The sequence below is a fragment of the Rhodoplanes sp. P11 genome, assembly GCF_964266735.1.
Classification (GTDB): domain Bacteria; phylum Pseudomonadota; class Alphaproteobacteria; order Rhizobiales; family Xanthobacteraceae; genus Rhodoplanes; species Rhodoplanes serenus.
In genome coordinates, this window is sequence record NZ_CAXWGY010000001.1 from 166,617 (window position 1) to 279,969 (window position 113,353).

The following is a 113,353-nucleotide window of genomic DNA, read 5'->3' on the forward strand; positions in this document are numbered from 1 at the left end:
GGTGATCTTCGAGGCCTGCTCGTTCCAGGACATTACCGGGCAGCGCATCGCCAAGGTCATCGAGACGCTGCAACACATCGAGACGCGGGTGACGCGCTTCGCCAGCGCGGTCGGCAGCTCGAAGGGCGCCGCCTTCGTCAGCGACGACGAGCGCAAGGCGGCCGAGCGCAGGGAGCGCCTGCTGCTCAACGGGCCGCAGCTCGACGGCGAGGGCATCGACCAGAACACGGTCGACGACCTGTTCTCGAAGCCGACCCCGGCCAAGCAGCCCGAGTGCAGCAACCAGTCGTCGATCGACGCGCTGTTCAAGTAGCGGGTCGGAGGCATTCTCCGGCGGGGCGCGGGCTCCGGCTCGCCGCCGAGAATGCGTCGCCCGGACCAAGTTTCGTCGGACATCATGATGGCCGGGCTCGTCCCGGCCATGGGCGTTGGCGCTCCGGCGGCGGCGTCGGGAGGCGGACGCCGCCCCGCTCGCCGTCACCAGGCGAGGCGGCGGGTCACCACGGCGGGCAGCACCCCGGCCTCGCTGAAGATGGCGGCGAGCGCGCCGTGGTCGATGGTCTCGCGGCCGCCCAGCTCCTCGGCGTGGATGCCGGCGGTGACGAACAGGCAGTCGATGCCGAAGCCGGTGGCGCCGCGCAGGTCGGTGCGCACCGAATCGCCGATCGCCACCACCCGGTCGAGCCCCACCGGAGCGCCCCGTAGTGCTGCCGCGCGGGCGAGCGCCCGCTGATAGATCGGCCGATACGGCTTGCCCGAGAACAGCACCGCGCCGCCCATGCTCTCGTACAGATCCGCGACGGCTCCGGCGCAGTAGACCAGCCGGTCGCCGCGCTCGACCACGCGGTCCGGATTGGCGCAGATCATGAACAGATCGCGCGCCCGCATGGCGGCCATCAGGTCGCGGTAATCGTCCGGGGTCTCGGTCTCGTCGTCGTAGAGGCCGGAGCACACCGCGTAGCCGGCCCCATCCACATCGGCGAAGCGCACCGCCAGGTGGTCGAACATCGAGCTGTCGCGCTCCGGCCCGATGTGCAGCACGGGCTGGTCCCGGCGCGCCTCGATCTCGGCGCGGGCGACGTCGCCGGAGGTGACGATCACGTCCCAGGCGTCGCGCGGCACCTTCAGGGTGTCGAGAAACGATTCCACCACGGCACCGTCGCGGGGCGCATTGGTCAGCAGCACGACGCTACCGCCGCCGGCGCGGAAGCGCCGCAGCGCCTCGCAGGCCTCCGGAAAATGCGCGATGCCGTTGTGGATCACCCCCCACACGTCGCAGAAGGCGACGTCGTAACGGGTGGCGAGCGGGGCGAAATGATCGATGACGGGAGGGAACGGGATGCTCATGGGGGGCGGTCTAAAGCATTTTCCGGCGAAGGGGGACCCTCGTTTGGGCGGTGACGAGACAGCCCGCCCGTCATAGGCCGCCGGCGACGCTGCGCAGCCCGAGTGTGTTGTTCCGAGCACACCTTACCCGTTTTGGTAGGGCCATCGCCCAGGCCGCGCTCCGATTGCAGGTGCCAGGATATAGGATGATCGCGATCGGCCACGCACCGATCGTCGCGCCCCAATTGCCGGGACGCGGGCGCCCAGGAGAACGAGATGTTGAAACCCAAATCCTTGCTGATCGGAATCGGGGTCGCGGCCGGGCTGGCGGGCAGCGCCGCCGCCTACGAGCCGGGAGTCCACGAGGCGACCCGTACCGGCATCACCCTCGGGGTGCCGGCCGGCGCCTCGCCGCCGCCCGGCCTCTACCTCAACCTCAACACGTTCTACTACGACGTGAACATCGTCGACCGGAACGGCAAGAACTCCGGCATCCACGATACCACCGTCAGCAAGACCGCCATCGTCATGTGGGTGCCCGGCTGGCAGCTCTTCGGCGCCGCCTTCAACGCCTATGTGGCGCAGCCCTTCGTCTGGAACACCGCCGAGCTGCGGCCGACCGACACGCTGATCCGCGACGAGCTGGGCCTGCACAACACCTTCGTGTCACCCATCAACCTGTCCTGGACGCTGGGCAACGGCTGGTTCACCTCGGTCGGCTTCGGCTTCTACGCCCCGACCGGGACGGTGACCGACGCGCTCGCGGTGCTGCCACCGACCGCCGGCACCGGCGGCCCGGGCCTCGACTTCTGGACCTTCCAGCCGCGCTGGGCGGTCACGCATCTCGGATCGAGCTACAATTTCACGGCGAATTTCTACTACGAGATCAACACCAAGAACCGCCGCTCGGAGTACACGTCGGGCGATGTCTTCTATGCCGACGTCACGCTGACCCGGAAGATCGGCAAGTTCGAGGTCGGCCCGGTGGCGGCCGTGATGCTCCAGACCACCGGCGACACCGATCCGCTCGGGCTGTACACGACGCCGCCCTTCGATCCGATCGGCGACCGCCGCTCCAAGCAGGTCGCCCTCGGGGCGCTGTTCGGTTACGACTTCGGCCCCATGAAGCTGAACCTGATCGTCACCGCCGACGCCTATGCGCGCAGCACCGGCAGCGGCTGGCAGGCGATGACCAACTGGAGCGTCCCGTTGTGGACCCCGGCTCCGGCCGCCAAGCCGGCGCTGCTGCGGAAGTGACGACCGCCCGGCGCGCGCGGCACGCAAGAGCGCCGGCTCACGCATCATACGAATCCGGCTGTTCAATTCGGCGGTCATTCCGGAGCCGCGAAGCGGCTGTCCGGAATCCAGCCGAGAGTCAAAAGTCTGCCGCGGGACGACGTGTTTGGCTGGGTTCCGGGTTCGCGGCGCCCGGACGGCGCGACTCGCCGATCCGGGGCCGCGCCCCGGAATGACGGTGAACCGATCACCCGGGAACAGTATCATTTGCGGACCGCCCGCCTATTTGCGGGCCAGCATGCCGCGGGCGATCTGGGCCAGCACGGTGCCGGGATCGCGGGCCTGACCGGCCGCCGCCTGAGCCGCCTCGGGGGCGGCGGGGCGGCGCTCGGCCGGGCGGACCACCGCGGTGCCGGCAGGCGCCGGCGCCGGCACTGGCGGCCGCGCGGCCGCCTGCGTCGCGGCCGCCTGAATCCCGGCAGCCTGAATCCCGATCCCCGGGGCGGCGGCGAGCGCCCCCGGCGCCGCTGCGCCGGAGGCACCCGTGGGCCGGACCTCCAGAGCGCCGGCGAGATCGCCGATGCGGTCGGGTCCGCCTTGCAGCACCTCGGGCCGCACCGGCCGCGGCGGCGAGAACAGGAAGCCCTGGCCGAGCTTGACCTCGTAGTCGAGCAGATCGACCACGGTGGCCTCGGTCTCGATCCGCTCGGCGATCAGCTCGATCCCGTAGCGGCCGAGCAGACCGGCGAGGTCGGCCGGGTGGATGTCGGTCGCCGGCGCCGCCGTGCGGGCGAGCAGCAGTGCCGCCGACACCTTGACGAAGCGGAAGCCGCGGTCGGCGAGGTCGCGCGGCTCGAACCGCATGTCGCCGACATGGTCGAGCGAGAAGCGGAAGCCGCGGTCGGCCAACGCCGCCAGGCTCTCGCTCTCGATCGGACCGAGCCCCCGATAGGCGGCCTGCCGCATCTCGAACACGAAGGCCGGCGCCAGCGCCCGGTTGGCCTCGGCGAACTCGCTGAACTGCGGAAAGAACTCGGGGTCCGCCAGGGTCGCGGCCGAGATGTTGCAGAACAGCCCGATGTCGCGGTTCTTGCCGATCAGCCGCCGCACCACCTGGACACAGCGGAACAGCATGGCGTTGTCGAGCCGGGCGATCAGGCCGCTCGCCTCGGCCACCGGCAGGAAGTCGGCCGGGGTCAGCACGGTGCCGTCCGGGGCGCGCAGCCGCGCCACCGCCTCGTAGTAACGAACCTTGCGCTGCGGCAGCATCACCACCGGCTGGAGCAGGAGATCGATGCGGCCGGCCTCGACGGCGTCACGCACCACCGCCGCGGCGGCCTCGCGGCTCAGGCCGGCGAGCGCCCCGGTGGGGGGCGGATCGAGCACCGGCGCGGCGGGCGCGACGAGCGGGGCGGCCGGCGCAGCGACGGGCGCCGGCGCCACCGCCACGGTCGGGGCCGTCACGGCGGCAGTCGGGGGCACTGCGGGCGCGATCGCCGCCGAGGGATGCGCCACGACGACCGGGGCGGCTGGCGGCTCCGCCGGGCGGGCGGGCGCGTGCGGTGTCGCATAGGGGCTGCCGGGCGCGCCGGAGCGCAACAGCGTGTCGTGGGTCGCCACCGTCTCGGCGAGCTGGGTGAGCAGGCTGCCGAGCTCGCCGATCTCGTCGGACAGCGGCTTCGCGGCCTCCCCCACCCGGTCGAGCACGCCGTCCAGCCGGCTCTCCATGATGGCGACGCGGCGTCCCAGATCCATCACCTGGCGGGCGAGATCGGCGGTGCCGCGCGACAGGTCGGCCACCGGGCCGCTGCTGGCGCTCTGGCGCAGGGCGACGGCGTTGTAGACGGCGAGGCCCGTGAGGGCGACCAGCGACACGACTGCCGATTCGGCCCCGGACGTGCCGGCATACAGGTACATCAGGACGCCGAGCGAGCCGGCGATCAACGCCATGCAGAGGCCGACGAAGAACGCACCGAGGCGGGCCATGCGCAGCTCCGGGACCGGAAAAGGTGGCGGAACATCGGGGTGATTCGCCGCTCCGCCCCACTCTCGACAACCCCGGCAGGGGGCGCAAGCGCTCCGCCGCCGAACCAGGCCCGCGAGGGTGGACATCGGCGCCGCACTCCGGCACGACTCCCCTGCCCCCGAACGACGCTACCCTACCCGAGCGAAAGGCTGGAGCCCATGGTCAAACTCGACGTCACCGGCATGACCTGCGACGGCTGCGTCAGGGCGGTCGAGCGCATCATCAGGACGCAGGACCCGCAGGCGCAGGTGACCATCGATCTCGGCAGCGGCCGGGTCGAGGCGGCCACCTCGGCGACGGCGGCGACGCTCGTCGCCGCCATCGAGGCGGCCGGCTTCGGGGCGCGCGCCGCCTGACCGGCGCGGTGATCACCCGGGCGGCGGGGCGTCCGGCCGCGACGGTGCGGGCGGTGGCGGCGCGGGCGGTGGCGACGCGGGTGGCGACGCCCCGGCGGGCGGCATCGCGGCCGGCGGCAGGATGATCAGCGGCGCCCCCTCGGGCGGCACGATGGCGTATTGCAGCCGCACCGGCGCGACCTTGCCGCGGGCCTGGCGGGGCAGCGTGATGCGGCCCCGCACGGTGGCGCCCGGGAAGGTCTTCATCCAGCCCTCGACCAGCGGCTGGCCGTGCTCCTCCCACACCAGCAGCAGGCCCTGGCGGCGCACGTCGGCCATATCGATCCACGGGCTCAGCTCGGGCCGGCCGTGGACGATGACGTGCGGCCGCGTCGGCGCGTACACCGCGACATTGTTGGCGGCGAACTCGGTGCCGGCCACGTAGGCGAGCGGCCGCCCGGTCTTCTCGAAGAAGTCGCGCGAGACGATCTCGGCGAGCCGCCGGCCGGGGAACTGGGTCGCCTTCGGCCGGTCGCGCCAATAGGGCTCGACCTCCTCGACCACCACATAGACGAGCGGCATGGCGAAGAGAGCCGTGATGGCGGCCCCGGCAAACCAGCGCAGCCGCCGCTCCTCCGCAGGAGCGCCCCGCCAGGCCAGGACGGCGAGCGGCAGCAGATCCCACAGCGGGTAGCCCCACATGGCGACCGGCAGCCGGCCGAGAACGGTGGCGACCACGGTGGTGACCGCGAACGGTCCGAGCGCCATCCAGGCGAGATAGCGGCGATCGAGAGCCCCCGAGCGGACCACATTGGGATCGACGTCGCCGATCGTGAGAGGCGCCGCCGTCGTGCGCGCAATCGGGTAGAGCAGCGCCAGCAGCCCCAGCATCGGCAGCAGGAAGAGGAGCTGGCCGAGTCCCCACTGGAGCGGAAAGACGATGAACTGCCACCAGTGGTCGGCGGTCTTGGCCCGCGCGTCGACATAGCGGAACGGCAGGAAATCACTCTGGACCACGGCCCAGGCGTTCGGCGCGATCACCACCGCGAAGGCGAGCGCCATGACGTAGGGACCGGGCGTCCGCCAGGCTTTCCGCGCCTCGGCATCGACCAGGAGGAACAGGCCGAGCGTCGCGGCGAGCGCGAAAGCGGCGTATTTCGACCAGAAGGCCAGCGCCAGGAACACGCCCGCGAGGGCCCAGTCGAGCACCTTCTCGCGGGTCAGCGCCCGGTGGAAGAACAGCGCCGTCAGCGCCCAGAACGGCAACTGACACTGATCGTGGGCGAACTTGACGGCCGAGAAGTTGAGGAAGTGCAGACCTTCGAGGGCGAGCACCGCGAGAAGCGCCGGGAACGCCCCGACGATGTCGCGGCCGAGGCGCCACAGCACCGCCATCGTGATGGTCGCCGACAGGGAGCCGAGCAGATAGACGCTGCGCACGTCGCCCGTGAGCTCGTAGAGTCCGGCGGCCAGCCACCACGGCAGCGGCGGATGCTTCCAGTAGACGAGCTGCCATTCCTTGCCGAGCGCCAGATCCTCGGCGAGGTCGAGCTGAAGGTTGGCGTTGAGCAGCGCCGGCAGGAAGGTCCACATCAGGACGTGCAGCACGAGCACGATGGCGAGCACCTCGCCGGGCTCGCGGCGGGCGAAGTCGACCAGCCGCCCGAGGACACTGCGCTTGCTCATGTGAGTCTCCAAACGCCGACGCCATTCCTGACCTCTCCCCGCAAGCGGGGAGAGGTCGACATTCGCGCAGCAGGCGCGAATGTCGGGTGAGGGGGCGTCACGTGGATACGGCGGCGGGGGGGGGGGGGGGGGGGGGGGGGGGGGGGGGGGGGGGGGGGGGGGNGGCGGGCCCCCCCCGTCACGTGGATACGGCGGCGCCCCCTCACCCCGACCCTCTCCCCGCGCGCGGGGAGAGGGAGAGCCAGCGTCTTGCCACGACGAACAAAGACACTCATCCCACCGCCCTGATGGTTCGCGCCACCTTGTCGACGATCTCGCCGATCTCGTCCGCGGTGACGATCAGCGACGGCGACAGCGCGATGGTGTCGCCGGCGAGCCGGATCACCGCGTCCTGGCGGTGGAACGCCTCGTTCATGGCGGCGAAGCCGCGCTTGCCCGGACCGTCCGGATGCGGCGCCAGATCGATGCCGGCGGCGAGCCCGACGGTGCGGATGTCGAGGACGCCGGGCAAGCCCTTCAGGCTCATCACCGCATCGGCGAACACCGGCTCCAGCGCGGCGGCGCGCGCGAACAGATCCTCGTCGCGGTAGACGTCGAGGGTGGCGAGACCGGCCGCGCAGGCGAGCGGATGGGCCGAGTAGGTGTAGCCGTGGAACAGCTCCACCAGGTGCTCGGGTCCCCGCATGAAGGTGTCGTAGAGGCCCTTGCGGACGAGGACGCCGCCCATCGGCACGGTGCCGGAGGTGACCCCCTTGGCGAAGGTGATCATGTCGGGCTGGACGCCGTAGCGCTCCGCCGCGAAGCAGGGGCCGAGGCGGCCGAAGCCGGTGATCACCTCGTCGAAGATCAGCAGCAGGCGGTGGCGGTCGCAGATCTCGCGCAGCCGCTGGAGATAGCCCTTGGGGGCCGGCAGCACGCCGGTGGAGCCCGCCATCGGCTCGACGATGACGGCCGCGATGGTGGAGGCGTCGTGCAGGGCGACGATGCGCTCCAGCTCGTCGGCGAGATGCGCGCCCCACTCCGGCTCGCCCTTGGTGAACGCCTGGTGGTCGCGGCTATAGGTGGTCGGCAGATGGTCGACGCCGGCCAAGAGCGTGCCGAACAGCTTGCGGTTGGCCACGATGCCGCCGACCGAGATGCCGCCGAAGCCGACGCCGTGATAGCCGCGCTCGCGGCCGATCAGCCGGGTGCGCGAGCCCTCGCCGCGGATGGCGTGGAAAGCGAGCGCGATCTTCAGCGCGGTGTCGACCGCCTCGGAGCCCGAGTTGCAGAAGAAGACGTGGTCGAGATCGCCGGGGGCGAGCGCCGCGATGCGGGCGGCCAGCTCGAAGGCGCCGGGGTGGCCGAACTGAAACGCGGTGACATAGTCGAGCTCGGCCGCCTGGCGCTGGATGGCGGCGACGATCGGGTCGCGGTTGTGGCCGGCGTTGCAGCACCACATGCCGGCGATGGCGTCGATCACGGAGCGGCCGTCGGCGGTGCCGAGCCGCATGCCCTTGGCGCTGACGATCAGGCGCGGCGCAGCCTTGAAGGCGCGGTTGGCCGTGAACGGCATCCAGTAGGGTTCGAGGTCGTTCGGCACCCCGGCGGCGGTGTGCTCCACCTGTGACATGGGCGATCTCCTGGGCGATCTCCAAGGGGCGGTGTCCGGGCGACCCTCGGGTGAAACCAGCGGCCGTGCCGGGCCTGGCCGGTTCGCGCCGGACCGTAGCCGGAAACGCGGCGGGGCGGAACGGCTTGCCGGGGGCGGCCCCGTGGGCTATCGACGGCCGGCCCTATTCTCCGCTCAGTCCCGCGCAAGCGGGACTCCAGGCCCCCGCGCCGTGTGGCCCCTGGGTCCCCGCCGTCGCGGGGACGAGCGGCGGAGAGCCGGGCCTTCCGTGCATTCCCGATCCGGACTCGATCATGGCCACCGACAAGAAGACCAAGCTCAAGGCGCGGCTGCCGCGCGGCCTCGTCGACCGCGGCCCCGGCGACATCGCCGCGACGCAGCGGATGATCGACACCATCCGGGCCGTCTACGAGCATTACGGCTTCGACCCGGTCGAGACCCCGGCGATCGAGTACACCGAGGCGCTCGGCAAGTTCCTGCCCGACCAGGACCGCCCCAACGAGGGCGTGTTCTCGTTTCAGGACGACGACGAGCAGTGGCTGAGCCTGCGCTACGACCTCACCGCGCCGCTCGCCCGCCACGTCGCCGAGAATTTCCAGCACATCGCCCTGCCCTACCGGACGTATCGCTACGGCTGGGTGTTCCGCAACGAGAAGCCCGGCCCCGGCCGCTTCCGCCAGTTCATGCAGTTCGACGCCGACACGGTGGGCTCGGCCTCCCCGGCGGCCGACGCCGAGATCTGCATGATGGCGGCCGACACCATGGAGGCGCTCGGAATTTCGCGCGGCTCGTATGTCGTGAAGGTCAACAATCGCAAGGTACTCGACGGCGTGCTGGAGGCGATCGGGCTCGGCGGGCCGGAGAACGCCGGCCGGCGCCTGACGGTGCTGCGGGCGATCGACAAGCTCGACCGGCTCGGCGTCGAGGGTGTCCGCCAGCTTCTCGGCGACGGCCGCAAGGACGAGAGCGGCGATTTCACCAAGGGCGCGGGGCTCGGCCCCGAGGCGATCGAGGCCGTGGTGAGTTCGATCGTGCCCGGCCAGGCCGATCCGCAGCTCGCCGAGAATGCGACCGCGAAGGCCGGCATCGACGAGCTGGCCGCCATCGAGACCTTGGTGAAGGCGGCCGGCTATGGCGACGGTCGCATCGTGATCGATCGCTCCGTCGTCCGCGGCCTCGAATACTACACCGGCCCGGTCTTCGAGGTGGAGCTTCTGCTCGACACCAAGGACGAGAAGGGCCGCCCGGTGCGGTTCGGCTCGGTCGGCGGCGGCGGGCGCTACGACGGGCTCGTCTCGCGCTTCCGCGGCGAGCCGGTGCCGGCGACCGGCTTCTCCATCGGCGTGTCGCGGCTCCAGGCGGCGCTCCAGCTCATCGGCCGCATCGACACGACGCCAGCGCCCGGTCCGGTGGTGGTCACCGTGTTCGACCGGGCTCGCCTCGCCGACTACCAGGCCATGGTGGCGCGCCTGCGCGCCGCCGGGATCAGGTCGGAGCTCTATCTCGGCAACCCCAAGAACATGGGCAACCAGCTCAAATATGCGGACCGGCGGAAGAGCCCGTGCGTCGTCATCCAGGGCTCCGACGAGAAGGCGGCCGGCCAGGTGCAGATCAAGGATCTGATCGAGGGCGCCAAGGCGGCCGCCGCCATCGCGTCGAACCAGGAGTGGCGCGAGAGCCGCCCGGCCCAGTTCGCCGTCGCCGAGGACCGGCTGGTCGAGGCCGTCCGCGAGGTCCTGGATCGCCACGGCGTGCGCTGGGGGTAGGCACAGCCTGGTGTCCGGCGAATCGGCGCCACGCCGTCCCTCGCCCCGCGGAGCGGGGAGAGGGTGGCTCGCCTCGAAGAGGCGAGACGGGTGAGGGGCCGCAGCGTTGCGGCGAACTCGGCGCTTCGACGAGTGGCGACGCCCCCTCACCCGGATCGCTTCGCGATCCGACCTCTCCCCGCCGGCGGGGAGAGGTGAGGCCGGCACCACCCTCACCGGCGGAGCTGGAAGGCGAACAGCGACGCGATCATCACCGCCGCGCCGAGCGCCTGCACGGGCGTGAACAGCTCGCCGAGGAAGAGCGCGCTGAGCACGGTGGCGAGCAGTGGCTCCAGGTTCATGGTCAGCGCCGTCAGGAACGGCCCGATCCGCGTCGTCGACACGAACAGCACCGCGACGCCGGTCGTGGTGGTGACCCCGATCAGCACCACCCACAGCCAGCCGACGGGCCCGACCGGCGGCACGAAGTGCTGAAGCACGAGCGACGCCACGCAGAACAGCGCCGTGGTGACGAGGCCGGAGTACCAGGTGCTCAGGCGCGCATCGGCGCGCAGCAGCCAGACCCGGCTGACAAGCAGGACCGCGACCCGGCAGGCCGCCCCGGCCAGCGCATAGGCGATGCCGGCGAGGCTCACATCGCCCGGATTGGCCCCGATGGTCAGCGCCAGCCCGGCGAACGCCACCGCGGCGGCGGCGAGCCCGCGCCAGCCGAGCTTCTCCACCCCGAGCAGCGCCGCGGCGATGCCGGTGACCAGCGGGTAGCTGAAATAGGTGAGGATCGCCATCGGCACGGTCAGCAACTCGATGGCCTTGAACACGCAGAAGATGATGCCGGCGTAGAGCACCCCGACGGCGGACGCGACGCCCCGCTCGGTCGCGGTCAGCGGCACCGGCGCCCGGCCGAGGGCGATCCAGGCGGCGGTCAGCCCCACCCCGAGCAGCGACCGCACCGTCGCGATGGTGAGCACGTCGGTGCCGGCCGCCAGCGCCAGCTTGGTGAAGATGTCGGCCCCCGCGAAGGCCACCGCGGCGACGAGCCCGGGGCCGTAATCGTGGAGCCTGCGGCCGAGGTCGGAACCGGAGGGGAGCAAGGGACCTCGCAAACGGCCAGGCACCTCCCCCGAGGAGGCCGGCGGCCGACTTCACTTTTGGCACACCGTGCAGAAGAAGGTCGAGCGTCCCGACTGGACGATACGCCGGACCACGCCGCCACACCCCGGGGTGACGCACGGCGCACCCTCGCGGTCGTAGACCCGGAAGCGATGCTGGAACAGGCCGAGGGTGCCGTCGGTCTGGCGGTGGTCGCGCAGCGAGGAGCCGCCGGCCGTGATGGCGTCGGCCAGCACCATCTTGATCGCCTCGACCAGGGCGACCGCCCGCGGGGTCGGCACCCCGCCGCGGCCGACCAGCGTGCCGGCCCGCCGCCGCGGCGACAGGCGGGCGAGATGCAGCGCCTCGCACACGTAGATGTTGCCGAGCCCGGCCACCACGGTCTGGTCGAGCAGCGCCGCCTTGAGGGGCGCCGCCTTGCCGGCCAGCGCCGCCGCGAGCTTCGCGGCGTCGAAGCCGGGGTCGAGCGGCTCCGGCCCGACCGCCCGCAGCAGCGGGTGGGCGTCCAGCTCGTCCGCCGCCACCACCAACATGAGGCCGAAACGGCGGGGATCGTTGAACACCACCCGGGCGCCCGACGACATCGCCAGCACCACGTGGTCGTGCGCCAGGTCCTCGGAGCGGGCGTGGTAGTAGGCGCCCGGCACCGCCGCCGCGCCGGCCGGCCGCTCGATGCGGAACGAGCCCGACATACCGAGATGCATCAGCACGACGTCGCCGGTCGACAGCTCGGCCAGGAGATACTTGGCGCGCCGGCGCAGCGCCGTCACCGTGGCGCCCTCCAGCCGGAGCCGGAAATCGTTGGGGAAAGGCCGCCGCAGATCGGGCCGGCGCAGCTCGACCGCCCGGATGGTCGCCCCCTCCATTACCGGAGCGAGGCCACGCCGGACCGTCTCGACCTCGGGCAGCTCAGGCATGGGGGAAACCGGGCGGGATCATCACGTCGGAGAGATAGCGCCCCCGCGGCTCGCGCGCTATGGTCCGCCGCCCGAAAGGACCTGCCGAGCCATGACGCCGACCACGACCGACACCGCCGAGACCCATTTCGGCTTCCGCACCGTGCCGCTCACCGAGAAGCAGGCGCTGGTGGACGACGTGTTCCACACGGTGGCGCGCCGTTACGACCTGATGAACGACCTGATGTCCGCCGGCCTGCACCGCGCCTGGAAGGACGTTCTGGTCACCGCCGTGAACCCGCCCAAGAGCGACCGGCCGTTCCACCTGCTGGACGTCGCCGGCGGCACCGGGGACATCTCGTTCCGCACCGTCGAGGCCGGCGGCGCCGGCACCCGCTCGACCGTCTGCGACATCAACACCGACATGCTGGAGGTCGGCCGCGAGCGCGCTTTTCAACGCGGCGTCGAGGATGTGGTGGAGTTCGTCGAGGGTAACGCCGAGAGCCTGCCGTTCCCGGACCGGAGCTTCGACGCCTACACGATCGCCTTCGGCATCCGCAACGTGCCGCGCATCGAGCGGGCGCTGGCCGAGGCCTACCGGGTGCTCAAGCCGGGCAGCCGCTTCCTCTGCCTCGAATTCTCCACCGTCGACGTGCCCGGCCTCGATACGCTCTACGACCTCTACTCGTTCAACGTCATCCCGCGGATCGGCAGCATGGTGGCGGGCGACGCCGAGGCGTACCGCTACCTCGTCGAGTCGATCCGCAAGTTCCCGAAGCCGAAGGTGTTTGCCCGCATGATCGAGGACGCCGGCTTCCGCCGCGTCGACGTCCGGCTGATGACCGGCGGCATCGTGGCGCTGCATTCCGGCTGGCGGCTGTGAGGCGCTCGTGGTTTGCGGCGAACCACCACGTTCGGGTCGGCGACAGCCCCGAGCGCGCTTCTCCGTCATTCCGGAAGCCGAGCGAAGCGAGGCTGTCCGGAATCCATAATCCCTGTCCGTGCGTATGGATTCCGGGCTCGCGGGCGTTCGCCCGCGCCCCGGAATGACCGAGCTGAGAATGATCCCTCCCTTCTCCCACCTGATCCGCCTCGCCCGCGCCGGCTTCGTGCTGGCCCGTGAAGGCGTGTTCGCCCTTGTCGATCCGGCGGCGCTGCCCGGCGGCGCCCAGCTCGGCCTGAAGCTCGCCCGCCTGCTGGAGCGCCCGACCACGGCCAGCGGCGCCACCCGGCTCTCCACGGCGCTCGGCGCGCTGGGGCCGAGCTACGTCAAGCTCGGCCAGTTCCTGGCGACCCGGCCCGACGTGGTCGGCCAGGCGATCGCCGCCGACCTGGAGAGCCTCCAGGACAAGATGCCGCCGTTCCCGCAGGACGAGGCGGAGGCGGCGATCGAGCGTGCCCTCGGACGGCCGGTCCACGGCATGTTCGCGGCCTTCGGGCCGCCCATCGCGGCGGCCTCGGTGGCCCAGGTGCACCGCGCCGAGATCGAGACCCCGACCGGCCGAAAGGCGGTCGCCGTGAAGGTGCTGCGGCCCGGCATCGAGCGGAGTCTTTCGGCCGACATCCAGGCGTTCTTCTTCGCCGCCCGGCTCGCCGAGCGCATCTCGGCGGAGGCCCGCCGGCTGCGGCTCACCGAGGTGGTGGCGACGCTCGCCCGCTCGGTGACGGTGGAGCTCGACCTGCGGCTGGAGGCGGCCGCCGCCTCCGAGATGGCCGACAACGTCAAGGACGACCCCGACTTCCGCGTCCCGGAGGTCGAGTGGGATCTGACCGCCCACAACGTGCTCACCACCGAATGGGTCGACGGCACGCCCCTGTCCGACCGCGGCGCCCTGGAGCGGCGCGGCCTCGACCTGCCGAAGCTCGGCCGTACCGTCATCCAGAGCTTCCTGCGCCACGCGGTGCGCGACGGCTTCTTCCATGCCGACATGCACCCCGGCAACCTGTTCGTCGACGATGCCGGCCGGCTGGTCGCGGTCGACTTCGGCATCATGGGGCGGCTGACCGAGAAGGAGCGGCGCTTCCTCGCCGAGATCCTCTACGGCTTCATCAGCCGCGACTATCGCCGCACCGCCGAGGTGCATTTCGAGGCCGGCTACGTGCCGTCCCACCACTCGGTCGAGGCGTTCATGCAGGCGATCCGGGCGATCGGCGAGCCGATCCACAACCGCAGCGCCGAGGACATCTCGATGGCCAAGCTGCTCACCCTCCTGTTCGAGGTGACGGCGCTGTTCGACATGAAGACGCGGCCCGAGCTGCTGCTGCTGCAAAAGACCATGGTGGTGGTGGAAGGCGTCGGCCGCATGCTGGATCCCAAGCTCGACATGTGGCGCACCGCCGAGCCGGTGGTGCGCACCTGGCTGGAGCGCCACCTGGGCGCCGCCGGCCGGGTCGAGGAGGCCGTCGGCGGCGTCTCCGAGGTCGGCCGCTTCCTCGGCGGCGTGCCGGGGCTGCTCGCCCGCGGCTCGCGCATCGCCGAGCAGCTCGACCGCGCCACCCGCGACGGCATCGCGCTCGCCCCCGAGACGGTCGCCGGCATCGGCGAGGCGGAGGCGCGGCGCAACCGCGGCACCACGCTGGCGCTGTGGGCCATCGCGGTGCTGCTGCTCCTGCATCTCCTGGGGTGAGGCAGCGCCGTGACAGCATTGATTGCAATGCAATCATGCTATAGTGCCCCCATGGCGAGCCTCACCATCCGCAAGCTGGACGACGAGCTGAAGCGCCGGCTGCGCCTGCGCGCCGCCCGCAACGGCCGCTCGATGGAAGAGGAGGCGCGGCGGATTCTCGCGGACGGCCTTCAAGGCGAGACGAAGACGCGCGCCGGCGGCGTCGCGCACGACAACGTCGCAGACGCGATCGCCGCGATCGTCGATCCGATCGGCGGATTCGAGATCGAGATTCCGGAGCGGACCGAAGGACGCGAGCCGCCGCGTTTCGACGACTGGCCGGATGACCCGTGATCGTTCTGGACACCAACGTCGTCTCCGAACTGATGAAGCCTGCGCCCCTGCGGGCCGACAGCGTCTTCGCGTGGGTCCGCGCCCGCCCCTTGACCACGGTGTTCACCACCACGGTCACCCTCGCCGAAGTGCTCGTCGGCATCGGGCTGCTTCCCGAAGGACGGCGCAAGCGGAGCCTGCACGCCGGCCTCGAACGGATTGCCGCGACGGTGTTTCCGGGTCGCCTCCTCCCGTTCGACGATGCCGCCGCACGCCTGTACGCAGAGCTGTTCGTTGTCCGGCGAAAGCGCGGCTTGAGCACCAAGTCACTCGATCTCCAGATCATGGCGATCGCCAAATCCCGGTCCATGGCGGTGGCGACGCGCAACGTCGCCGACTTCGAGGGCGCCGGCATCGACGTCTTCGATCCCTGGACAGCATCGAGGTCGCCATGACCCTCTCCTCCACCCGCGTCCTCCTGGTGATCGCCGGCGGCATCGCGGCCTACAAGTCGCTCGACCTGATCCGCCGCCTGCGCGAGCGCGGCGCCGGCGTGCGCGTGGTGATGACCCGCGCGGCGCAGGAGTTCGTCACGCCGCTCGCCGCCGGCGCCATCGCGGGCGAGCGCGTCCACACCGACCTGTTCGACGCCCGGACCGAGTTCGACGTCGGCCACATCCGGCTCGCCCGCGACACCGACCTCGTGGTGGTGGCACCGGCGACCGCCAACCTGATGGCCAAGATGGCGGGCGGCCACGCCGACGACCTCGCCTCGACGGTGCTCATCGCCACCGACAAGCAGATCCTGATCGCCCCGGCCATGAACCCGCGCATGTGGGAGCACCCGGCCACCCGCCGCAACCTGGCGCAGCTCCTCGCCGACGGCGTCGTGGCGGTCGGCCCCAACGCCGGCGAGATGGCGGAGAGCGGCGAGGCCGGGGTCGGCCGCATGGCGGAGCCGCTGGAGATCGTCGCCGCGGTCGAGCGGCTCGTCGCGGCGCGCCGCCCCCAAGACCGGCCGCTCGCCGGACGCCGTCTGCTGGTGACCTCGGGCCCGACCCACGAGCCGATCGACCCGGTGCGCTACATCGCCAACCGCTCGTCCGGCAAGCAGGGCCACGCCATCGCGGCGGCCGCCGCGGCAGCCGGCGCGGCGGTGACGCTGGTGTCGGGGCCGGTGACGCTCGCCGATCCGCCCGGCGTCACCGTGGTGAAGGTCGAGAGCGCCCGCGACATGCTGGCCGCCGTCGAGGCGGCGCTGCCGGTCGACGCCGCCGTGTTCGCCGCCGCCGTCGCCGACTGGCGGGTGGCCAGCGCCGGCGACCAGAAGATCAAGAAGGGCCAGGACGGCGCACCTCAGCTCCTGTTGGTCGAGAACCCCGACATCCTGGCGACCGTCGCCCGGCGGGCCGCCGGGCGGCCGCGCCTCGTCGTCGGCTTCGCGGCCGAGACCGAGAACGTGCTCGCCAATGCGCGCGCCAAGCTGGCCCGGAAGGGCTGCGACTGGATCGTCGCCAACGACGTGTCGGCGGCGACCGGCATCATGGGCGGCGACCGCAACGCCGTGCATGTGGTGACCGGCGCGGGCGTCGACTCGTGGCCGAGCCAGTCGAAGGAGCAGGTCGCGGCGGCGCTCGTCGCCCGCATCGCGGCGGCGCTCGCGGCGGCCGACCCTCGGGGCTCCGCATGAGCCCGCCCGCGCTGCGCGTCCTGCGGCTGCCGCACGGCGCCGACCTGCCGCTGCCCGCCTACCAGAGCGCCGCGGCGGCGGGGCTCGATCTCCTCGCCGCCGTGCCGGCCGACGCGCCCCTGGTGCTGCCGCCCGGCGGCCGCGCCCTGGTGCCGACCGGCCTCGCGCTCGCCCTGCCGCCCGGCACCGAGGGCCAGGTGCGGCCGCGCTCCGGGCTCGCCGCCAAGCACGGCGTCACCGTGCTCAACGCCCCCGGCACCGTCGATGGGGATTATCGCGGCGAGGTGCAGGTGATCCTGGCGAACTTCGGCGACGACCCGTTCGTGATCGAGCGCGGCGCCCGCATCGCCCAGCTCGTCGTCGCGCCGGTGCTCCACGTCGCCATCGAGGAGACCGCGAGCCTCGACGACACCGCCCGCGGGGCCGGCGGCTTCGGCTCGACCGGGCTCGCCTGAACGCCACGCCGAGCCGTGCGGTCGCCGACACCGCAGGCCGGAAATTCACGGCCCGTGCCACCCGTTCACTCTCTGGACTCTTCCGGCCGGAGTCCGGTTGAGGGTACATTGACCAACGATTCGCGGCCGCCCCTGCGCGGCGGGTCGCGGAACGGCGGCGGCGCTGCGTGACCGGCGTCGGGGGGTTCAGTTTTCCGAGTTTATGGCGATCTTCCGCAACGCCCGTTCGGCGGACGGCGGTGCATTCACGAGTTCGATCGGGCCGGACCGAACCGGACCGGAGCCCGACAGGGGTCACATGATGCCGGATGCGGGCACGACGAAGGACGGGGGTCGTCGGCCACCTCGCACATCCGGACACCGGCCCGAGGGCTTCCCCGTGCCGGCCGCAGCACTCGCCCTCACCGCCACCATCATCACCATCGACACGGCCGCGGCGGATGCCCCGCTCGCCCTCGGCCGGCTGATTCCGTTCACCCGCCTCGGTGCCGCCGAGATCGCCACGCTCGTGATGGTGATCGGCGTCACCGCCTTCGCGGTGGTCGCCGCCATCGGCTATGTGCGCACCCGCAGCCGCGCCGCCGCCCGCGACGTCGCCGCCCGCAGCGAGATCGCCGCGCTGCAATCCGACGTCGACCGCCTCGCTGCCCTGCTGATGTCGGAGCCGCAGGTGCTCGTCGTATGGACCGCCGGCCTCGGCGAGCCGGAGGTGATCGGCGAGGTGTCGTTCATCGCCCCGACGCTGGCGCCGCACGATATCCTGACCTTCGACCAGTGGCTGGGCCCCGACCTCGCGGCGGCGCTCGGTGGCGCCATCGAGCGACTGCGCCACAAGGGCGAGGCGTTCGCGCTGCTGCTCACCACCCAGCTCGGCCGCCACGTCGAGGCGGAAGGCCGCCCGATCGGCGGCTTCGCGGTGATGAAGCTGCGCAACGTCACCGGCATCAAGCGCGACCTGGCCGAGGCGAGCGCCCGCGCCCAGAAGCTCCAGAACGAGGCCGACGCCCTGCGCAGCCTGGTGGAGATGCTGCCGACGCCGGTGTGGATGCGCGATGCCGGCGGCCGGCTCGTCCTCGTCAACAGCGCCTATGCGCGGGCCGTCGATGCCGCCGATCCCACGACCGCCGTGCGGCTCGGCGTCGAGCTGCTCGACCGCGGCGAGCGCGAGGCGATCGCCCGCATGCTGGAGCGCGGCAGCGGCTTCTCGGGCCGGCTGCCCGCCATCATGGCCGGCACCCGCCGCATCCTCGACGTGCTGGAGGCGCCGGTGACGCAGGGCCGCGTCGGCGTCGCCATCGACGCCTCGGAGGCCGAGCGGCTGCGCGCCGAGATCGACCAGGTCCACGCCGCCCACCGGCGCACCCTCGATCACCTGGCGACCGGCGTCGCGGTGTTCGGGGCCGACCGCCGCCTCACCTTCTACAACGCCGCCTACCGCACGCTGTGGGATCTCGATCCGGCGTTCCTGGCCGAGGCGCCGAGCGACGGCCAGGTGCTGGACCGCCTGCGCGCCGCCCGCCGGCTGCCGGAGCAGCAGGACTTCCGCCAGTGGAAGCAGAACCTCCACAGGGCGTACCGCTCGACCGAGAGCGAGACCCACGAGTGGCACCTGCCCGATCGCCGCACCCTGCGGGTGGTCACCACCCCCAACCCCGAAGGCGGCGTCACCTACATCTTCACCGACATCACCGAGGGCCTCGAGCTGGAGCGGCGCTTCGACGCGCTGATCCGGGTGCAGGGCGAGACCCTCGACAACCTGTCCGAGGCGGTCGCGGTGTTCGGCAGCGACGGCCGCCTGCGGCTGTTCAATCCGGCCTTCCATCGTAGCTGGAAGCTCGATTCCGACGTGCTGACGCAGCGCCCCCATATCGAGCAGGTGATCGGGCTGTGCCGGCCGCTGTATCGCGACGAGACCGTGTGGCACGCGCTGCGCGCCGCCGTGACGGCGCTCGACGAGCGCGCCCCCCAGGCCGGCCGCATCGAGCGCAGCGACGGCTGCGTCATGGACTACGCCACCGTGCCGCTGCCCGACGGGGCGACGCTGGTGACCTTCCACGACGTCACCGACTCCGTGAATGTCGAGCGCGCCCTGCGCGAGCGCAACGAGGCGCTGGTGGCCGCCGACGAGCTGAAGCTCGACTTTGTCCACCACGTCTCCTACGAGCTGCGCTCCCCGCTCACCAACATCATCGGCTTCGCTCACTTCCTCGGCGACCAGACGACCGGGCCGCTCAACGACAAGCAGGCCGAGTATCTCGGCTACATCACGGTCTCCACCAACGCGCTGCTCGCCATCATCAACAACATCCTGGACCTCGCGACGATCGACGCCGGCGCCATGACGCTCAATCTTGGCCCGGTGGACATCCGCGCCACCATGGATGCGGCCGCCGAGGGCGTGCAGGACCGCGTGGTGCAGAACGACCTGGTGCTCCAGCTCCACGCCGATCCGCAGATCGGCGACTTCGTCGCCGATGGTCGGCGCATCCGCCAGATCCTGTTCAACCTGCTGTCCAATGCCATCGGCTTCTCGTCGCCCGGCGGGCGGGTCACCCTGGCGGCCGAGCGCACCCCCGCCGCTGTGGTGTTCTCGGTCACCGACGAGGGGCCCGGCATCCCGCCGGAGTTGACCGACAAGGTATTCGACTGGTTCGAGAGCGACCCGCGCGGCTCGAGCCATCGCGGCGCCGGGCTCGGCCTGTCGATCGTCCGCTCCTTCGTCGAGCTGCACGGCGGCGCGGTGCGAATCGACAGTTGCGTTGGACAGGGCACCACCGTGGTGTGTAGTTTCCCGCTGGTGACGGCGGCGGCCCGCACCGCCGCCGAATGACGCTGCGAGGACCCGTCCCCTCCCCATGGAACCATCCCGGCCCGGCAGTTCGTCCGTCACGCTGACGCTGCCGGACGAGCAGGCGACCACCGCGCTCGCGATCGACATCGCGGCGGCTCTCGATCCCGGCGACGCCGTGCTGCTGTCGGGCGATCTGGGGGCCGGCAAGACCAGCCTGGCCCGCGCGCTGATCCGCCATCTCGCCGACGATCCCGACCTCGACGTCCCCAGCCCCACCTTCACGCTGGTGCAGAGCTACGAGCTGCCGCGCTTCACCCTCATGCACGCCGACTTCTATCGGCTGACCGGGGCCGACGAGCTCGCCGAGCTGGGGCTGGAGGAGGTGCCGCCGGGCGCCGCGGTGCTGGTCGAGTGGCCGGATCGCGCCCCCGATCTGCTGCCGCCCGACCGCCTGGAGGTCGAGCTCCGGCTCGACGTCGCGGCCGGGCCGGACGCCCGGGTGGCCCATCTGACCGGGCACGGCAGCTTCGCCGAGCGGGTCACCCGGATGATCGCGCTGCGGCGCTTCCTGGAGAAGGCCGACGTCGCCGAGGCGCGCCGCGAACGCCTCGCCGGCGACGCCTCGACCCGCGCCTACGAGCGGCTGGCGCTGCCCGGCCGCACGGTTCTGCTGATGAACGCACCGCGCCGGCCGGACGGGCCGCCGATCCGCTACGGCAAGAGCTACAGCACCATCGCGCATCTGGCCGAGGACGTCCGCGCCTTCGTGGCGGTGGCGGAGGCGCTGCGCACCCTCGGCTTCTCGGCGCCCGCCGTGCATGCCGCCGACCTCGCGGCCGGCTTCCTGCTGGTCGAGGATTTCGGCGACGAGCGCTTCGTCGCCGGCGACCCGCCGGCCCCGATCGTCGAGCGCTATCGCGCCGCCGTCGACATGCTGGTCGCCCTGCACGGCCACATGATGCTGCCGAGCGAGCTGCCGCTGAGCCCCGAGGCGACCTACAAGCTGCCCAGCTACGACCGCGACGCCTTCCTAATCGAGATCGAGCTGCTGCTCGACTGGTACCTGCCGCGGCTCGCCGCGGTGCCGTCGACCCCCGCCCGCAGCGCCTTCCTGGCGTTCTGGCGCGACGCGCTCGCGCCGGTGCTGGCGCAGCCGCCCACCTGGGTGCTGCGCGACTTCCACTCGCCCAACCTGATCTGGCTGCCGGAGCGGCGCGGCATCGAGCGGGTCGGCCTGATCGACTTCCAGGACGCCGTGATGGGGCCGGCCGCCTACGATCTCGCCTCGCTGCTCCAGGACGCCCGCGTCACCGTGCCGGAGGACCTGGAGATCGAGCTGCTCGGCCGCTACGCCCGGGCGCGACGCGCCAACGAGCCGAGCTTCGACGTCGCCGCCTTCGTCCAGATCTACGCCACCGTGGCGGCCCAGCGGGCCACCAAGATCCTCGGCATCTTCGCCCGGCTCGCCCAGCGCGACGGCAAGCCCCAGTACCTGCGCCACATGCCGCGCATGGCGACCTATCTGCAACGGGCGCTGGCGCATCCGTCGCTGGCGCCGCTCAAGGCGTGGTACGCCGCCTACGTGCCGCCGCCGCCGGCACCGCCCGCCTGAGGCCGCCCGCCGTCGTCGTCAGGCGGCCCGCACCGAGGCGATGAACTGCTGGAGCGCGCCGTCGAGCCGGCCGCTCTCGACTGCCAGCGCCTTGGCGGCCCCGAGGAGCTGATCGGAGGCGGCGCCGGTCTCGGCCGCATTCTCTCGCACGGCCACGATGGTGGTGGCGACCTGGCGGGTGCCGTCGGCCGCGCGGGTGACGTTGCCGGAGATCTCCCGGGTGGCGCCGCCCTGCTGCTGAACCGCCGCGGCGATCGCCGCCGCGATCTCGTCGATGCGGCCGATGACGGCGCCGATCTCCTTGATGGCGGTGACGGCGTCGCGGGTGACCGCCTGCATGGCGGCGATCTGGCCGCCGATCTCGCCGGTCGCCTTGGCGGTCTGGCTCGCCAGCGCCTTCACCTCCTGGGCGACAACCGCGAAGCCCTTGCCGGCCTCGCCGGCGCGGGCCGCCTCGATGGTGGCGTTGAGGGCCAGAAGGTTGGTCTGCTCGGCGATGTCGGTGATCAGCTTGACGACGTCGCCGATGCGGCTCGCCGCCTGCGACAGCTCGCCGATGCGGGCATCGGTATGCTGCGCGTGGCTCACCGCCTCGCCGGCGATGCGGTTGGCCTCCTGCACCTGGCGGGCGATCTCGGCCACCGAGCTGGTCAGCTCCTCGGTGGCGGCGGCCACCGCCTGGACGTTGGCGGACGCTTCCTCGGACGACATGGCCACGTCGGCCGCCTGCGCGCTCGTCGAGCGCGCGGTCTCGCTGAGCGAGCCCGCCGTCGCCTGCAACTCGGTCGAGGCCGACGCCACCGTGTCGATGACGCTCCTGAACGAGGCGCTGAGGCCGTCGATCAGCTCCTGCTTGGCGGTGAGACCGGACTGGAGATAGACCGAGATCGAATAGTCCATGTCGAGCAGCGCCGCCCGGGTGACGGCCGACAGCAGCCTGGCCTTGTGCTCGCGCTTGTCGCGCGCCTTCCGGCCGAACAGGCCGCTGTCGATCTCGGTCTCGATCGCCCGCTGGAGGCCGGAGATCACCATCGCGTAGGAGGCGATGTACCACTGCGGCTCCAGGCCGAGGTGATGGTGCGCCTTGCCGATCCGGGTCACCGACCGCACATAGGCGTCGTCGAAGCGGCCACTGACGATCTCCTGCCAGTGTGCGAGCTGCTTCTCGCGCGCATGCCGCTTGTGGGCCTCGTCACGGAACATGCGGCCGGTCTCGGAGAACCGGGAGACGTGGGCATAGAACTCGTCGAGCACGCCGGGCAGCACGCGCGCGACCAGCGGCTGCAACTCGCGCAAGGCGGCGCGGACCTCGTCGTCGATGCGGATGAAAGCCAATCGCGTCTGCGGGGAGCAATCGGACATCGATGAGTCCTGTCTGGGAATGGCGAGTTGGTGGGCCCCGAGGGGATGATCGAGCCGTCTTGGGCCGGGTCGAGAGGACCGGCACTTCGATACCTTCATGCGAAGAATTCACCCCTTTTTATTAATAAAGATTGACCTGAAACCGCTGCGACCGCCCGAGCCGCCGCCGGGCGGTAAGGCGGTGTTCACCTTTTCACCGCAAGAGTGCCGACCTGAACGACCGAGACACGGGGCGTGCCGTTCATGAACACCGAACGCAAGGCGGGCGACCGCGTCGAGTTCGAGCACGGCTACGCGGCCCGCATCATGGGCATCGACGGCACCTGGCAGCGCGAGGTGCTGCTCGAGGACGTCTCCGACAGCGAGGCGAAGCTGACGGTGTTCGGCTCGACCGAGGAGATCAATCTCGACGAGTTCTTCCTGGTGCTGTCGAATTGGGGCCACGCACATCGGCGCTGCGAGCGGGTGTGGCTGAACGGCGACCAGATCGGCGTGCGCTTCCTCAAGAACGTGCAGCAGAAGGCGCGCCGCGAGCGCAAGCGTCCGAAGTTCGAGGCGTGACACGGTTGCCGGATGATCAGTTGGCCGTCGTTCCGGGGCGCGGTCCCCGGATCGGCGCTTCGCGCCGTCCGGGCGCCGCGAACCCGGAACCCAGCGGCGAACTCGGAACTCTCGGCTGGATTCCGGGTGCGGCGCTGCACGCCGCCCCGGAATGACTGCCGAATTGACCACCCGGAGCGCGTGACCCGCGCTCGATTTCGCCGCCACCACCCCCACTGGAATCCCGACCCGCCGACGGCCCGCCCGGGTGGTGAACCTCCGCGCCCACAGCCGGCACGATCACCATCGGCCACGTCCGGCCGCGCCCTCTTGTGGTCATCGCGATGTCGTTGCGTCCGGCCAGGGTCCACGGCGTCGCACCCGAATCGGTTGGTGTTGAGCCGGACCGTCGAATCGTGTGCAAGAAGGGACCGTGAGGTCGCCGATGTCTCCGCCTGCTTCAGCCCCCCCGCGCCACGCCATGGTTCTCGCCGCCGGTCTCGGCACCCGCATGCGGCCACTGACCGACACGCTGCCGAAGCCGCTCGTTCCAGTCGGCGGCAAGCCGCTGCTCGATCATGTGCTCGACCGCTTGGCCGAGGTCGGCGTCGAGACCGCGGTGGTCAACGTGCATTTCTTCGCCGACCAGATCGAGCGCCACCTCGCCGGCCGCCGCCGACCCGGCATCGTGATCTCGGACGAGCGCGGCGCACTGCTCGGCACCGGCGGCGGCGTCAGGAAGGCGCTGCCGCAGCTCGGCGACGGGCCGTTCTTCCTGGTCAATGCCGATACCCTGTGGATCGACGGGGTGAGGCCGAATCTGGCGCGCCTCGCCGAGCGCTTCGACCCCGCCGCCATGGACGCGCTGCTGCTGATGGCCGCCACCTGCACCAGCGTCGGCTATGCGGGCCGCGGCGACTACCTGATGACACCGGACGGCCGCCTCCAGCGCCGCGCCGAGCGCGAGGTGGCGCCGTTCGTCTATGCCGGGGTGGCGCTGCTGTCGCCGGCGCTGTTCGCCGACGCGCCCGCCGACACCTCCACCGGAGCGTTCGCCCTCACCCGCCTGTTCGGCCGCGCCGAGGAGGCCGGGCGCCTGTACGGGCTGCGGCTGGAGGGCGTGTGGATGCATGTCGGCACCCCCGAGGCGATCGAGGCGGCCGAGAAGGCGATCCTGGCGAGCGCCGCCTGAGGGCGGCGCCCCTCGCCGTCAGTAGAAGGGCGCGAGCTGGCCGACCCGGAACGGGCCGAGCATCACGGCGCCGTCGACGAAACGCAGCGGCATCCGCACCGCCCGCTTGCCCTCCAGCTCGGTCGCCGGCCCCAGCGCCTCACCGCCAGCGCCGCCGGCCGGTCCGGCACCGGGGGGCGCCGCATCGCCGCGAAGAATATTGCCGAGGCCGGGCACCAGCCGGTCGAGGCCGGGCGCCAGCCGCTCGCGAGTGCTCTGCGGCAAGAGCTGGTTGACCAGCCGGTCGACCCCGAGCAGCGGCAGCAGCTTCTCCGCATTGACGATGGAAAGCTGGAGCTCGCCGTCGAGGGCGCCGCGCGGCGACAGGCCGAGCGTCCCGGTGCCGGTCGCCACGATGTCGCCCTGCTGGAGACGGAGGCGGGTGACCTCGAGCCGCCCGCCGGCCGCCTGGAGGGTCCGCAGCGTGCCGGCGAACGAGCGCGGCGCCAGCGACGGCAGGCCGCGCAACACCCCGACAGCGTCGAGATCGAGCGGCACCGGCGCCGCGCCGGCGCGGGCCAGCATGGGCGCCACCGCCTCGTCGAGCCGCAGCGCGAGATCGAGCACCGGGTCGCGGCGGGCCGAGCCGCCGGCGATGCGGGCATGGAACTCGGCGCGGTCGGCCTGGCCGATCAGGCCCGCTGTCGTCCCGTCGAGCGACGTCGCCAGCGGCCGGTCGAGCACCACCGACAGCCGCTCCGGATCGGTCGGCAGGCCGCGCAGGCTCGCCTGGGCGAGCGACCAGTCGAGCGAGAAAGCCGGCGCCGCCTCGATCGGCCCGAGCCGCAGCGGCCCGGTCGCCTCGGCGATGATCAGGGTCGGCTGCCACACCTGGGCAACCACAACGGCGTCGACGGCACTCACCCGGGTCGGCGGCGAGGCCGAGCGCAGCGCCGCCACCGGCTCGCGGCAGCGCAGCTCGAAGCGGAACGGGAAGCCGCCGACGTCCTGGGACGCACACGCATAGGTGCGGCCGGCCGCGGCCTCGTTCTCCTGCCAGCCGGCCAGCACCGTGCGGGTGACCGAGGCGGCGTGGAACCAGAACGCCGTCCAGGCGAGCCCGGCGGCGACCACCAGGACGAGCGGCAGCGCGATCAGCCAGGGGCGCCGGCGGCGCACCGGCGGGGAAACGTCTTCGAGCGTCCTCACGCCTGCTCCTTTCGGGGATGACCGGAGCGACACGCCCCGTCACGGACCCGGGCGGCGCCGGCGGCGCGTCCCGGGGTGCGGCCGCGAGCGCCCTTGTCGCGGGCCGGCCCGGCTGTTAGGCGAGCCTTGTGGCAGTCTGGTGTCAACCCGCCCGCGCGGCCGGGCGACGTTTTCGGCAATCCGGCCGGGACGACCGACGCCCTCCGGACCCCGACCTGTGACGACCAGACCCGAGATCGACCACGCCGACGAGGACCTGTGGGTGTTCGGCTACGGCTCGCTGATGTGGCGGCCGGGCTTCGTCCATGTCGAGCGAGTGCCGGCCCGGCTGGTCGGCCTTCACCGGGCGCTGTGCGTGTACTCCTTCGTCCACCGCGGCACCCCCGAGAAACCCGGGCTGGTGCTGGGCCTCGACCGCGGCGGCACCTGCCGGGGCATCGCGTTCCGGGTCGAGCGGGCGCACCGCGCCGAGACCCTCGCCTATCTGCGGGCGCGCGAGCAGGTCACCCGGGTCTATCTCGAAACATTGCGGCCGGTGACCCTGCTGGACCCGCCGGGCGGCGGCGGGGAGCGGCGGGTGCGGGCGCTGGTCTATGTGGTGGACCGCAGCCACCCGCAGTATGCCGGCCGTCTCGACCTGGAGCAGCAGCTCCATTTGGTCCGCCAGGGCCACGGCCAGTCGGGACCGAACCGCGACTACGTGGTGGCGACGGTGCGCGAGCTGGAGCAGCAGGGCTGCCGCGACGCACAGCTCCACGCCATCGCGCGCCGCCTGACGGCGGCGGACGCCCGTCCGCCTCACGACCGCCCGAGCGACGCCCCATCCACCTGACGGCGGCCGGGGCGGCCGGCGACCAGCGCCGCCTCGCCTTCGGCGACGAGGCGGGCGGTGGCGGTCTCGATGCTCTCCTGGAGATGCTCCAGGAAGGCGCGCCGCGGCAGGCCGGGCGGGATCGGATCGAGCACCTCCACCACGATGGTGCCGGGCGGGCGCAGGAAGCTGCGCCGCGGCCAGTGCAGGCCGGAGTTCAGCGCGATCGGCAGGCAGGGCACGCCCAGCTCGGCATAGAGTAGTGCGATGCCGGGCTTGTAGTCGGGCGGCGCACCGGGCGCCTGCCGGGTGCCCTCCGGAAAGATGATGATCTGGCGGCCGCGGTCGAGCAGCGCCCGCGCGGCCCGCGCCATCGCCACCAAGGCACCGCGGCCGGCCGAGCGGTCGACCGGGATCATGCCGGCCTTCCAGGTATACCAACCGAACAGCGGCAGCCACATCAGCTCGCGCTTGAGCACGAAGGCCGGATCGTCGAACAGCGACAGGAGCGCGAAGGTCTCCCACGCCGACTGGTGCTTGGCGGCGACCAGCAGGGCACCCGAGGGGATGCGGTCGAGGCCGCGCCACTCGACATCGATGTGGCAGATCACCCGCAGCAGCCACAGGCTGGTGCGGCCCCACGACTTGGCGATGCCGACCATCACCCGCTGCGACAGCAGCAGCGCCGGCAGAGCGACGACGAGGTAGACGACCAGCACCGTGTAGAAGGCCGCCGTGAACAGGACGGAGCGGAAGACGGTCACGACGCGGGTCCCGCCGGTGGCGCCGGCTCCGGCCGGCGGCGCTGCGCCGCCTGGGTGAGATCGACCACCGGCTCGATCCGCATCCGCGCCAGCGCGGCGACGTATTTCACGTACTCGATCATCAACAGCCGGGCATTGGCGGGACTGGACCACCACGGCGCGGCGCGCGCCGGGGTGACCACCGGATAGGGGATCAGCTCGATATCGGGCAAGCGGTGCGACAGCTCCGCCAGCGCCCGCGGCATGTGATAGCTGGAGGTGACCACCACCAGCGAGCGGACGCCGCGGCTCTCGGTCCATCGCCGCGTCTCGACGGCGTTGCCGATGGTGTTGTGGGCCTCGTGGTCGAGGTCGATGCAGCAGGCGAACAGGCGCTCGAAGTCGGGCACGCCGCGCGACAGCTCGCTCGAATTGGTGTTGCGGTTGACCCCGGTGATCAGCAGCCGGCGGCCGTGCCCGGCGGCCAGCAGCTCGACCGCATCGACCACCCGCGAGGCGCCGCCGGTGAGCGCCACGATCCCGTCGGCCGTGCGGGTCAGCACCACCTCGCGGCGCGGCACCTGATCGGCGAACCACAGGAAGCCGACCCCGAGGGTGGTGGCGACGGCGACCCCGAGGGCCACCACGACGAGGCTCAGCCGATGCAGAGCGCGGCGTAGCGGGCCACGGCGGCCAGGGTGGGCGGCCGGCGAGGACGACGCGCCGGACGGCGCGTGCGGGCGCTCGCGCGGGGCGGCACCCGCGGCGTCGCGCGTCGGTCCTCCGTCCTCGATCGCCATCTTCACCACGTCCCACCGTCGAGAATATCGCCAAATCAGGCGTTGGGAAGGCGTCCCACCACTCCCACCCCGGGCGCCGCCGGGCCGGCCCGGTCGGCCGAAGGGGTCACCCCACCTGCCGCAGCGTGACGGTGACCACCCGCCGGGCGGTCACCGCCGTCACCAGCGCCACGACGGCGACGAGCCCCACCAGCACCAGATAACCGCCCGGCCCGAGTGCCGCGCCGCCGAACAGCGCCGCCACGTCGGCACCACCGAGCCCGAACAGCCGGCCGCCGACGAGCCCGAGCAGCAGGAACACCAGCGCGGCCGCGCCGCCGCCGATCGCCCCACCATGGAGGCCGAGAAACAGGAAGTGGCGCATGAACTGCCCGGCCACATAAGCATCCTTGGCGCCGATGAAATGCAGCACCTCGACGGTCGGCCGATTGGTCGCCATGGCGCCGCGGGTCGCGAAGGCGACCGACAGCACGGTCGCGGCCATCACCAGGGCCAGGACCGCGAGGCCGATGCCGACCGCGGTGTCGGCCATCGCCCGCAGCCGGCGCGCGAAGGCGCGGTGGTCGTCCAGGGTGGCACCCGGCACCTCGGCGGCGAGCCGGGCCTTCAGGGCCACGTAGTCGGGCGGCCGGCCGGGCGTCACCGCGACGACGATCAGACGCGGCACCGGCAGGCTGTCGAGCGACAGGCCGGAGCCGAGCCAGGGCTCCAGCAGGCGCGCCGATTCGGCCTTGTCCTGAGGCTGCACCGCGGTGACCCCCGGGGCGGTGCGGACGATCTCGACGGTTCGCGCCACATCGGCGTCGAGATCGCGGCCCGCCATCGGCCGCACCTGCACCGTGACCTCGCGGGCGACGTCGGACTGCCACTCGGCGGCCGCCCCGATCACCGTCACCACCGCACCGGCGGTCAGCGAGGCCAGGAACGTCATGATGGCGACCACGGCGACGAGGGCGCCGGCGGCGATCGAGGCGCGCGGCACGATCGGCGTCTCGCGCGGCCGGCGGCCGAAGCGGGCGACCAGCTCGCCCCAGGACGGCAGCGCCGCCGCGACCCGGGCCGAGGTCCGCGGCCGCCCGCGAGCGGCGGTCCGGTCAGTCGTAGACATGGATGCGCCCCTCGTGGAGGACCAGGCGGCGGGCGTCGTACTGATCCATCAGCCCGATGTCGTGGGTGGCGATCACCACCGAGGTGCCCGACTTGTTCAGCTCGATGAACAGGCGCAGCAGCCGTTTCGCCAGGTTGGGATCGACATTGCCGGTCGGCTCGTCGGCGAGCAGGAGCTGCGGCCGCGCGATGACGGCGCGGGCGATGGCGGCGCGCTGCTTCTCACCGCCCGACAGCACCGGCGGCAGCGCCGCCATGCGCTCGCCGAGCCCGACCCAGTGCAGCAGCTCCTCGACCTCGTGCCGGTAGCTCTCCTCCTCGCGGCCGAGCACGCGCAACGGCAGCGCGACGTTCTCGTAGGTGCTCATGTGGTCGAGCAAGCGGAAGTCCTGGAACACGATGCCGATGCGCCGGCGCAGCACCGCGAGCGAGTCCTTGTCGAGCGTGGCGACGTCGTGGTCGAACAGCGTGATCAGGCCGCGGGTCGGCTTGAGCGACAGGAACAGGAGCCGCAGCAGCGAGGTCTTGCCGGCGCCCGAGGGGCCGGTGAGGAACTGGAACGAGTGCGGCTCGATGCGGAAGGTGAGGTCGCGGAGAACCTCCGGACCCAGCCCGTACCGCAGACCGACATTCTCGAACCGGACCACCCGCTCTCTCCGCTCCCTGCTCGCCGTCCTGTGCCACGCCGTCTTGTGCCACGCCGTCTTGTGCCACGCCGTCCTGTCGCGCCTTTCCAGGCACCGTCCAGGACCACCCGAGTCGCCCTTTCTACTCGAAGCCGGATCGGCCGGCACCCTCGCCCGCCCCCGACCCGGCGCGGTCTACTCCGACACGCAGGCCGCGCCCCGGTACGGCACCACCAACTTGGTTTCCGGATCATTAACGAAGGCGAGCCTAGAATCGGGCGGTTCAGGGGCGAGCCGGATGCACGCGGCGTCATGAAGATCGTCTGTCCACAGTGCGAGGCCTGGTACGAGGTCCCCGACGCCTCGGCCGGACGGGGCGTGCGCTGCGCCGCCTGCCGGACCGTGTGGACCGCGACCGCGGTCGATCTCGCCCGCATCGAGGCGGCGCGTCAGCCGGCGCTGGCGACCGCCGGCGAGCGCGCCCCGGCGACCGCCATGCGGCCGCCCCAGGACGAGCCCGACGACTGGGCGGCCGCAGCCGAGCCCGCCGACGAGCCCGCCGCCGTCGACGCGGCCGACGCCCCCTCGGTGGTGCCGGCCCGCGACCCTCTGGGGGCCGAGTCCTTCGCGGCCGATCCGGCCACCTCCGATCCCATCACGGAAGACCGGCTGACCGACGACCCGCTCGCCGACGACCGGCTGGCCGACACTGCGCCCGAACGCGACTGGGACGCCGAGTTCGAGGCGGCGGAGGCCCGCCGCCTCGCCCGCGAGAAGGGCAAGCCGAAGACCAAGCCGACCCGCCGGCTGCCGGCGCCGAGCTGGATCACCGCGGCTCTCGCCCTGATGGTGGTGATCGGCGCGCTGCTCGCCTGGCGCATCGACGTGGTGCGGCTGATGCCGCAGACCGCCTCGCTGTTCGCCAAACTCAGCCTGCCGGTCAACCTGCGCGGTCTTGCCATCGAGCGTGTCGAGATCGACATGGACGCCACGGACGACGTGCCGGTGGTCATCGTCGAGGGGATCGTGGTCAACGTCACCAAGGTGCGGATCGAGGTGCCGCGTCTGCGTTTCGCGGTGCGCGACGCGAGCGGCGCCGAGATCCACACCTGGACGGTGCTGCCGCAGAAGCCGAGCCTCGCCCCCGGCGAGGCACAACCGTTCCGCACCCGCCTCGCCTCGCCGCCGGCCGACGGCCGCGAGGTGATGGTGCGTTTCTTCAACCGCCGGGACCGCTGACCCGGTCTGCGACGACGAGGCTCCGTTGGCCCGCATCCTGATCGCCGAAGACGAGGAGACGCTGCGCACCCTGATCGTGCGCGGCCTGAGCCAGGACGGCCACACGGTGGTCGCCGCCGCCGACGGCGCCGAGGCGCTGGACGTGCTGGTACAGCAGCAGGGACGATTCGACCTGCTGCTCACCGACATCCGCATGCCGCTGATGGACGGGATCGCGCTGGCGCTCGCGGTGGCGCGCGACTATCCCGACGTGATCATCCTGCTGATGACCGCCTATGCGGACCAGCGCGAGCGCGCCCACGGCCTGGAGGCGCTGATCCACGACGTGATCTCGAAGCCGTTCACACTGGCCGAGCTGCGCGTCGCCGTCGACGAGGCGCTGGCGGCGGGCGGCAAGGAGGCGGCCTCCGACCGGCCCTGAGCCGGCCGCACGGGCCGTCCGGGAACGGTCCCTCCCCCCGCCGATCGGGGGCGCGGCCGACGCTCCCAGCCGCCACGGCCGCTCAGGCGGCGCCGGCGGCCCGCGCCGTGTGATTGCCGTTGAGGAGCTTGGCGACCGCCTTCCAGAAATCCGCCAGGGCGCCAGGGTCGGCATGCCCGCGCACGCCGGCGCCGTCCCGCGGCGCATACGGCTCGATGCTCCAGCGGGCGGCGCTCCAGTCGGCCCCGGGCGAGCACTGCGTCAGCGCGGCGGGGACCGCGGCGGAAACCACCGCGGTGGTCGCCTCGCGCCAGACCGTGCCCCGATCCATCGAGGGCAGGCCCGCCGTGACCCAGAAGCGGCCATCGCCCGCGGGCGCTACCGCCAGCACGGCGATGCCGAAGACCGTGTCGGTGCTGCCGACCAAAGCGTGGCCATCGCACAGCCGCGACAGCATGTTCGAGATGATATCCACCTGACCTCCTCTCCCGTCGAAATCGAAACAACGACCACCCGTCGATCGAAAATGCGATCGTCCGTCGTCCTATTGCGCACTCAGCCGACAGTTCCGTGACGACCACACGAACGGCGTGGTCGCGGCCCCAAGTCGGACTGCGGCCCCGACACGACTCCGGTGCGGGCCTGATTGCAGCGCGCCCTGTTCGGGCCTGCGCATGGAAGCATGGTAGCGTGTTCGGCGACGCCGCAAGAGGCAGCACAACTACTGAGGCGACGCGGTGCAGGCGTGATCGATCAAACCCGTCCAGGCGGTGTTTCGAATGGCGAGAAGCCCCATGATCCCGGGGGATTCGACACGATGCGGGTGTCGCACGGCCTGCGCAGAAGAACGGTCGGGCGAAACACGTAGCCGCGCAACTGTCATACCGGGCGGCGCACCCGCGTCACCGCCAGGCCGGTGCTCCGCAGACGATCGACCGCCGCCGCGATCGGCTCGATCGCCACCGCCATGTGGTGCGCATTGGCGTGCAGCAGCGTCGTCTCGTCGCGCACGATGGCGACATGCCCGGTCCAGAACACGAGATCGCCGCGGCGCGGCCGCTCCGCCTCCACGCTGTCGAGAACGCGGCCGACCGCCGCCTCCTGCATGTCGCTGTCGCGCGGACAGGCGATGCCGCAGGCCGTGAGCGCGAGCTGCACCAGCGCCGAGCAGTCGAGCCCGAGGCTGGTCTTACCGCCCCACAGATAGGGCGTGCCGACCAGCGTTTCGGCAACCGCAACGGGGTCCCGGTCCGGCACCCCGACCGGGGCCAGATGAAGGAGCGGCACATGGCCGCCGGCTATCGTGACGGCGTATGGCCCGTCGGTGCGGGCGACCGCGAGGCGGGCGCCGAGCGACAGCGTCTCGACCGGCGGGCGCTTGAGCGACGGGCCGGGCAGCACCACGGTTCGCGGCGCCGTCACCCGATGGGTCGGCGACGGCCCGGGCGGGCCGAGCGCCGCCGCCGGGATGTAGCCGACATAGTGGTCGGCAGCGAGCTGGACCCAGGCCCAGCCCTCCCCTGCGGCAGCGCCTGTGGTGACGTCGTAGACCGTCACCCGCTCGCCCTTGAGGGCCTCGGTCAGAAGCTCGGCGTCCGGCGACGGCGCCTTGCGGACCGGCGCCACCGCGGCGACAACCTCGCGCGGCTCGCCGTCGACGAAGCGGGCGGCGGTCACCTGCCCTTCCAGCGCGCGCGCGGCGAGATCGGGACGGGCCGGCGTGAGCCGCGGATCGAGCCGGCCCGGCGCGGGCGCTTGCGCCCGGACCACCGCCGGTGCCAGCAGTGCGGCGCCGAGCAGCCCGGCCCCGAGCCCGACCACATCGCGGCGTCGCATTACGGCCCCCTCGGGCGTCGCCGCGCCGTCAACCGCGCGGCGGCCGGCGGCGCTCGGCGAACCAGGCGCGGTAGTCGCTCATCTTGGCCCGCTGCGAGGCCGACGCGCGGCCCTTGCAGGTCGCCGCCTCGGCGCTGCCCTCGGCGGCGCCCCAGCGCAGCTCGGCGCAGTCGTTGACGTTGTAGGCCATCTCCAGCGCGCCGGCGCGGTCGACCACGTCCTTGATGGTGAGGGTCCAGGGCGAGCCGTCGGTGCGCGGATAGGCGAAGCGGCGCGACGACAGCTCGGCCGCCAGCACGCTTTCGAGCTCCGCCTTCACGGCGGCGACGCTCTGGCCCGCCGGCATGGCGTAGCGCTCCGGCCGCCTGGCGACGCGGTCCGGGAAGCCGCGCACCACGTCGATGGCGATCAACAGGCGCAGATCGCGCGACGGCGTCGCGAAGTCCTCCCAGGCCCCGGTGGTCTCGAAGATGGCGGCACCGTCCGGCATCTCGGCGGTGCGCCCCGTGACCTGATACTTGCGGCCGTTCTCGACCGAAGTGACGCGCGCCCGCACCTGCTCGTCGAGCGCCTGGATGACCTCCTTCATGGCCCGCAGCGGATCGAGCTGCGAGGGCGAGATCACGTCCTCCATGCGGTCGTAGAACGCCTCCACCGACATCCGCGACTGATCGAGCGAGACGTCGCCGTAATGCGGGTTGCGGCCGATCTCCCGGTTGGTCAGCCGCCGCATCCCGCCGTTCTCGGCGACGACCGGCCGGAACCGCTTGAAGCCGGGACCGCCGAGCGCCGGATCGTCGGCGAACAGGAAGTTGCCGCGCCAGAACCGCTTGATCGCCACGGTCCCGTCCGGCTGCGCATCGACGGCGAGCAGGATGCCGGCGCTGTCGGCGGTCTGCGGCACCCGCTTGGCGATCACCAGCAGATGGCCGTAGGGGTCGGCATAGACGGTGCCGGGCCGCAGCGTCTCCTCGGTCAAGGCCACCGGATAGTAGTCGGTGCCGTCGTCCGCCGCCGCGGTGCGGCCGGAGCCGGAATGGACGCCATCACCGATCGACCATTTCAGATAATGGGCGAAGCCCGGCACCAGCCCGGCCGGACGCGGCGGCGGCGACCACGGCTTGGCGGCCGGCTTGCCGGCCGGCGCCGGCTCCGGCGCGGCGGCGGCCTGCGCTTGCGGCGGCTGGCGCAGCAGGCCGAACAGGCCCGGCGGCGGCGCTGCCACCGGGTCGGCGGAAGCGACCAGCTCCTCGGGCGGCGGTGCCGGGCGCGGCTCCTCCTTCTGGATGTTCCACCAGGCAGGACACCGCGGCGGCTGGCCGCCGCCGCCCCGCGTGCATTTCGCGTAGCCGAACGGCAGACCCATCTTGAAGGCGAAATAGGCGCGCAGGAAGTACGGCAGGTCGGCGCAGTCGGGCCGGATGACGAGCCCGGCCTGGTCTTCGGCAAGACCGAGATGATTGAAGAGCAGGTTGCGCGAGCGGTCGCGCAGCACCTCGTGCAGCGCCTTCCAGGACGGCGGCGGCGCATCGAGCGGGGCGTCGAACAGCTTCTCGACCCAGGCCGCGTAGAGGCTCTCGTTGGCGCGGCTCCAGCTCGCCCGCACCGGCCAGACGCTGCCGGCGACCGAGCGCGGCGCCGGCGGCTGCGTCGGCCGCACCGCGATGTCGCGCACGATCGGCGCACAGGCCGAGGCGGCGTCGCGCACCAGCGTGGCCCGCCAGGTGCCGGCGGCGGGCTGCGCCACCTCGGCGGTCCAGAACCACGGCGGCCCGCCGAAGCGGCGATCGGAGCGTGCCGCGACGCGGCCGTCGGGGGCGACCAGCGTCAGCTCGCCTGTCAGCGGCTTCTCGGCGACCAGCAGCACCCGCAGCGGCGCCCCCTTCCACGGCGCCACCGGCGACGGCAGTACGGTGATGTCGGCCGCCTCCTCGCACCCCGCCGACGTCGCGGGCGCAGGCACCGACGACGCAGGCGCCGGCGACGCGGCGCTCTGCGCGACGGCATCGGTGGTGATCAGGAGAAGAGACGGGAACGCGGCCGCGATCAGCAGCGAGACCGTCGCGGCGCCGAGCGAACGTGCCGGAAACATGGAGCCCCCCATTGTTTCCATGATACGCGCCGGCAGGATACGGCAAAACCTATGGCTGAACGATGGCGGACCGTTCCGCATCGCGAGAGCGGGATGACGCGGCGTCTGTCACGTCGCCGGTTCCGCACCGCACTACCGCATCCGCACGCCCTTGGTGGTGAAGCGCTGGGTGCGCCCGCCGGGACCGGCGCGCAGCGGCCGCTTGGTGCCGGCCGCCTTGCCGGTGCCGGGCGGCTGATGGGCCGGCACGAGCTGATCGGGGCGCGAGCCGATCAGGTCGGCCCGCCCCATGGCCTTGAGTGCATCGCGCAGCAGCGGCCAGTTGTCGGGGTCGTGATAACGCAGGAACGCCTTGTGGAGCCGACGCTGGCGCAGTCCCTTGGCGCTCTCCACCGGCTCGCTGGCGCCGCGCCGCACACCGCGCAGCGGGCTCACCCCGGCGTGATACATGGCGGTCGCGGTGGCCATCGGCGAGGGCAGGAAGGTCTGCACCTGGTCGGCGCGGTAGCGGTTTTTCTTGAGCCACAGCGCGAGGTTCATCATGTCCTCGTCGGTCGTGCCCGGATGCGCCGCAATGAAATACGGGATCAGATAGTACTGCTTGCCGGCCTCCCTGGCGGCCGCGTCGAACATCTGCCGGAACCGGTCGTAGGCGCCGATGCCGGGCTTCATCATCTTGCCGAGCGGCCCGCGCTCGGTGTGCTCGGGCGCGATCTTGAGATAGCCGCCGACGTGATGGGTGACGAGCTCCTTGACGTAGTCCGGGCTCTTCACCGCGAGGTCGTAGCGCACCCCCGAGGCGACCATCACCTTCTTGACGCCCCGCACCTCGCGGACCTTGCGATAGAGCCGGATCAGCTCGTCGTGCGAGGTGTTCAGGTTCGGGCAGATGTCGGGGAACACGCAGGACGGCCGCCGGCACGCCGCCTCGACCGCGGGGTCCTTGCAGGCCATCCGGTACATGTTGGCAGTCGGCCCGCCGATGTCCGAGATGATGCCGGTGAAGCCCGGCGTCTTGTCGCGGATGGTCTCGATCTCGCGCAGGATCGAGCCTTCCGATCGGCTCTGGATGATGCGTCCCTCGTGCTCGGTGATCGAGCAGAAGGTGCAGCCGCCGAAGCAGCCGCGCATGATCGTCACCGAGAAGCGGATCATGTCCCAGGCGGGGATCTTGGCGTCGCCATACGAGGGATGCGGCGCCCGTGCGTAAGGCAGATCGTAGACGGCATCCATCTCGTCGGTCGACAGCGGCACCGGCGGTGCGTTGAGCCACAGATCGCGATCGCCGTGGCGCTGCACCAGCGCCCGCGCATTGCCCGGATTGCTCTCGCGATGGAGCACCCGGGAGGCGCGTGCATAAGCCTCGCGATCCTGCTCGACCTGCTCGTAGCTCGGCAGCCGGATCACCGTGTTGCCGGGGCGCCGCGCGGCGCCCTCCTCGGCGGCATCGAGATCGGAAGCGTCGAGTTCGGTGTAGTGATCAGGAACGCGGCGGAACAGCGCGACACCCCGAATATCCTCGAGGTCGCGCGGAGCCTCGCCGGCCGCGAGCCGATGCGCCACCTCGACGACGGCGCGCTCGGCATTGCCGTAGAGCAGTAGGTCCGCCTTGGCGTCGGCCAGCACCGAGCGGCGCACCTTGTCGGACCAGTAGTCGTAATGCGCGATGCGGCGCAGCGACGCCTCGATGCCGCCGAGCACGATGGGCACGTCCTTGAACGCCTCGCGGCAGCGCTGAGCGTAGACGACGGTGCAGCGGTCGGGCCGCTTGCCGCCCTCGCCGCCGGGCGAATAGGCGTCGTCGTGGCGCAATCGGCGGTCCGCCGTGTAGCGGTTGACCATCGAATCCATGTTGCCGCCGGTGACGCCGAAGAACAGCCGCGGCCTGCCCAGCGCCTTGAACGGCTCGGCGCTCTGCCAATCAGGCTGTGCGATGATGCCGACGCGGAAGCCCTGCGCCTCCAGCAGCCGGCCGATGATCGCCATGCCGAAGCTCGGATGGTCCACATAGGCGTCGCCGGTGACGACGATCACGTCGCAGGCGTCCCAGCCGAGCGCCGCCATCTCGGCGCGGCTCATGGGCAGGAACGGCGCCGGGCGCAGCCCGGGGCGATGCGGCGGCCAGGAGAACAGCGGCCGCGCCGGCGGCATCGCAGGGCGCATGGCGACCGCGGTGCTCGTTGCGGGGGCAGCGGGAGGAGCGGCGACGGGGGAAGTCATGCCCGAGGCTTAAAGGCCCGCGCCGGCGAGTTCAACCACGGCCACGCACCGGCTGACACGAACGTGTTGTCATCATCATCGTCGTGACCGTCGTGGCCGGACCGTCGTGGCCGAACCGGCCCGCAAGGCGCGATCCGGCCCTCCATCTCGCCGGGAGGATGGAAGGGCGAGGATGGAGGGGCGGATCGTCGTCCGCTCACGACGGGAGCTGGTGGCCGTATTCTGGGGCCGCATCCGGATCAGATCACGCCCACCAGCCACAGCACGAGAACCAGGCTGAGCGGCACGCCCAGCCACCACAGAATGATCGGCATCGTCGCCTCCGGAGTGTTCGTTGCGTCACCCCGTCAACGGCGACGGCTCACGCCCGTTCCGGCGGCGCCGAGCGGTATTTCTGCGACGCTGCGTCCCGGCCGACGGTGTCGCGCAGCCCTCGGATGCATCAGATGTAGGACAGGAGGCTCGTGCCGTCGCCGCCGCCCAAGAGGCCCTGCAACGACGACAGCAGCCGGTGGTTCGCCAGGATGCCGTCGGCGTAGTCCTGGCCGAAGCCGAGCACGGCGCGCTCCTCGCCGCTCATCGAGAGATATTGCCCGAGCAGCGCGGCGTTGCGGCTCATCGGATCGCCGTCCGACTTGTTGAAGGCGTCGAGCAGGCCGGTGCGGGTGCGCTGACCGAGCTCGGCACGGGCGGCGCGCACCTCCTCGGGCGAGAAGGCGTCGCCGACATTCTGCACGATGGCGGCGAGAGTACGGTTCTCGAACGGGCCGAAGTCGGCCTTCTGGCCGCTCTGCCGGGTGGCGTCGAACACCAGCTCGGTGCCGGCGTCGCGCGCCCGGGCGGCCTGCGCATCGAGCATGGTGCGGGCGGCGCTCGCCACCGTGGCGGCGCTGGCGCCGGCCGGCGGCTTGGTGGCGGGCGTCGCGGCGGTGCGGTCCAGGAGAGCACGGACCGGATCGTTGGCGTTGCCGGTCGCCGGCGCCCGGCCGAACACCGCACGGGCCGCGGCGAGCCCTTCGGTCACCGCCTTGCTTTGCAGCGTGAAGGTGGTGGTGGCGCGCTCCTCGGCACCGGCCTCGCCGAGATAGTCGGCCGCCGCCGCATAGAGGCCGGCATAGTCGCCGGTGTGGCGCGCGATGACCGCATGCGGCATCAGGGCGGCATCGAAGCGGGCCTGGAGCGCCGCGCCGGCGGCCTGGCGCTCGTCGGCCGAGAACAGCTCGGCGGTGCCGGCCGCCACCACGGCGAGCGTCGCCCTGTCCTGCTTGGAGAAGTCGACGGCGGTCTGGCCGTTCACCAGCGCCGAGCCGATGCCGAGACGGGCGTATTGTGCGTCGAACCAGCCGCGCGCCGCGGTCGCCTTCTCGCGTGCCGCGGCGCTCTGCGTCGCGTCGGCGCTCGACGCCATGGTGGCGAGGTAGGCCCGCGCCTCGGCCGACAGGCTGAGGGCGGTGGCGCCGCCGCGATCTTGCCCGGCCGCGGACGTGCTCGTCGCACCGGCCGTCCCGCCGGCATCGACCGTGCGCGTGACGGTCCTCTGCCCGTACGCGCCGGCCGCCTGGCCCGAGAAAGTCTGGCCCAGGAGGGATGCGACGCCCGCCCCGATCACCGCCGACATGGCCGCCTCACCGCGAGAGTGTGGAGGCAAGATTTCGTTCAGGATGGTTAACGGGGGGTTAACGAAGGCGTGCCGCGGGGCACACCCCCTGCCTCGGCGGCCGCCTACTCGCCGTCCGCCATGTAGGGCCGCGGCAGCGGCGGCAGCTTTTCGTGCGGGCGCCCGAAATCCGGGGTGTCCGAATCCTGGCCGATCGACACGATGCCGCGGCGGATCGCCCGCGTCCGCGTGAACAGCTCGAACAGCGTGTCGCCGTCGCCGCGCCGGATCGCCCGCGTCAGCGTCGCCAGATCCTCGCTGAAGGTGCCGAGCATCTCCAGCACGGCGTCCTTGTTGGCGAGGAAGACGTCGCGCCACATGGTCGGATCGGACGCCGCGATGCGGGTGAAGTCGCGGAAGCCGCCGGCCGAGAACTTCAGCACCTCGGAGCGCGTCACCTGCTCCAGCTCGTCGGCGGTGCCGACGATCGTGTAGGCGATCAGGTGCGGCAGATGGCTGGTGATGGCGAGCACCAGGTCGTGATGCTCCGGCGTCATCGTCTCGACATTGGCGCCGAGCGCGCTCCAGAAGGTGGCGAGCTTGTCGGTGGCGCCCGGGTCGGTGCCCTCCGGCGGCGTCAGGATGCACCAGCGATTGATGAACAGCTCGGCGAAGCCGGCGTCCGGTCCCGAGTTCTCGGTGCCGGCGACCGGATGGGCCGGCACGAAATGGACGCCCGCCGGCACATGCGGGCCGACGTCGCGCACGATCGCCGCCTTGACCGAGCCGACATCGGACAGGATGGCGCCAGGCGCGAGCCGCGGCGCGATCTCCTCGGCGACGGCGCCGCACTGGCCGACCGGGATGCACAGGATGACGAGATCCGCCCCCTCGACGGCGGCGAGGTTCGAATCGACCACGCGGTCGGCAATGCCGAGCTCGGCGACCCGCGCGCGGGTCTCCACCGAGCGGGCGGTCGCCACGATGCTGCGCACCAGCCCCTGGGCGCGCGCCGCCCGGGCGATCGAGGAGCCGATCAGACCGACGCCGATCAGCGCCATGCGATTGAAGAGAGGTGCGGTCATGTTCAATTCCGGGGTGGTCGTCGGGCGTGCGTCGCGGCGGTCACGACAGTGGCGTCACGACGACAGAGAATCCTGCGGCGGACGGCGTAACGGCCGCTTCGAAAGGAAGCGGGCGAGATTGCGGAAGGTGCGCGGATAGACGAGCCCGTCCTTGCACCGGGCGTTCGGCCGCACCTGTGCGTCGCGCCGGATCAGAACCTGGTAACCGCGGTGAAGCAGCGTGTAGGCCCCGGCATTCAGAGCCAGGAAAGCGTCGATGGCATGTTTGGGCACGTCGGCTCCCGGGTTGCCGGCCGAGAGCCCGTCGTCGGCGTCCCACAGATAATCGTCGAAGATCATCACGCCGCCGTCGGCGAGCAACTGCCACGACAGCACAGCGTCGACGAGCACATCGTCCCGCCGGTGGCTACCGTCGACATAGATCACGTCGAAGCGGCGCCCCTCCTGGACGAGACGGTCGAGCAGCGGAACCGAGCGGCCGCGCATCTTCTCGACCCGGTCGGCCTCGTCGGTCAGGTTGGCGTCGAAACGCTCCTCCAGGCCGACGAGGTTCGGGTCGCCCTGGTGCTCGATGCTGCCGGTGAACGACTCGACGCAAGTGATGCGGCCGCGCGGCAGCAGCGCCAGGAAGATCAGCGCCGAGCGCCCCTCCCAGGAGCCGATCTCCAGGATGCGGCAGTCGCGGTCGCGCCAGCTGGCGAGATGCCGCTGCCAGACCTCGATGTTGGCCGAGGTCCAGTCGGTCGTGAAGGTCTTGCCGGCGAACAGCCGTTCGAGATCCAGCATCGTCGTCTCCGCCCGCGCAGCGCCACGGCCGCGGCGACGGCCTCCTGTCCGGATGACTGCAGGGCGAAACCCGCCGGCCGCTACGCCGTCGCGCCCATGAACTCGCCGAGTGCGGCGACCAGGAGGCGATTGGCCTCCTCGGTGCCGATACTCATGCGCAGCGCATTGGGCAGGCCGTAGCCGGCGACCGAGCGCAGCACCAGCCCACGCGCCGTCAGGAAGGCGTCGGCGGCCGTCGCCGTCTTGCCGTCGGTGCCGGGGAAGTGGATCAGGATGAAGTTGGCGACGCTCGGCGTCACGGTCAGGCCGAGCTTGCCGATCTCCTCGGTCAGCCACGGCAGCCACCGTTCGTTGTGCTGCCGCGACCGCTCGATGTGCTCGGCGTCCTCGACGGCCGCGATGCCGGCCTCGATGGCCGGCGCGTTGACGTTGAACGGCCCGCGGATGCGGTTGACGGCGTCGACCACATGGGCCGGTCCGACCATCCAGCCGAGGCGCAGCGCCGCGAGCGCGTGGATCTTCGAGAAGGTCCGGCACATCACCACGTTGTCGTTCTCGGCGACGAGCTCGAGCCCGGTGGCGTAGTCGTTGCGGCGCACGTACTCGGCATAGGCGGCATCGAGCACCAGCAGGATGTCGGGCCGCAGGCCGCGGTGCAGCCGCTTCACCTCGTCGTAGGGGATGTAGGTCCCGGTCGGATTGTTGGGGTTGGCGAGGAACACCACCTTGGTGCGCGGCGTCACCGCCGCCAGGATGGCGTCGACATCGGTGGTCAGGTTCTTCTCTGCCGCCACCACCGGTTTGGCGCCGGTGCCGAGCGTGGCGATCGGATAGACCAGGAAGCCGTGGGTGGTGTGGATCGCCTCGTCGCCGTCGGCCAGATAGGCCCGCGCGATGAGGTTGAGGAGATCGTCGGAGCCGGCCCCGCAGACGATGCGGGCGGGATCGAGCCCATAGACGCGCCCGATCGCCTCGCGCAGCCGGGTGGCGGCGCCGTCCGGATAATCCTCCAGGTGCTCGCCGACGCCCCGGTAGGCGGCGATCGCCTTCGGGCTCGGCCCGAGCGGCGATTCGTTGGACGACAGCTTGAACACCTTGGCGACGCCGGGGGCGCCGCTCTTGCCCGGCACGTAGGGCGAGATCGACAGGACACCGGGGCGCGGTTGCGGACGGAAGTTGGACATCGGCTTCGGACCAGCAGGGGTGAGGACGCGCCGGCCCGTTTGCGGGACGGGGCGCGACGGTCAGCGCCCGGCCGGGGCCGGGGCGCCGTCCGCCGACACGGTATAGCGGGTCGCGTGGCCGCCGACGAGGGTCTGTGCACGCACCGAGGCGCCGGCGCCGACCAGGGCAGCCACCACCGCATCGACCGAGCGGCCGGCCGGCACCGAGACCAGCAGGGCGGCGCCGTCGAAGGCGCCGTCCGGCACCGCCACCACGTCGGCCAGCATGCCGGCCGCCTGGGCGGCCTTGAGGCTCCAGCCGGAGACCCGGATGCTGTGCAGCGTCACCTCGGTGACCAGCGCGTCCGGGTGCGGCCGCGCGATGGCGAACACCGGCAGGCCGGCCGGGTGATCGGCCCGCTCGACGAAGGGCAGCCGGGCGATGATCTTGGGGGCGTCCGGCTCCTCCAGCGCGGTCCACCAGGCGCCGCCCGCCGGAGTGGCGGCCGGCACCAGGCCGAGATCACCGGGATTCCGGGCGAGCGCCGCGATCACCCCGGCGATGCCGAGATGGCCCTGGAACGGCACCGTGAAGCCGAAATGAAAGCGGGCGCTGTCGCGCATCGCGGCCTCGCCGGTCGAGAGATCCGCATGCACCCGATACGGCGCCTGCACATACGTGAAGGTGGCGATGATCACCCGCAGGATGCTCTCGGCGGTGTCGAGCGGGAGGATGCCGCGATGGCGCTCGACCAGCCGGCGCATCATGTCGGCCTCGCGGGCGGGGCGGAACGCCGAGCCGGTCTCGGCCGTCCGCTTCACCTCGATCAGCCGGGCGATGATCTCGCCGCGCTCCATCAGCAGGCGGTGCATCGCCTCGTCGATGCGGTCGATGTCGGCACGCAGGGCGGGGAGCGAGACGTCGGGGGAGGCCATGAGCAACGGTTCCACAGGCATTCGAAGGACGACACCGGGACGGCGGCGGGGACCCCACCGCGAGGGGGCCGGGCGGAAGCGACGGGCGGCAGCGGCACGCGCGGGCCGCCGAGCCAGCGCCGGGACGGCGCTGGGACAGCGTGCCGTCCCCGCCCCCGGGCCGGCATCTCTCGGACAAGGTTGATAATTTGCTGCCGACGCGAACGCAAAGAAAACATTGACAGGACGCCGCTCCGCCCTATGTAAGCCCGGCCCGTGTCGCCGCCCGGGCGCCGCCGTGGCCGTGGGCCGGCTTGCCCAAGGCCCGATTTGCATCGACGATGCGAGCATCGACAACGAATGCAGCCGAGGGTGTGTGCCGCGGCGATGTATGCACCGAGCATGGGCGGCTCGACCACGGCGCCACCCCGGAGACCGACCGGACCCCGATGACCACCACCCCCGCCAAGGCCGAGACCAAGCTGCCGGTGCTCGTGCGCGAGGCCGACCGTCCCCGTTCGCAGCTCGCCGTGTTCGGGCCGGACAAGCCCCTGCGGCTCGACTCCGGCGTCGCCCTGTCGCCCTTTCAGGTGGCCTACCAGACCTACGGGACGCTCAACCCGGCCAAGAGCAACGCCGTCCTGATCTGCCACGCCCTGACCGGCGACCAGCACGTCGGCAACGTGCATCCGGTGACCGGCAAAGGCGGCTGGTGGGACATCATGGTCGGCCCCGGCCGGCCGATCGACACCAACCGCTACTTCGTCATCTGCTCCAACGTGGTCGGCGGCTGCATGGGGACCTCCGGCCCGTCCTCCACCAACCCGGCCACCGGCGAGCCCTACGGCCTCGACTTCCCGGTCATCACCATCAAGGACATGGTGCGGGCCCAGACGATGCTGCTCGACCACCTCGGCATCGACATGCTGTTCGCGGTCGCCGGCGGCTCGATGGGCGGCATGCAGGTCATCGAGTGGTGCGCGAGCTATTCGGACCGGGTGTTCTCGGCCCTGCCGATCGCCACCGCGACCCGCCACTCGGCCCAGAACATCGCCTTCCACGAGGTCGGCCGCCAGGCCGTGATGGCCGATCCGGAGTGGCGCAACGGGCGCTATTTCGTCGAGGGGACGAGTCCCCGGCGCGGCCTGTCGGTCGCCCGCATGGGCGCCCATATCACCTACCTGTCCGACACGGCGCTGCACCGCAAGTTCGGCCGGCGCTTCCAGGATCGCGACAACCCGACCTTCTCGTTCGACGCCGACTTCGAGGTCGAGAGCTATCTGCGCCACCAGGGCTCGACCTTCGTCGAGCGCTTCGACGCCAACAGCTATCTCTACCTCACCCGGGCGATGGACTATTTCGACCTCGCCGCCGATCACGGCGGGGTGCTGGCCAACGCCTTCCGGGGCACCCGCACCCGCTTCTGCGTCATCTCGTTCACCAGCGACTGGCTGTTCCCGACCTCGGACTCACGCGCCATCGTGCATGCGCTCAACGCCGGCGGCGCCCGCGTCTCCTTCGCCGAGATCGAGACCGACAAGGGCCACGACGCCTTCCTGCTCGACGAGCCGGAGCTGATCGGCATCGTGCGCGGCTTCCTCGACTCCGCCGGCCGCGCCCGCGGCCTCCCCACCTGAGGGCCGCGCGATGACGGACCGGCCGCCGCGCCGCACCTCGACCGTGAGGATCTCGCCATGATGCTGTCCCGCGCGCCGCGCGACCTCACCATGGCCGAGACCGTGCGCGGTCCCGGCGGCGCCCGCGTCGACCTGCTGATGGTCTCCGAGATGGTGGAGCCGGGCTCGCGGGTGCTCGACGTCGGCTGCGGCGACGGCGAGCTGTTGCGCCTGCTGGAGGCGCGCGGGGTCGACGGCCGCGGCATCGAGCTGTCGCGCGAGGGCGTCAACGAGTGCGTCGCCAAGGGGCTCGCGGTGGTCCAGGGCGACGCCGACACCGACCTCTCGGCCTATCCGGACGATGCCTTCGACTACGTGATCCTGTCGCAGACCTTGCAGGCGACGCGCCGGCCGCGCGAGGTGATCGAGCACATGCTGCGCATCGGCCGGCACGCCATCGTGTCGTTCCCGAATTTCGGCCACTGGCGCATCCGCCTCCAGCTCCTCTTCTACGGGCGGATGCCGCGGACCGCCAACCTGCCCGAGACGTGGTACGACACGCCCAACATCCACTTCTGCACCATCAAGGACTTCAACGACATGTGCGCGCTGGTCGGCGCCCGCATGGAGAAGGCGGTGGCGCTCGATCCGTGGGGCACGGCGCTCAAGATCGACGCCCCGTGGTGGTTCTGGAACCTGTTCGGCGAGCAGGCGGTGTTCGTGCTCAGCCGCAAGCCGGGGTGACGTAAAGAGGTGTGCCGGCTGAGGGCTCGCCGGTGTTCTATTTCGCTGTCGATACCTGTGCGACTGTGCGGGTCTGGGCAAGCTCTGTTTGCAATTGCCTATACAAATGCATATTTGAGTCATTATGGTCGATATGGCCATGCTGTTCGAAGGCTTCGACTGGGATCAGGGGAACCGGGCGAAATGCCAGAAGCACGGCGTGTCGCTCGTCGAGATTGAGCGCCTGTTTGACCGCCCCCTACGGATTGAACCCGATCCCGCCCACTCGGCCCGCGAAGAGCGGTTCAAGGCGATCGGAACAACATCGACCGGGCGTCATGTTTTCCTGGTGTTCACGCTGCGTCGCCACGGCGCCGAGACACTGATCCGGCCAGTCAGCGCCCGGTTCATGCACCGTAAGGAGGTGCAGCACTATGAAGAACAAGCCGCGAAAACTGCCCGACCTGAGGACTGACGCCGACGCCGAGGCATTCGTCACATCGGCCGACCTCACCGACTACGACCTGTCCGGTATGGTGCCGGTACGTTTCGAGCTGAAGCCAAAGGATCGATCGGTGAACCTGCGCCTACCTGCCGATCTCTTGGAGGCCGTCCGCGAGCGCGCTCGACAGGCCGGCATTCCGTATCAGCGGTTCATTCGGATGGCCCTCGAACGGGCCGTGCAGCCGCGATCTCGATAAGGATCGGGGAAAACCCCACCCCGATGCGTCGTCCTCTGCCACCCTCACCGGGCCGGTGCAGCGGGCGGGCCGGGCGGCGCAGCCGGCGGCGGCGGTGCACCGGGCTCGATCGGGCCGCAGCCTTTGTCGACGGCGGCCTGGCGCAGCATCTTCTGGTCGGCGCGTGCCTGGGCCAGATCGGCCGAGTAGGCGGCCGCGCTGATCGCCGGACCGGCGGGGTCCTGGTTGGCGCGGGCGATGAGATCGTTGAGCTGCTTCTCGCGGGCCATGGCGCCGGCGAGCCGGCCGGGCAGATCGGGGCAGCGCAGATAGTCGTACTTGCCCGGCGCCGCATAGAGAATGCCGAGGTCGAGATTCTGGGCACAGCCGCCGAGCAGCGCCCCGAAGGACATGAGCCCAAGGGTCAGCGCCACGCGGAGGGGTGCCCCGAACCGGAGCCGCCCATGGGGGCGCGTCCTCCCGATCACCGGAACCCCGGTCCCACGCCGGACTGATGTCGCACGCTTCACGTTGCTTCGCCGCTCCGCTCGGGGCTCCGCTTCCTCGGCTCCGCGATCCGCCGCCGACGCTCGACCCGGCCGCCGGACGGGTCGAGAGCGGAACCCGATCCAACTGGATCGGACCCCGCTCCAGAAGTCCTTGCATGATCGCATTTTCGACGGCGAACCGGAGTCCACTTCGCCGGAAAATGCTCTAGCACAACTTTGGGCCGGACTGAATTCTCCCGTGGAGACGAAGGGTTCGGGCCGTGGCCGGGGGGCCGCGGCGGTGCGGGTGGCGGCCCCCCCGCCGGTTCCGCCGGACATCCCGCCGGCCCCGGCGCAACCCGGAAAATGGGCGCAGAGCCGGCACGTTGCTCTTTCGTCATGGGTGTGTAAGGTCGCCGCGCCTCCGCCCACCAGGACGTTCCATGGCTCGTGACGTGATCGATATGACGCCGCTCCAGTCGCGCGACGACCTCGTCGCGTGGTTCGAGGCGGGCGCCAAGCCGCCCAGCAAGTTCCGCATCGGCACCGAGCACGAGAAATTCCCCTTCACCTTGGCCCGCCACGAGCCTCTGCCCTACGAGGGACCGCGCGGCATCCGCGCCCTGCTCGAAGGCATGCAGATGATCCTCGGCTGGGAGCCGATCATGGAGGCGGGCCACATCATCGGCCTCGTCGACGTGACCCATGGCGGGGCGATCTCGCTGGAGCCCGGCGGCCAGTTCGAGCTGTCGGGGGCGCCGGTCGAGACCATCCATCAGACCTGCTCGGAGCTTCAGGCGCATCTCGCCCAGCTCCGCGAGGTGGCGGCACCGCTCGGCATCGGCTTCCTCGGCCTCGGCATGGCGCCGACCTGGTCGCGCAGCGAGATGCCGGTGATGCCCAAGGGCCGCTACCGCATCATGACGGGCTACATGCCCAAGGTCGGCCGGCTCGGTCTCGACATGATGTACCGGACCTGCACGGTGCAGACCAATCTCGACTTCTCGTCGGAAGCCGACATGGTCAAGAAGCTGCGCGTCTCGCTGGCGCTCCAGCCGGTCGGCACCGCGCTGTTCGCCAACTCGCCGTTCACCGAGGGCAAGCCGAACGGCTTCCTGTCGTTCCGCTCCGAGATCTGGCGCGACACCGACGCCGACCGCTCCGGCATGCTGCCATGGGCGTTCGAGCCCGGCATGGGGTTCGAGCGCTGGGTCGACTACGCGCTCGACGTGCCGATGTATTTCGTCAAGCGCGGCGAGCAGTACATCGACGTCGCCGGGCAGTCGTTCCGCGACCTGCTCGACGGCCGGCTGGAGGCGCTGCCGGGCGAGCGCGCCACCCTGTCGGACTGGGCCAACCACGTCTCGACCATCTTCCCCGAGGTGCGCCTGAAGCGTTACCTGGAGATGCGCGGCTCCGACGCGGTGCCGTGGCGCAGCCTGCCGTCGCTGCCGGCCTTCTGGGTCGGCCTGCTCTACGATCCGGACGGCCTCGATGCCGCCTGGGACCTCGTCAAGGACTGGACCGCGGAGGAGCGCCAGGCGCTGCGCGATCAGGTGCCGCGGCTCGGCTTCAAGGCCACCATCCGGGGCCGCAGCGTGCTCGACCTCGCCCGCGACTGCCTCGCCATCGCGCGCGCCGGCCTGGTGCGCCGTGCCCGCGAGGATTGGGCCGGCCGCGACGAGACCCGCTATCTGACGCCGCTGGAGGCGATCGCCGAGCGCGGCACTACGCCGGCCGAGGAGCTGCTGGCGAAGTTCCACGGCGGCTGGGGCGGCTCGGTCGATCCGGTGTTCAACGAATACGCCTACTGAAGCATGCAGGCGCGGCGCCCGCGCCAACCGACGACGGACCCGCCATGGCGAAGGGAACCCCGGCCACCCGGGCACTCGAGCGAGCCGGCATCACCTTCACGCTGCACGAGTACGACTACGATCCCGACGCGGCCCGCATCGGCCTCCAGGCCGCCGAGGCGCTCGGCGTCGATCCAGCCCGCGTGCTCAAGACCCTGATGGCGCGGGCCGGCCGCGAGACCGTCTGCGTCGTCGTGCCGTCCGATCGCGAGGTGAGCCTCAAGCGGCTCGCCGCCGCGGCCGGCGCCAAGGAGGCCGCCATGCTGCCGCCCGCCGAGGCCGAGCGCATCACCGGCTATCACGTCGGCGGCATCTCGCCCTTCGGCCAGAAGAAGCGGGTGCGGGTGTTCATCGATCGAGAAGCGCTCACCCACCCGACCGTGGTGCTCAACGGCGGCCGCCGCGGCCTCCAGGTGGAGATGAGGACCGCCGACCTCGTCGGCCTGCTCGGCGCCACCGTGGTGGCGCTGACCTAAGGGTCCGCCGCGGACGGCCGGGCCGGTCTCGCTGTTCGGCCTCCGGCTTTTGCGGTACATCTCGGGTCCCGCAGCCGCCAGCGCGAGGCGAATCGGACGATGACGCGAGCCAGGGTGTCGATCCGCGCCGGCCTGTTCCTCCTCGCCCTCCTTCTTCTCGCGCTCCTCGCCGTGAGCGGCGGCCCGGCCGCCGCACAGATCGGCTTCGACCGCCCGGGCAGCGACTTCGCCACCTTCCCGGTGCGCAGCGCCGATCCGGCGATCTGCGCCAGCCGCTGCGAGCGCGACAGCCGCTGCCGCGCCTGGAGCTTCTCGTATCCGACCGCCGAGCAGGGCGCCGTCTGCCGCATGAAGGCGCAGGTGACGGCGCGCGTCGCCGACACCTGCTGCGTGTCGGGGGTCAAGGGCGCCGGCGTGATCGTGCCGCGCGACGGCCGCGCCGAGATCGGCATCGACCGCGCCGGCGGCGACTTCCACGGCATCGACCTCGCCGCCGACGCCGCTTGGCCGGTGTGCAAGGCCGCCTGCGAGGGCGAGAGCCGCTGCCGCGCCTGGACGTTCCTGCGCGCCGGCTATGCCGGCTCGGTGCCGCGCTGCTACCTCAAGGAGCGCATCCCGGCGCCGCGGCGACGCCCCTGCTGCGTCTCGGGCGTGGTCCGCTGAACGCGACCGGACGCCGCGGCCCTCGCCAGTCCGCGACCCGTTGACGGACCGTTAACGCGCCGGTGCCTAGGCTCGCGGCCAGGAGCCGAGCCATGGGAATCGTCTCGTCGCGCTTCAACTGGGTGTCGACACCGTCGGGCTACGCCCAGGTGACAAACTGGCGCGCGAAGCAGCAGGCGTTCAACAAGCAGATCGAGAGCAGCCTCGCCTCGTCCAGCATCGTGTTCGCCAACGCTTCGGCCGACTACGGCACCGGCATGGCCGAGATCGCCGCCAACCGCGCCGCGATCCGCGTCCAGTCCGAGCTCAAAGCGAAGATCGCCAAGGCGCAGCTCGACATGAGGATCTGACGGGGGAAACCGACGGCTCCAGGGGGATGGGGCCGAGCCAGCACGACGAACCGAGAATCGGGAAGGCGAAACGATGGACACTTCGGCAATCGCGAGCGCGGCAGTCGGCCTCCAGGCCAGCCAGCTCCAGATGGCGGCCGCCGCCAAGATGGTGAAGATGGGCGCCGAGCAGGAGGCCAACATCGCCAAGATGGTGGAGGCCGCCGCCGACAACGCCAACCGGCTCGCCAACGTGGCGGCCGGCGTCGGCACGGCGCTCGACATCACCGCCTGAGCCCGTTCCGGCGAAGGGGACCCGGCCTCTCCCCCCGTTCGTCCCCGCGGAAGCGGGGGCCCAGGAGCCGCGCGGCACGGCGATCGTTCGAAGCCGCTGGATTCCCGCTTGCGCGGGAATGAGCGGAGCATGATGCGTGCGTCCTCGCAACGGAGCGGACGCCTTTCCTCACTTCGCCAGCGCCGCCCGGATCAGCGCCACCGCCTCGGGGCTCGCCCATTCGGCCGGGCCGGCGAGCGTCGCCACGGTGCACCCGTTGGGATCGACCAGGACCGTGGCGGGCAGCCCGAAGGCGCCCAGCTCGCGCAAAATCTTTCCGCTCGCATCGGCGTAGTAGGCGAGGCCGTCGATCCCCACCTCCTTCAGCCAGGCGCCTGGCTTCTCCGGGTTGCGAGTATCGACATTGACGGCCACCACCTCGAAGCCCGGCCCGCCGAGCTGGCGCTGGAGCGCGTCGAGCGCCGGCATCTCCTTGCGGCAGGGCACGCACCAGGTGGCCCACAGGTTGAGCAGCACGGTCCGCCCCTGCCAGTCGGCGAGGGTACGCGGCGCGCCGCTGCCGTCCGTGAAGGCGAGATCGCGCAGCGCGCGTGGCTCCGGTGCCGGCTTGAGGGCGGCCAGCTCGCCGCGCATCAGCGGCTCCAGCCGCTGCCCGGCCGCGACCGCCGGCGCACAGGCGGCGCGCGACGCATTGCGCCCGAAACCCCCGACGCCGTATACCGCCCCGACGACGACCGCGGCGGCCACGGCCGCCGCGCCGAGCACCAGCCCGGCGAGGACGATCCGGCGCCGCCCGCCGCTGGCCGGAGCCGGGGACGAGGCGCCGGCGGGCTCGGTGGTGGTTTGGGTGTGCGGATTTTCGGCCATGGGCGACAGGAACTCGCGATGAGCAACACGATGTGGGGCGGACGGTTCGAGAGCGGACCCGACGCCATCATGGCCGAGATCAACGCCTCGATCGACTTCGATCGGCGCCTCTACCGGCAGGACATCACGGCCAGCAAGGCGCACGCCGCCATGCTCGCCGATCAAGGCATCATTTCGGCCGCCGACGCCGATGCGATCGGCCGCGGCCTCGACGCCGTGCTGGCCGAGATCGAGGCCGGGACCTTCGAATTCAGCCGCGCCCTGGAAGACATCCACATGAACGTGGAGTCCCGCCTCGCGGTGCTGATCGGCCCGGCCGCCGGGCGCCTGCACACGGCGCGCTCGCGCAACGACCAGGTGGCGACCGACTTCAAGCTGTGGGTGCGCGACGCCATCGACGGGCTCGATGGCCGTCTCGCCGACTATCAGCGGGCGCTGGCCGAGACCGCGCTCGCCCATGCCGGCACCGTGATGCCGGGCTTCACGCACCTGCAAACCGCGCAGCCCGTCACCTTCGGGCATCACCTGCTCGCCTATGTGGAGATGGCGGCGCGCGACCGCGGCCGCCTCGCCGACGCCCGCACGCGCCTCAACGAATGCCCGCTCGGCTCGGCGGCGCTCGCCGGCACCTCGTTCCCGCTCGACCGCCACAAGACCGCCGCGGCGCTCGGCTTCGCACGGCCGACCGCCAACTCGCTCGACGCCGTGTCGGATCGCGACTTCGTGCTGGAGACGCTGTCGGCGGCGGCAATCACGGCGATGCATCTGTCGCGCTTCGCCGAGGAGATCGTCATCTGGACGTCGCCCTTGGTCGGCTTCCTCAAGCTCTCCGACAAGTTCACCACCGGCTCGTCGATCATGCCGCAGAAGCGCAATCCGGACGCGGCTGAGCTGGTGCGGGCCAAGACCGGCCGCATCTGCGGCGCGCTGACCGCGCTGCTGATGGTGATGAAGGGGCTGCCGCTCGCCTACCAGAAGGACATGCAGGAGGACAAGGAGGGCGCCATGGACGCGCTCGCCGCCCTCGACCTGTCGCTGGTGGCGATGACCGGCATGGTCCGCGACATGACGCCCGACACGGAGCGCATGCGGGCCGCCGCCGGGGCCGGCTACGCCACCGCGACCGATCTCGCCGACTGGCTGGTGCGGGTGCTGAAGATGCCGTTCCGCGAAGCCCACCACGTCACCGGCCGCATCGTCCAGGCGGCCGAGAAGGCGGGCGTCGACCTTGCCGATCTGCCGCTCGCCGCCATGCAGGCGGTGGAGCCTCGGATCACGGAGGCGGTCTTCGGCGTGCTGACGGTCGATGCCGCGGTGGAGAGCCGGGCCAGCTACGGCGGCACCGCACCCGCCAATGTGCGGTCTCAGGCGACCGCCTGGCTGGAGCGGCTCGCCGCCGGCTGAGCCGGGGCATCGCTTCTGCATGAAAAAACCGGCGGCCCAAGGGACCGCCGGTTTTCGTCTCCGCAGGCTGACGAGCCGCGCTGTCACGCCACTCGGGTCAGTTGCCGCCGATATTGCCCTTGGGGCCGGCGCGTGGAACCTGGCTCGGCGGATCGCCCAACGCCGGACCCGAATCGCGGGCCGCCGGACCACCGGCGCCGCCCGCCCCGGTGGTGCCGGGAACCGGCGCCACCACGGCGCCGCCGGAGCCGCGCGCCGCCGCGCCGGTGTCGCCGCTGGTGCCGATATTGCCCTTCGGCGGAACGTTGTTCGGGACCTCGGTCCCGGTCGGGTTGTTGGGGTTGCCGGTCTGGGCCAGCGCCGGCATGGCCAGGGCGGTCACGCCGAGGGCTACAAGCCCGGCTCGAAACAGCTTGGACGTCGATGGCATCGTATTGCCTCCTCGAGACTTTGCCGCATGGTTGGGGTCGCGTCCGGACAACGGCCCGTCGCCAAGGGGGTTCCGAGAGAGACGGGCAGCGGATCGTCCACTTCGGCGGTCGCGACGCCATTGATGCAAGGATCACACGGTCGGCCGAAAAAACGCGCTGCCGGCCCGAAAAGGCCCGATTTTCGCTCGCCGATGCGCTACGGTCCCGGCGATCCGCGACGCGCGCCGTGCCATCCGGCCGGAACGAGCGCCGCGACAGCGTGGATTCGGAGATCCGGGGAAGAAGAACTCCGGCGGAGTGGTTGTGGTGGATCACGGAGGCGCGCGCGTGAGGCGGACGGGCGGATTTCGGATGCTGGCGCTCGTGGCTCTGATCGGCACGCTCGCCCTGGCGGGCTGCGGCCGCAAGAACGCGCTGGAGCCGCCGCCCTCGGCCCAGGCGGTGCCGACCCCGGCCGAGCAGCCGGCCCCCTCGGGCTGGCGGACTCCCTCCGGCGGCATCCCCGACCTCAACCCGACGCAGCCGCCTCCGCCCCCGCCGGCGACGCCTCCTCGCAACCGCACCTTCCCGCTCGACGCCCTGCTGAACTGACGGGCTGAGCCGATCCGGCAGCCGCGCCCGGCCGGCCTGCGCCGCGGCGCCCCCGGTTGCCCAGTTTCACCGCACCGAAAAATGCTCTAACCCGTGTGGCGCGTCGCGGCTTCGCCGCGGGTGTCTGCCGGCGCGCTGTCCGAGGCTGTCCATGCACCACTTCCATCACCGCGACGGCGTCATGCACGCCGAGGGGGTCGATCTCGTCCGCCTCGCCGAGACGGTCGGCACGCCGTTCTACTGCTACTCCACCGCCACCCTGGTGCGGCACTACCGGGTGTTCGCCGAAGCGTTCGCCGACGTGCCGGCGACGATCTGCTACGCCATGAAGGCGAACTCCAACCAGGCGGTGATCCGCACCCTGGCCAAGCTCGGCGCCGGCGCCGACGTGGTGTCGGGCGGCGAGCTCCAGCGGGCGCTGGCGGCCGGCATCCCGCCCGAGAGGATCATGTTCTCCGGGGTCGGCAAGACGGCCGCGGAGCTGTCGCTGGCGGTCGACACCGGCATCCTGTGCGTCAACGTCGAGTCGGAGCCCGAGCTGGCGCTGCTGTCGCAGATCGCCGCCGCCAAGGGCCGGCGCGCCGCCGTGTCGCTGCGGGTCAATCCGGACGTCGACGCCGGCACCCATCAGAAGATCTCCACCGGCAAGGCCGAGAACAAGTTCGGCATCCCGATCTCGCGGGCCCGCGACGTCTACGCCCGCGCCGCCACGCTGCCCGGCATCCGGGTGGCCGGCGTCGACATGCATATCGGCAGCCAGATCACCGATCTCGGGCCGTTCCGCGACGCCTTCGCGCTGCTCGCCGACTTCGTGCGGACGCTGCGCGCCGACGGCCACGCCATCGCGCACATCGATTTCGGCGGCGGGCTCGGCATCCCGTATCGCGACGACGACGACGAGCCGCCCCACCCCGAAGCCTATGCGGCCGTGGTGAAGCAGGCGGTGCGCGATCTCGGCTGCCGGCTCTTGTTCGAGCCCGGGCGACTCCTGGTCGGCAATGCCGGCGTCCTGATCACCCGGGTGCTCTACGTGAAGCGGGGCGAGGCCAAGACCTTCGTGATCGTCGATGCGGCCATGAACGATCTGGTGCGCCCCACCCTCTACGAGGCGTTCCACGCGCTGCGCCCGGTGGTCGAGCCGCCTCCCGGCACCCCGACGCTCACCGCCGACGTGGTCGGCCCGGTGTGCGAATCGGGCGACTACCTCGCCCTCGATCGCGCCATGCCCGAGCCCAAGGCCGGTGATCTGATCGCGGTGATGTCGGCCGGCGCCTACGGGGCCGTGCAGGCCGGCACCTACAACACTCGCCCGCTCGTCCCCGAGGTGCTGGTCGACGGCGACCGCTGGGCGCTGGTGCGGCCGCGCCTGGAGGTCGCCGACATCATCGCGCGCGACCGGCTGCCGGAGTGGTTGTGAGAACCACACGTCGCACCCGCAATTGAAACGGGCGGCGACATCGCCGATATTGTCCCCATGGCGAAGAAGATCACATCGACGGCATCTCGGATCGGCGCAGGCGGGAAGCGCAGCGTTGCGGTCACGGCGGCCAAGCCGAGGATGGCGAAGAACGCAACCGCGAAGCGGGTGGCGAGCCAGCCGAAGCCCCTCTCGAAGTCCTACGAGATCGTCGGCCGGACCCGCGATGGCGTCTCAATTCTGGGGCCCGCCGTCGAGCCGACTCATTTCACGTCGGACGAGATCCGGAAGACGATTCGCGATGTTCTCGGAAAGAGATAGTCGAGGGCCTGAATGGCCACCTCCAACCGGAATGTCTTCATCAACTGCCCTTTCGACGCGCAATACCAAGTCTTTTTCCGGGCGATCGTCTTCACGGTGAAGCGATCGGGCTTCCAGCCCCGCTGTGCGCTCGAGGTCGACGACGGGTCGGAGAACCGCCTCGAGAAGATCTGCAAGATTATCGCCGAGTCCCGCTACGGCGTGCATGACATTTCCCGAACCGCGCTGGATCGGAAGAGCCGGCTGCCCCGTTTCAACATGCCTCTCGAACTGGGCCTCTTCATCGGTGCCAAGAAGTTCGGGTCCGGCCAGGCGTCCAAGCGCTGTGCCATCTTCGATACCGAGCAGTACCGCTATCAAAAGTTCATCTCGGACATCGCCGGGCAGGACATCCACGCCCATGGCGACGACCACCGGACCTTGATCGGCAAGCTGGCCGGCTGGCTGCGCGATCAGAGCAACGATCCGAAAGTGCCGGGCGGCCGCGCGATCGCGGCCGAATTCGACACGTTCCTCGTGAGACTACCGGCCATCTGCCGTGGACGGGCTCTCGCCCCGGACGAGCTGACGTTCGGCGACCTGGCGCAGCTCACAGCCGCCTACATCACCGAGACGGCATGACAACCCGCCTTTCCCCCCTGCGACCCGGCTTGACCCCTGTCCGAGGCGCCGCTGACAATGCCGTGAGGCGACGCATTTCGGCCGCGCGTGCCTGCCAGCATGGGGGTTCGCGTGTTAAAGCATTGTCCGGCGAAGTGGATGCCGGTTCGCCGTCGACAATGCGATCACGCCAGGACGTCTAGAGCGGAGCACGATCCGGTTGGATCGGATTTCGCTCTAGGGATGAGCGATAAGGCCGCACTCCGGAGAGCCGCTTGAGCGAGCACCCCCCCGCCCCCGACCGTGCGGCTGCGCCGCACGAGCCCGCCGCCGTGCTCGGCCCGGCACTCGAGCGGGCCCGCTGGACGGTGTTCTGGGAGGGGCTGTGGCCCGCCCTCGCGGCGATCGCGACCGTCACCGGGGCCTTCCTCGCCGCCTCCTGGCTCGGGCTGTGGCTGTGGCTGCCGCCGCTCGGCCGCGCCGTCGGCCTGGCCGGCTTCGCGGCGCTGCTGATCGCCGCCCTGGTGCCGCTGGCCCGCCTCCGCTTCCCCTCCGCGACCACCGGCCTCGCCCGGCTCGACCGCGAGTCCGGCCTCCTGCACCGCCCCGCCACGGCCGCCTCCGACACCCTGGCGACTCCGGCCGAAGACCCCTGGGCTCGCGCCCTCTGGCACGCCCATCTGGAGCGCTCGCTGGCCGCCGCCCGCGCCCTGCGGGTCGGGTTCCCCGCCCCTCGCCTGATGCGGCGCGACCCGTGGGCGCTGCGCATGCTGGTGCTGCTGCTGGTCGCCGTCTCCTTCGTGTCGGCCGGCGGTGACCGCATGCGGCGGATCGCCGCGGCGTTCGACTGGCAGGGCACGGCGCTGCCCAGCAACTTCCGGCTCGACGCCTGGGTGTCGCCGCCCGTCTACACGGGGCGGCCGCCGGTCATCCTGCCGGGCCTGCGGCCCGGCGAGCCGGCGGCGCAGCCCGGAGCGCTCTCGGCTGTCACGGTGCCGGCCGGCAGCGTCCTGGTCATCCGGTCGAGCGGCAAGACCGGCCTGGAGGTCTCCACCGCCGGCGGCCTCGCCGAGGCGGCCCCCGACGCCGCGGCACGTCCGCCAGCCGGTGCCGAGGAGCGGCGCTTCGTCATCCGCGAGCGCGGCAGCGCCACGGTGCGCGGGCTCGGCCAGGACCTCGCCTGGAGCTTCGTCGCGACGCCGGACCGCGTGCCGGTCATCGCCTTCGCCAAGGAGCCCGAGCCGCAGGCGCGCGGCGCCCTCCAGCTCGCCTACAAGGTCGAGGACGACTATGGCGTCGTCGCCGCCCGCGCCACCTTCGCGGCCAAGCCCGGCGCCGCCGCCCGGCCGCTGTTCGATCCCCCCGACTTCGCGCTGTCGCTGCCGCAAGCCCGCACCCGCAACGGCGTCGGCCAGACCAGCAAGGACCTGACCGAGAGCCCGTGGGCGGGCGCCGAGGTGGTGCTGACCCTGACGGCGCGCGACGAGGCCGACAACGAGGGCCGCAGCGCCCCGGTGGAGCTGCGGCTGCCGGAGCGGCTGTTCGTCAAGCCGCTCCCCCGCGCCCTGATCGAACAGCGCCGCAACTTGGCGCTCGACGCCGACTCCCGCGACACCGTCGCGGTGGCGCTCGATGCGCTCGCCATCGCGCCGGAGCGCTTCACGCCGGAGACCGGCGCCTATCTGGGCCTGCGCTCGGTGTACTGGAGCCTGGTGCGGGCCAAGTCCGACGCGGATCTGCGCGAGGTGGTCCACGAGCTGTGGGCGCTCGCCACCCAGCTCGAGGACGGCAACGTGGCCGACGCCGAGGCGCGGCTGCGCAACGCCCAGGAGGCGCTGCGCCAGGCCCTGGAGCGCGGCGCCAGCGAGGAGGAGATCAAGAAGCTGATGGAGGAGCTGCGGGCCGCCATGCAGCAGTTCATGCAGGCGCTCGCCGAGGAGCTGCGCAAGAACCCGCAGATGGCGCGGCCGCTCGATCCCAACGCCCGCCAGCTCCGCTCGCAGGATCTCCAGTCGATGCTCGACCGGCTGGAGCAGCTCGCCCGCCAGGGCGCCCGCGACGCCGCCCGCGCGCTGCTCGATCAGCTCCAGTCCATGATGGACAATCTCCAGATGGCGCGGCCCGGCCAGCAGGGCGACGGCGACGACGACCTGATGTCGGCGCTCGACGAGCTGGGCGACATGATCCGCCGCCAGCAGCAGCTCCGCGACCGCACCTTCCAGCAGGGCCAGGACCAGCGCGGCCAACGTGGGCAGCGGGGCCAGCGCGGACAGCAGCGGGGCGAGCCGGGCCAGGGCGACCCGAGCGACTACAGCCAGCTCCAGCAGAACCAACAGGGCCTGCGCGACCAGCTCAAGCGGCTGATGGACCAGCTCCGCCAGCGCGGCCTCGGCCAGCCGCAGGACGGCCAGCCCGGCGAGGGCGAGACGCTGGGCCGCGCCGACGAATCGATGGGTGACGCCGCCGGCGAGCTCGGCCAGGGCAACCCCGACGGCGCCGTCGACAGCCAGGGCCGCGCCCTGGATGCCCTGCGCAAGGGCGCCCAGGGCCTCGCCCAGCAGCTCCAGCAGCAGATGGGCCAGGGTCCCGGCCCCGGCCAGCCGGGCCGCATGGGCCAGCCGCGCGCCCAGCAGGACACCGACCCGCTCGGCCGGCCGCTGCGCGGCCGCGATTACGGCGACGATTCCACCGTCAAGGTGCCGGGCGAGATCGACGTGCAGCGCGCCCGCCGTATCCTGGAGGAGCTGCGCCGCCGCTTCGCCGACCCGCTGCGGCCGCAGCTCGAGCTCGACTACATCGAGCGCCTGCTGAAGGACTTTTGAGCCGTGCGTCCGGCGGCTCGGCGTCGGCTCAGCCGGTCACGCCGGACCGCCGTCGGCGTGGGCCGAAGGCCCACAGCAGAAAGATGACGGCGAGCGCCGCCGCCAGGCTGAACCAGGTGAGCGCGTATTGGAGGTGGTTGTCCGGCAGGTTCGGCTTCAGCCGGGTGACCCGCGGCAGCCCGCCCGGCGCCTCCGGCGCCTCCTGCTCGACATAGAACGGCGCCACCGCGAGACCCTTCTCGGCCGCGATGGCGGCGGGATCGCGGGCGAACCACAGGTTCCGGGCCGGATCGTCGGCCGGCGCGAAGGTCGGCCGCTCCTCCGGCCAGCGCATCACCGCGACGATCTCGACCGGCCCCGTCACCTGCCCGGCGGCGCGTGACTCCGGCGCCTTCTGGGCATCCGGCACGAAACCGCGATCGACCATGACGAGCGGCGCGCCGGCCGCCGCCGGCCCGCCGGCGCCCCCCGCCCCGGCGAGCCGCAGCGGCGTGAACACCCGGTAGCCGAGCCCGCCCGGCGCGGTGCGCAGGCCCGAGCCGATGGCATAGACCAGCGCCTCGCGGTCATGCAGGAACTCGCCGGCGAAGCGGACGCGGCGGAACTCGGCCTCCTCCCGCCGCAAGGTCGGCCACGCCGCCGCCGGCGGCAGCGCCACCGGGGCGGCGGCGAGACGTTCGCTCAGCGTGGCGATCAGCTCGCGCTTCCAGGCCCGGCGATCGAGCTGCCACAGGCCGAGACCGATCAGCACCGCGACGCCGACCAGCGACACCAGGGCGGGAACGAGCAGGCGGCGCGGAGCCGCCGAAGCCGACGCGGTCGTGGTCATCGAACTCAGGGCATCTCGCCGGGGCCGAACTGGCCTTCCGCTGCCTTATGGCGAAACTGGAGCGCGATCATCAGGCCCTTCAGGGGCCGCAGCGGCGCCAGCGTGGTGAGCAGGATGAGCGGCAGCCACAGCGCCGCGTGCAGCCAGAACGGCGGCTGCCAGACGATCTCGGTGATCAGCGCGGCGGCGACCACGACGAAGCCCGAGAACGACATCACGAAGAAGGCCGGCCCGTCGCCCGAATCGATGAAGGCGAAGTCGAGCCCGCACACCTCGCAGCGCGGCCGCACCGTGAGGAAGCCGGCGAACAGCCGGCCCTGCCCACAGCGCGGGCAGCGCCCGCGCAGGCCGGCCGCGAGCGGGCTCGCGGTCGACGGGTGCGCCTCGTGATGAGGTTGCGTGTGCTGGTCCATGCCGGGTCTCAGTGGGCGCCGCTCGCACCCGCTCCCCACACATAGATGGCGGCGAACAGGAACAGCCACACCACGTCGACGAAATGCCAGTACCAAGCGGCGAACTCGAAACCGAGATGCTGGGTCGGGGTGAAGTGGCCCGCATAGGCGCGGCCCAGGCAGACGATCAGAAAGATGGTGCCGATGATCACATGGGCACCGTGGAAGCCGGTCGCCATGAAGAAGGTGGCGCCGTAGACGTTGCCCGAGAACGCGAAGGTGGCGTGGGCGTACTCGTAGGCCTGCACGGCCGTGAAGGTGAGGCCGAGCGCGATGGTGCAGATCAGGCCCCACTTGAGACCCTGGCGGTCGCCGTGCAGTAGCGCATGGTGCGCCCAGGTGACGGTGGTGCCGGAGGTGAGCAGGATCAGGGTGTTCAACAGCGGCAGGTGCCAGGGATCGAAGGTCTCGATGCCCTTGGGCGGCCAGGTGCCGCCGAACATCTCGGTGCGGGTGACCAGGTTGGCGGCGTCCGGGAACAGGGCGGCATTGAAGTAGGCCCAGAACCAGGCGACGAAGAACATCACCTCGGAGGCGATGAACAGGATCATGCCGTAGCGGTGGGAGATCTGCACCACCTTGGAATGAAAGCCGCCGTGCTCCGCCTCGCGGATCACGTCGCGCCACCAGCCCGCCATGGTGCCGAGCACGCCGGCGACGCCGAGCGCGAAGATCCAGGGCGCCGCCGCGAACGACTTGTGCATCCAGAAGATCGCCCCCACCGCCATGATGAAGGCCGACAGCGAGCCGATCACCGGCCAGGGGCTCGGATCGACGAGGTGATAGTCGTGCTGCTTGGCGTGCGCCTCGGCCATGGGGGTCTCCGTCTTGCCGAACAGTCGTCGAGGGTACGGCGGCGCGCGCGCCGCCCGGTTCGTTATTTGGTCAGGACCCGCCGGAGGCCGCCGCCGTGGCGGGGCTGCGCGTCGGGTAGAACGTGTAGGACAGCGTGATGGTGTTGAGGCTGTCCTGGTCGCGATCCTCGGCCAGCTTGGGATCGACGAAGAACACCACCGCCATCTCGCGGCGCTCGCCGGCGGCGAGGCGCTGCTCAGTGAAGCAGAAGCAGTCGATCTTGCCGAAATAGGCCCCGGTCTGCGCGGGCGCGACGTTGTAGGCGGCGGTGCCGGAGGTCTCGCGCGCCGCCTGGTTGGTGATGGTGTAGTAGATCGTCACCACCTCGCCGAGCCGGACGTTCACGCTGTTCACCTCGGGCTCGAAGCGCCACGGCAGGCCGCGCCCGATATTGGCGTCGAAGCGCACCGTGATGCGGCGATCGAGCACCTCACCCGGCGCCGCGGTCGCCACCTGCGGGGTGCCGCCGAAGCCGGTGACACGGCAGAACCAGTCGTAGAGCGGCACCGCCGCATAGGCGGCGCCGACCATCAGGCCGACGAAAGCGCCGCAGGCGAGCGCGATGCCGATGTCGCGGCGGCGCGCCGGATTGGCGGCGGGCGGCGGGGTGGCGGGCGGGTGGCTCGGACGAACGGGGGTTGTCATCGGCGCCTCACAACGGCCGGCTGAGAACGCCGGGGCCGAGCTTGACGATGGTGATCGCGTAGAACAGCACCACCAGCACGGCGAGCACCACCGCGATGGCGACCGAGCGGGCGCGACGGCGGCGCTTCTGCTCGTCGGTGAGGACGATGCCGTCGTCGTGGCGAAGAGGGCGACCGCTCATGACACGCTCCAGCGCGCGAGGGCATCGAGGCCGGCCGCGACCCAAGGGTGGACCCAGTGGTCGATCAGCAGCACCGCGAACAGCGCGAACAGATAGGTGAGCGAGAAGCCGAACAGCCGCTTCGCCAGGCGATCCGTCGCGGCGGCGTCGGCGGCGCGCTTCAGCCTGACGGCGAGCGCCAGGATCTGCACGCCCGCCACGGTGGCGACGACGCCGTAGAGCGGCCCGGCGAGCCCCACCAGCCAGGGCGACACGCCGATCGGTGCCAGCACGCAGGCGTGCAGCAGGATCTGCCGCTTGGTCTCGGCGACGCCGGACACCACCGGCAGCATCGGGATGCCGGCGCGCGCATAGTCGCCGCTGCGCCACAGCGACAGCGCCCAGAAATGCGGCGGCGTCCAGAAGAAGATGATGAGGAACAGCAGCACCGGCTCGATCGCGAGGCTGCCGGTGGCGGCCGCCCAGCCGATCATCGGCGGCACCGCGCCGGCGGCCCCGCCGATGACGATGTTCTGCGACGTCGCCCGCTTCAGCCACATCGAGTAGACGACGGCGTAGAAGACGATCGTGAAGGCGAGCAGGAAGGCCGCGAGCCAGCCGGCGACCAGCCCCAGCACCGCGACCGAGCCGACCGCCAGCGTCAGCCCGAAGGCGAGCGCCTCGCCCTCGCCGACCCGGCCGGACGGAATCGGGCGGCGCGCCGTGCGCGCCATCACGGCGTCGATATCGGCATCCCACCACATGTTGAGCGCACCCGCCGCCCCGGCGCCGACCGCGATGCACAGAAGCGCCGCGAAGCCGAGCACCGGATGCAGCCGATCGGGCGCCACCAGCATGCCGACCAGCGCCGTGAACACGACGAGCGACATCACCCGCGGCTTCATCAGCGCGATGTAGTCGCGAACCTCGGCGAGGCTGGGCTCGACGGCCGGCACACCCACCGGGGCGGGGACGGAACGGGTGAGATCGGCGCCGTCGGTGGCGAGAGACATACGGGGGACCCTCCGGCCAGGCTGACAATCACACGAGACCGTCACGCGACATCCGTCACGAAACAGCCGTCATGTAAAACGCCCGTGCGCGCCGGACCGCGCGCACGGCAGGCGACCGGCGGTGGACCGCCGGTCGCGGATCGGTGGCGCATCAGCGGATGCGCGGCAGCACCTCGAACTGGTGGAACGGCGGCGGCGACGACAGCGTCCACTCCAGGGTGGTCGCCCCGGCGCCCCACGGATTGCCGGCCGCATGCTCCTTGCGCATGAAGGCGCGCGCCACGCCGAAGAAGAAGATCAGCATCGCGAAGAACGAGATGTAGGAGCCGATCGACGACACCATGTTCCAGCCGTGGAAGGCGTCCGGATAGTCGGCGATCCGCCGCGGCATCCCGGCGAGACCCAGGAAGTGCTGCGGGAAGAACACCATGTTGACGCCCACGAAGGTGACCCAGAAGTGCAGCTTGCCGAGCCACTCCTCGTACATGTAGCCGGTGAACTTCGGGAACCAGTAGTACCAGCCGGCGAAGATGGTGAAGACGGCGCCGAGCGACAGCACGTAGTGGAAGTGCGCCACCACGTAGTAGGTGTCGGTCAGCACCCGGTCGACCGAGGCGTTGGCCAGCACCACGCCGGTGACGCCGCCCACCACGAACAGGAAGATGAAGCCGAACGTCCACAGCATCGGGGTGCGGAACTCGATGGAGCCGCCCCACATGGTGGCGATCCACGAGAAGATCTTGATGCCGGTCGGCACCGCGATCACCATCGTGGCGGCGACGAAGTAAGCTTGCGTGCCGGTCGACAGGCCGACCACGTACATGTGGTGCGCCCACACGATGAAGCCGATGAAGCCGATCGCCACCATGGCATAGGCCATGCCGAGATAGCCGAACACCGGCTTGCGCGAGAAGGTGGCGACGATCTGGCTGATGATGCCGAAGCCCGGCAGGATCATGATGTAGACTTCGGGGTGACCGAAGAACCAGAACAGGTGCTGATAGAGCACCGGGTCGCCGCCGCCCTCCGCCGCGAAGAAGGCGGTGCCGAAGTTGCGGTCGGTCAGCAGCATCGTGATGGCACCGGCGAGCACCGGCAGCGCCAGCAGCAGCAGGAACGCCGTCACCAGCACCGACCACACGAACAGCGGCATCTTGTGCAGCGTCATGCCGGGGGCGCGCATGTTCAGGATGGTGGTGATGAAGTTGATGGCGCCGAGGATCGACGAGGCGCCGGCGAGATGCAGCGACAGGATGGCGAAATCCATCGCCGGGCCGGGATGCCCGATGGTGGACAGCGGCGCGTAGACGGTCCAGCCGGCACCGACGCCGTTGCCGCCCGGCTCGCCCTCGACGAACAGCGACATCAGGAGCAGCGAGAAGGCCGCCGGCAGCAGCCAGAACGAGATGTTGTTCATGCGCGGGAACGCCATGTCGGGCGCCCCGATCATCAGCGGCACGATCCAGTTGCCGAAGCCGCCGATCAGCGCCGGCATCACCATGAAGAACACCATGATGAGGCCGTGTGCCGTGGTGAACACGTTGAAGGTGTGGGCCGACGCGAAGAACTGCATGCCGGGGTTTTGCAGCTCCAGCCGGATGCCGATCGACAGGACGGCACCGATGACGCCGGCGAACATCGCGAACACGAAATACATCGTGCCGATGTCCTTGTGGTTCGTCGAGTAGAGGAAGCGTCGCCACCCGGTGGGGTGATCGGCGTGGGTGTCGTGAGCCGTTACCGTGGCATCCATGATCGGGTCCTCGAAGACGGGGGTCGGTCGCCGCGCGATGGGCGCGGCGCGCCAGCTCAGTCGACGGTGCGCGGCGCAGGCGCGGCGGCGGTGCTCGCCGCCAGCGCCATCGGCGATACCGCGGGCGCCGCCTCGGCCGCCCGGCGCGGCGCCGCGTCCGGCCCTGCCGCGTACTTCTTCTTGGCGTCCTCGACCCAGGCCGCGAAGGCCTGCTCGCTGACGACCCGCACCGCGATCGGCATGAAGGCGTGGTCCTTGCCGCACAGCTCGGAGCACTGGCCGTAGTAGACGCCTTCCTTGGTGGCCTTGAACCAGGTCTCGTTGAGACGACCCGGGATGGCGTCGATCTTGATGCCGAAGGAAGGCACCGCGAAGGCATGGATCACGTCGGCGCCGGTGACCTGCACGCGCACCACCTTGTCGACCGGCACCACCATCTCGTTGTCGACCGACAGAAGGCGCGGCTGGCCGGGCTTGAGGTCGGTGTCGGGCACCATCAGCGAATCGAACTCGAACTTGCCCTGGTCCGGATAGGCGTAGCTCCAGAACCACTGCTTGCCGGTGGCCTTCACGGTCACGTCAGCGGTCGGCGTGTTGAGCTGGGCGAACATGATGCGGAACGACGGCACCGCGATCACCACCAGGATGATCACCGGCACCACGGTCCAGATCACTTCGATGGCGGTGTTGTGGGTGGTGCGCGACGGCGTCGGGTTGGCGCGCGCGTTGAAGCGCACCATCACCACCACCAGCAGCACCAGCACCAGGGCGACGATGGCGGTGATGATCCACAGCAGCAGATCGTGGAACCAGATGACGTCGCTCATCACCGGGGCGGCCGCCTGCTGCATGCCGAGCTGCCAGGGCGACGGCTGGCCGAGACCCGCCAGGGCGGAGTCCGATGACCCCAGCAGGGTCGCGGCGGCGAGAGCCCCGCCAAGCAAAAGCACCCGGACAACTCCGAACATCGTGGCTCTGCTCCTTCGTCGGTTGCGGCGTGCGGCAGCGGCAGCTGTCGACGCGAGGCGGCGAAAAGCACGGGTCAAAACCGGATTATGTCGGGAAGTTCCGCTGCGCACACTACGGGCGCTGGCGACGGACGGCCTCGACGGCACCGGGGGTGATGCACCGCGATTAGGCCCTTCAAACCACACTTCCGCCCCACTCGCAATGTGCCTCGTGCAAACCATTCGCCGGAAGCCCGCCGGCGCTGCGTGGCGGGGTCGACGCGGCTGTCGGCAACGCCCCGGCGGCCGCAGACGAAGCGCCGGCGAGCGTGTAGACTCGGGCTGTCACGACGACGGGCGTCGCGTCGACACGACGTCCAGCCAAGACGACAGCAACGGTCGTCTCCGAATTCAGGGGCCGGTGCCGCGGATCGCCAGCGCGCCGCCCGAGCAGGGAGTCCGCGATGGATTTGTCCACGATCAGCATCACCGATGGCGACTGGCTGGCGGCGAGGCGCACCTGGCCCGCTCTGCTTCTCCGCCTCGCGGTCGCGCTCGCCACGGGCGTCGCGATGGTGTCGACGGCTGCCGCACAGGGCGCCGTGCGCTCGGTGCACGAGGACTGGCAGATCCGCTGCGAGACGCCGCCCGGGGCGCAAGCCGAGCAGTGCGCGCTGTTCCAGAGCGTCGTCGCGGAGGACCGCGCCAATGTGGGCCTCACCGTGCTGGTGCTGCGCACCGCCGACCAGAAGACCCGGCTGATGCGGGTGCAGGCGCCCCTCGGCGTGCTGCTGCCGGCCGGCCTCGGCCTCAAGGTCGACCAGCAGGATGTCGGCCGCGCCGGCTTCGTGCGCTGCCTGCCGCGCGGCTGCTACGCCGAGGTGGTCATGGACGACACCCTGATCAAGCAGTTCCGCAGCGGCCAGACGGCCACGTTCTTCATCTTTCAGACTCCCGAGGAGGGCATCGGGTTCCCGATGAGCCTGAAGGGATTCGGCGACGGATTCGACAAGCTGCCTTGACGGCGACGCTGTCGCGTCGGCGTCACACGCGATCATGTCACGCGCGATCACGTCCGGAGGCAAAGGAGGGAGAGCGAGCAGATGACGCCGAGCACCACCGGCCGCCGCGCCGTGCATGTCGCCGCCGCGATGGCGGCGCTCACCGGCGCCGTCATGCTCCCGGCCACCGCCTCCGCCCAGGCAGCGCGCCCACCCGCCCCGCAGACTCAGACGGCCCAGACTCGGACGCAGCCAACCGCCCCTGCGGCGGCGCCCTGCCGCAACACCGGCAGCTTCGAGAGCTGGCGCGCCCGCTTCGAGCAGGAGGCGATCCAGCAGGGCATCTCGCGCGCCGCCGTCGCGGCTGCCGCGCCTTATCTGGTCTACGACTCGCGCATCGTCGGCATCGATCGCGGCCAGCGCTTCTTCGCCCAGAGCTTTCTCCAGTTCTCCGACAAGATGCTGCCGGCCTACCGGCTCCAGAAGGGCGCCGAGATGATCGGCCGCCACGCCGCGCTGTTCGCCCGCGCCGACAAGGAGTTCGGCGTGCCGGCCGCGGTGATCGTGGCGTTCTGGGGGCTGGAGAGCGATTTCGGCGCCGGCATGGGCAAGGACCACGCGATCCGCTCGCTCGCCACCCTGGCCTACGACTGTCGGCGCTCCGACATGTTCCGCGGCCACCTGTTCGATGCCCTGCGGATGATCGAGCGCGGCGACCTGACCGCGGCCGAGATGATCGGCTCGTGGGCCGGCGAGCTGGGCCAGACCCAGATGATGCCGTCCGAGTATCTCGCCCACGCGGTCGACTGGGACGGAGACCGCCACCGCAACCTGCTCAAGAGCGTGCCCGACGTCATCGGCTCCACCGCCAAGTACCTGGCGGATCTCGGCTGGCGGCGCGGCGAGCCGTGGCTGCGCGAGGTGCGGGTGCCGGCCGCGCTGCCGTGGGATCAGGCCGACCTGGCGATCCAGCATCCGCACGCCCAGTGGACCGCCTGGGGCGTCACCCAGCGCGATGGCAAGCCGCTCCCGGCGGGTGGCCCCGCGGCCTCGCTGCTGCTGCCCATGGGGCGGCTCGGGCCGGCGTTCCTGGCCTATCCGAACTTCCAGGTCTACCTGAAGTGGAACGCCTCGCTGGTCTACGCCACCACGGCGGCCTACTACGCCACGCGGCTCGCCGGCGCGCCGCCGCTGAATCGCGGCGCCCCGACCATCCCGGCGCTCGGCCAGGAGGAGGCGAAAGAGCTTCAGCAGCTCCTCAATCGCGCCGGCTTCGATGTCGGCGTGCCGGACGGCAAGATCGGCGCCGGCACCCGCTCGGCCGTCAAGCAGGCGCAGATGCGGCTCGGGCTGCCGGCCGATTCGTATCCGACACCCGAGCTGATCGCCCGCCTGCGCGCCGGCCGCTGAGGCGACCCGCGGGCTTTCGGCCGGGTCAGCGACCGACCCGCACCCGCGGCCGGCTCGCCGGCACGTCGGTGGCGGTGTTCTGCATGGCGGCCTCGATGGCGCTCGCCGCCGTCATCACCAGCGGGGCCAGCCGGTTGCGCAGCGCGTCGTCGTAGCGGCCGCGCGGCACCAGGAAGCTGAGGCTGCCCAGCACCGCCCGGCGCGGCCCGAACACCGGCGCCGCGATGGCGGCCCGCACCGTGTCGACATCGCCCGAGGCGGCCGCATAGCCGGACCGCCGAATCGCCGCCAGGCTGCGGCGGAAGCCGTCCCAGCTCTGGCCGAGCCCCGCCGCCGCGATCTCCTCGCTGTTGGCCTCGTAGAGCGAGCGCAGCGTGCGGTTCGGCAGGTGGGCCAGGATGATCTTCGAGGTGGCACCCCGGAACAGCGGCATCGGCCGACCGCGCTGGAACACGATGGGCTCCTGCGGTCCGCGGCCCATCTCCTGGTGGACGCACATGACGCGATCGTGGAACAGCCGGCACAGCAGCACGGCGCCGCCCTCGGCGGCGTGCTCGATCAGCTCGGCCATCACGTCGCGGGCCGCCTTCAGCATCGGGTCGCAGAGCTGGATCTGGCGGTCCATCTGGATGATGGCCGGGCCGAGCGTGTAGCTCGCCCCCGACACCGGGCTGATCAAGCCGGCGCGGGTGAGCCGCTTGAAGTAGCGATACGCCGTGGTGGCCGAGACGGAGAGCTGCACGGCCGCCTCCTCCACGGTCCATTCCGGCCGCTCCACCGTGAACAAGCCGAGGACGGCGAGAAGACGATCGCCGCTGCTCGGCAATCCACCCTCTTCCCTGGTTCGTGCGGACGCTCGTCCCTGTCCCTGCGCCGGGGTCGGAAAAGACACTGTCGTCACTCCCACAATCAATACACGCGAGCCAAAGTGAAAGTACTGCCACAACTCACAGACGATTCAAGAGACATTCGCAAACATCGATATTTATCTCAAATCGTCCCCGTCTGACCGAGGGGTGAACCTCGCCGAAAGTGCCTCACGAGGCAGGGCCATCGCGACGACTCGCCCGCGGGACATCCTTCGCGGCAGCCGGTGTGGCACCCGACGCGGCACCGAACGCGGCACCGAGCGCGGCATCGGCGTGGCCGACACCGACGCCATGGGAGGCGATTCGCGGGCTCCTCAGCCCGTCCAGTGATCGACCCGCGGCGCGCAGCGGGCGGCACGCAGCCGGTGGCGCGCAGCCGGTGGCGTGCACCCGGCAGGAACGTACGCTCTCCGGCGTGGTTGTCATCTTAGCTGGACGGTTGCCGTCCGGCGACCGGCACATCGTCCCGGTCTCGCACGTCGTCCCCCTCCAGACGTTGTCACCGAACGGAGACGTGGTGCCGATCTCGCCTCTGCCGATCTCGCCTCTGCCGATCTCGCCTCTACGGCCCGCGGCTCACCCGGCCGGGCCACCCGATTCGCCGATCGATCCAACCACGGCGGCGGCCCCGCCCCGCCGCGGTCCGACCCCTCCGGTGGACGAGCCGCCCCCCGGACCCGCCGATCCGTCCCCTCTCGACGACCCGCCCCCGACCCGGCCGAACGACCCGATCGAGGAGCCGCCGCCCGACGACGACGATCCCGCCCCGGTGGACGAGCCGCCCGACGGCCCGGATTCGCCGGACGACATCGACGGCCCGCCGGGCCGGCCGGAGCCGCCCCTGCGCACCGGGCCGCCGGCCGCAGCCCCGCTCGGCGCCGTGGTGGAGACCGACCTGCCGGCCCGCCTCGACCGGCTGCCCTGGGGGCGCTTCCACACGCTGGTGATCGCCGCCCTCGGCGTCACCTGGATTCTCGACGGCCTCGAGGTCACGCTGGCCGGCACGCTGGCGGGCGCCCTCAAGGAAAGCCCGGTGCTGCGCTTCAGCAACGCCGATGTCGGCTTCGCCACCAGCGCCTATCTGGCCGGGGCGGTGCTCGGCGCCGTGTTCTTCGGCTGGCTGACCGACCGACTCGGCCGCAAGCGGCTGTTCTTCATCACCCTCGCGGTCTATCTGACGGCCACCGCCGCCACCGCCTTCACCTGGGACCTGTGGAGCTTCGCGGCGATGCGCTTCCTCACCGGGGCCGGCATCGGCGGCGAGTACACGGCCATCAACTCGACCATCCAGGAGCTGGTGCCGGCGCGCTATCGCGGCTTCACCGACATCGCCGTCAACGGCAGCTTCTGGCTCGGCGCCGCCGCCGGCGCGCTCGGCGCCATCGTGGTGCTCGATCCGGCGGTGATCGATCCCGAATATGGCTGGCGGCTCGCCTTCCTGATCGGCGCCGTGCTCGGCCTCGTGGTGCTGCTGATGCGCATGTGGATTCCCGAGAGCCCGCGCTGGCTGGTCATTCACGGCCGCGTCGCCGAGGCCGAGGCGGTGGTGGCCGGCATCGAGCGGCGGGTGCTCGGCACGACGCCGACGCCGCCGTCCGACCTGCCGGTGGTGCGGCTGCGGGTGCGCCGCTCGACGCCGCTGTCGGCGGTGGCCGAGGCGCTGCTGGTGCGTCACCGCGACCGCGCCCTGATCGGCCTCGTGCTGATGGCCGCGCAGGCGTTCTTCTTCAACGCGGTGTTCTTCACCTACGCGCTGGTGCTGACCGACTTCTACGGCGTGCCGGTGGAGCGGGTCGGCTGGTACATCCTGCCCTTCGCGGCCGGCAACTTCCTCGGGCCGCTGCTGCTCGGGCCGCTGTTCGACACGCTCGGCCGGCGGCCGATGATCGTCTTCACCTATGCGATCTCGGGCGTGCTGCTCGCCGTCTCGGGCCTCCTGTTCCAGCGCGAGGCCGTCTCCGTGGTCGAGCAGACCGCCGCCTGGGCGGTGGTGTTCTTCTTCGCCTCGGCGGCCGCGAGCGCCGCCTATCTCACCGTCTCCGAGACCTTTCCGTTGGAGATCCGCGCCCTCACCATCGCGGTGTTCTATGCGCTCGGCACCGGCATCGGCGGCGTCGCCGGGCCGTGGCTGTTCGGGGCGCTGATCGATTCGGGCTCGCGCACCAGCGTGTTCGCGGGCTATCTGGTGGGCGCCGCCCTGATGGTCGTGGCCGCCCTCGTGCACTGGCGCTGGGGCGTCGCCGCCGAGCGGCGGAGCCTCGAAGATGTGGCGCGCCCGCTCGCCGCCGTCGACTGACCGGACCTCGCCGTGAAACCCGTGCCCATGACAACCGAAACCACGACAACCGAAACCACGACAACCGAGACCACGACGCCCGTTCCGCCAGCCGCCTGGATCGATCTCGACCAGGCCGCGCTTCTGCTCGACATCGACGGCACGCTGCTCGACTTCGCGGCGACGCCGCGCGAGGTGTGGGTGCCGCCGGAGCTGCGGCGGACCCTCCAGGGCCTTCTGCACCGAACCGACGGGGCGCTGGCGCTGGTGTCGGGCCGCGCGCTCGCCGATCTCGATCTCCTGTTCGCGCCGCTGGAGCTGCCGGCGATCGGAGGCCACGGCGCCGAGCTGCGCCCGGCGCCCGGCCAGCTCTCCGACCCCAACCGCACCCTCGGGCTCGACCCCCGGCTCAAGCGCAAGCTCGCCGCAGTGGCCGAGATCGGTCCCGGCGTGCTGCTGGAGGACAAGGGCTACTCGCTCGCCATCCACTTCCGCCTGGCCCCCGACAAGGGCGACGCCGTGCAGGACGCCGTCGCCGCCGTGTGCGCCGGCTTTCCCGAGCTGCCGGTCGAGGTGATGCCCGGCAAGGCGGTGGTGGAGGTGAAGCCGCGCGCCTTCGACAAGGCGACCGCGGTGGTCGAGCTGATGCGGCTGCCGCCCTTCGCCGGACGCCGGCCGGTGTTCGTCGGCGACGACGTCACCGACGAGCGCGTCTTTCCGGTGCTGCCGTCGTTCGGCGGTGTGGGCTTCTCGGTCGGCCGCGATATCGACACCGCCGCCGGACGGTTCGACCGGCCGGCCGACGTGCGCGACTGGCTGTCCGGGCTGCTCGCCCGGCAGCCGGCGACGGGCGGGCCGGCCTGACAGGCTGCTGAAACATCCCTCGCGTCGTTCCGGATGCCGCGACCCGGCTGCCACTTCGCGGACAATGCTCAGCGCGCGGAGTCGGGGTCATCGGGTGGGCCGGCGGAGCGCGCCGCCTGCGCGGCATCGCGGCTCGGCGGATAGGTCTGCTCGCCGATATCGGTCAGCGTCGGCAGCTCGCCCGCCGCCGCGTTGGCGGCAGGGCCGGCCGGCTCGGGCCGATCGGCCGCGATCGTCGGGTCCTCGGGATCGCGATCGACCGGCTTCAGCGTCTGGTCGTGGCTCTCCTCGATCGCCACCAGCTCCTCGGCGAGCTCCCAGTGGGTCTCGGCCTGGCCGTCCGGACAGCCCTGCTGCTGCCAGATGCGATAGGCGCGCTCGCGCACCCGCTGCTCGTGATGGTCCATCGGAATCTCCTTCGGTGGTCGTCCGGTGAACCGGGCCGGCACCACCGCGGTTCCAGCCGGCGCCGCGGGTGCGGCCGGCGGTCAGCTTCCCCGCCGGGCCGCCGGGCGTGAAGCCGGCGCGGCGGTCAGCACCGCGACCGGCAGCGGGCCGAGCAGCACCGCGGCCGGTACACGCCCGGAGGGCAGCGGGGCGGCGGGCCGCAGCACGTCGGCGGTGACGCGGAACTCGCCGAGGTCGACGCTGGCGTCGAGCGCCGCCGGATCGAGCCAGCGACGGCCCCCATCGGTGAGCGGCGCGAAGTGGCGGCCGACCACAACGACGACCGAGCGGCGGCGCCCGGTGCGGGCGAAGGCCAGCAGATGCCCGGCATGTGGCCCGTCCACCGCCAGCGGCTCGTAGCCGCCGGTCGCGAACACCTCGGCGAGCGAGCGGCGCAGCGCCAAGAGGCGGCGGGTGAGCGCGAGCTTGACGCGGCCATCCGGCCAGGCGGCGGTGAGCGCGTCCCAGTCGGGCGTCTCGCCGATGGTGTCGAGCGCCTCGCGGCGCGCCGCGAAATCGACGGCCCGGCGGTTGTCGGGATCGACCAGCGACAGGTCCCAGAACTCGGTGCCCTGATAGATGTCGGGCACGCCCGGCACGGTCGCCTTGAGGGCGAGCTGCGCCAGGCTGTTCAGCGCGCCGAGCAGCGCGGTGCGGCGTGCAAAGGCGGCGAAGTCGTCGAGGAAGTCCCGTGACGTCTCGGGATCGAGCAGCCGCGCCAGGAAGCCGGTGACGGCCTGCTCGTAGGCATCGTTCGGATTGTGCCAGCTTGTCTCCTGCTTGCCTTCGCGCAGCGCCTTCACGGCGTAGGTCTGCATCCGCTCGATCAGGCCGGCGTCGGCGCCCCCCTCGGGCCAGACGCCGATCAGCGCCTGATAGAGCATGTACTCGTGCGCATCCGAGGGCGCCCGCTGCGGCTTCCTGGCGATCAGCGCCTCGTTGCGGCTCCGCCAGCCACGCACCGCCGCCTCCCAGTCGGGCGCCAGTTCGGCGATCGCCAGGATGCGCATGCGGGCGTCCTCGCCGCGCTTGGTGTCGTGGGTGGCGGTCGCTGTCATGGCATGCGGCGTGCCCAGTCGCGCCTTCATGCGATAGTCGAACTCGCCCGGCGACAGCGCCGGCAGCACCGGCTCGCCGCCCACCTCGTTGAGCGCCAGCAGCCGGTGGTAGCGATAGAAGGCGGTATCCTCCAGCGCCTTGGCCATCACCGGCCCGGTGAGCTGCTGAACCTTGCCGGAGAAATGCTTGACCCGCGCGGAGCTGTGGCCGACACGGCCAGGCGCGATCAGGTCGAGGGTCAAAACGTCCTGCAAGAAGTCGAGCACCCCGGTGTCAGGACCGAACCAGCGCGCCCGCGCCCGCGCGATCGTCGCGACGATGTGGGCACGATCCTCGGCCGACACATGGCCGCCACCGATATAGGTTCGATACACCGGGAAGTGCACGATGTAGGCGCGCAGCGCGGCGCGCAGGCGCTCGAAGGTGAAGTCGCGGCTCTTCCAGTGGCCGGCCGCGATGCGGGCGAGCAGCCGGCACAGAACGGTGAACTCGCTGGCCAGCATGGTCTCCAGCACCCGCATCTTGGCGTCGGCGACGATCCGCTCGAAGTCCTGTCGTTCGCCCAGGATGTCGCGATAGAGCGCGTCGAGCCGCGGCATCCCGGCCTCGTCGAGCAGCACGCGGGCGATGACGTTGAGCACGTCGTAGCCGGTGGTGCCGGCGACGCCGGGCAGCGCCGGCATCGGCTCGCCTTCGGCCAGGATCTTCTCGGCGACGATGTAGAAGGGCTGCGCCCGCGCCTTGGGCGGCCGGGCCGCGCGCACCACCCGCGAGAGGCGCCGCGCATACTGGGCCGGATCGAGCAGCCCGTCGATGTGGTCGAGCCGCAGGCCGTGCAGCCGCCCCTCGCCGATCAGCGCCAGCACCCGGCGATGGGCGGCGTCGAAGGTCGGCAGATGCTCGATGCGCAGGCCGGCGAGATCGTTGATGTCGAAGAAGCGGCGGTAGTTGATGTCGTCGAAGGCGACCCGCCAGTGCGCCACGCGATAGTGCTGACGCTCGAGCAGGCGGTGCAGCCGGGTCGGATCGGCGGCGCCCGGCTGGTAGGCGACGAGGCCGCGCTCGATCACCTCGGCGCCGCCCGGCACCGCGGCGATGTCGGCCTTGAAGGCCGGCGCGTGCTCGCGGGTCGGCTCGTTGGGATCAGGGAAGCGCACGGCAAGCGCCAGCAGGGCGCGCCCGGCCGCGCTGTCGGCGGCGTCCGCCTCGGCCACCACGGTCTTCAGGATGTCGCCGTAGCGGTTGGGCCGGATCGGCAGGCGGTGCTCGAAATACCAGACCGAGAAGCTGCCCTCGGTGGCGTCGTATTTCAGCACGAGGTCACCGTCGTCGAGCGCCTCGCCGTAGGACTTGCCGAGGATCGGGATCAGCAGGCCGCCGTTCGGCCGGTAGGGCAGCGTCTCCCAGGCGATGTCGAAGGAGGCGGCGTGCGGCGACTTCGGCCCCCATTCGAGCACGTCGAGCCACCAGGCGTTGTCGGCGTAGCCGACGCCCATGTGGTTCGGCACGAAATCGAGGATCAGCCCGATATCCGCCTTCGCGAGCGCCTGCGACAGACGCTCGAACGCCGCGTCGCCGCCGAACTCCGGATTGAGCGCGTCGTGGTCGACGATGTCGTAGCCGTGGGTCGAGCCGGCGCGCGCCTTGAGGAACGGCGAGGCGTAGAGATGGCTGATGCCCAGCGACTTCAGGTAGGGCACCAGCGCGGCGGCATCGTCGAAGCCGACCTTGGCCGAGAGCTGCAAGCGATAGGTGGCGGACGGAACGGCGGGGGGCATCGAAGGTGTCTCCACGAGCGGCCGCCGGCGGCGCCAGGCGGTCCGAAGCGAAACCAGAGCCGTCGTCGGGCGCGCCCTCGCAGCTCACCCCGGGTGGGCAGGCAGGCGACCGGACGAACGGCGAGTGGGCCGCGGCAGCCGGCCACCGGAGCGGCGGCGCCGCGCCGGGCTCACGACCCGACGAACACGGTGACGGAGCGGGACGGGGCGGCGAGCTTGGTGCCGGGCTTGACGGGCGGCAGCGCATGATCCGCATCGGTCGCGGCGGTCGCGAGCACGCGCGCCCATCCGGTGCAGTCCGGCCATTTGGGGAGGACGACATCGACCGGATGGGCGGCGGCGTTCAGCAGGATCAGCAAGGGGGCACCCGACGGCTCGAGCGGCGCCAGCACATAGGAGAGGAAGCGCGCCTCGGCAAAGGCCCAATCCGCACCGTCCATCTCGGTTCCACCGGGCGTCAGCCATTTGATGTCGTGGTGATCGCCCTGCCGGCCGACCAGCCAGCGCCGCCCCTGGAGCTGCGGAAAGCTGCGCCGCAGCGACGTCAGGAGAGCGATCAGAGCGGAGACATCGGACTCCTCCTCGCCGGTCCCGGACCAGTCGACCCAGCCGACCTCGTTGTCCTGGCAATACGGGTTGTTGTTGCCGCCCTGCGAGTTGCCGACCTCGTCGCCGGCCAGCATCAGGGGCACGCCTTGTGCCAGGAACAGTGTCGCCAGAAGAGCGCGGCGCACGCGGCGGCGGATCTCCAGCACCTCCTTGTCGGTGGTCGGCCCCTCGATCCCCCAGTTGGCGCTGAGATTGTCGTCGGAGCCGTCGCGGTTGCCCTCGCCGTTGGCGTCGTTGTGCTTGCGCGCGTAGCTGACGAGATCGGCGAGCGTGAAGCCGTCGTGGACGGTGACGTGATTGATGCTGGCCCGCGGCATCCGGCGGAGATGACGGAAGCGGTCGGCCGAGCCGGTCATGCGGGCCGCGAGATCGCGGATCTGGTTGGCGTCGCCGCGCCAGAACGAGCGCACGGTGCGGCGGAACTGGTCGTTCCATTCCGACCAGCCGGCCGGGAAGCCGCCGAGCTGATAGCCACCGAGGCCGATGTCCCACGGCTCGGCGATCAGCTTCACGCGCGACAGCACCGGGTCCTGGCTGACGGCGGCGAAGAAGCCCGCCGTGGGGTCGAAGCCGTGCGGCTCGCGCCCCAGCACCGTCGCGAGATCGAAGCGGAAGCCGTCGACATGGCACTGCTCGACCCAGTAGCGCAGCGAGTCCATCACCATCTGGAGCACACGCGGATGGGTGAGGTTCAGCGAGTTGCCGGTGCCGGTGAAGTCCTCGTAGTAGCGCGGCGTGTTCGGCCGCAGCCAGTAGTACGAGGCGTTGTCGATGCCCCGGAACGAGAAGGTGGGGCCGAGATGGTTGCCCTCGCCGGTGTGGTTGTAGACGACGTCGAGCAGCACCTCGATGCCGGCATCGTGGAGCTGGCCGACCATCGCCTTGAACTCCTCGACGACGGTGTCGGGCGCGCCGTAGCGCGGCTCCGGCGCGAAGAACGCGATGGTGCCGTAGCCCCAGTACTGGCGCAGGCCGCGGTCCACCAGCATGCGCTCGTCCACATAGGCGTGCACCGGCAGCAGCTCGACCGCGGTGACGCCGAGGCGGCGCAGATGCTCGATCATGCCGGGCGCCGACAGCCCCCGGAAGGTGCCGCGCAGCGGCTCCGGCACATCGCGGCGCCGCATGGTGAGGCCGCGAACATGCGCCTCGTAGATGATGGTGTCGGTCCACGGCGTGCGCGGCAGCCGATCGCGCCCCCAGGTGAAGGCGTCGTCGACCACCACGGCCTTGGGCACGCCGCGCGCATTGTCGCGCTTGTCGAAGGAGAGGTCGGCGCGGGCGCTCCGCATCCGGTAGGCGAAATGCGCGTCGCTCCAGACGAAGTGGCCGGTCAGCCGCTTGGCATAGGGGTCGAGCAGCAGCTTGTGGTGATTGAAGCGGTGGCCGCGCTCCGGCTCGTAGGGACCATAGACCCGGTAGCCATAGACCTGGCCCGGCACCACCTCGGGCAGATAGGCGTGCCAGACGTCCTCGGTGCAGGCGGGCAGGACGACGCGATCGATCTCGCGGCGACCGGGCGGATCGAACAGGCACAGCTCGATCTTCTCGGCGTTGGCCGAGAAGATCGCGAAATTGGTCCCGCGCCCGTCCCAGGTCGCGCCGAGCGGATACGGCGCGCCGGGCTCGACCCGCATCGCCTCAGCGCTCCGGAACCAGGATGATTCCGGCGAGCGGCGGCAGCACGAGGTCCAGCATCGGCCCGTGCTCGGTGTTCACCGCCTCGATGCGCCCGCCATTGCCCATGTTGCTGCCGCCGTAGAGATCGGCATCGCTGTTGAAGATCTCGCGCCAGCCGCCGCTGAACGGCACGCGCATGCGATAGCTCTCGCGCGGCGTCGGCGTGAAGTTGACGGCGACCAGGCAGACCTGCTCGGGATCGCGGCCGCGGCGCAGCCAGGCGAACACGCTCGCCGCCGCATCGTCGACGACGACCCACTCGAAGCCGCCCGGCTCGGAATCGATCTGATGCAGCGCCGGAACGGAGCGATAGAGCCGGTTGAGGTCGCGCATCAGCGACTGGATGCCGGCATGCTCCTTCTGCTCGAGCAGGTGCCAATCGAGGCTGTGGTCGTGGCTCCACTCCCGCTCCATGGCGAACTCGCCGCCCATGAACAGGAGCTTCTTGCCCGGATGGCCGAACATGAAGGTGTAGTAGGCGCGCAGGTTGGCGAAGCGCTGCCAGCGGTCGCCCGGCATGCGGCCGAAGATCGAGCCCTTTCCGTGCACCACCTCGTCGTGCGACAGCGGCAGCACGAAGTTCTCGAAGAAGGCGTACAGCATCCCGAAGGTGACGTCGCCGTGGTGATGCTGGCGATAGATCGGGTCCTTCGACATGTAACGCAGGGTGTCGTGCATCCACCCCATGTTCCACTTGTACCCGAAACCAAGGCCGCCGACATCGGCGGGCCGCGACACCAGCGGCCAGGCAGTCGATTCCTCCGCCATCGTGGTGGCGTTGGGGAAGCGGCCGAACACCTCGGTGTTGAAGCGGCGCAAGAGATCGATGGCTTCCAGATTCTCGCGGCCGCCGTACTTGTTGGGAATCCAGCCGCCCTCCGGCCGCGAGTAGTCGAGGTAGAGCATCGAGGCGACGGCGTCGACGCGCAGGCCGTCGATCTTGTAGCGCTCCAGCCAGAACAGCGCGTTGGCGACGATGAAGTTCGCCACCTCGCGACGTCCGAAATTGTAGATCAGGGTGTTCCAGTCGAGGTGGCGGCCCTGCATCGCATTGGCGTGCTCGTAGAGCGCGGTGCCGTCGAACTGGGCGAGGCCGTGGGCGTCGTCGGGGAAGTGGCCCGGCACCCAGTCGAGAATGACGCCGATGCCGCGCTGGTGGAAGGCATCGACCAGCAGGGCGAAGTCGTGCGCCGAGCCGAACCGGCTGGTCGGCGCGTAGAGGCCGGTCGGCTGATAGCCCCACGAGGCGTCGAACGGATGCTCGGCGATGGGCAGCAGCTCCACATGGGTGAAGCCCATGTCGGCCACATAGGCCGGCAGCTGCTCGGCCAGCTCGCGGTAGGTGAGCCAGCTGTTGTTCATGTACGGATTGCGCCGCCACGAGCCGAGATGGACCTCGTAGATGGAGATCGGCGCATCGAGGCGGTTGATCCCGCCGGGCCCGGGGGTGATCGGCGGCAGGGTGGCCGGGTCGACGATCACCGAGGCGGTGAGCGGACGCACCTCGGCCGAGAAGGCGTAGGGGTCGGACTTGAGCATCGGGGCCGAGCTGTGCGGCCCGACGATCTCGAACTTGTACTTTTCACCGGCCTTGGCGCCGGGGAGGAAGATCTCCCAGAAGCCGTTGCCGCGCACCCGCATCGGGTGGCGCCGGCCGTCCCAGAAATTGAAGTCGCCGACCACGCTGACCCGGCGGGCATTGGGGGCGAACACCCCGAAGGCGACGCCGGCGACGCCTTCCATGACCATCGGATGGGCGCCGAGCTTGTCGTAGATGTTGAGGTGCGTCCCCTCGCCCATGAGATGCAGGTCGAGATCGGAGAACACCGGCGGGAACCGATAGGGGTCCTCCAGCTCGACGAACTCGCCCTGCCCCCAGCGCGCCAGCAGGCGATAGTCGCGCCCGCTCGACGGCACCGGCCCGGCGAACAGGCCGGCATCGTGCAGACGACGCAGATCGGCCTCCTGGCCCTCGGAGAAGCGCACCCGCACCTGGCGGGCGCCCGGCAGGTAGACGCGCACGATCGGCACGCCGTGGTCGGTGTGGGGGCCGAGATAGCGGAACGGATCGGCGTGGTAGCCGCCGATGATGGCCTGCCCCTCCGGGGTGACGACCTCAGTCATGGCGCGGCGCCCACGACGGGGAAGAGGGTGCGCGCCAACCCGGCGAGCGGCACATGGACCCAGTCGGGTCGATTGGCGAACTCATATCCCACCTCGTAAACGGCCTTTTCGACAATGAAAAATCGCAGCAGCCGGTCGGCTGCGGCCGGATCGGCCGGCCACAGCCGGGTGCCGGCGGTCGTTTCGCGCATGCACGCCAGGAACGCATCCGTTGCTGCATCGCGCCAGGAGTCAAGTGCTTCGGTGAGGCAGGCCGGCTCCTCCACCGACTTCTCCTGGCACCGCTGGAGCGCCGACATGGCGGCGTAGTCGAGCGAACGGATCAGGCCGGCGGCGTCGCGGGCCGACGGCGCCTTGCGGGTCCGCTCGGCGACGGGGCGCTCCGGCTCGCCCTCGAAATCGACGATCTGGACGTCGTCCTTGGCGATCAGAATTTGCCCTAGATGAAAATCTCCATGGTGGCGAATTTTGTCGACCTCGACCGGCCCGGCCAGCAGCCCGCGCATGATCGCCAGCGCCTCCTCCTGACGCGCCAGCAGCACGCGGGCGGCCGGCTGCGCCACCGCGGGCAGCTGCGGCTGCCGGCGGGCCAGCTCGGCGAACATCGATTCGGCGTTGTGGACGAGCGCGGTCGTCCAGCCCTCGACGTCGGCGGCCGTCACCGGCTCCGGCGCGAAGGCCGCCACATCGGGACGACTTGCCAGCGCCAGATGGAGTTCCGCCGTGCGGCGGCCGATCTGGCGGATGCGGGCGAGGGCGGCGGGGTCCGGGGCGGCGGCGGCCCCCTCCCCGACCGGCCCCATCCGGGCGTCCTCGGCGAGGCGGTCGAGCATCGCGGCCGTGTGGCCCCAGGCGTCGCCCTGGTTCTCGACGAACTGGTGCAGCACGGCGACCGTGGTGGTCTCCCGGCCGGCCTCGATCAGCTCGATCGTCCCCATCAGGTGGGGGGTGTTGCGGAAATCGGTCGCATCGGTGAGGAAGCGGCCCATCTCGACCTCGGGGGCGAGCCCCGGCGTCAGCCTGCGGTAGACCTTGAGCACGAAGGAGGCGTCGACCAGCGCGGTCGAGTTGGTCTGCTCGACGCCGGCCGGCCGCACCACGGCGATCGGCGGCAGTGGCTGCGACGCGAAGCGGGCCGTCGGCACGAAGGCGACCGCGAGGTCGGGTCCGGCCTCGCGGCGGCCGCCGGCATGGATCTGTCCGATCAGGCTCGACACCACGTCGCGCTCGGCGACGGCGTCGATCAGGGCGCCTTCGCGGCGGGTGCGGCGCACCGGCGCCAGGACGGCGCCCGCCTGCGGATCGGTGCGCTCGATATGGCCCCACCGCACCGCCAGCGGCAGCGCATAGCGGGTGGTGCCGCGCGGGCCCACATGATCGACGACCGCGAGCGCCGGCGGCAGCTCGCCGTCGTCCAGCGGCACCAGCCGCGACACCCGGGTCTCGCCCGGCTCGCCGCCCTTGCCGGCGAACCAGCGCCGCCCGGCCAGGAATGCCGGCAGCACCTCCCGCTCGAAATGCTGCATCGAGCGTCCGTCGCGCAGCGAGCGCCAGCCCGCATGCAGCACCAGCGTGACCCATTCGCGCGGCATGGTCGGCTCCGCCGGCTGACCGCCCCCCTCCTCGGCGAGCTGGAACCAGAAGAACCCGTAGGGCGCCAGCGTGACCCCGAACGGGCCGTCGTCGATGCGCTTGAACCGCGCCCGGCCGAGCATCTCGATCGGCACCCGGCCGCGCCAGGCGGACAGGTCGATCTCGGCCCACTGGGCCGAGCGCGACAGGTTGGCGACGCACAGGATCACCTCGGGGCCGTACTGCCGCAGATAGGCGAGCACCGAGCGATTGGAGGGGCGCAGGATCGTCATCGTGCCACGGCCGAAGACCTTGCTGGTCTTGCGCACCGCGATCATGCGCTTCATCCAGTTGTAGAGCGACGAGGTGCTGCGCGCCTGCGCCTCCACGTTGACGGCCTGATAGCCGTAGACCGAATCCATGATGGGCGGCAGATAGAGCCGGGCCGGATCACAACGCGAGAAGCCGCCGTTGCGATCCGAGGTCCACTGCATCGGCGTGCGCACGCCGTTGCGATCGCCCAGATAGATGTTGTCGCCCATGCCGATCTCGTCGCCGTAGTAGACGACCGGGGTGCCGGGCAAGGACAAGAGCAGGCTGTTCATCAGCTCGATCTTGCGGCGATCGTTGTCCATCAGCGGCGCCAGGCGGCGCCGGATGCCGAGATTGATGCGGGCGCGCGGATCGGCCGCATAGGTCGACCACAGATAGTCGCGCTCGGCGTCGGTCACCATTTCCAGCGTCAGCTCGTCGTGATTGCGCAAGAACAGCGCCCACTGGCAGTTCGCCGGAATGTCCGGCGTCTGGCGCAGGATGTCGTTGATGGGGAAGCGGTCCTCCTGGGCGATCGCCATGTAGATGCGCGGCATCAGCGGGAAGTGGAACGCCATGTGGCATTCGTCGCCCTCGCCGAAATAGGCGCGCACGTCCTCCGGCCACTGGTTCGCCTCGGCGAGCAGGAAGGTGCCGGGCGCGTAGGCGTCGAGCTCGGCCCGCAGCTTCTTGATGACCGCGTGGGTCTCCGGCAGGTTCTCGTTGATGGTGCCTTCGCGCTCGCACAGATACGGGATGGCATCGAGCCGGAAACCGTCGACGCCGAAATCGAGCCAGCGGCGCATCACCTGCACCATCGCCCACAAGACGCGCGGATTGTCGAAGTTGAGATCGGGCTGGTGGGAGAAGAAGCGGTGCCAATAGTAGGCGCCCGCCTCCGGATCGAAGGTCCAGTTCGACTTCTCGGTGTCGGTGAAGATGATCCGGGTGTCGAGGTACTTCTGGTCGGTATCGCTCCACACGTACCAGTCGCGCGCATTGGTGCCGGGCCGGCTGCGCCGCGCCCGCTTGAACCACGGATGCTGGTCGGAGGTGTGGTTGATGACCAGCTCGGTGATGACCTTGAGGCCGCGCCGCTTCGCCTCCTGCATGAAGCGGCGGAAGTCCTTCATCGAGCCGAAGTCGGGATTGATCCGCCGATAATCGGCGATGTCGTAGCCGTCGTCGCGGCCGGGGCTCGGATAGAACGGCAAGAGCCACAGCGCGGTGACGCCGAGGTCCTGGAGATAGTCGAGCTTCGCGGTCAGGCCGCCGAAGTCACCGATCCCGTCGTTGTTGCTGTCGAAGAACGACTTGACGTGGATCTGATAGATCACCGCGTCCTTGTACCACATCGGGTCGCCGGCGAGGTCGGCGGATGTCGCGGTGGCGATGTCGGGGAGGATGTTCATCGGCTGCTGTCGCGGCTCATGTGCGTTCGGAAGGACGATGTCGGCGAGACGAGTCGGTCAGAATGACCTCGGTCCGGATGATGTCGGTCGGGATGATGTCGGGACGATGGTCGTGGCGACTTGGACGGCGGCGACTTGGACGGTGGCGGCCTGAACAGCGGCAACTTGGACAGCAGCGACATGGCCGGCGACGCCGTCGAGGCGCACCGTCCGTCGCGGCATCCGTCGCACCGTCCACCGCGTGATCCGGGCGACACCCGCCTGGCCCCGCCGAACCGTATCCGCTCGCATCCTGCGCCCTCGCCCACCGAACGTACCGGCCAACCGCGGGCGCACCACCGACCGCCGGCGACGCCGGACCGGATAAGAGTCCGAGTCCGAGGCCGAGCACGAGCACGGTTGTTTGATCATGCGCAGAGCTGGCCGCGTGCCGGGTACACCCCACCGAAGTCGGAAAACCCGCGACGGCCGCTCCGGTTCCATGGTGCGGCAACAGCGGGCTGTCGCGCAAGCGCCGCACGAGCCGGTATCCGGGCGGGCCGCGTCCCAATAGCGCGCGCCGACGAGCCTCGACACGTCTGCCACGATCGTGGCAGCGACGCGGCGGTCGGGAACCCGACTGCGGCCAAGTCGTTTTTGCGAGGCATGAAGATCAATGGCCGACAGCGGCCGGGAGGACAAGCCTTGGACATCGTGGTGGTCTCGAACCGGGTGGCACGGCTCGACGCCGAGGAGCCGATGACCGGCGGACTCGCGGCGGCGCTCCTGCCGGTGGTACGAGACTCCGGGGCGATCTGGGTCGGATCGAGCGGCCGCACCCGGGACACCAGCGTCAAGGAGCCGCTGCTGGAAGTTGCCGCGCTCGGCAAGGGTGCGCTCGCCACCGTCGACCTGCCCGCCGCCCACTATCGCGGCTATTACGAAGGCTTCTCCAACTCGGCCCTGTGGCCGGCGCTGCATTCGCGCGCCGATCTGGTGCGCGTCGAGCCGGAGGACTACGCCGCCTATCGCGAGGTCAACGCCTACATGGCGCGCGCCCTGATGCGGTTCTGCCGCAACGAGGCCACCATGATCTGGGTGCAGGACTATCACTTCTTGCCGCTCGGCGCCGAGCTGCGCCGGCTCGGCGTCACCCAGCCGATCGGCTTCTTCCTGCACACGCCCTTGCCCGGGCGCGACATGCTGGCCGCGGTGCCGCACCATCGCGAGCTGATCGAGGCGATGCTGGCCTACGACCTGATCGGCTTTCAGACGGTCGATGGGCAGCGTAATTTCGCCGACTATCTGCGCCGCGAGCTGGGCCTGACGGTGCGTGGCGCCATCGTGCGCTCCCGCCACGGCGAGACGCGGCTCGGCACCTTCCCGATCGGCATCGACACCGCCCTGTTCGCCGAGCGCGCCACCAAGGCGGCGGCGCGGCCGGAGGTGTCGCGACTGCGCTCCAGCCTGCAAGGCGCCAAGCTCGTGGTCGGCGTCGACCGCATCGACTATTCCAAGGGCCTCGCCAATCGTCTGCGCGGCTTCGCGGCGCTGCTGGAGGCGCAGCCGTCGTTTCGCCGCGCCGTCACGCTGCTTCAGGTGGCGGTGCCGTCGCGCAGCGACATCCCGACCTACCGGGCGCTCGAGCACGAGGTCGCGACGCTGGTCGGCAATATCAACGGCCGCTTCGGCGAGCCCGATTGGACGCCGGTTCGCTATCTCAACAAGGGCTTCTCGCAGACCACCCTGGCCGGGTTCTACCGCACCGCCGGTGTCGGCCTGGTGACGCCCCTCAACGACGGCATGAACCTGGTCGCCAAGGAGTATGTGGCGGCCCAGAACCCGTTCGATCCGGGCGTGCTCATCCTGTCGGAATTCGCCGGTGCGGCGCGCGAGCTGGAGGCCGCCCTGCTGGTCAACCCGCACGACACCGCAGCGATCGCGCGGGCGCTGGCGCAGGCGCTCGGCATGTCGCAGCAGGAGCGCTGCGAGCGCTGGGAGACCAACATGAAGGTCTTGCGCGCCTCGCCGGTCCAGCTATGGTTCTCCGACTTCGTCCGCACGCTCGACGATCAGGCCAGCATGGCGCTTCCTGTCGTCGCCGAGGTGCCGGCTTTGCCGGGAGCACAGGGGGTGCCGACCTTGTCGACGGTGCCGACGGTGCGCGGCTCGGAGGCGCCGGTGATGCGGTTCGAGCGCCATTGATCGTTTAATCGCGTGCATCGTTTAAAGCACGCATCGCTTGAATAGCGCGAACGGCACGCTCGAAACCGAACCGGGTGACGACGCACGAGAACAGAAGCGAGTGTGGATGCACTCGTATAGAAACCGACTCGCGCGCGGATGTTGTCGCGTGCGGATCAATCGCGGGGCGACGGTGTGCCATCATTGCGACTCGTCACCGCGTCTTGAAGCGGCACGCCGGATACGGGGCTGATCGAACGGATGATTGACGGCGAGCTGAGCCGACGGGCCGAGACCTTCGGGATCGAGACGAGCTACTACGACGCGCGCGGCACCTTGCGGCACGCGAGCGACGAGGCCGTGCGCGCCATCTTCGACGTGCTGGCCCGCAGCGGCCCGCCGCCCGGCGCCGAGCCGGCCGTCCACGTCATGCGCAAGGGACACATCGCGCCTCTGCCCGGCCTGTGTGCGAACGGTGCCGCCTGGCGGCTGATGCGCGGCTCCCGCCCGGTCGCCACCGGCATGTGCGAGGACGGGGGCGTCACCCTGCCCGAGCGCACGCGGCTCGGCTCTTATCGGCTGGAGTTCGACGGCGCCGGCGCGCCGGCGCGCCCGCAGGCGGTGCTGGTCGCCCCCGCACAGGCGTGGCAGCCCAAGGTGTTCGACCGCGGCGGCCGGGTGTGGGCCTTCGCGGTGCAGCTCTACGGCGTGCGCTCGCGGCGCAACTGGGGCATCGGCGACTTCACCGACCTGCGCGATCTGGTGCGCATCGCCGGATCGCTCGGCGCCGCCGGCGTGGCGCTCAACCCGCTGCACGCCATCACGCTCGACGATCCCGGCGCCATCAGCCCGTACTCGCCGACCAGCCGGCTGTTCCTCAATCCGCTCTACATCGATGTCGAGGCGGTGCCGGAGTTTCCGGGCGTCGCCGCGGCCGGCCTGGCCGAGACGGTGGAGCGGCTGCGGGCCACCGCGCAGGTGGATTACGCCGGCGTCATTCCGGCCAAGCTCGCCGCGCTGCGCCTGGCCTACGACGCCTTCCGGTCCGGCGGCGGCAGCGCCGAGCGGCACGCCGACTTCGCCGCCTTCAAGGCCGAGCGCGGCGACTGGCTCGCCGGCTTCTGTGCCTTCTCGGTGCTGCGGGCGCGCCACGGCGGACCCTGGTGGGCGTGGCCGGAGGAGTGGCGCACGCCGTCGCGCGACAAGCTCGCCGAGCTGGCGCGGACCGACCCGGCCGAGACGGACTTTCACGCCTTCGTGCAGTGGACCGCCGACCGCCAGCTCGCCGCCTGCGCGGCCGCGGCGGCCGACGCCGGCATGCCGGTCGGCCTCTATCTCGACGTCGCGGTCGGGGTCGCCGCCGACTCGGCCGACGTGTGGGCCAACCAGGGCGCCTATGTGCGCGAGCTGTCGGCCGGAGCGCCGCCCGACCTGCTCAACACCGCTGGGCAGGATTGGGGCCTCGCCTCGTTCAATCCGCGCGTGCTACTCGACACCGATTTCGCGCTCCTACGCGAGACGCTGCGCGCCGTCATGCGGCACGCCGGCGCCATCCGCATCGATCACGTCCTCGGCTTCAATCGGCTCTACCTGGTGCCGCACGGCTTCCGGCCCGATCAGGGGACCTATGTGCGCTTCCCGCTGGAGGCGATGCTCGCCGTGGTGGCGCAGGAGAGCCAGGCGCAGCACTGCCTGGTCATCGGCGAGGATCTCGGCACCGTGCCGGACGGCTTCCGCGAGACACTCGCCGCCTGGAACGTGTGGTCCTACCGCGTGATGCTGTTCGAGCGGCTGTCCGACTACTCGTTCGCGGCACCGTCCGCCTATCCGACCCAGGCGCTGGTGTCGTTCTCGACCCACGACCTGCCGACCTTCTCGGGCTGGCTCTCCGGCCACGACCTCGACGTCAAGCACGGGCTCGGGATCGATCCGGGCGAGTCGCTCGACGCCCGCAACTGGGCCCGCCACGTCGCCGGCGAGGCACTGCGGCGCGACGTCGGCGCCGATCACCTGTCGTTTCCGGGCGTCGCCCGCTTCCTCGCCCGCACGCCGAGCCGGCTGCTGGTGGTGGCCGCCGAGGACGCCTTCGGGGTGATCGACCAGCCCAACGTGCCGGGCACCATCAACGAGCACCCCAACTGGCGCCAGAAGCTGCCGCTGCTGCTGGAGGACGTCGCCACCGAGCCGCGCCTCGCCGAGATCGCCCGCATCATGCGCGAGGAGGGTCGTGCGATCGGAGGCTGACGGACCGAGCGGGCCACCGCCCAGCCGACCGAGGTTGCACGGCGATCCGCTTCGTCCTAGGTCCACATTGTCCTGGCCCACGGCAGCAATGGAGACGACGGACCCCCATGGCGGCGCAGACCCATCTGTTCAAGTGCCTGACCGACAACTACGGCGTGCTCGTCCACGATCCGGTGACCGGCGCCACCGCCGCCATCGATGCCCCGGAGGCGTGGGCCGTCGACGCCGCCCTCCAGGCGACCGGCTGGCAGCTCACCGACATTCTCGTCACCCACCACCATGGCGACCACGTCGGCGGCATCGTCGAGCTGAAGGAGCGCCACGGCTGCCGCGTCACCGCCCCGGCGCATGAGCGCCAGCCGATCCCGGCCGTCGATGCCACCGTCGCGGGCGGCGACACCGTCACGGTCGGACGGCTGGTCGCCCAGGTGATCGACACGCCCGGCCACACCGCCGGCCACATCACCTATGTGTTCCCCGCCGACAAGCTCGCCTTCGTGGGCGACACGCTGTTCTCGATCGGCTGCGGCCGGGTGATCGAGTGCGCGCCGGAGATCATGTGGGACTCGCTGCTCAGGCTGCGCGACCTGCCGGACGACACCCTGATCTTCTGCGGCCACGAGTACACCCAGGCCAATATCCGCTTCGCGCTCACCATCGAGCCCGACAATCCGAGCCTCAAGGCGCGCGCCGCCGAGGCGGATCGCCAGGTCGCCGCCGGCCAGCCGACCATCCCGACCACGCTCGGCGAGGAGAAGCGGGCGAACCCCTTCCTGCGCGCCGACGTCCCGGCCGTCGCGGCCGCCGTCAAGATGACCGGCAAGCCGGCCGTCCAGGTGTTCGCCGAGGTGCGCGAGCGCAAGAATCGGTTCTGACGATGATATGTCTCATGCACGGGTCATTCCGGGGCGCTGCGGAGCAGCGAACCCGGAATCCAGCGAAGGGCTCCGAGCCGGTGGCTGGATTCCGGGTCCGCGCGCCAACGGCGCGCGTCCCGGAATGACAGCCCTGACGGCCGCCGAGGTGATCGCGCTGCTCGGCCTCGCCCCGCATCCCGAGGGCGGCCATTTCCGCGAGACGTTTCGGGATCCGGCTGACGCAGCCGGGCGCCGCGATCCGGCCGAGCCGACCGGACGCGCCGCCTCGACGGCGATCTACTTCCTCCTGGCGCGGGGCGAGCGATCGCATTGGCACCGGGTCGATGCCGCCGAGGTATGGCACTGGCATGCCGGGGCGCCGCTGCGGCTGGAGATCGCGGCGGACCGCGAGGCGGTCCGCACCGTCCGTCTCGGGGCCGATCTCGCGGCCGGCGAGCGGCCGCAGGCGGTGGTACCGGCCGGTGCCTGGCAGGCTGCCGAGACGCTCGGCGACTGGACGCTGGTCGGCTGCACGGTGGCGCCGGGTTTCCGGTTCGAGGGCTTCGAGCTGGCACCGCCCGGCTTCTCGCCGCCGGGTGCCTGACTTGGCCCGGGGGACCCGGCAGCCGGATCTCGGGTCAGTGGCCCTCGAAGGTCAGCAGCGTGCGCACCTGGACGCCCAGCGCCCGCAGCTTGTCGGCGCCACCGAGATCCGGCAGGTCGATGACGAAGCAGGCCGCCACCACCTCGGCACCGAGCTTCTGGAGCAGCTTCACGGCACCCTCGGCGGTGCCGCCGGTGGCGATCAGGTCGTCGACCAGGATCACCCGCTCGTTGGCCACCACGGCGTCCTCGTGCATCTCCATCTCGTCCAGGCCGTACTCCAGCGAGTAGGCGATGCTGACCCGCTTGTGCGGCAGCTTGCCCTTCTTGCGGATCGGCACGAAGCCGGCCGACACCTGGTGCGCCACCGCGCCGCCCAGGATGAAGCCACGCGCCTCGATGCCGGCCACCTTGTCGATCTTCATGCCGGCCCACGGCTGCACCATCTCGTCGACGGTGCGGCGGAAGGCGCGGGCGTCACCCAGCAGCGTGGTGATGTCGCGGAACAGGACGCCGGGCTTCGGGTAATCCGGAATGGTGCGGATCGCCGCCTTGAGATCGTTTTCGAGAATCGGATTGATGTTCATCGGTCGGCCTGAAAGGAGGGGGTGAGGAACAGGTTGCAGGGCGGCTCGCGGCGGCGAAGCATGGCGAATCGCAACGGAGACCCCCCATGGACGAAAACACGCAGAAGCTGGTCGTCGTCGACCTTCGCATCCCCTTTTTCCGGCTGGTGTTCTTTCTCGTCAAGCTCAGCCTCGCGGCGATCCCGGCCGCCTTCATCCTGGCCGCCATCGCGTTCGTGCTCTCGGCGCTGCTGAACGTCCTGTTCGGGGGCCACATGGACATGTTCATGCGCCGCTGGAGCATGTGAGGGGCGAGCCGGGCGTGCCGGCGCGCGACGGGGGGCCCTCACCAATAGTCCCGCATCAGCTCGCGGGTCCACGCCGGCTCGCGGACCACCCCGCGCGGCGCGAACCCGGTGATCCACGGCTTGACGTCGAGCACCGGGGTTCCGTCGACGGCGTCGAGCCCCCGCACCCGCAGGGTGAGCCCGTCGACCGCCACCAGCGCCACCGGGGTGACGCCGATGCGGTTCGGCCGCAGCCGTGCCGGCTGGGCCAGAATCCCGAGCCGCGGCCAGTCGGCCCGCTCGCGCGGGTGGCGGGCGCCGCGCTCGACCGCGGCCTCCTCCACCTTGTGCATGTGGAACACCACGACGACGTGGCTGTAGGACTGGAGGCCCAGGGTCGCCTCCGGGCTCAGCCGCGCCGGATCGAGCACGATGTCGGCCTCGACAGCGCCCCAGCCGTCGTCCACCGCCTCGGCCCGGCCGCCGCGGACCACCCCGATGGATTCGAGCACGATCGCCATGGACGCCTCCTCCGGCTCGGTGGTCTTCAGCCGCGCAGCACCCGCCCCGCCACCGCGTCGAGCTTGGCCAGGAGCGCCGGATCACGCGCCGCCGGTGCGGTGATCAGGGCGCTGTCGAGAGCGCGGTCGGAGCCGATCGGGCACGGCTCGTGCTCGCGCGGGAAGTCACGGGCGAGCCGCCCCACCAGGCGCTTCGCCTTCTCGGCATTCTCGGTGAGCACCTTGACGATATCCTGCACCGTGACGGCGTCGTGGTCCGGATGCCAGCAGTCGTAGTCAGTCACCATCGCGACGGTCGCGTAGCAAATCTCCGCCTCGCGGGCGAGCTTGGCCTCCGGCAGATTGGTCATGCCGATCACCGAATAGCCGAGCTGCTTGTAGGTCATGCTCTCGGCGTAGCTGGAGAACTGCGGCCCCTCCATGCACACATAGGTGCCGTCGCGCACCACCGCGATGTCCTCGGCCCGGGCCGCCTCGGCGATGTGGATGCGCAGGCGCGGCGAGACCGGATGCGCCATCGAGACATGCGCCACGCAGCCGGTGCCGAAGAACGAGCTTTCGCGCTTGTGGGTGCGGTCGACGAACTGGTCGACCAGCACGAAGGTGCCGGGCGCCAGCTCCTCCTTGAACGAGCCGCAGGCCGACAGCGAGATCAAGTCGGTGACGCCGGCGCGCTTCATCACGTCGATGTTCGCCCGGTAGTTGATATCGGAAGGGGACAGCCGGTGCCCGGCGTCGTGGCGCGACAGGAACACCACCGGAAGACCGGCGATCTCGCCGATCCGCAGCGGCCCCGACGGGTCGCCCCACGGGCTCTCGATCCGCTTCTCGGTCACGTTCTCCAGACCGGGCAGGTCGTAGATGCCCGACCCGCCGATGATCCCCAGCACCGCCTTGGCCATGCTCGCCTCGATGTCCCTTCGTGATGATCCCAAGTGATGGGTTCAAGTGATGGTTCGACGTGGTGGTCGCGCAATCCGGTTGTGCGCAATCGCGATCGTGCCCCTTGCCAACCGGCCCGCTCTGTCCGATCGAGCCGCCCGGGGACGTGCGACGGGGTTGTGGACGAAGCCTCGGCCGCGGGTCAACGTCATTTCACGAGTCGTGCCAGGGGGCCGGCTCGTCCGCCGCCCAGCGGCCGCCCGAGCCAGCGCCCTCGCGGCCCGAGACCGAGACAAGGATGCGCGTCGTGCCAGAGCCAAAGCCCGAGACCCGTTCCGAGACCCCGTCGCCGCTCGCCGGCGTCGCCGGGCCGATCCTGCTGGTCGGCGCCGGCAAGATGGGCGGCGCCCTGCTGGAAGGCTGGCTGCGGCTCGGCATCGATCCGCGCAAGATCGTGGTGATCGAGCCCCACCCCTCGGCCGAGACCGCCGCCCAGGCGATCGCCGGCCTGCGGCTCAACCCCGACACCGCCGGCCTGCGGCCGCAGGCCATCGTGCTCGCGGTGAAGCCGCAGACCGCCCCCGAGGCGCTGCCCGCCCTCGCCCCCCTCGCCGCCGGCGCGGTGGTGATCTCCATCATGGCGGGGCGCACCCTGGCGTTCCTGGAGGCGACGCTGGGAGCCGGCATCGCGGCGGTGCGGGCGATGCCCAACACGCCGGCGGCGATCGGCCGCGGCATGACGGTGGCGGTCGCCAATTCGGCCGTGACGGCGGACGGCCGGGCGCTCGCCCAGGCGCTGCTGGCGGCGACCGGCAAGGTCGACTGGGTCGCCGAGGAAGGCTTGATCGACGCCGTCACGGCGGTCTCGGGGTCCGGTCCCGCCTATGTGTTCCTGATGGCCGAGAGCCTGGCGCGCGCCGGCATCGCGGCCGGGCTGCCGGCCGACCTGGCCCACCGGATCGCCCGGGAGACGGTGGCGGGGGCCGGCGAGCTGCTCCACCGCTCGCCCCTCGACGCCGCGACGCTGCGCAAGAACGTCACCTCGCCGGGCGGCACCACGGCCGCGGCCCTCGACGTGCTGATGGGGCCGGACGGCCTCGACCCGCTGCTGGAGAAGGCGGTGGCGGCGGCGACCCGGCGCTCCCGCGAGCTGGCCGGCTGAAGCGCGCGGCGCGTGTCCCCCACCCTGGCAGTGGCGCCTCCGCAGAATTACATAGGGGGCAATCGCAGCCAGCCACAGGAGTCGAGCCCATGGCGCGCAGGCCCCGTACCCCCGGACGCGACGACGGCGACCGCTTCGAAGAGACCCCGGAGAACATCGGCGGCGCCGACACCGGCCAGGAGCGCGCCCGCAAGAAATCCGGCCGCATCGGCACGCCGCGCGGCAAGATGATCGAAGCGTTCATGGAGCTGCTGGCCGAGCAGCCCTACGAGTCGATCGGGCTCGGCGACATCGCGGCGCGGGCCGGCGTCACCCTCGCTGAGCTGCGCGGCCAATTTTCCGGCAAGCTCGCCATCCTGGCGGCGCACATCAAGGAGATCGACCGCGAGGTCCTCGGCGGCGAGCACGACGACATGACCGAGGAGCCCGCCCGCGAGCGGCTGTTCGACATGCTGATGCGCCGCTTCGAGGCGCTCTCGCCCTACAAGGAAGCGATCCGCTCGCTGCTGCAATCGGCCCGCACCGACCCGCCGCTGGCGCTCGCCCTCAACAACTTCGCGGTGACCTCCATGCAGTGGATGCTGGCGGGCGCCGACATCGGCTCGGCCGGGCCGACCGGCCTGATCCGGGCGCAGGGCCTGGCGCTGCTCTATGCCAACGTGATGTCGACCTTCCTGGACGACGACGAGCCCGGCCATGCCCGTACCATGGCGGCGCTCGACCGTGCCCTCGGCCGCGGCCAGCAGCTTTCCGGCGTCTTCGACACGCTGTGCCGCTTCGTGCCGGGATGCAGCCCGCGCCGGCGCAGCCGGCGGCCGCTACGCAGCGAGTCGCCGGACGTCGAGGGCGATACCGCCGTCGCGGTGTGACGGCAGCGCGCAACGCCGGGCGCGGCCCTCCGTGCACCGCACCCGTCCGAGCGTCGTGGAGACGCCCGGACGGGTGTCGATGTCGTGTCGTGGCCTCCTTCAGCGATTGTCGAGCTGGGCGCGAACCGAGCGACGTCCCTTGTCGGAAATCCGATACGGGCTCGACGCCCTGGACTCGATCAGGCGCTTGCGTCGGAGCTTGGCGAAGACCTCGACGGTGCAGTCGGCCAGAACGTGGCCGTCGCGGGTGACGCAGAGCACGTCGAGAATGCGGCCGTCGTCGGTTCGTCGATGGCGGATCTGACCGCCCTGCGCGAGCACGTGCAGCACGCGCTGCTCGCTGCGTGAGATGTTCATGGATAAGCCTGTGACTGGATGCATCCGCGCACCGTCCGGCTTCGGCCAGGCAGGCCGCCGCGAACGATGCAGGCCGATGTCTCGATCGATCGAGACGATCAGCGGATGGTCACAAGCTCCAACATGAACAATCCCTAGTGTGCAGTTTGGGCGGCCCGCCGTTTAGCGCGCGGGCCGGCATTCCGTCAACCGGGTCTCATCCGGCGGGGAGCTGCGTGTCCGCCCTACACCGGAATCCGCACCGTCGCCCGCAGGCCGCCGAGCGGCGAATCGCCGAGCGAGATGTCGCCGCCGTGCGAGCGCGCGATGTCGCGCGCGATCGCCAGACCGAGGCCGGTGCCGCCCTCGTCCTGGTTGCGGGCGTCGTCGAGCCGGACGAACGGCTTGAACACCTCGTCACGCTGCGCCGGGGCGATGCCCGGCCCGTCGTCGTCGACCGTCAGCGTCAGCCAGCGATGATCGCGGTGGCCGGTGACGACGATCTCGTCGGCGAAGCGCGCCGCATTCGACACCAGGTTGGCGAGGCAGCGCCGGAAGGCGTGCGGCCGCACCGTGACGATCGGATGGCCGTGGAACGCGACGCTCGCCCGGTGGCCGGTGCGCTCGGCGTCGGCCTTCAGCTCGTCGAGGAACGCCGCCATGTCGGTCGGCTCCGCCTGCTCGCCGGAATCGCCGCGCGCGAAGGCGAGATACGCCTCCACCATGCGGGCCATCTCGTCGACGTCCTTCTTCAGCGCGTCGAGCTCCGGCGCGTCGCCGAGCAGCGCCAGCTCCAGCTTGAAGCGGGTGAGCACCGTGCGCAGGTCGTGCGAGACGCCGGCCAGCATGGTGGTGCGCTGCTCGATGGAGCGCTCCACCCGGCGCTTCATCTCGATGAAGGCGAGCGCGGCCCGCCGCACCTCCTGGGCGCCGCGCGGCCCGAAGCTCGGCACCTCGCGCCCCTTGCCGAAGCTCTCGACCGCCTCGGTGAGCTTGAGGATCGGCCGGATCTGGTTGCGCAGGAACAGGATCGCGATGGTGATCAGCACCAGCGAGGTGCCCACCATCCACAGCAGGAAGATCTCCGAATTCGACGCATAGGCGGCGTTGCGGCGGGCGAACACCCGCAGCACCGAATTGTCGAGCTGGATGCGGATCTCGACCAGCGACGAGCGCCCCACCGTGTCGATCCAGAACGGCCGCCCGATCTGCCGGCTGATCTCCCGCGACAGCGCCTGGTCGAGCAGCGAGAAGAACGGCTTGGGGCCGACCGGCGGCAGCTCGGTGCCGGGCAGCACGTCGACCACCAGGCCGAGACGCTCGCGGGCGATGCGCCGCAGCGTCGCCTGGTCGGCGTCCTGCGGATAGGAGCGGTAGATGTCGATCAGCGCCGCGATATCCTGGGTGACGGCGGCCGAGAGGCGGCGCGTCACCGTGTTCCAGTGCCGCTCCATGAACACGAAGGCCACCACCGATTGCAGGATCACCATGGGGGCGATGATGATCAGCAGCGTGCGGGCGTAGAGCCTCGCCGGCATCACGCCCTTGAGGGCGCGGCCGAGCCGATCCCACACGGCGCCGACGCGGCCGGCCGCCCGGCGGAGCCGGGAGAGGCCGAGATCCAGGCTGGTCATCGACCGCGGCCGGGGGGCCGCGGCGTGCCGGCCCAGCCCCTCGTCGCGGTCGCGCAGCGCCGGGCTCGTCATGGCGGCGTTCCGGCGGCCGTCACGTCCCCACCATCAGGCGGTAGCCGATGCCGCGCACCGTCTGGATCAGCAGCGGATTGGCCGGGTTCGTCTCGATCTTGCGGCGCAGGCGGTTGACCTGCACGTCGACGGCGCGCTCACCCGCCGCCTGGCCGGTGCCGGCCAGCGCGAGGCGGGTGACGGTCTCGCCCGGCGCCGCGGCGAGCAGCCGCATCATCTCGCGCTCGCGATCGGTGAGGTGGACGATCTCGTCGCCCTTGCGCAGCTCGCCCTGGGCAAGGTCGAAGACGAACGGGCCGAAGCGCACCTGCTCGGGCGGCGGCGCCGCCGGCGGCGTCGCCCGGCGCAGGATGCTGGCGACCCGCAGCGACAGCTCGCGCGGCTCGAACGGCTTCACCACGTAGTCGTCGGCGCCGATCTCCAGGCCGGCGATGCGGTCCTGCTTCTCGGCACGGGCGGTGAGCATCAGGATCGGCACGCTCGACTCCGCCCGGATCGAGCGGGCGAGATCGAAGCCGGTCTCGCCCGGCATCATCACGTCGAGGATGAGGAGATCGAACGAGAGGCCGCCGAGCTTGGCGCGCGCATCGGCGGCGCAGTCCGCCGTGGTCACACGGTAGCCTTCCGCCGCGAGATAGCGCGACAGCAGCATGCGGATGCGGCGGTCGTCGTCGACCACCAGGAGGTGGGGGGCGTCGTCGGGAAGCGAGGTGCGGGTCTCCGTCATGCCGGTCTCCGGCCTTGAGGTCCGATCAGCGGCGGCGCGGCTTGGCGGTGGCGCCATCGACGAAATGCAAGGCGTCGTCGCGTCCGCCGGCATTGATCATGCCGACCAGGAAGCGGCGGGCGGCGGCATGGCCGTCCGGCCCGACGTCGGCGAGGGCCCGGCGGATGCGCCGGGTCTGCTGGGTGGCGAGCCGCAGCGCCAGCGCCTCCCCCTTGGGGGTGGCGAACAGCCGCCGCTGCCGGCGGTCGGTCTCGCCCTCGCGCTGCTCGATGAAGCCGTCGTCGACGAGCTGCTTGAGCACGCGCGCCAGCGACTGCTTGGTGATGCGGAGAATATCCAGCAATTCCGCGACCTTGAGGCCCGGGTTGCGGGCCACGAAGTGGAGCACGCGGTGGTGGGCACGGCCGAACCCGAAGGCCGCCAGCGCACTGTCGGGATCGCCGACGAAGTCCCGATAGGCGAAGTACAGGAGCTCGATGATGTCCCAGATCGGCTCGTCGACGGCGGCCGCCGGCCCCTGATCCATGCCCGGAGGGCGGGGCGGCGTTGCTCGGACATTTATGTCAGCCATGTTGACATATTTCGGTTTGATTGTTACCTCATGACCCGGGTTCGCGAAACGATCGTGCTCGTCGCGCCCCCGTTGCCTCGCCGGGCGAACCGCGCTCTCATGACGGCGCGACCTTATCGGAGTCCCGGGACGGCGCAAAGCTGCGGCACGAGAGGGGGCGCGCATTCGGCACGCCCGCAGGTCACGGAGATTGCCATGGGTATTTCATTCGACAAGTTCGACGGCGTCATCTGGTACGACGGCAAGCTGGTGCCGTGGACCGAGGCGACCCTCCATGTACTCTCCCATGGCCTGCACTATGCGAGCGCGGTGTTCGAGGGCGAGCGCGCCTATGGGGGCCAGATCTTCAAGTGCACCGAGCACTCGGAGCGCCTGAAGCGGTCGGCCCAGATCCTCGACTTCGAGATCCCCTATTCGGCCGCCGAGATCGACGCGGCCAAGCGGCTGGTGTTGGAGAAGAACAATTTCCGCGACGCCTATGTGCGGCCGATCGCCTGGCGCGGCTCGGAGATGATGGGCGTCTCGGCGCAGACCAACACCATCCACCTCGCCATCGCGAGCTGGCAATGGCCGAGCTACTTCAATCCGGAAGATCGGCTGAAGGGCATCCGGCTCGATCTCGCCGAGTACCGCCGGCCCGATCCGAAGACGGCGCCGTCCACCGCCAAGGCGGCCGGCCTCTACATGATCTGCACCATCTCCAAGCATCGGGCCGAGCGGCGCGGCTATGCCGACGCCATGATGCTGGACTGGCAGGGCCGCGTCGCCGAATGCACCGGCGCCAACATCTTCTTCGTCAAGGACGGCGTGATCCACACGCCGACCGCCGACTGCTTCCTCAACGGCATCACCCGTCAGACCGTGATCGAGCTCGCCAAGCGGCGCGGCATAGAGGTGGCGGAGCGGCGGATCATGCCGGAGGAGCTGACCGGCTTCTCGGAGTGCTTCATCACCGGCAGCGCCGCCGAGGTGACGGCGGTGTCGGAGATCGCCGACTGGCGCTTCACGCCCAGCCAGATCACCAAGCAGCTGATGGACGACTACACGGCCGAGACGCAGCCCAAGGCGGCGGCGGCCTGATCCGCGATCCGGCCGCGCGTCGCCCTCGCCGGGGCGCGCGGTCGCCGCGCGTTCGATGCCCATCGCCCGCGCGGGCGGTGGGCATTTCTTGCTCGACGCCGAGGGTCCTTGCGGCCGATGCGGCCCGTGCCGAAGACGGCGTCGACGCCTCAGGTGCCCTCACGCGCCGCCGGCGGCCGGGTCTCCGGGCGGCGCCCAGCGGGTCGCCGCCGCATCGTCGTCGGCCTTGGCCTCGACCCAGCCGGTGCCCTCGCCGGCCTCCTCCTTCTTCCAGAACGGCGCCTTGGTCTTCAGCCAGTCCATCAGGAACTCGGCCGCCGCGAAGGCGTCGCCCCGATGCGACGAGGCGGTGACCACCAGCACGATGTCGTCGCCGGGCACCAGCCGGCCGTGGCGGTGAACGACGGTGACGCCGAGGAGCGCCCAGCGCGCTTCCGCCTCGGCAACGTGGCGCTCGATCTCGGCCTCGGCCATGCCGGGATAGTGCTCGAGCGTCAGCGCCGCGACGGCGCGGCCGTCGTCGCTCCCACGGCAGATGCCCGTGAAGGTCACCACCGCGCCGATGTCGGTGCGTCCCGCCGTCAGCGCCCGCGCCTCGGCGGCGGCGTCGAACGGCTCGCGCTGGATACGGACCTTGGGTCGGACCATCATACGGCCAACGGTCTCACCCGCCGGTCATCGGCGGAAAGAAGGCGATCTCGCGCGCCCCGGCGATGGCGGTGTCGGGCCGCACATGCGCCTGGTCGACGGCGGCGCGGATCGACCGGCGGTTCTCGAAGGCGTGCGCATAGGCTTCGTCGCGGCCGGCGAGCCAGTCCATCAGATCCGCGACGGTGACGACGCCGGCCGGCGGCTCGACCGTCTCCTCGGCCTTGCCGACCCGCTCGCGCACCCAGGCGAAGTACAGGACCTTCACGTCATTCCTCGATCAGGTGGTGGAGGCCGGCCCGGAAGTAGTCGTAGCCGGTGTAGAGGGTCAGGAGCGCCGACACCCACAGGAGCGTCAGGCCCGTGAAGGTGACGAGCGGGAAGCCGAGATAGACCGAGGTCGACACCAGGTTGTCGCCGGCGTCGCCGGCGAGCAGCACCCCGATGGCGACGAGTTGCACCGACGTCTTCCATTTGGCGAGCCGGGTCACCGGCACGCTGACCTGCAACTCGGCCAGATACTCGCGCAGGCCCGAGACCAGGATCTCGCGGCACAGGATGATGATGGCGGCCCAGATCGACCAGCCGTAGATGGTGCGATCGGCGGCCAGCATCAGCAGGCAGGCGGACACCAGCAGCTTGTCGGCGATCGGATCGAGCATGCGACCGAAGCTCGACTGCTGGCCCCACGAGCGCGCCAGATAGCCGTCCAGGAAGTCGGTCACGGCGGCGGCGACGTAGAGCACCAGCGCCACCCAGCGCAGCCAGATACCGCCCTCCAGGACGATCTGGCCGTACATGCAGGCGACCACCAGCGGCACCGCGGCGATCCGGCCGTAGGTGAGAATGTTGGGCAGGGCCAGCGGCCGCGCCGGCATGTTACGGGAGGTCACGATCTCCATACGCGCAAGATAACCTCGGTTGCCGTCCTCTAACAGCCTTTGCGCGACAGATCACCCGTCACGACGCGGCCTCGTGGAAATACGCATAGATGCGCCGCGCCGTCTCGGCACTGACGCCGGGAACCCGGGCGAGATCCGCCGGCGAGGCGCGCTCGATCGCCTTCAGGGTGCCGAAGTGATGCAGGAGCGCGCGCTTGCGCGCCGGGCCGACGCCGGGGATCTCCTGCAAGCCGGCCTCGCGCACGTCGCGGCGGCGACGCGCCCGGTGCGATCCCACCGCGAAGCGATGCGCCTCGTCGCGCAGCCGCTGGACGAAATAGAGGACTGGGTCGCGCGGCGCCAGCCGGAACGGCGCGCGGCCCGCCATGTGGAAATGCTCGCGGCCGGCATCGCGGTCGGGCCCCTTGGCGATCGACACCAGCGGCACATCGGCGATGCCGAGCGCCGCCAGCGTCTCGCGCGCCGCGGCGAGCTGGCCCGGGCCGCCGTCGATCAGCACAAGATCCGGCCACGGTGATTCGGCCGGCTCGGTGTCGGGGTCCGGCGCGGGTGGGGGATCGGCTACCAGCTCGGGCAGGGAATCAGCGGCGGGCGGCGCCGCGACGCCGCGGCCGGGACCAGCGGCCGCAGCCGCCTCCCCCGCTCCGTCGCCGAGCAGCCGCTTGAAGCGGCGCTCCAGCACCTCGCGCATCATGCCGTAGTCGTCACCGGGGGCGAGATCGGCGGAGCGGATGTTGAACTTGCGGTACTGGCTCTTGCGGAAGCCCTCCGGCCCCGCCACCACCATGACGCCGACCGGGTTCGAGCCCTGGATGTGGCTGTTGTCGTAGACCTCCACCCGCCGCGGCGGCCGCGGCAGCCCGAAGGCGCCGGCCAGCGCCTCCAGGAGCTTCTGCTGCGAGGCGGTGTCGGCGAGCTTGCGGCCGAGCGCCTCGCGGGCATTGGCGGCCGCGTGGTCGACCAGCTCCTTCTTCTCGCCCCGCCGCGGCACCGCGATCTCGACCCGCCGCCCCGCCCTGAGCGACAGCGCGTCGGCGAGCAGCCGGCACTCGGCGATGTCGTGCGACAGGAGCAGGAGGCGCGGACACGGCTTGTCGTCGTAGAACTGGGCCAGGAACGAGGCGAGCACGTCCTCGGCCGCGAGGGTGCGGTCCGCCTTCGGGAAGTAGGCGCGGTTGCCCCAGTTCTGCCCGGCCCGGAAGAAGAACACCTCGATGCAGAAGAAGCCGCCCTCCTGGTGGACCGCGAAGACGTCGGCCTCCTCGACGCCGCGCGGATTGATGCCCTGGTGGGCCTGCACGGCCGCCATGGCGGCGAGGCGGTCGCGCAGCACCGCGGCGCGCTCGAAGTCGAGCGCCTCGGCGGCCGCCTCCATGTCGCGCGCCAGCTCGGCCCGCACCGCCCGGCTCTCGCCCGACAGGAACGCGGTCGCCTCGCCGACCAGCACGGCGTAGTCGTCGGGCGCGATCTCGCCCGTGCAGGGGGCGGCGCAGCGCTTGATCTGGTGCAAGAGGCAGGGCCGGGTGCGGCTCTCGTAGACCGAATCCGAGCAGGAGCGCAGCAGGAACGCCCGTTGCAGCGCCGTGATGGTGCGGTTGACGGCGCCGACCGCCGCGAACGGCCCGAAATAGGCGCCGGCCCGGGTGCGGGCCCCGCGATGCTTGCAGATCTGCGCCGGCAGGCCGTCGGCCGTGATGAGGATGTAGGGGAACGACTTGTCGTCGCGCAGCAGAACGTTGAAGCGCGGCCGCAGGCGCTTGATGAGGTTCGCCTCGAGCAGCAGCGCCTCGGTCTCGGTGGCGGTGGAGATGAACTCCATCGCCACGGTGGCGGCGATCATCCGGGCGATGCGGGTGACGTGGCCGGTCGGCCGCGCATAGGAGGTGACGCGCCGGCGGATGTCCTTGGCCTTGCCGACATAGAGAACCTCGTCGCCGGCGCCGATCATGCGGTAGACGCCGGGCGAGGTCGGCGCCAGACGGGCATGGCGGGCGATGACGGCGCGGCCGGCCGCGAGCGTGCCGGGCTCCGCCGGCGGCGCCTCGGGCTCGACCTCCGGCAGATCCGGCAGCGCCGCATCCGCCTCCTCGTCGGCGGCGTCGCGATCGAGATCGAGATCGGGATCCGGGTCGATGTTCTGCTGGGACTTCTGCATGCGTGTCATATAAGGCGCGAAGCGCGGCACGTCCGCCTGCGGCGGCGCGATCACTCGTCGATGCCGACCGCGTCCGGGGTCTGCCAGGCGAGCCGCTGGCCGCCGTCGACCGCGATGGTCTCGCCGGTGACGCTGCGGGCGGTGGCGAGGTAGAGCACCGCGTCGGCGATCTCCTCGGGTGACGGGCCGCGGCCGAGCGGCACCGCGCTCGCCTGGCGGGCGAAGGCGGCGGCATCCTGGCGCGGGCTCGGCAGCGTCGGCCCAGGAGCGACCGCATTGACCCGCACCCGCGGCGCCAGCGCCTGGGCGAGGGTCGTGGTGGCGGTGTGGAGCGCGCTCTTGCTGAGGCCGTAGGAGAGGAAGCGCGGCGTCGGCTTGTAGACGCGCTGATCGATCAGGTTGACGACCGACGCATCGAGGTCGGCCGGGGCCTGGGCCGCGAAGGCATCGGCCAGGAACACCGGGGCGCGCAGGTTCACCGCCATGTGGAGGTCGAATAGGGCGCGGTCGAGCCCGCCGATCTCGTCGCGCTCGAAGGTCGAGGCGTTGTTGACGAGCAGCGCCAGCGGACCGACCAGCCGCGCCGCGGCATCGACCAGGCCGAGCACCGCGGCGTGGTCGGCGAGATCGGCCAGCACCGGACGCGCGACGCCACCCGCATTGGCGATCTCGGCGCACAGGCTCTCCGCCTCGGCGGCCGAGCCACGGGCATGCACGGCGACCGCATAGCCGGCGCCGGCGAGCGCCCGCACGATCGCCCGTCCGATGCGCTGCGCCCCGCCGGTGACCAGGGCGGAACGGGACGGCACAGGCACGATGCGCATTGCAGGCTCTCGACTCGCAGGGTCTCGCCCGATTCGCGGGGTCGCGACGGGGTCTCGGCGGAACAGCGCCGCCCGGCGAGGCGGCGGCTCGCGGCACTGTGGTGGGTCGGCTCCGACTTGGCAACCGGGGCGCGGCGCGGCCTCTCGCCGGCCCTCCAGCGGTCCCCTCGCCGGCCGGCCTCCAGCCCGGAGCGGGACGTTAACCCCCTGTCAGGGCAAGTAAACGGGAGCTTAAGCTTAACGGTCGGTGCAGGGTGCCGAGTAAGGAAACATTTACTCGAAGGCCGCGATAAGTCGAAACACGAAATTATCCATCTTTCGCCGTCGGCTGGTCCTTCGGGGTCCACGATGGCGGGCGACAAGCCGGCACACCGGGGCGTCGCCACGGCCGGCGGAACCGGCCGGACACGGGTGGCGTGGAGGTGACGATGACGTTCACGAGGATCACGACGGCCGGCCTGATCGCCGCGACCCTGCTGTCGGCGCCGTCGATCGCGGCCGACATGCGCTACAGCGCCCCCTACCCGCAGCCGGCGCCGCCCTATGCGGCGGTGCCGACCTGGACCGGGCCGTATCTGGGCATCAATCTCGGCTATCAGTTCGGCTCGTCGCAGTTCGGCCTGAAGCCCGACGGCTTCGTCGGCGGCATCCAGGGCGGCTACAACTACCAGATCGGCCAGTTCGTCATCGGCGGCGAGACGGATTTCCAGTTCTCGGGCGCCGAGGACACGTTCGCGCCCTACAAGTTCTCCAACCCGTGGTTCGGCACCCTGCGCGGGCGCGTCGGCTTCGCCATCAACAACATCCTGCTCTACGGCACCGGCGGCTTCGCCTATGGCCGCGGCGAGGTGGAGTGGTTCGGCTGGTCGCAGACCAAGACCCACACGGGATGGACCGCGGGCGGCGGCATCGAGGTGGCATTCACGCCCAACTGGAGCGCCCGCGCCGAGTATCTCTATGTCGATCTCGACAACGAGTTCTACAACGGCCTCGGCTTCAATGCCGGAATCGAGTCCAGCATCCTCCGCTTCGGCCTGAACTACCGATTCTGACGGCGCGCGGCCCCTCAGCGCCGCTCGGATGACGCTCCGGCGCGCACGCGCCGGAGCGTTTCCCTTTTGCGACGACGCGACGTCTCGCAGCGTCAGAGACCGCCGGACGCATCCTCCCGACGCGCAGTCGCGAACCACTCTCCGCCCTGGTGGCGTGAGTGCAGCCACTCCCATGACCCCATGGTTCGAGGCGCGCGGCGCAACGCACCGAAGCGCTCCTCACCACGAGGGCGAGACGGGGAACGAGCGTGGCCGGATCGAGGAGCGGCCTCCCGCATGCCGCATCGGCGGGCACACCGACGATGCGCCATGCGGCCCGTGGCATCGGCGACCGCACGACGACAGCCCCATAGGAACGGCCGCACCGAGACGGCCTCCCAAGGACGGCGCGGCCCTCGCGGACGGCGAGCGGCGACCGCTGCGCGACCACGACCAGCTCTCGGCCAGAACACGCGGGCCAACACATGCGGGCCAGAACGAAGGGCCAGGACGGATGTAACCAGGACGGAGGCAGCCAAGCTAAGCGCGGCGGGGACACGCCCCACCGCTGCGCTCACCACGGGACAATCAACACTGGGCACTCACCCCCAAGCGTCCCGCACGACGGCATCGCCGCATGACGGCATGGCCGCGCCACAGGGTGCGGCCGCGCGGGAACGCTCGACGGCGGTGTGCCCCGCCTCCGTGCCCGGCACCTTCGACATCCCGAGGCCTCGGCGCCCGGCGAATTGCGGTGTCCCCGCGGGCTCGGTGCGCCGCAGCAGCGCCGCACCGACGTGTTTCGGATGACGAAACCCCAACGAGGCGCAGCCGAGTCCGGCGACAGGATCGCGATGATCCCGTCGTACCGCCGCCGTTCCGGGCGGTCGATCCGGCCTCAGCTCTGCGATGCTCGAAGCGTGGCGTCTCGGTCCGGTGCGGGTCATGCACGCACCTGATCACGACCGCCGTCGGCTCCTCCCCAGGGGGTCCGGTCGAAGCCGCGTCACCCGACCTGATCAGATCAAGGTCCGATCACGTCTTGCGGGGGGCGATTCTCGCTCCGCTGATCCGCACGGTGACGTCCGCGTCCCGCCTTGCGCCGCCCGGCCGGCCGCGCCGCAGGACGCCGCAGCGCATCACGACACCACGAGATTGACCGCCTTCGGCCCCTTTCCCTTCTTGTCGGGCTCGACGTCGAAGCTGATCCGCTGACCTTCGTTGAGCGACTTCAGACCCGCCCGCTCGACGGCGGTGATGTGCACGAAGACATCGCGACCGCCGTCGTCGGGCTTGATGAAGCCGTATCCGCGCTCGCTGTTGAAGAACTTGACCGTACCCGCCATTGCCATCGGGACACTCCTAATCCCCATGCTGTTACGCCACCGGCCCTCACAGCACGGCAGCGCGGCCGGACGTCACATGCCGCAGAAACCTCGGCGCATGCGCCGCGGCGGCTCGCGGGAGACGGAACGTCAGAGCCCCATCAAACTTTAACATAGAGGTTGCGAGCCAAAAAGAGGAAGCAGGGCCGTTCTGACAACGACATCAGCCACCGGCGATCCAGTCGACCCGCGCGGCCGCACCGGGACCACGGGCGAGAACCGGCACCAGCCAGTCGATCAGCAGCCGCATCTCGTCGGCGAGTCGCCAGGGCGGATTAATCACGACGACGCCGGTGGCGCGCAGCCCGGGACCGCATTCTCCGATATCGAGCTCGATCCCGAGAATCTTGCCGATGCCGGCCCGGACCAAGGCGTCCACGAAAGCCGCCGGCTCGCGCCGCTCCTTGATCGGGTACCAGATCAGGTACGTGCCGGTGGCCCATTTGCGCGTCGCGTTCACGATCCCGTGTGCCAGTCGTGAGAATTCGTCGGCGCGCTCGAACGGCGGATCGACCAGCACGACACCGCGACGTTCCTTCGGCGGCAAATAGGCGTTCAAGGCTAGCCACCCATCCAGAGTGACGTGTTTGGCGCGCGGATCGCGGCCGAGCGCAGCGGCGAGTGCGGCGGCGGCGGTGGGCTCCAGCTCGCACGCGATCAGACGATCCTGCGGACGCAGCAGACGCAGCGCGAGCAGCGGCGATCCGGGATAGGCGCGCGCGCCGTCTGTCGAGAGATCGCGCACGACGTCGAGATAGGGCGCGAGCAGCGCAGCGACGGCGGACGGGATGCTCACATCGCGCAGCCGGCCGATGCCGTCGCGCCATTCGCCGGTGCGGCTCGCCTCCGGGCCGGCGAGATCGTAGAGGCCGGCGCCCGCATGAGTGTCGATCACCCGGAAGGCGGCCGGCTTGTCGCTCAGATGGGTGAGCACACGGGCCAAGGTCGCGTGCTTGAGGACGTCGGCGAAGTTGCCGGCATGGAAGGCGTGTCGGTAGTTCATGAGCGATGCACGGAAGGACGGCCCGCCGGGCGGCACGAGCACCGCGCGGGCCGACGGCGCTCGCGACCGTCTTCGCACGCCGCGGCGCCGCTGCCCACCCGCCCCGACGGGCACCGCGATCCGGCGCGAGATGCGCACCGGGTGAGCCGGCGCGAGACGCGCCGCCGGATGAGGCGGCCGCCCCGTCGACCCCGCATCCACGACACCACGCCGCGGTCGGCGGCGCCCACCTGTTCTGGTCTGCGGTCCACGGCGTGGATCGACACCGCCGACGCCACGTCACGCCAGCGGGTCAGATCGGAACGGCGCGGCGCAGCCCGAACGTGCTGCGGGGCAGGACCGGCGGTCCGGCGGCAGGCGCCCGCGACGGCCGTCGACGGCCGCCCGAGGCACCGGACCCGCTCGCGTCTCGGAACGACGGCCCGGACGAGGCCCCCGATGGAGCGAGCGTCGCCGCCGGGACGACGCCGGCGAGCCGCCGCAGCGTCGCCACGGGGCCGAGCGCGGCAGCGGCTTCCCGTCCTGGACCGGCCGGCGCCGCAAGGCTGGCGGACTCGGGCGCCGCGGCACCCGGCTCCGGGATCGGGACCGCGCCGGCGGCCGCCATGTTCGGGGCTTCCGTCATCGGGGCCGCGCGCCGGCGCGGCGCCGCATCCGACGCCTCGACGGGCTTGATTCGGCCCCGCATCATCCGGCCGCGCACCACGCCGTCACACAGGCGAACGCCGGCGCGGATCACCACCAGCAGGGCCGCCGGGAGCCCGACCAGGTGCAGGCCGACCAGCACCGCCGCCATCAGCCGCACGTCCGGCTGGCTCACCGCCGCCAGCACCACGGCGGGGGCCCACAGGGTGGCCGCGAGCACACCGTTGAGAAGATCCACCACCGCCGGCAGCGGCGCCTCGGGCAGGCAGCGCCAGACGAAAAGCTCGGACAGCGGTTCCAGCCGGCAGGCGCCGAGACTCGTCAGCACGGTGGCGCCATGGTCCAGCGACCACCAGGTGATGCCCCACAGGATCAGGTAGGCCACGCCGATCATGCGGACGGCCAGCCGGCCGTCGCGGTCGAGCCGCTCGCGGAGCGTCGTGCGAAGCGACGTGCCGAGCGGTGTCGCGGCCCCCTCGACGAGGACGGGAGCGGTGGCGTGCAGGGCGTCCGGAAGCGCCCGCCGGGAATCGTGTCGCGCCATGGTTTCCCCTTTCGAGGCCATCCTGGCCGGCGGCGCTGACCTGGGCGTTGTCGCGCCGGCGCGAAGTCGCGCCTCGAAATGCGGCGACTTGCACGGATTGTGGCAAGGTCTCGGAAAGGCTTGCCGGATGCCACAGAGCGCGAAACGCGGTACGCGGCCTGCGGCGCAAGGCAAGAGGGTGAGCACGACCCGTGGAACATGCTTCCGCGCCGAGCTTTGCCGCCGCGCGAGATCACCGCCGCGCGAGATCACCGCCGCGCGAGATCACCGCCGCGCGAGATCACCGCCGCGCAAGAACGCGGCCGCCCCAGATCGCGGCTCCCCCATCACCGCGCGACACGATGCCCCGCGGACACCCTGCCTCCAGTCAGCCGCCGCGGACCGGCGGCATGGTCAGGCGCTCGCGCCGGCAGGCGCGGCGGTCGACCTCCGGGCAATCGCGGAAGCCGAGCTCGCGGTTCAGGCAGATGCGCACCTCGCTCAGCCGGTTGCGGCTACAGCCGACCGCGATGCCGGTGCGCGGGAGCCCGGGATTGGCCCTGACGAAAGCCTCCTCGATCTCGTCGGGCGTCACCGTGAGAGGGTCGGCCGGCTCGTGATAGATCTCCGGGATCTTGATCACCGCACGCGCCTTGCGGACCGTCTCGAAATAGGCGCGCGCCGACAGCCCCGAGCAGACGCCGTGCTTGTCCCATTGGTGGAAGACGAGGCGCGGGCTCGGCATCAGATCCAGCATGGCCGAGACCTGCTCGCGGTTCAGCCGGGGCGCCGGCACCTGGCAGTACTCCGGAAAGCCGCGCTCGTATTGCGGCCACAGGCCGTGCACCACGAACGAGAACGGCCGCGCGCCGCATTGCGGATCGCTGCGCTCGGTCCCGCCGCGCTCGCGATCGGGATCGGAGCGGTTACGGCCGTCGCGGTCGCGACCATCGCGCTCACGACCGTCGCGCCGCTCGGCCGCCGCCGCGCACCAGGACGGCGACCACGACAGCGACAGGACATAGAAGTCGAACTGGCCGGGCTCGTTCTGGCGCCGGTCTGGCTGCGCCACTGCCGATCCGCTGCCCGCGACACCGAGGCCCATCAGCACGACTCCGGCCAGCACGCCGCGCCACCATGCGCCCATCACCCGCCGGCCGGGCCGGGCCGCCGCCCAGGTCGCGGCGTCCGCGTGGACCGCCCGCGCGAAGCTCCCGAACCGTGCCGCCGACAGCACCCCACCTGCCGCCGATTCGGCCGCATCCCCTGCGGCCCCGCCACGCCATGCCGACGAGGTCATGCGCCCCACTCCCGATCCCATTCCACGGCCCGCCGATCGCTTGTCGCCAATCGCCGCGCGACCTCACGAAGCTTAGCAGAGACAAAGAACATTTCAAGAACACAGACCCTCGCCGTCCACGCTCCGGCCCGCGTCCCTCGCATCGGGGTCGAGCCCGGCGACGATGTCCGTGGGCTCGCCGGCGGGCGGTTCGGCGCATCGCCCCCGCGTCCGCGCCGCCGGGCAGGCCAGCCGTCACTGCGTCGCGAACTTGAAGGCGAACAGCAGGGCCAGAATCACGACGGCGGGCTTCGCCTCGCGGAAGCGGCCCGAGACGATCTTGGCACCCGCATAGGTGAGGAAGCCGAGCCCGATGCCGGTGGCGATCGAGTAGGTCAGCGGCATGGTCACCGCCGCCACCACGGCCGGCGCATACTCGGTGACGTCGTCCCACGCGATCTCGGCGAGGCCGCGGGTCATCAGGCAGGCGACGTAGAGCAGCGCCGCCGCCGACGCATAGGCCGGCACCATGCCGGCGAGCGGAGCGAAGAACAGCGCCAGCAGGAACAGCAGCGCCACCACCACGGCCATCAGGCCGGTGCGCCCGCCGGCCGCGACGCCCGAGGCGCTCTCGATGTAGCTGGTCGTCGTCGAGGTGCCGATCAGCGAGCCGAACATCGCCGCGAAGCTGTCGGAGATCAGCGCCTGCCTCATGCGCGGCAGCTCGCCCTTCTCGTTGAGGAGGCCGGCCCGGTGGGTGACGCCGATCAGCGTGCCGGCATTGTCGAACACGTCGATGAACAGGAAGCTGAACACGACGATCAGGAAGGTCTGCTCGGCCAGCGCCGAGAAGTCGAGTTGGAGGAAGGTCGGCGCCAGCGAGGGCGGCGCCGACACCACGCCCGTGTAGGTGGTGAGGCCGAGCGGCAGCCCGATCAGCGTCACCACGAGAATGCCGATCAGGGTGCCGCCCAGGATATTGCGCGAATTGAGGGCGGCGATCGCCACGAAGCCGACCAGGCACAGCACGGCGGCCGGCTCGCGCAGGCTGCCGAGGGTGACCAGCGTCACCGGATGGTCGACGACGATCTTGGCCTGCTCCAGCGCGATGATGCCGAGGAACAGTCCGACGCCCGCCGAGATGGCCAGCTTGAGGTTGAGCGGAATGGCGTTGATGACATACTCGCGCAGCCTGAACACCGAGATCAGGAAGAACAGCACGCCCGAGCAGAACACCGCGGCGAGCGCCTGCTGCCACGAGTACTTGTAGGTGAGGACCACCGTGAAGGCGAAGAAGGCGTTGAGCCCCATGCCGGGCGCCAGCGCCACCGGATAATTGGCGTACAGCCCCATCACCAGCGAGCTGACCGCCGCGGCCACGCAGGTGGCGACGAACACGGCGCCCTTGTCCATGCCGGCGGCCGAGAGGATCGTCGGGTTGACGAACACGATGTAGACCATCGTGAGGAAGGTGGTGACGCCGGCGATCACCTCGGTGCGCACGGTCGTCCCGCTCGCCGTCAGGCCGAAGTAGCGGTCGATGAATGATGCGCCCTGCGGCGCCGCGTGGTCCGTCATGTCCAGTCCCCCTCGACGGCCGACACGCTGCCGGGTGCGGCGTGCCGACCCCCGGCTGGAAGTTGTAATCTGCGCCATAAACGGCGGCAATCGACGCCGGCGCACGCAGTTTAACGGAGCTGTGGACGAGACCGGATACGCGACACGGCACCGCAGGCGGAACCATCCGGCACTGTTTCGCGTTGTACGACCGCTGCGGTCGCCGCGACGACGCGGCGGGCAGGCGAGCCGCCACGGCGCCTCGCGGGCGCCGATGATGGCGTCCGGCGCTTCGCGGCGCCGGTGGTGGCTTCTGGTATCTTCGGCTGCCAGGCAGCACCTGCGGGTGCCTTGCCCCTCCGACCGGACGCCCGAGGTGACGACGACATGGACTTCGATCCGCTGCTGCTCGCGCGCGTGCAGTTCGCTTTCACGATCACGTTCCACATCATCTTCCCGAGCTTCACGATCGGCCTGTCGGCCTATATCGCCACGCTGCTGGTGATGCGGGCGCGCACCGGCAACGAGCGCTACGCCCGGTTGGCACGCTTCTGGACCAAGATCTTCGCGGTGTCGTTCGCGCTCGGCGTGGTGTCGGGTGTCGTACTGTCCTACCAGTTCGGCACCAACTGGAGCCGCTTCTCGGTGGTGACTGGCAACATCATCGGCCCGCTGATGGGGTACGAGGTGCTCACCGCCTTCTTTCTGGAGGCGTCGTTCCTCGGCATCCTGCTGTTCGGCGCCGGACGGGTGTCGCCGCGGCTGCACACCTTCGCGGCCATCATGGTGGCGGTCGGCACCGCCATCTCGGGCTTCTGGATTCTCTCCGCCAACAGCTGGATGCAGACGCCCGCCGGCCACACGGTGATCAACGGCATCGCCCATCCGGTCGATTGGCTCGCCATCATCTTCAACCCGAGCTTCCCGTATCGCTTCGCCCACATGATGACGGCCGCCTATCTCACCACCGCCTTCGTGGTGCTGGCGGTGGGGGCGCGATGGGTGCTGGCCGAGCGCCACTACGACGAGGCCCGCATCATGGTGAAGATGGCGGTCGGCATGATCGTGGTGCTGGCGCCGCTGCAACTCTTCATCGGCGATCAGCACGGGCTGAACACGCTGGAGCATCAACCCATCAAGGTCGCCGCCATGGAGGCCCATTGGGACGGCAGCAAGCCGGGCGACTTCCACATCTTCGCCTGGCCGGACGAGAAGGCCGAGACCAACCGCTTCGCCATCTCGATCCCGCGCGGCGCCTCGCTGGTGCTGACCCACGATCCGAACGGGCTGTTTCCCGGCCTCACCAGCGTGCCACCGCAGGACCGGCCGCCGGTGAAGAACGTGTTCTTCGCGTTCCGCATCATGCTGGCGATCGGCTTCGCCATGATCGCGGTGGCGATCGCCGGCGCCATCCTGTGGTGGCGCGGTGCGTTGTTCACCACCGGCTGGTTCCTGCGCATCGTCTCGCACGGCTGGTGGGCCGGCTTCGTCGCCATCGTGGCCGGCTGGGTGGTGTCGGAGAGCGGCCGCCAGCCGTGGGTCGTCAGCGGCATCCTGCGCACCGCCGATGCGGTGTCGCCGGTGCCGGGCGGCAGCGTCGCGACATCGCTGGCGCTGTTCGTCGTGGTCTACGGCATCGTGTTCTCGACCGGCATCTACTTCATCAACCGGCTGCTCGCCAACGGGCTGGTCGGCGGCGCCGACCAGCCGCCCGATGCCGGCACGCCGCTGCGGCCGATCACCGGGGCACGGCCGGCGGGCGCGGCCGGTGCGGCACCGGCACCCGCCACCCGCACGGGTGCGGCCGGCTCCCCGGGCGCGTGAGGAGGTCATCATGGCGTTCGATCTTCCCACCGCCTGGGCCGGCATCCTCGCCGTCGCGGTCGTGCTCTACGTGGTGATGGACGGCTTCGATCTCGGCATCGGCGTGCTGTTTCCGTCCGCCGAGAGCGAGCAGCAGCGCGACCAGATGATGGCCTCGGTGGCGCCGTTCTGGGACGGCAACGAGACCTGGCTGGTGCTCGGCGGCGGTGGCTTGCTGGTGGCCTTCCCGGCCGCCTACGGGGTGATCATGCCGGCCCTCTACCTGCCGGTGATCGCCATGCTGCTGGCGCTAGTGCTGCGCGGCGTCGCCTTCGAGTATCGCGCCCCGCACGCCGGCAACACCGCGGCCTGGAGTCTCGTGTTCTTCGGCGCGTCGACTGTCGCGGCCTTCTTCCAGGGCGTCATCCTGGGCGGGCTGATCCAGGGCATCCGGGTCGAGAACGGCGCCTTCGCGGGCGGCGCGTTCGACTGGGCGACGCCGTTCGCGCTGCTGTGCGGGCTCGGCGTCGTTGCCGGCTACGCGCTGCTCGGCGCCACCTGGCTGATCATGAAGACCGAAGGCGCGGTCGCCGAGCGGGCGCGCCGGCAGGCGCGGGTGCTGCTCGTCGTCGTCATGGGCTTCATGGTGGCGGTGTCGCTGTGGACGCCGCTGGCCTTCCCGCGCATCCAGGAGCGGTGGTTCTCGGCCCCCAACATCTACGTCCTGTGGATCGTGCCGGTGATCACCGGCGCGGTGGCGCTCGCCGTCTGGCGGGCCACCGAGCGTCACGACTGGGTGCCGTTCGTCGGCGCCATCGGGCTCTTCCTGCTCGGCTATCTGGGGCTCGGCATCTCCACCTACCCGTATGTGGTGCCGCCGAGCCTGACCATCTGGGACACCGCCTCCTCACCCTCGACCCAGATCTTCATGCTGGCCGGCACCGTGGTGCTGCTGCCCATCATCCTCGCCTACGTGGCCTATGTGTACTGGCTGTTCCGCGGCAAGGTGGGCGAGGACGAGAGCTATCACTGACGGGCGGCGTGGCGTCGCGTTCGCGGCGCGACAGCATCCGCCACCCGCCACGCGCCGCGGATGCCTGCACGCGGTCCGGCTTACCAGCCCATCAGCTTGCGGGTGGCGGCCTCGTTGGCCTTGAGGAAGGCCCGGTACTCGTCGCCCTTGACGAGGTGGACCAGGAGACCGAGCGACTCCGCCTTCTGCTGATGCTCCTTGGACGTGATCACCTGCTCGAGCGCCCGGGTCAGCTTCGCCGCCACATCGGGTGGCAGGCCGGCCGGCCCGGCGATGCCGCGCGACACCGACCAGTCCTGATCGAAGCCCTGCTCCCGGAAGGTCGGCACATCGGGGTGGAACTGCGAGCGTTGCGGAGCCATCACGCCGAGCACGCGCAGGGTTCCGGCGCGCGCCTCCTCGATGATCTCGCTGACATTTGAGCTGAGCACCTCGATGTGGCCCCCCATGAGCTGGGTCTTGGCCTCGGCCGTGCTGCGATAATGCACCGTCACGAAGCGGACCTTGCTCTCGGCCTGGTTGGACAGCACCGCGAGGTGATCGTCGGAGCCGACCCCATAGGTCGCGATCGTGAGCTTGTCGGGCGCGGCGCGCGCCGCCTCGATCACGTCCTTGACGCTCCTGTAGGGCGAGTCCACCCGCACCGACCACGCATTGTAGTCGAGGACGTGATTGACCAGCGGCGTGAAGCTGTCGAGCGTCTCGGTGCGCTTGTACTGCGGATCGAGATAGCCGGTGTAGAAGCTCGGCGCATTGAGCAGGCCGAGCATGTAGCCGTCCGGCCGCGCCTGGGCGAGCGCCCCCCAGCCGACCCACCCACCGCCGCCGGAGCGGTTCTCCACCGTCACCGGCTTGCCGAGCACCTTCTCGAGATCGGTGGCCAGCATGCGGGCGCCGATATCGGTGCCGCCTCCGGCACCGTACGGCACGATGAGGACGATGTTGCGCTCGGGGTACTCGGCCGCAGCCGGCACGACGCCGGCCGGCACCGCAAACGACAGCGCCGCCGCGGTGACCAGAGCGGCGCGGCCGAACATATCGGGAAGGCTCATGCGATCGTCTCCCAGGAGTGGCCCGGCGCGACGAATGCGGACGTCTGCCGGGGATGCGACGAGACGGCGAGGCTAAAAGGCGGACGGCGGGGAC

At 71.1% G+C, this 113,353-nt stretch carries 103 protein-coding genes (1 of these 103 running past the window's edge); 47 read left to right on the plus strand and 56 right to left on the minus strand.

What is annotated here, in order from left to right:
• On the plus strand, positions 1-313 hold the end of the coding sequence (locus ACFQUV_RS00790; RefSeq protein WP_111387761.1) for a protein phosphatase CheZ. 389 nt of this gene lie to the left of the window's left edge; the window shows 313 of its 702 coding nt (coding positions 390-702); the start codon falls outside the window, past its left edge; it ends in the stop codon at positions 311-313.
• A 164-nt stretch (positions 314-477) separates the two neighbouring features.
• Here the strand turns inward: ACFQUV_RS00790 and ACFQUV_RS00795 are convergent, their stop codons facing one another.
• The gene (locus tag ACFQUV_RS00795; RefSeq protein WP_129611007.1) at positions 478-1,347 is read right to left on the minus strand and encodes a TIGR01459 family HAD-type hydrolase; all 870 of its coding nucleotides are present in this window, start codon (positions 1,345-1,347) and stop codon (positions 478-480) included.
• Positions 1,348-1,602: 255 nt separating this feature from the next.
• Between ACFQUV_RS00795 and ACFQUV_RS00800 the strand changes: the two genes are divergently transcribed.
• Complete coding sequence (locus ACFQUV_RS00800; RefSeq protein ID WP_129611008.1) at positions 1,603-2,583, plus strand: transporter; 981 nt, start codon at positions 1,603-1,605, stop codon at positions 2,581-2,583.
• Between the two features lie 261 nt (positions 2,584-2,844).
• Here ACFQUV_RS00800 and ACFQUV_RS00805 read toward each other — a convergent pair whose 3' ends face one another.
• Complete coding sequence (locus ACFQUV_RS00805; protein WP_129611009.1) at positions 2,845-4,548, minus strand: EAL domain-containing protein; 1,704 nt, start codon at positions 4,546-4,548, stop codon at positions 2,845-2,847.
• A 198-nt stretch (positions 4,549-4,746) separates the two neighbouring features.
• On the opposite strand from ACFQUV_RS00805, the gene ACFQUV_RS00810 reads away from it, so the two are divergent.
• On the plus strand, positions 4,747-4,944 hold the full coding sequence (locus ACFQUV_RS00810; protein WP_129611010.1) for a heavy-metal-associated domain-containing protein: 198 nt from the start codon (positions 4,747-4,749) through the stop codon (positions 4,942-4,944).
• Between the two features lie 12 nt (positions 4,945-4,956).
• Here the strand turns inward: ACFQUV_RS00810 and ACFQUV_RS00815 are convergent, their stop codons facing one another.
• Complete coding sequence (locus tag ACFQUV_RS00815) at positions 4,957-6,609, minus strand: glycosyltransferase family 39 protein (RefSeq protein WP_129611011.1); 1,653 nt, start codon at positions 6,607-6,609, stop codon at positions 4,957-4,959.
• Positions 6,610-6,880: 271 nt separating this feature from the next.
• Complete coding sequence (locus ACFQUV_RS00820; protein WP_129611012.1) at positions 6,881-8,221, minus strand: aspartate aminotransferase family protein; 1,341 nt, start codon at positions 8,219-8,221, stop codon at positions 6,881-6,883.
• Positions 8,222-8,604: 383 nt separating this feature from the next.
• Between ACFQUV_RS00820 and hisS the strand changes: the two genes are divergently transcribed.
• Positions 8,605-9,987: a histidine--tRNA ligase gene (gene hisS / locus ACFQUV_RS00825; RefSeq protein WP_371851736.1), complete on the plus strand. Its 1,383-nt coding sequence runs from the start codon at positions 8,605-8,607 to the stop codon at positions 9,985-9,987.
• A 212-nt stretch (positions 9,988-10,199) separates the two neighbouring features.
• Here hisS and ACFQUV_RS00830 read toward each other — a convergent pair whose 3' ends face one another.
• Both ACFQUV_RS00830 and mutM read right to left on the minus strand, forming a co-directional pair.
• Positions 10,200-11,078 carry a DMT family transporter gene (locus ACFQUV_RS00830; protein WP_165364150.1) on the minus strand — a complete coding sequence of 293 codons (879 nt, stop codon included), beginning with the start codon at positions 11,076-11,078 and terminating at the stop codon, positions 10,200-10,202.
• Positions 11,079-11,129: 51 nt separating this feature from the next.
• Positions 11,130-12,014, minus strand: a complete 885-nt coding sequence (gene mutM, locus ACFQUV_RS00835) for a bifunctional DNA-formamidopyrimidine glycosylase/DNA-(apurinic or apyrimidinic site) lyase (protein ID WP_129611015.1) — start codon at positions 12,012-12,014, stop codon at positions 11,130-11,132.
• A gap of 91 nt (positions 12,015-12,105) precedes the next feature.
• On the opposite strand from mutM, the gene ubiE reads away from it, so the two are divergent.
• The 8 genes from ubiE to tsaE all read left to right on the plus strand — a co-directional run bounded on the left by ubiE (position 12,106) and on the right by tsaE (position 21,480).
• Positions 12,106-12,876, plus strand: coding sequence for a bifunctional demethylmenaquinone methyltransferase/2-methoxy-6-polyprenyl-1,4-benzoquinol methylase UbiE (gene ubiE, locus ACFQUV_RS00840; protein ID WP_111388024.1), 771 nt, complete (start codon positions 12,106-12,108; stop codon positions 12,874-12,876).
• A 178-nt stretch (positions 12,877-13,054) separates the two neighbouring features.
• Entirely contained in the window at positions 13,055-14,620 is a 1,566-nt protein-coding gene (gene ubiB / locus ACFQUV_RS00845; RefSeq protein ID WP_129611016.1) for a 2-polyprenylphenol 6-hydroxylase, read from the plus strand.
• A gap of 51 nt (positions 14,621-14,671) precedes the next feature.
• Positions 14,672-14,953, plus strand: a complete 282-nt coding sequence (locus tag ACFQUV_RS00850) for a plasmid stabilization protein (protein ID WP_111388028.1) — start codon at positions 14,672-14,674, stop codon at positions 14,951-14,953.
• Positions 14,950-15,387, plus strand: coding sequence for a type II toxin-antitoxin system VapC family toxin (locus tag ACFQUV_RS00855; protein ID WP_129611017.1), 438 nt, complete (start codon positions 14,950-14,952; stop codon positions 15,385-15,387). The genes ACFQUV_RS00850 and ACFQUV_RS00855 overlap by 4 nt, the downstream gene beginning before the upstream one ends.
• The gene (coaBC, locus tag ACFQUV_RS00860; protein WP_129611018.1) at positions 15,384-16,622 is read left to right on the plus strand and encodes a bifunctional phosphopantothenoylcysteine decarboxylase/phosphopantothenate--cysteine ligase CoaBC; all 1,239 of its coding nucleotides are present in this window, start codon (positions 15,384-15,386) and stop codon (positions 16,620-16,622) included. The genes ACFQUV_RS00855 and coaBC overlap by 4 nt, the downstream gene beginning before the upstream one ends.
• Positions 16,619-17,077 (plus strand): dUTP diphosphatase, encoded by a 459-nt coding sequence (gene dut, locus ACFQUV_RS00865; protein ID WP_129611019.1) that lies wholly within the window; start codon positions 16,619-16,621, stop codon positions 17,075-17,077. Before coaBC ends, dut begins: the two co-directional genes overlap by 4 nt.
• Positions 17,078-17,456: 379 nt before the next feature.
• Positions 17,457-19,907, plus strand: coding sequence for a PAS-domain containing protein (locus ACFQUV_RS00870; protein ID WP_207211577.1), 2,451 nt, complete (start codon positions 17,457-17,459; stop codon positions 19,905-19,907).
• A gap of 25 nt (positions 19,908-19,932) precedes the next feature.
• Positions 19,933-21,480: a tRNA (adenosine(37)-N6)-threonylcarbamoyltransferase complex ATPase subunit type 1 TsaE gene (tsaE, locus tag ACFQUV_RS00875; RefSeq protein WP_129611020.1), complete on the plus strand. Its 1,548-nt coding sequence runs from the start codon at positions 19,933-19,935 to the stop codon at positions 21,478-21,480.
• An 18-nt stretch (positions 21,481-21,498) separates the two neighbouring features.
• Here tsaE and ACFQUV_RS00880 read toward each other — a convergent pair whose 3' ends face one another.
• Entirely contained in the window at positions 21,499-22,842 is a 1,344-nt protein-coding gene (locus ACFQUV_RS00880) for a globin-coupled sensor protein (RefSeq protein ID WP_129611021.1), read from the minus strand.
• A 243-nt stretch (positions 22,843-23,085) separates the two neighbouring features.
• On the opposite strand from ACFQUV_RS00880, the gene ACFQUV_RS00885 reads away from it, so the two are divergent.
• Entirely contained in the window at positions 23,086-23,403 is a 318-nt protein-coding gene (locus ACFQUV_RS00885) for a PilZ domain-containing protein (RefSeq protein WP_111387028.1), read from the plus strand.
• A 460-nt stretch (positions 23,404-23,863) separates the two neighbouring features.
• Positions 23,864-24,574 (plus strand): nucleotidyltransferase family protein, encoded by a 711-nt coding sequence (locus tag ACFQUV_RS00890; protein WP_111387027.1) that lies wholly within the window; start codon positions 23,864-23,866, stop codon positions 24,572-24,574.
• A gap of 18 nt (positions 24,575-24,592) precedes the next feature.
• Here ACFQUV_RS00890 and ACFQUV_RS00895 read toward each other — a convergent pair whose 3' ends face one another.
• Entirely contained in the window at positions 24,593-25,762 is a 1,170-nt protein-coding gene (locus ACFQUV_RS00895; RefSeq protein WP_165364151.1) for a DUF2125 domain-containing protein, read from the minus strand.
• 217 nt (positions 25,763-25,979) lie between these two features.
• On the opposite strand from ACFQUV_RS00895, the gene ACFQUV_RS00900 reads away from it, so the two are divergent.
• Entirely contained in the window at positions 25,980-26,594 is a 615-nt protein-coding gene (locus tag ACFQUV_RS00900) for a gamma-glutamylcyclotransferase (RefSeq protein ID WP_378393971.1), read from the plus strand.
• On the opposite strand, the gene ACFQUV_RS00905 is transcribed toward ACFQUV_RS00900, so the two are convergent.
• From ACFQUV_RS00905 to ftsE, 4 genes are all read right to left on the minus strand, one after another.
• Positions 26,561-27,337: a 1-acyl-sn-glycerol-3-phosphate acyltransferase gene (locus ACFQUV_RS00905; protein ID WP_129610613.1), complete on the minus strand. Its 777-nt coding sequence runs from the start codon at positions 27,335-27,337 to the stop codon at positions 26,561-26,563. The genes ACFQUV_RS00900 and ACFQUV_RS00905 overlap by 34 nt on opposite strands.
• Positions 27,334-28,116 carry a YdcF family protein gene (locus tag ACFQUV_RS00910; protein ID WP_111387818.1) on the minus strand — a complete coding sequence of 261 codons (783 nt, stop codon included), beginning with the start codon at positions 28,114-28,116 and terminating at the stop codon, positions 27,334-27,336. Before ACFQUV_RS00910 ends, ACFQUV_RS00905 begins: the two co-directional genes overlap by 4 nt.
• A gap of 106 nt (positions 28,117-28,222) precedes the next feature.
• Positions 28,223-29,224: an ABC transporter permease gene (locus ACFQUV_RS00915; RefSeq protein WP_244601678.1), complete on the minus strand. Its 1,002-nt coding sequence runs from the start codon at positions 29,222-29,224 to the stop codon at positions 28,223-28,225.
• The gene (gene ftsE / locus ACFQUV_RS00920) at positions 29,211-29,870 is read right to left on the minus strand and encodes a cell division ATP-binding protein FtsE (RefSeq protein ID WP_111387810.1); all 660 of its coding nucleotides are present in this window, start codon (positions 29,868-29,870) and stop codon (positions 29,211-29,213) included. The genes ACFQUV_RS00915 and ftsE overlap by 14 nt, the downstream gene beginning before the upstream one ends.
• A 291-nt stretch (positions 29,871-30,161) precedes the next feature.
• Here ftsE and ACFQUV_RS00925 point away from each other — a divergent pair, with 291 nt between their 5' ends.
• Together ACFQUV_RS00925 and ACFQUV_RS00930 are read left to right on the plus strand one after the other, a co-directional pair.
• A complete protein-coding gene (locus ACFQUV_RS00925; protein WP_129610614.1) occupies positions 30,162-31,088 on the plus strand; it encodes a zinc-ribbon domain-containing protein in 927 nt (308 codons plus the stop codon).
• Positions 31,089-31,113: 25 nt separating this feature from the next.
• Positions 31,114-31,509, plus strand: a complete 396-nt coding sequence (locus tag ACFQUV_RS00930; RefSeq protein ID WP_111387814.1) for a response regulator — start codon at positions 31,114-31,116, stop codon at positions 31,507-31,509.
• Positions 31,510-31,591: 82 nt separating this feature from the next.
• Here ACFQUV_RS00930 and ACFQUV_RS00935 read toward each other — a convergent pair whose 3' ends face one another.
• The 9 genes from ACFQUV_RS00935 to ACFQUV_RS00975 form a co-directional block, all read right to left on the minus strand.
• The gene (locus ACFQUV_RS00935) at positions 31,592-31,984 is read right to left on the minus strand and encodes a hypothetical protein (protein ID WP_129610615.1); all 393 of its coding nucleotides are present in this window, start codon (positions 31,982-31,984) and stop codon (positions 31,592-31,594) included.
• A 404-nt stretch (positions 31,985-32,388) separates the two neighbouring features.
• The gene (locus tag ACFQUV_RS00940) at positions 32,389-33,345 is read right to left on the minus strand and encodes a C40 family peptidase (protein ID WP_129610616.1); all 957 of its coding nucleotides are present in this window, start codon (positions 33,343-33,345) and stop codon (positions 32,389-32,391) included.
• Between the two features lie 28 nt (positions 33,346-33,373).
• Positions 33,374-35,437, minus strand: coding sequence for a hypothetical protein (locus tag ACFQUV_RS00945; protein ID WP_129610617.1), 2,064 nt, complete (start codon positions 35,435-35,437; stop codon positions 33,374-33,376).
• A 132-nt stretch (positions 35,438-35,569) separates the two neighbouring features.
• Positions 35,570-37,588: a YgiQ family radical SAM protein gene (locus ACFQUV_RS00950; protein WP_244601679.1), complete on the minus strand. Its 2,019-nt coding sequence runs from the start codon at positions 37,586-37,588 to the stop codon at positions 35,570-35,572.
• Between the two features lie 511 nt (positions 37,589-38,099).
• Positions 38,100-39,275 (minus strand): hypothetical protein, encoded by a 1,176-nt coding sequence (locus tag ACFQUV_RS00955; RefSeq protein WP_129610619.1) that lies wholly within the window; start codon positions 39,273-39,275, stop codon positions 38,100-38,102.
• Positions 39,276-39,379: 104 nt separating this feature from the next.
• Positions 39,380-40,339, minus strand: coding sequence for a prephenate/arogenate dehydrogenase family protein (locus ACFQUV_RS00960; RefSeq protein WP_129610620.1), 960 nt, complete (start codon positions 40,337-40,339; stop codon positions 39,380-39,382).
• Between the two features lie 54 nt (positions 40,340-40,393).
• Entirely contained in the window at positions 40,394-41,125 is a 732-nt protein-coding gene (locus tag ACFQUV_RS00965; protein WP_129610621.1) for a class I SAM-dependent methyltransferase, read from the minus strand.
• A gap of 80 nt (positions 41,126-41,205) precedes the next feature.
• Positions 41,206-42,309 (minus strand): histidinol-phosphate transaminase, encoded by a 1,104-nt coding sequence (gene hisC, locus ACFQUV_RS00970; protein WP_129610622.1) that lies wholly within the window; start codon positions 42,307-42,309, stop codon positions 41,206-41,208.
• Between the two features lie 60 nt (positions 42,310-42,369).
• Complete coding sequence (locus ACFQUV_RS00975; protein WP_207211556.1) at positions 42,370-43,224, minus strand: chorismate mutase; 855 nt, start codon at positions 43,222-43,224, stop codon at positions 42,370-42,372.
• Between the two features lie 428 nt (positions 43,225-43,652).
• Here ACFQUV_RS00975 and ACFQUV_RS00980 point away from each other — a divergent pair, with 428 nt between their 5' ends.
• The 4 genes from ACFQUV_RS00980 to ACFQUV_RS00995 all read left to right on the plus strand — a co-directional run bounded on the left by ACFQUV_RS00980 (position 43,653) and on the right by ACFQUV_RS00995 (position 46,243).
• Entirely contained in the window at positions 43,653-44,840 is a 1,188-nt protein-coding gene (locus ACFQUV_RS00980; protein ID WP_129610623.1) for a homoserine O-acetyltransferase, read from the plus strand.
• 90 nt (positions 44,841-44,930) lie between these two features.
• Positions 44,931-45,563 (plus strand): methionine biosynthesis protein MetW, encoded by a 633-nt coding sequence (gene metW / locus ACFQUV_RS00985; RefSeq protein ID WP_207211557.1) that lies wholly within the window; start codon positions 44,931-44,933, stop codon positions 45,561-45,563.
• 139 nt (positions 45,564-45,702) lie between these two features.
• Positions 45,703-46,017 (plus strand): BrnT family toxin, encoded by a 315-nt coding sequence (locus tag ACFQUV_RS00990; protein ID WP_129610624.1) that lies wholly within the window; start codon positions 45,703-45,705, stop codon positions 46,015-46,017.
• Positions 45,977-46,243 carry a BrnA antitoxin family protein gene (locus ACFQUV_RS00995; protein WP_129610625.1) on the plus strand — a complete coding sequence of 89 codons (267 nt, stop codon included), beginning with the start codon at positions 45,977-45,979 and terminating at the stop codon, positions 46,241-46,243. Before ACFQUV_RS00990 ends, ACFQUV_RS00995 begins: the two co-directional genes overlap by 41 nt.
• Positions 46,244-46,287: 44 nt before the next feature.
• Here the strand turns inward: ACFQUV_RS00995 and ACFQUV_RS01000 are convergent, their stop codons facing one another.
• A complete protein-coding gene (locus tag ACFQUV_RS01000; RefSeq protein WP_129610626.1) occupies positions 46,288-46,656 on the minus strand; it encodes a hypothetical protein in 369 nt (122 codons plus the stop codon).
• Positions 46,657-47,153: 497 nt separating this feature from the next.
• On the opposite strand from ACFQUV_RS01000, the gene ACFQUV_RS01005 reads away from it, so the two are divergent.
• The 5 genes from ACFQUV_RS01005 to ACFQUV_RS01025 all read left to right on the plus strand — a co-directional run bounded on the left by ACFQUV_RS01005 (position 47,154) and on the right by ACFQUV_RS01025 (position 50,326).
• Positions 47,154-48,524, plus strand: a complete 1,371-nt coding sequence (locus tag ACFQUV_RS01005; RefSeq protein ID WP_129610627.1) for a glutamate--cysteine ligase — start codon at positions 47,154-47,156, stop codon at positions 48,522-48,524.
• A gap of 44 nt (positions 48,525-48,568) precedes the next feature.
• Positions 48,569-49,039, plus strand: a complete 471-nt coding sequence (gene ybaK, locus ACFQUV_RS01010; protein WP_129610628.1) for a Cys-tRNA(Pro) deacylase — start codon at positions 48,569-48,571, stop codon at positions 49,037-49,039.
• Between the two features lie 99 nt (positions 49,040-49,138).
• Entirely contained in the window at positions 49,139-49,702 is a 564-nt protein-coding gene (locus ACFQUV_RS01015) for a PAN domain-containing protein (RefSeq protein WP_129610629.1), read from the plus strand.
• A gap of 92 nt (positions 49,703-49,794) precedes the next feature.
• Complete coding sequence (locus ACFQUV_RS01020; RefSeq protein ID WP_129610630.1) at positions 49,795-50,052, plus strand: hypothetical protein; 258 nt, start codon at positions 49,795-49,797, stop codon at positions 50,050-50,052.
• Between the two features lie 73 nt (positions 50,053-50,125).
• Positions 50,126-50,326, plus strand: a complete 201-nt coding sequence (locus tag ACFQUV_RS01025; RefSeq protein WP_129610631.1) for a hypothetical protein — start codon at positions 50,126-50,128, stop codon at positions 50,324-50,326.
• Between the two features lie 168 nt (positions 50,327-50,494).
• Here ACFQUV_RS01025 and ACFQUV_RS01030 read toward each other — a convergent pair whose 3' ends face one another.
• A complete protein-coding gene (locus ACFQUV_RS01030; protein ID WP_129610632.1) occupies positions 50,495-51,193 on the minus strand; it encodes a TlpA disulfide reductase family protein in 699 nt (232 codons plus the stop codon).
• Positions 51,194-51,211: 18 nt separating this feature from the next.
• Between ACFQUV_RS01030 and argH the strand changes: the two genes are divergently transcribed.
• Positions 51,212-52,597 carry an argininosuccinate lyase gene (gene argH, locus ACFQUV_RS01035; protein WP_129610633.1) on the plus strand — a complete coding sequence of 462 codons (1,386 nt, stop codon included), beginning with the start codon at positions 51,212-51,214 and terminating at the stop codon, positions 52,595-52,597.
• Between the two features lie 97 nt (positions 52,598-52,694).
• Here argH and ACFQUV_RS01040 read toward each other — a convergent pair whose 3' ends face one another.
• Positions 52,695-53,027, minus strand: a complete 333-nt coding sequence (locus ACFQUV_RS01040; protein WP_129610634.1) for a hypothetical protein — start codon at positions 53,025-53,027, stop codon at positions 52,695-52,697.
• 352 nt (positions 53,028-53,379) lie between these two features.
• Between ACFQUV_RS01040 and ACFQUV_RS01045 the strand changes: the two genes are divergently transcribed.
• The 5 genes from ACFQUV_RS01045 to ACFQUV_RS01065 all read left to right on the plus strand — a co-directional run bounded on the left by ACFQUV_RS01045 (position 53,380) and on the right by ACFQUV_RS01065 (position 58,779).
• On the plus strand, positions 53,380-53,619 hold the full coding sequence (locus tag ACFQUV_RS01045; protein WP_129610635.1) for a lipoprotein: 240 nt from the start codon (positions 53,380-53,382) through the stop codon (positions 53,617-53,619).
• A gap of 151 nt (positions 53,620-53,770) precedes the next feature.
• On the plus strand, positions 53,771-55,036 hold the full coding sequence (gene lysA / locus ACFQUV_RS01050; RefSeq protein WP_129610636.1) for a diaminopimelate decarboxylase: 1,266 nt from the start codon (positions 53,771-53,773) through the stop codon (positions 55,034-55,036).
• 57 nt (positions 55,037-55,093) lie between these two features.
• Positions 55,094-55,357: a hypothetical protein gene (locus ACFQUV_RS01055; RefSeq protein WP_129610637.1), complete on the plus strand. Its 264-nt coding sequence runs from the start codon at positions 55,094-55,096 to the stop codon at positions 55,355-55,357.
• A 12-nt stretch (positions 55,358-55,369) separates the two neighbouring features.
• On the plus strand, positions 55,370-55,978 hold the full coding sequence (locus tag ACFQUV_RS01060; RefSeq protein ID WP_129610638.1) for a hypothetical protein: 609 nt from the start codon (positions 55,370-55,372) through the stop codon (positions 55,976-55,978).
• 254 nt (positions 55,979-56,232) lie between these two features.
• Complete coding sequence (locus ACFQUV_RS01065) at positions 56,233-58,779, plus strand: TIGR02302 family protein (protein WP_129610639.1); 2,547 nt, start codon at positions 56,233-56,235, stop codon at positions 58,777-58,779.
• 28 nt (positions 58,780-58,807) lie between these two features.
• Here the strand turns inward: ACFQUV_RS01065 and ACFQUV_RS01070 are convergent, their stop codons facing one another.
• From ACFQUV_RS01070 to coxB, 8 genes are all read right to left on the minus strand, one after another.
• Complete coding sequence (locus ACFQUV_RS01070) at positions 58,808-59,608, minus strand: SURF1 family protein (protein ID WP_129610640.1); 801 nt, start codon at positions 59,606-59,608, stop codon at positions 58,808-58,810.
• 5 nt (positions 59,609-59,613) lie between these two features.
• Complete coding sequence (locus ACFQUV_RS01075; RefSeq protein ID WP_129610641.1) at positions 59,614-60,021, minus strand: DUF983 domain-containing protein; 408 nt, start codon at positions 60,019-60,021, stop codon at positions 59,614-59,616.
• A gap of 8 nt (positions 60,022-60,029) precedes the next feature.
• On the minus strand, positions 60,030-60,875 hold the full coding sequence (locus ACFQUV_RS01080; protein ID WP_129610642.1) for a cytochrome c oxidase subunit 3: 846 nt from the start codon (positions 60,873-60,875) through the stop codon (positions 60,030-60,032).
• Positions 60,876-60,945: 70 nt separating this feature from the next.
• Complete coding sequence (locus tag ACFQUV_RS01085) at positions 60,946-61,560, minus strand: cytochrome c oxidase assembly protein (protein ID WP_378393983.1); 615 nt, start codon at positions 61,558-61,560, stop codon at positions 60,946-60,948.
• 7 nt (positions 61,561-61,567) lie between these two features.
• Positions 61,568-61,741: a hypothetical protein gene (locus tag ACFQUV_RS01090; protein ID WP_165363769.1), complete on the minus strand. Its 174-nt coding sequence runs from the start codon at positions 61,739-61,741 to the stop codon at positions 61,568-61,570.
• On the minus strand, positions 61,738-62,733 hold the full coding sequence (locus ACFQUV_RS01095; protein ID WP_129607769.1) for a heme o synthase: 996 nt from the start codon (positions 62,731-62,733) through the stop codon (positions 61,738-61,740). The genes ACFQUV_RS01090 and ACFQUV_RS01095 overlap by 4 nt, the downstream gene beginning before the upstream one ends.
• Before the next feature lie 151 nt (positions 62,734-62,884).
• On the minus strand, positions 62,885-64,486 hold the full coding sequence (gene ctaD / locus ACFQUV_RS01100; protein WP_111388192.1) for a cytochrome c oxidase subunit I: 1,602 nt from the start codon (positions 64,484-64,486) through the stop codon (positions 62,885-62,887).
• Between the two features lie 56 nt (positions 64,487-64,542).
• The gene (gene coxB / locus ACFQUV_RS01105) at positions 64,543-65,454 is read right to left on the minus strand and encodes a cytochrome c oxidase subunit II (RefSeq protein ID WP_129607768.1); all 912 of its coding nucleotides are present in this window, start codon (positions 65,452-65,454) and stop codon (positions 64,543-64,545) included.
• A 443-nt stretch (positions 65,455-65,897) separates the two neighbouring features.
• On the opposite strand from coxB, the gene ACFQUV_RS01110 reads away from it, so the two are divergent.
• Together ACFQUV_RS01110 and ACFQUV_RS01115 are read left to right on the plus strand one after the other, a co-directional pair.
• Positions 65,898-66,455, plus strand: a complete 558-nt coding sequence (locus ACFQUV_RS01110) for an invasion associated locus B family protein (protein WP_207211366.1) — start codon at positions 65,898-65,900, stop codon at positions 66,453-66,455.
• Positions 66,456-66,536: 81 nt separating this feature from the next.
• Positions 66,537-67,844 carry a lytic murein transglycosylase gene (locus ACFQUV_RS01115; protein ID WP_129607767.1) on the plus strand — a complete coding sequence of 436 codons (1,308 nt, stop codon included), beginning with the start codon at positions 66,537-66,539 and terminating at the stop codon, positions 67,842-67,844.
• Between the two features lie 25 nt (positions 67,845-67,869).
• Here ACFQUV_RS01115 and ACFQUV_RS01120 read toward each other — a convergent pair whose 3' ends face one another.
• Positions 67,870-68,670 carry an IclR family transcriptional regulator gene (locus ACFQUV_RS01120; RefSeq protein ID WP_129607766.1) on the minus strand — a complete coding sequence of 267 codons (801 nt, stop codon included), beginning with the start codon at positions 68,668-68,670 and terminating at the stop codon, positions 67,870-67,872.
• Positions 68,671-69,554: 884 nt separating this feature from the next.
• On the opposite strand from ACFQUV_RS01120, the gene ACFQUV_RS01125 reads away from it, so the two are divergent.
• Positions 69,555-71,009: an MFS transporter gene (locus ACFQUV_RS01125; protein ID WP_207211350.1), complete on the plus strand. Its 1,455-nt coding sequence runs from the start codon at positions 69,555-69,557 to the stop codon at positions 71,007-71,009.
• A gap of 27 nt (positions 71,010-71,036) precedes the next feature.
• Entirely contained in the window at positions 71,037-71,852 is an 816-nt protein-coding gene (otsB, locus tag ACFQUV_RS01130) for a trehalose-phosphatase (RefSeq protein ID WP_129607549.1), read from the plus strand.
• A gap of 68 nt (positions 71,853-71,920) precedes the next feature.
• Here otsB and ACFQUV_RS01135 read toward each other — a convergent pair whose 3' ends face one another.
• The 5 genes from ACFQUV_RS01135 to treS all read right to left on the minus strand — a co-directional run bounded on the left by ACFQUV_RS01135 (position 71,921) and on the right by treS (position 82,845).
• Complete coding sequence (locus ACFQUV_RS01135; protein WP_111384538.1) at positions 71,921-72,259, minus strand: DUF2934 domain-containing protein; 339 nt, start codon at positions 72,257-72,259, stop codon at positions 71,921-71,923.
• A gap of 81 nt (positions 72,260-72,340) precedes the next feature.
• Positions 72,341-75,136 (minus strand): malto-oligosyltrehalose synthase, encoded by a 2,796-nt coding sequence (treY, locus tag ACFQUV_RS01140; protein WP_129607551.1) that lies wholly within the window; start codon positions 75,134-75,136, stop codon positions 72,341-72,343.
• 170 nt (positions 75,137-75,306) lie between these two features.
• A complete protein-coding gene (glgX, locus tag ACFQUV_RS01145) occupies positions 75,307-77,382 on the minus strand; it encodes a glycogen debranching protein GlgX (RefSeq protein WP_129607553.1) in 2,076 nt (691 codons plus the stop codon).
• A gap of 4 nt (positions 77,383-77,386) precedes the next feature.
• Positions 77,387-79,549: a 1,4-alpha-glucan branching protein GlgB gene (glgB, locus tag ACFQUV_RS01150; RefSeq protein WP_129607555.1), complete on the minus strand. Its 2,163-nt coding sequence runs from the start codon at positions 79,547-79,549 to the stop codon at positions 77,387-77,389.
• The gene (gene treS, locus ACFQUV_RS01155) at positions 79,546-82,845 is read right to left on the minus strand and encodes a maltose alpha-D-glucosyltransferase (RefSeq protein WP_378393990.1); all 3,300 of its coding nucleotides are present in this window, start codon (positions 82,843-82,845) and stop codon (positions 79,546-79,548) included. Before treS ends, glgB begins: the two co-directional genes overlap by 4 nt.
• Positions 82,846-83,529: 684 nt before the next feature.
• Between treS and ACFQUV_RS01160 the strand changes: the two genes are divergently transcribed.
• The 4 genes from ACFQUV_RS01160 (at position 83,530) to ACFQUV_RS01175 (ending at position 88,713) form a co-directional block, all read left to right on the plus strand.
• Positions 83,530-85,029 (plus strand): trehalose-6-phosphate synthase, encoded by a 1,500-nt coding sequence (locus ACFQUV_RS01160; protein WP_129607535.1) that lies wholly within the window; start codon positions 83,530-83,532, stop codon positions 85,027-85,029.
• Between the two features lie 240 nt (positions 85,030-85,269).
• Positions 85,270-87,252, plus strand: a complete 1,983-nt coding sequence (gene malQ / locus ACFQUV_RS01165) for a 4-alpha-glucanotransferase (RefSeq protein WP_129607538.1) — start codon at positions 85,270-85,272, stop codon at positions 87,250-87,252.
• A gap of 107 nt (positions 87,253-87,359) precedes the next feature.
• A complete protein-coding gene (gene gloB, locus ACFQUV_RS01170) occupies positions 87,360-88,127 on the plus strand; it encodes a hydroxyacylglutathione hydrolase (RefSeq protein ID WP_129607540.1) in 768 nt (255 codons plus the stop codon).
• Positions 88,128-88,251: 124 nt separating this feature from the next.
• A complete protein-coding gene (locus tag ACFQUV_RS01175) occupies positions 88,252-88,713 on the plus strand; it encodes a cupin domain-containing protein (protein WP_129607542.1) in 462 nt (153 codons plus the stop codon).
• Positions 88,714-88,747: 34 nt separating this feature from the next.
• On the opposite strand, the gene ACFQUV_RS01180 is transcribed toward ACFQUV_RS01175, so the two are convergent.
• Positions 88,748-89,299: an adenine phosphoribosyltransferase gene (locus ACFQUV_RS01180; protein ID WP_111384182.1), complete on the minus strand. Its 552-nt coding sequence runs from the start codon at positions 89,297-89,299 to the stop codon at positions 88,748-88,750.
• 86 nt (positions 89,300-89,385) lie between these two features.
• On the opposite strand from ACFQUV_RS01180, the gene ACFQUV_RS01185 reads away from it, so the two are divergent.
• Complete coding sequence (locus ACFQUV_RS01185) at positions 89,386-89,586, plus strand: hypothetical protein (protein ID WP_129607544.1); 201 nt, start codon at positions 89,386-89,388, stop codon at positions 89,584-89,586.
• Positions 89,587-89,624: 38 nt separating this feature from the next.
• On the opposite strand, the gene ACFQUV_RS01190 is transcribed toward ACFQUV_RS01185, so the two are convergent.
• Entirely contained in the window at positions 89,625-90,086 is a 462-nt protein-coding gene (locus ACFQUV_RS01190; RefSeq protein ID WP_129607546.1) for an SAM-dependent methyltransferase, read from the minus strand.
• 26 nt (positions 90,087-90,112) lie between these two features.
• Positions 90,113-90,988: an S-methyl-5'-thioadenosine phosphorylase gene (locus ACFQUV_RS01195; RefSeq protein WP_129607548.1), complete on the minus strand. Its 876-nt coding sequence runs from the start codon at positions 90,986-90,988 to the stop codon at positions 90,113-90,115.
• Positions 90,989-91,275: 287 nt separating this feature from the next.
• Between ACFQUV_RS01195 and proC the strand changes: the two genes are divergently transcribed.
• Complete coding sequence (gene proC / locus ACFQUV_RS01200) at positions 91,276-92,130, plus strand: pyrroline-5-carboxylate reductase (RefSeq protein WP_378393995.1); 855 nt, start codon at positions 91,276-91,278, stop codon at positions 92,128-92,130.
• An 89-nt stretch (positions 92,131-92,219) separates the two neighbouring features.
• Positions 92,220-92,999, plus strand: coding sequence for a TetR/AcrR family transcriptional regulator (locus ACFQUV_RS01205; RefSeq protein ID WP_111384177.1), 780 nt, complete (start codon positions 92,220-92,222; stop codon positions 92,997-92,999).
• A 99-nt stretch (positions 93,000-93,098) separates the two neighbouring features.
• On the opposite strand, the gene ACFQUV_RS01210 is transcribed toward ACFQUV_RS01205, so the two are convergent.
• The 4 genes from ACFQUV_RS01210 to ACFQUV_RS01225 form a co-directional block, all read right to left on the minus strand.
• Positions 93,099-93,356 carry a YjhX family toxin gene (locus ACFQUV_RS01210; protein WP_111384176.1) on the minus strand — a complete coding sequence of 86 codons (258 nt, stop codon included), beginning with the start codon at positions 93,354-93,356 and terminating at the stop codon, positions 93,099-93,101.
• 224 nt (positions 93,357-93,580) lie between these two features.
• Positions 93,581-94,969, minus strand: coding sequence for an ATP-binding protein (locus ACFQUV_RS01215; RefSeq protein ID WP_129611361.1), 1,389 nt, complete (start codon positions 94,967-94,969; stop codon positions 93,581-93,583).
• A 91-nt stretch (positions 94,970-95,060) separates the two neighbouring features.
• Positions 95,061-95,768 (minus strand): response regulator, encoded by a 708-nt coding sequence (locus ACFQUV_RS01220; protein ID WP_129611344.1) that lies wholly within the window; start codon positions 95,766-95,768, stop codon positions 95,061-95,063.
• Between the two features lie 25 nt (positions 95,769-95,793).
• Positions 95,794-96,339 (minus strand): MarR family winged helix-turn-helix transcriptional regulator, encoded by a 546-nt coding sequence (locus tag ACFQUV_RS01225; RefSeq protein WP_111384174.1) that lies wholly within the window; start codon positions 96,337-96,339, stop codon positions 95,794-95,796.
• 195 nt (positions 96,340-96,534) lie between these two features.
• Between ACFQUV_RS01225 and ACFQUV_RS01230 the strand changes: the two genes are divergently transcribed.
• Positions 96,535-97,419: a branched-chain amino acid aminotransferase gene (locus ACFQUV_RS01230; RefSeq protein ID WP_129611345.1), complete on the plus strand. Its 885-nt coding sequence runs from the start codon at positions 96,535-96,537 to the stop codon at positions 97,417-97,419.
• 159 nt (positions 97,420-97,578) lie between these two features.
• Here the strand turns inward: ACFQUV_RS01230 and ACFQUV_RS01235 are convergent, their stop codons facing one another.
• From ACFQUV_RS01235 to ACFQUV_RS01255, 5 genes are read right to left on the minus strand one after another with little or no spacing between them, the layout of a single operon-like run.
• Positions 97,579-98,070: a molybdenum cofactor biosynthesis protein MoaE gene (locus ACFQUV_RS01235; RefSeq protein WP_129611346.1), complete on the minus strand. Its 492-nt coding sequence runs from the start codon at positions 98,068-98,070 to the stop codon at positions 97,579-97,581.
• Positions 98,071-98,083: 13 nt separating this feature from the next.
• On the minus strand, positions 98,084-98,335 hold the full coding sequence (moaD, locus tag ACFQUV_RS01240) for a molybdopterin converting factor subunit 1 (protein WP_129611347.1): 252 nt from the start codon (positions 98,333-98,335) through the stop codon (positions 98,084-98,086).
• Position 98,336: 1 nt separating this feature from the next.
• Complete coding sequence (gene pgsA, locus ACFQUV_RS01245; protein ID WP_129611348.1) at positions 98,337-98,969, minus strand: CDP-diacylglycerol--glycerol-3-phosphate 3-phosphatidyltransferase; 633 nt, start codon at positions 98,967-98,969, stop codon at positions 98,337-98,339.
• Between the two features lie 58 nt (positions 98,970-99,027).
• Positions 99,028-101,124 (minus strand): excinuclease ABC subunit UvrC, encoded by a 2,097-nt coding sequence (gene uvrC, locus ACFQUV_RS01250; RefSeq protein ID WP_129611349.1) that lies wholly within the window; start codon positions 101,122-101,124, stop codon positions 99,028-99,030.
• 50 nt (positions 101,125-101,174) lie between these two features.
• Positions 101,175-101,948, minus strand: coding sequence for an SDR family oxidoreductase (locus tag ACFQUV_RS01255; protein WP_129611350.1), 774 nt, complete (start codon positions 101,946-101,948; stop codon positions 101,175-101,177).
• A gap of 428 nt (positions 101,949-102,376) precedes the next feature.
• Between ACFQUV_RS01255 and ACFQUV_RS01260 the strand changes: the two genes are divergently transcribed.
• Positions 102,377-103,000 carry an outer membrane protein gene (locus ACFQUV_RS01260; RefSeq protein ID WP_129611351.1) on the plus strand — a complete coding sequence of 208 codons (624 nt, stop codon included), beginning with the start codon at positions 102,377-102,379 and terminating at the stop codon, positions 102,998-103,000.
• A gap of 1,118 nt (positions 103,001-104,118) precedes the next feature.
• Here the strand turns inward: ACFQUV_RS01260 and ACFQUV_RS01265 are convergent.
• The 5 genes from ACFQUV_RS01265 to ACFQUV_RS01285 all read right to left on the minus strand — a co-directional run bounded on the left by ACFQUV_RS01265 (position 104,119) and on the right by ACFQUV_RS01285 (position 109,392).
• Complete coding sequence (locus tag ACFQUV_RS01265; RefSeq protein ID WP_111385353.1) at positions 104,119-104,331, minus strand: cold-shock protein; 213 nt, start codon at positions 104,329-104,331, stop codon at positions 104,119-104,121.
• 196 nt (positions 104,332-104,527) lie between these two features.
• Positions 104,528-105,367, minus strand: coding sequence for a 23S rRNA (adenine(2030)-N(6))-methyltransferase RlmJ (locus ACFQUV_RS01270; RefSeq protein ID WP_129611352.1), 840 nt, complete (start codon positions 105,365-105,367; stop codon positions 104,528-104,530).
• 292 nt (positions 105,368-105,659) lie between these two features.
• Positions 105,660-106,556: a hypothetical protein gene (locus ACFQUV_RS01275; protein WP_129611353.1), complete on the minus strand. Its 897-nt coding sequence runs from the start codon at positions 106,554-106,556 to the stop codon at positions 105,660-105,662.
• Positions 106,557-106,923: 367 nt separating this feature from the next.
• Entirely contained in the window at positions 106,924-107,682 is a 759-nt protein-coding gene (locus ACFQUV_RS01280) for a ribonuclease T2 (RefSeq protein ID WP_129611362.1), read from the minus strand.
• Positions 107,683-108,069: 387 nt separating this feature from the next.
• Positions 108,070-109,392 (minus strand): NCS2 family permease, encoded by a 1,323-nt coding sequence (locus ACFQUV_RS01285; RefSeq protein ID WP_111385351.1) that lies wholly within the window; start codon positions 109,390-109,392, stop codon positions 108,070-108,072.
• Between the two features lie 366 nt (positions 109,393-109,758).
• Between ACFQUV_RS01285 and ACFQUV_RS01290 the strand changes: the two genes are divergently transcribed.
• Both ACFQUV_RS01290 and cydB read left to right on the plus strand, forming a co-directional pair.
• Positions 109,759-111,195, plus strand: a complete 1,437-nt coding sequence (locus tag ACFQUV_RS01290; RefSeq protein WP_129611354.1) for a cytochrome ubiquinol oxidase subunit I — start codon at positions 109,759-109,761, stop codon at positions 111,193-111,195.
• A gap of 10 nt (positions 111,196-111,205) precedes the next feature.
• Positions 111,206-112,207: a cytochrome d ubiquinol oxidase subunit II gene (gene cydB, locus ACFQUV_RS01295; RefSeq protein WP_129611355.1), complete on the plus strand. Its 1,002-nt coding sequence runs from the start codon at positions 111,206-111,208 to the stop codon at positions 112,205-112,207.
• An 80-nt stretch (positions 112,208-112,287) separates the two neighbouring features.
• Here the strand turns inward: cydB and ACFQUV_RS01300 are convergent, their stop codons facing one another.
• Complete coding sequence (locus ACFQUV_RS01300) at positions 112,288-113,259, minus strand: tripartite tricarboxylate transporter substrate binding protein (RefSeq protein ID WP_129611356.1); 972 nt, start codon at positions 113,257-113,259, stop codon at positions 112,288-112,290.
• Positions 113,260-113,353: the final 94 nt, after the last annotated feature.

Coding starts and splice junctions, on each gene's coding strand:
- lysA (WP_129610636.1), top strand. CDS start 53,771: ATGCACCACTTCCATCACCGCGACGGCGTCATGCACGCCGAGGGGGTC.
- ACFQUV_RS00820 (WP_129611012.1), bottom strand. CDS start 8,221: ATGTCACAGGTGGAGCACACCGCCGCCGGGGTGCCGAACGACCTCGAA.
- glgX (WP_129607553.1), bottom strand. CDS start 77,382: ATGCGGGTCGAGCCCGGCGCGCCGTATCCGCTCGGCGCGACCTGGGAC.
- ACFQUV_RS00990 (WP_129610624.1), top strand. CDS start 45,703: ATGCTGTTCGAAGGCTTCGACTGGGATCAGGGGAACCGGGCGAAATGC.
- ACFQUV_RS00975 (WP_207211556.1), bottom strand. CDS start 43,224: ATGGCCTCCCCCGACGTCTCGCTCCCCGCCCTGCGTGCCGACATCGAC.
- ACFQUV_RS00960 (WP_129610620.1), bottom strand. CDS start 40,339: ATGACCGCACCTCTCTTCAATCGCATGGCGCTGATCGGCGTCGGTCTG.
- ACFQUV_RS01220 (WP_129611344.1), bottom strand. CDS start 95,768: ATGACGGAGACCCGCACCTCGCTTCCCGACGACGCCCCCCACCTCCTG.
- ACFQUV_RS00965 (WP_129610621.1), bottom strand. CDS start 41,125: ATGCTGGATCTCGAACGGCTGTTCGCCGGCAAGACCTTCACGACCGAC.
- metW (WP_207211557.1), top strand. CDS start 44,931: ATGGCCGAGACCGTGCGCGGTCCCGGCGGCGCCCGCGTCGACCTGCTG.
- ACFQUV_RS00850 (WP_111388028.1), top strand. CDS start 14,672: ATGGCGAGCCTCACCATCCGCAAGCTGGACGACGAGCTGAAGCGCCGG.
- ACFQUV_RS01275 (WP_129611353.1), bottom strand. CDS start 106,556: ATGGCGCGACACGATTCCCGGCGGGCGCTTCCGGACGCCCTGCACGCC.
- ACFQUV_RS00980 (WP_129610623.1), top strand. CDS start 43,653: ATGACCACCACCCCCGCCAAGGCCGAGACCAAGCTGCCGGTGCTCGTG.
- ACFQUV_RS00945 (WP_129610617.1), bottom strand. CDS start 35,437: ATGTTTCCGGCACGTTCGCTCGGCGCCGCGACGGTCTCGCTGCTGATC.
- ACFQUV_RS01260 (WP_129611351.1), top strand. CDS start 102,377: ATGACGTTCACGAGGATCACGACGGCCGGCCTGATCGCCGCGACCCTG.
- ACFQUV_RS01040 (WP_129610634.1), bottom strand. CDS start 53,027: ATGCCATCGACGTCCAAGCTGTTTCGAGCCGGGCTTGTAGCCCTCGGC.
- gloB (WP_129607540.1), top strand. CDS start 87,360: ATGGCGGCGCAGACCCATCTGTTCAAGTGCCTGACCGACAACTACGGC.
- hisS (WP_371851736.1), top strand. CDS start 8,605: ATGATCGACACCATCCGGGCCGTCTACGAGCATTACGGCTTCGACCCG.
- ACFQUV_RS01025 (WP_129610631.1), top strand. CDS start 50,126: ATGGACACTTCGGCAATCGCGAGCGCGGCAGTCGGCCTCCAGGCCAGC.
- dut (WP_129611019.1), top strand. CDS start 16,619: ATGAGCCCGCCCGCGCTGCGCGTCCTGCGGCTGCCGCACGGCGCCGAC.
- ACFQUV_RS01095 (WP_129607769.1), bottom strand. CDS start 62,733: ATGTCTCTCGCCACCGACGGCGCCGATCTCACCCGTTCCGTCCCCGCC.
- ACFQUV_RS00805 (WP_129611009.1), bottom strand. CDS start 4,548: ATGGCCCGCCTCGGTGCGTTCTTCGTCGGCCTCTGCATGGCGTTGATC.
- ACFQUV_RS01280 (WP_129611362.1), bottom strand. CDS start 107,682: ATGGGCGCATGGTGGCGCGGCGTGCTGGCCGGAGTCGTGCTGATGGGC.
- ACFQUV_RS01180 (WP_111384182.1), bottom strand. CDS start 89,299: ATGAACATCAATCCGATTCTCGAAAACGATCTCAAGGCGGCGATCCGC.
- uvrC (WP_129611349.1), bottom strand. CDS start 101,124: ATGCAGAAGTCCCAGCAGAACATCGACCCGGATCCCGATCTCGATCTC.
- coxB (WP_129607768.1), bottom strand. CDS start 65,454: ATGTTCGGAGTTGTCCGGGTGCTTTTGCTTGGCGGGGCTCTCGCCGCC.
- ACFQUV_RS01135 (WP_111384538.1), bottom strand. CDS start 72,259: ATGGACCATCACGAGCAGCGGGTGCGCGAGCGCGCCTATCGCATCTGG.
- ACFQUV_RS01235 (WP_129611346.1), bottom strand. CDS start 98,070: ATGATGGTCCGACCCAAGGTCCGTATCCAGCGCGAGCCGTTCGACGCC.
- ACFQUV_RS01110 (WP_207211366.1), top strand. CDS start 65,898: ATGGATTTGTCCACGATCAGCATCACCGATGGCGACTGGCTGGCGGCG.
- ACFQUV_RS00795 (WP_129611007.1), bottom strand. CDS start 1,347: ATGAGCATCCCGTTCCCTCCCGTCATCGATCATTTCGCCCCGCTCGCC.
- ACFQUV_RS00880 (WP_129611021.1), bottom strand. CDS start 22,842: ATGTCCGATTGCTCCCCGCAGACGCGATTGGCTTTCATCCGCATCGAC.
- ybaK (WP_129610628.1), top strand. CDS start 48,569: ATGGCGAAGGGAACCCCGGCCACCCGGGCACTCGAGCGAGCCGGCATC.
- ACFQUV_RS01285 (WP_111385351.1), bottom strand. CDS start 109,392: ATGACGGACCACGCGGCGCCGCAGGGCGCATCATTCATCGACCGCTAC.
- ACFQUV_RS01265 (WP_111385353.1), bottom strand. CDS start 104,331: ATGGCAATGGCGGGTACGGTCAAGTTCTTCAACAGCGAGCGCGGATAC.
- ACFQUV_RS01210 (WP_111384176.1), bottom strand. CDS start 93,356: ATGAACATCTCACGCAGCGAGCAGCGCGTGCTGCACGTGCTCGCGCAG.
- ctaD (WP_111388192.1), bottom strand. CDS start 64,486: ATGGATGCCACGGTAACGGCTCACGACACCCACGCCGATCACCCCACC.
- tsaE (WP_129611020.1), top strand. CDS start 19,933: ATGGAACCATCCCGGCCCGGCAGTTCGTCCGTCACGCTGACGCTGCCG.
- pgsA (WP_129611348.1), bottom strand. CDS start 98,969: ATGGAGATCGTGACCTCCCGTAACATGCCGGCGCGGCCGCTGGCCCTG.
- ACFQUV_RS01005 (WP_129610627.1), top strand. CDS start 47,154: ATGGCTCGTGACGTGATCGATATGACGCCGCTCCAGTCGCGCGACGAC.
- ACFQUV_RS01215 (WP_129611361.1), bottom strand. CDS start 94,969: ATGACCAGCCTGGATCTCGGCCTCTCCCGGCTCCGCCGGGCGGCCGGC.
- argH (WP_129610633.1), top strand. CDS start 51,212: ATGAGCAACACGATGTGGGGCGGACGGTTCGAGAGCGGACCCGACGCC.
- ACFQUV_RS00800 (WP_129611008.1), top strand. CDS start 1,603: ATGTTGAAACCCAAATCCTTGCTGATCGGAATCGGGGTCGCGGCCGGG.
- ACFQUV_RS01190 (WP_129607546.1), bottom strand. CDS start 90,086: ATGGCGATCGTGCTCGAATCCATCGGGGTGGTCCGCGGCGGCCGGGCC.
- ACFQUV_RS00950 (WP_244601679.1), bottom strand. CDS start 37,588: ATGCCGCCGGCGCGGCCGCTGTTCTCCTGGCCGCCGCATCGCCCCGGG.
- ACFQUV_RS00940 (WP_129610616.1), bottom strand. CDS start 33,345: ATGCGACGCCGCGATGTGGTCGGGCTCGGGGCCGGGCTGCTCGGCGCC.
- ubiB (WP_129611016.1), top strand. CDS start 13,055: ATGATCCCTCCCTTCTCCCACCTGATCCGCCTCGCCCGCGCCGGCTTC.
- hisC (WP_129610622.1), bottom strand. CDS start 42,309: ATGTCCAACTTCCGTCCGCAACCGCGCCCCGGTGTCCTGTCGATCTCG.
- ACFQUV_RS01085 (WP_378393983.1), bottom strand. CDS start 61,560: ATGACAACCCCCGTTCGTCCGAGCCACCCGCCCGCCACCCCGCCGCCC.
- ACFQUV_RS01225 (WP_111384174.1), bottom strand. CDS start 96,339: ATGGCTGACATAAATGTCCGAGCAACGCCGCCCCGCCCTCCGGGCATG.
- ACFQUV_RS00915 (WP_244601678.1), bottom strand. CDS start 29,224: ATGTCTACGACTGACCGGACCGCCGCTCGCGGGCGGCCGCGGACCTCG.
- ACFQUV_RS01030 (WP_129610632.1), bottom strand. CDS start 51,193: ATGGCCGAAAATCCGCACACCCAAACCACCACCGAGCCCGCCGGCGCC.
- glgB (WP_129607555.1), bottom strand. CDS start 79,549: ATGACTGAGGTCGTCACCCCGGAGGGGCAGGCCATCATCGGCGGCTAC.
- ACFQUV_RS01075 (WP_129610641.1), bottom strand. CDS start 60,021: ATGGACCAGCACACGCAACCTCATCACGAGGCGCACCCGTCGACCGCG.
- ACFQUV_RS01060 (WP_129610638.1), top strand. CDS start 55,370: ATGGCCACCTCCAACCGGAATGTCTTCATCAACTGCCCTTTCGACGCG.
- ACFQUV_RS01055 (WP_129610637.1), top strand. CDS start 55,094: ATGGCGAAGAAGATCACATCGACGGCATCTCGGATCGGCGCAGGCGGG.
- ACFQUV_RS01230 (WP_129611345.1), top strand. CDS start 96,535: ATGGGTATTTCATTCGACAAGTTCGACGGCGTCATCTGGTACGACGGC.
- ACFQUV_RS00925 (WP_129610614.1), top strand. CDS start 30,162: ATGAAGATCGTCTGTCCACAGTGCGAGGCCTGGTACGAGGTCCCCGAC.
- ACFQUV_RS00995 (WP_129610625.1), top strand. CDS start 45,977: ATGAAGAACAAGCCGCGAAAACTGCCCGACCTGAGGACTGACGCCGAC.
- cydB (WP_129611355.1), top strand. CDS start 111,206: ATGGCGTTCGATCTTCCCACCGCCTGGGCCGGCATCCTCGCCGTCGCG.
- ACFQUV_RS01185 (WP_129607544.1), top strand. CDS start 89,386: ATGGACGAAAACACGCAGAAGCTGGTCGTCGTCGACCTTCGCATCCCC.
- ACFQUV_RS01255 (WP_129611350.1), bottom strand. CDS start 101,948: ATGCGCATCGTGCCTGTGCCGTCCCGTTCCGCCCTGGTCACCGGCGGG.
- ACFQUV_RS01270 (WP_129611352.1), bottom strand. CDS start 105,367: ATGAACTACCGACACGCCTTCCATGCCGGCAACTTCGCCGACGTCCTC.
- treS (WP_378393990.1), bottom strand. CDS start 82,845: ATGAACATCCTCCCCGACATCGCCACCGCGACATCCGCCGACCTCGCC.
- ACFQUV_RS01070 (WP_129610640.1), bottom strand. CDS start 59,608: ATGACCACGACCGCGTCGGCTTCGGCGGCTCCGCGCCGCCTGCTCGTT.
- coaBC (WP_129611018.1), top strand. CDS start 15,384: ATGACCCTCTCCTCCACCCGCGTCCTCCTGGTGATCGCCGGCGGCATC.
- ACFQUV_RS00815 (WP_129611011.1), bottom strand. CDS start 6,609: ATGAGCAAGCGCAGTGTCCTCGGGCGGCTGGTCGACTTCGCCCGCCGC.
- ACFQUV_RS01175 (WP_129607542.1), top strand. CDS start 88,252: ATGACAGCCCTGACGGCCGCCGAGGTGATCGCGCTGCTCGGCCTCGCC.
- malQ (WP_129607538.1), top strand. CDS start 85,270: ATGATTGACGGCGAGCTGAGCCGACGGGCCGAGACCTTCGGGATCGAG.
- otsB (WP_129607549.1), top strand. CDS start 71,037: ATGACAACCGAAACCACGACAACCGAAACCACGACAACCGAGACCACG.
- ACFQUV_RS00910 (WP_111387818.1), bottom strand. CDS start 28,116: ATGGCGATCGAGGACGGAGGACCGACGCGCGACGCCGCGGGTGCCGCC.
- ACFQUV_RS00890 (WP_111387027.1), top strand. CDS start 23,864: ATGGTTCTCGCCGCCGGTCTCGGCACCCGCATGCGGCCACTGACCGAC.
- ACFQUV_RS01205 (WP_111384177.1), top strand. CDS start 92,220: ATGGCGCGCAGGCCCCGTACCCCCGGACGCGACGACGGCGACCGCTTC.
- ACFQUV_RS01290 (WP_129611354.1), top strand. CDS start 109,759: ATGGACTTCGATCCGCTGCTGCTCGCGCGCGTGCAGTTCGCTTTCACG.
- ACFQUV_RS01115 (WP_129607767.1), top strand. CDS start 66,537: ATGACGCCGAGCACCACCGGCCGCCGCGCCGTGCATGTCGCCGCCGCG.
- ACFQUV_RS01300 (WP_129611356.1), bottom strand. CDS start 113,259: ATGAGCCTTCCCGATATGTTCGGCCGCGCCGCTCTGGTCACCGCGGCG.
- ACFQUV_RS00810 (WP_129611010.1), top strand. CDS start 4,747: ATGGTCAAACTCGACGTCACCGGCATGACCTGCGACGGCTGCGTCAGG.
- ACFQUV_RS01090 (WP_165363769.1), bottom strand. CDS start 61,741: ATGAGCGGTCGCCCTCTTCGCCACGACGACGGCATCGTCCTCACCGAC.
- ACFQUV_RS01080 (WP_129610642.1), bottom strand. CDS start 60,875: ATGGCCGAGGCGCACGCCAAGCAGCACGACTATCACCTCGTCGATCCG.
- ACFQUV_RS00885 (WP_111387028.1), top strand. CDS start 23,086: ATGAACACCGAACGCAAGGCGGGCGACCGCGTCGAGTTCGAGCACGGC.
- ACFQUV_RS01015 (WP_129610629.1), top strand. CDS start 49,139: ATGACGCGAGCCAGGGTGTCGATCCGCGCCGGCCTGTTCCTCCTCGCC.
- ACFQUV_RS01020 (WP_129610630.1), top strand. CDS start 49,795: ATGGGAATCGTCTCGTCGCGCTTCAACTGGGTGTCGACACCGTCGGGC.
- mutM (WP_129611015.1), bottom strand. CDS start 12,014: ATGCCTGAGCTGCCCGAGGTCGAGACGGTCCGGCGTGGCCTCGCTCCG.
- ACFQUV_RS01195 (WP_129607548.1), bottom strand. CDS start 90,988: ATGGCCAAGGCGGTGCTGGGGATCATCGGCGGGTCGGGCATCTACGAC.
- ubiE (WP_111388024.1), top strand. CDS start 12,106: ATGACGCCGACCACGACCGACACCGCCGAGACCCATTTCGGCTTCCGC.
- ACFQUV_RS01045 (WP_129610635.1), top strand. CDS start 53,380: ATGCTGGCGCTCGTGGCTCTGATCGGCACGCTCGCCCTGGCGGGCTGC.
- ACFQUV_RS00955 (WP_129610619.1), bottom strand. CDS start 39,275: ATGTCGGCGGTGATCGGGGCGGGCGTCGCATCCCTCCTGGGCCAGACT.
- treY (WP_129607551.1), bottom strand. CDS start 75,136: ATGCCCCCCGCCGTTCCGTCCGCCACCTATCGCTTGCAGCTCTCGGCC.